Origin of the sequence: Pseudoalteromonas amylolytica, from assembly GCF_001854605.1 — a bacterium.
In the GTDB taxonomy this organism is placed as follows: domain Bacteria; phylum Pseudomonadota; class Gammaproteobacteria; order Enterobacterales; family Alteromonadaceae; genus Pseudoalteromonas; species Pseudoalteromonas amylolytica.
The window spans coordinates 1-115,343 of the sequence record NZ_MKJU01000027.1 but is presented as its reverse complement, the minus strand read 5'-3'; the positions used below and the strand labels follow the sequence as shown (position 1 = coordinate 115,343).

At 41.9% G+C, this 115,343-nt stretch carries 96 protein-coding genes and 1 pseudogene (1 of these 97 running past the window's edge); 48 read left to right on the top strand and 49 right to left on the bottom strand.

From position 1 onward, the window contains the following. Positions 1-865 carry the 5' portion of an AraC family transcriptional regulator gene (locus BET10_RS12605; RefSeq protein ID WP_070985945.1) on the bottom strand. The gene continues 8 nt to the left of window position 1, outside the view, so only the first 865 of its 873 coding nucleotides appear in the window; its start codon is at positions 863-865; its stop codon lies beyond the left edge, outside the window. A 211-nt stretch (positions 866-1,076) separates the two neighbouring features. Between BET10_RS12605 and BET10_RS12600 the strand changes: the two genes are divergently transcribed. Beyond that, complete coding sequence (locus BET10_RS12600; RefSeq protein WP_070985944.1) at positions 1,077-1,517, top strand: DoxX family protein; 441 nt, start codon at positions 1,077-1,079, stop codon at positions 1,515-1,517. Between the two features lie 25 nt (positions 1,518-1,542). Here the strand turns inward: BET10_RS12600 and BET10_RS12595 are convergent, their stop codons facing one another. After that, the gene (locus BET10_RS12595) at positions 1,543-2,454 is read right to left on the bottom strand and encodes a hypothetical protein (protein ID WP_083330531.1); all 912 of its coding nucleotides are present in this window, start codon (positions 2,452-2,454) and stop codon (positions 1,543-1,545) included. 382 nt (positions 2,455-2,836) lie between these two features. Between BET10_RS12595 and BET10_RS12590 the strand changes: the two genes are divergently transcribed. Together BET10_RS12590 and BET10_RS12585 are read left to right on the top strand one after the other, a co-directional pair. Further along, positions 2,837-4,630 carry a glycoside hydrolase family 3 protein gene (locus BET10_RS12590; RefSeq protein ID WP_070985943.1) on the top strand — a complete coding sequence of 598 codons (1,794 nt, stop codon included), beginning with the start codon at positions 2,837-2,839 and terminating at the stop codon, positions 4,628-4,630. A 10-nt stretch (positions 4,631-4,640) separates the two neighbouring features. After that, complete coding sequence (locus BET10_RS12585) at positions 4,641-5,372, top strand: 5-oxoprolinase subunit PxpA (RefSeq protein ID WP_070985942.1); 732 nt, start codon at positions 4,641-4,643, stop codon at positions 5,370-5,372. On the opposite strand, the gene BET10_RS12580 is transcribed toward BET10_RS12585, so the two are convergent. From BET10_RS12580 to BET10_RS12570, 3 genes are all read right to left on the bottom strand, one after another. Further along, on the bottom strand, positions 5,373-5,723 hold the full coding sequence (locus BET10_RS12580; RefSeq protein ID WP_240503691.1) for a cupin domain-containing protein: 351 nt from the start codon (positions 5,721-5,723) through the stop codon (positions 5,373-5,375). It abuts the gene before it with no gap. A gap of 67 nt (positions 5,724-5,790) precedes the next feature. Continuing rightward, positions 5,791-6,516, bottom strand: a complete 726-nt coding sequence (locus BET10_RS12575; protein WP_070985941.1) for a YebC/PmpR family DNA-binding transcriptional regulator — start codon at positions 6,514-6,516, stop codon at positions 5,791-5,793. A 99-nt stretch (positions 6,517-6,615) separates the two neighbouring features. After that, a complete protein-coding gene (locus BET10_RS12570) occupies positions 6,616-7,254 on the bottom strand; it encodes an HAD family hydrolase (protein ID WP_420820123.1) in 639 nt (212 codons plus the stop codon). Positions 7,255-7,719: 465 nt separating this feature from the next. On the opposite strand from BET10_RS12570, the gene BET10_RS12565 reads away from it, so the two are divergent. From BET10_RS12565 to BET10_RS12550, 4 genes are read left to right on the top strand one after another with little or no spacing between them, the layout of a single operon-like run. After that, the gene (locus BET10_RS12565) at positions 7,720-7,959 is read left to right on the top strand and encodes a hypothetical protein (protein WP_070985940.1); all 240 of its coding nucleotides are present in this window, start codon (positions 7,720-7,722) and stop codon (positions 7,957-7,959) included. Positions 7,960-8,013: 54 nt separating this feature from the next. Then, positions 8,014-9,231 carry an exonuclease SbcCD subunit D C-terminal domain-containing protein gene (locus BET10_RS12560; RefSeq protein WP_070985939.1) on the top strand — a complete coding sequence of 406 codons (1,218 nt, stop codon included), beginning with the start codon at positions 8,014-8,016 and terminating at the stop codon, positions 9,229-9,231. Further along, a complete protein-coding gene (locus tag BET10_RS12555) occupies positions 9,228-12,890 on the top strand; it encodes an AAA family ATPase (protein ID WP_070985938.1) in 3,663 nt (1,220 codons plus the stop codon). The genes BET10_RS12560 and BET10_RS12555 overlap by 4 nt, the downstream gene beginning before the upstream one ends. Then, complete coding sequence (locus BET10_RS12550) at positions 12,890-13,555, top strand: class I SAM-dependent methyltransferase (protein WP_070985937.1); 666 nt, start codon at positions 12,890-12,892, stop codon at positions 13,553-13,555. Before BET10_RS12555 ends, BET10_RS12550 begins: the two co-directional genes overlap by 1 nt. Here BET10_RS12550 and BET10_RS12545 read toward each other — a convergent pair. Genes BET10_RS12545 through BET10_RS12535 form a run of 3 tightly spaced genes read right to left on the bottom strand, consistent with a single transcriptional unit; the run spans position 13,527 to position 14,942 of the window. Continuing rightward, the gene (locus BET10_RS12545; protein ID WP_070985936.1) at positions 13,527-13,910 is read right to left on the bottom strand and encodes a response regulator; all 384 of its coding nucleotides are present in this window, start codon (positions 13,908-13,910) and stop codon (positions 13,527-13,529) included. The two genes, BET10_RS12550 and BET10_RS12545, sit on opposite strands and share 29 nt — an antisense overlap. A 55-nt stretch (positions 13,911-13,965) precedes the next feature. Continuing rightward, a complete protein-coding gene (locus tag BET10_RS12540) occupies positions 13,966-14,493 on the bottom strand; it encodes a DUF6942 family protein (RefSeq protein WP_070985935.1) in 528 nt (175 codons plus the stop codon). After that, a complete protein-coding gene (locus BET10_RS12535; RefSeq protein ID WP_070985934.1) occupies positions 14,490-14,942 on the bottom strand; it encodes a YaiI/YqxD family protein in 453 nt (150 codons plus the stop codon). The genes BET10_RS12540 and BET10_RS12535 overlap by 4 nt, the downstream gene beginning before the upstream one ends. Positions 14,943-15,041: 99 nt before the next feature. Here BET10_RS12535 and BET10_RS12530 point away from each other — a divergent pair, with 99 nt between their 5' ends. The 4 genes from BET10_RS12530 to BET10_RS12515 all read left to right on the top strand — a co-directional run bounded on the left by BET10_RS12530 (position 15,042) and on the right by BET10_RS12515 (position 20,673). Beyond that, the gene (locus tag BET10_RS12530; RefSeq protein WP_070985933.1) at positions 15,042-15,566 is read left to right on the top strand and encodes a lipocalin family protein; all 525 of its coding nucleotides are present in this window, start codon (positions 15,042-15,044) and stop codon (positions 15,564-15,566) included. 183 nt (positions 15,567-15,749) lie between these two features. Next, on the top strand, positions 15,750-17,618 hold the full coding sequence (locus BET10_RS12525; protein WP_070985932.1) for an alkaline phosphatase PhoX: 1,869 nt from the start codon (positions 15,750-15,752) through the stop codon (positions 17,616-17,618). A gap of 72 nt (positions 17,619-17,690) precedes the next feature. Beyond that, a complete protein-coding gene (locus BET10_RS12520) occupies positions 17,691-19,331 on the top strand; it encodes a hypothetical protein (protein ID WP_070985931.1) in 1,641 nt (546 codons plus the stop codon). A gap of 781 nt (positions 19,332-20,112) precedes the next feature. Beyond that, positions 20,113-20,673, top strand: coding sequence for a uracil-DNA glycosylase family protein (locus BET10_RS12515; RefSeq protein ID WP_070985930.1), 561 nt, complete (start codon positions 20,113-20,115; stop codon positions 20,671-20,673). 21 nt (positions 20,674-20,694) lie between these two features. Here the strand turns inward: BET10_RS12515 and BET10_RS12510 are convergent, their stop codons facing one another. Next, positions 20,695-21,180, bottom strand: coding sequence for a GNAT family N-acetyltransferase (locus BET10_RS12510; protein WP_070985929.1), 486 nt, complete (start codon positions 21,178-21,180; stop codon positions 20,695-20,697). A 98-nt stretch (positions 21,181-21,278) separates the two neighbouring features. Between BET10_RS12510 and BET10_RS12505 the strand changes: the two genes are divergently transcribed. The 4 genes from BET10_RS12505 (at position 21,279) to BET10_RS12490 (ending at position 25,624) form a co-directional block, all read left to right on the top strand. Further along, positions 21,279-22,181 (top strand): LysR family transcriptional regulator, encoded by a 903-nt coding sequence (locus BET10_RS12505; RefSeq protein WP_240503690.1) that lies wholly within the window; start codon positions 21,279-21,281, stop codon positions 22,179-22,181. Between the two features lie 97 nt (positions 22,182-22,278). After that, positions 22,279-22,788: a chalcone isomerase family protein gene (locus BET10_RS12500; protein ID WP_070985927.1), complete on the top strand. Its 510-nt coding sequence runs from the start codon at positions 22,279-22,281 to the stop codon at positions 22,786-22,788. A gap of 10 nt (positions 22,789-22,798) precedes the next feature. Further along, a complete protein-coding gene (locus tag BET10_RS12495) occupies positions 22,799-23,332 on the top strand; it encodes a DUF3833 domain-containing protein (RefSeq protein ID WP_240503689.1) in 534 nt (177 codons plus the stop codon). A gap of 138 nt (positions 23,333-23,470) precedes the next feature. After that, positions 23,471-25,624: a prolyl oligopeptidase family serine peptidase gene (locus tag BET10_RS12490; RefSeq protein ID WP_070985925.1), complete on the top strand. Its 2,154-nt coding sequence runs from the start codon at positions 23,471-23,473 to the stop codon at positions 25,622-25,624. Between the two features lie 71 nt (positions 25,625-25,695). On the opposite strand, the gene BET10_RS12485 is transcribed toward BET10_RS12490, so the two are convergent. The 3 genes from BET10_RS12485 to BET10_RS12475 form a co-directional block, all read right to left on the bottom strand. Further along, complete coding sequence (locus BET10_RS12485; RefSeq protein ID WP_070985924.1) at positions 25,696-26,154, bottom strand: GNAT family N-acetyltransferase; 459 nt, start codon at positions 26,152-26,154, stop codon at positions 25,696-25,698. A 198-nt stretch (positions 26,155-26,352) separates the two neighbouring features. Continuing rightward, positions 26,353-26,535 carry a hypothetical protein gene (locus tag BET10_RS21345; protein ID WP_139158580.1) on the bottom strand — a complete coding sequence of 61 codons (183 nt, stop codon included), beginning with the start codon at positions 26,533-26,535 and terminating at the stop codon, positions 26,353-26,355. Positions 26,536-27,011: 476 nt separating this feature from the next. Next, positions 27,012-29,180, bottom strand: coding sequence for a M3 family metallopeptidase (locus tag BET10_RS12475; protein ID WP_070985922.1), 2,169 nt, complete (start codon positions 29,178-29,180; stop codon positions 27,012-27,014). 195 nt (positions 29,181-29,375) lie between these two features. On the opposite strand from BET10_RS12475, the gene BET10_RS12470 reads away from it, so the two are divergent. Next, entirely contained in the window at positions 29,376-29,957 is a 582-nt protein-coding gene (locus BET10_RS12470; protein ID WP_070985921.1) for a DJ-1/PfpI family protein, read from the top strand. 70 nt (positions 29,958-30,027) lie between these two features. Here the strand turns inward: BET10_RS12470 and BET10_RS12465 are convergent, their stop codons facing one another. The 6 genes from BET10_RS12465 to BET10_RS12440 form a co-directional block, all read right to left on the bottom strand. Further along, the gene (locus tag BET10_RS12465) at positions 30,028-33,474 is read right to left on the bottom strand and encodes an ATP-binding protein (RefSeq protein ID WP_070985920.1); all 3,447 of its coding nucleotides are present in this window, start codon (positions 33,472-33,474) and stop codon (positions 30,028-30,030) included. Further along, complete coding sequence (locus tag BET10_RS12460; RefSeq protein WP_070985919.1) at positions 33,464-34,387, bottom strand: GGDEF domain-containing response regulator; 924 nt, start codon at positions 34,385-34,387, stop codon at positions 33,464-33,466. The genes BET10_RS12465 and BET10_RS12460 overlap by 11 nt, the downstream gene beginning before the upstream one ends. Before the next feature lie 187 nt (positions 34,388-34,574). Continuing rightward, on the bottom strand, positions 34,575-35,552 hold the full coding sequence (locus BET10_RS12455) for a glutathione S-transferase family protein (protein ID WP_070985918.1): 978 nt from the start codon (positions 35,550-35,552) through the stop codon (positions 34,575-34,577). A gap of 17 nt (positions 35,553-35,569) precedes the next feature. After that, entirely contained in the window at positions 35,570-36,412 is an 843-nt protein-coding gene (locus BET10_RS12450) for a pirin family protein (RefSeq protein WP_070985917.1), read from the bottom strand. Between the two features lie 171 nt (positions 36,413-36,583). Next, positions 36,584-37,516, bottom strand: coding sequence for a class I SAM-dependent methyltransferase (locus tag BET10_RS12445; RefSeq protein ID WP_070985916.1), 933 nt, complete (start codon positions 37,514-37,516; stop codon positions 36,584-36,586). 110 nt (positions 37,517-37,626) lie between these two features. After that, positions 37,627-39,345, bottom strand: a complete 1,719-nt coding sequence (locus BET10_RS12440) for an amidohydrolase (protein ID WP_070985915.1) — start codon at positions 39,343-39,345, stop codon at positions 37,627-37,629. A 72-nt stretch (positions 39,346-39,417) separates the two neighbouring features. On the opposite strand from BET10_RS12440, the gene BET10_RS12435 reads away from it, so the two are divergent. Further along, complete coding sequence (locus BET10_RS12435; RefSeq protein ID WP_070985914.1) at positions 39,418-40,089, top strand: response regulator transcription factor; 672 nt, start codon at positions 39,418-39,420, stop codon at positions 40,087-40,089. Continuing rightward, positions 40,082-41,272, top strand: a complete 1,191-nt coding sequence (locus tag BET10_RS12430; RefSeq protein WP_070985913.1) for a histidine kinase — start codon at positions 40,082-40,084, stop codon at positions 41,270-41,272. The genes BET10_RS12435 and BET10_RS12430 overlap by 8 nt, the downstream gene beginning before the upstream one ends. A gap of 16 nt (positions 41,273-41,288) precedes the next feature. Here BET10_RS12430 and nhaR read toward each other — a convergent pair whose 3' ends face one another. Next, a complete protein-coding gene (gene nhaR, locus BET10_RS12425) occupies positions 41,289-42,182 on the bottom strand; it encodes a transcriptional activator NhaR (protein ID WP_070985912.1) in 894 nt (297 codons plus the stop codon). A gap of 126 nt (positions 42,183-42,308) precedes the next feature. Here nhaR and BET10_RS12420 point away from each other — a divergent pair, with 126 nt between their 5' ends. Together BET10_RS12420 and BET10_RS12415 are read left to right on the top strand one after the other, a co-directional pair. Next, the gene (locus tag BET10_RS12420; RefSeq protein ID WP_070985911.1) at positions 42,309-42,611 is read left to right on the top strand and encodes a hypothetical protein; all 303 of its coding nucleotides are present in this window, start codon (positions 42,309-42,311) and stop codon (positions 42,609-42,611) included. A gap of 145 nt (positions 42,612-42,756) precedes the next feature. Next, a complete protein-coding gene (locus BET10_RS12415) occupies positions 42,757-43,182 on the top strand; it encodes a hypothetical protein (RefSeq protein WP_070985910.1) in 426 nt (141 codons plus the stop codon). 10 nt (positions 43,183-43,192) lie between these two features. Here the strand turns inward: BET10_RS12415 and BET10_RS12410 are convergent, their stop codons facing one another. After that, entirely contained in the window at positions 43,193-44,086 is an 894-nt protein-coding gene (locus tag BET10_RS12410; protein ID WP_070985909.1) for a response regulator, read from the bottom strand. Positions 44,087-44,188: 102 nt separating this feature from the next. On the opposite strand from BET10_RS12410, the gene BET10_RS12405 reads away from it, so the two are divergent. From BET10_RS12405 to arfB, 4 genes are all read left to right on the top strand, one after another. Then, the gene (locus tag BET10_RS12405; protein ID WP_070985908.1) at positions 44,189-44,974 is read left to right on the top strand and encodes a chromosome partitioning protein ParA; all 786 of its coding nucleotides are present in this window, start codon (positions 44,189-44,191) and stop codon (positions 44,972-44,974) included. A 199-nt stretch (positions 44,975-45,173) separates the two neighbouring features. Beyond that, positions 45,174-46,454, top strand: coding sequence for an efflux RND transporter periplasmic adaptor subunit (locus tag BET10_RS12400; protein WP_070985907.1), 1,281 nt, complete (start codon positions 45,174-45,176; stop codon positions 46,452-46,454). Between the two features lie 13 nt (positions 46,455-46,467). Then, positions 46,468-47,163 carry an ABC transporter ATP-binding protein gene (locus tag BET10_RS12395; RefSeq protein WP_070985906.1) on the top strand — a complete coding sequence of 232 codons (696 nt, stop codon included), beginning with the start codon at positions 46,468-46,470 and terminating at the stop codon, positions 47,161-47,163. Positions 47,164-47,293: 130 nt separating this feature from the next. Further along, the gene (gene arfB, locus BET10_RS12390) at positions 47,294-47,707 is read left to right on the top strand and encodes an alternative ribosome rescue aminoacyl-tRNA hydrolase ArfB (protein ID WP_070986127.1); all 414 of its coding nucleotides are present in this window, start codon (positions 47,294-47,296) and stop codon (positions 47,705-47,707) included. Here the strand turns inward: arfB and BET10_RS12385 are convergent. Genes BET10_RS12385 through BET10_RS12370 form a run of 4 tightly spaced genes read right to left on the bottom strand, consistent with a single transcriptional unit; the run spans position 47,697 to position 50,931 of the window. Continuing rightward, positions 47,697-48,932, bottom strand: a complete 1,236-nt coding sequence (locus BET10_RS12385) for an ATP-binding protein (RefSeq protein WP_070985905.1) — start codon at positions 48,930-48,932, stop codon at positions 47,697-47,699. The genes arfB and BET10_RS12385 overlap by 11 nt on opposite strands. A 7-nt stretch (positions 48,933-48,939) precedes the next feature. Further along, entirely contained in the window at positions 48,940-49,629 is a 690-nt protein-coding gene (locus BET10_RS12380) for a response regulator (protein ID WP_070985904.1), read from the bottom strand. Continuing rightward, the gene (locus tag BET10_RS12375) at positions 49,629-50,027 is read right to left on the bottom strand and encodes a DUF3019 domain-containing protein (protein ID WP_070985903.1); all 399 of its coding nucleotides are present in this window, start codon (positions 50,025-50,027) and stop codon (positions 49,629-49,631) included. Before BET10_RS12375 ends, BET10_RS12380 begins: the two co-directional genes overlap by 1 nt. Continuing rightward, positions 50,017-50,931, bottom strand: coding sequence for a MipA/OmpV family protein (locus tag BET10_RS12370; RefSeq protein WP_070985902.1), 915 nt, complete (start codon positions 50,929-50,931; stop codon positions 50,017-50,019). The genes BET10_RS12375 and BET10_RS12370 overlap by 11 nt, the downstream gene beginning before the upstream one ends. A gap of 221 nt (positions 50,932-51,152) precedes the next feature. On the opposite strand from BET10_RS12370, the gene BET10_RS12365 reads away from it, so the two are divergent. Continuing rightward, positions 51,153-53,138 carry a beta-propeller domain-containing protein gene (locus BET10_RS12365; protein WP_070985901.1) on the top strand — a complete coding sequence of 662 codons (1,986 nt, stop codon included), beginning with the start codon at positions 51,153-51,155 and terminating at the stop codon, positions 53,136-53,138. 123 nt (positions 53,139-53,261) lie between these two features. On the opposite strand, the gene BET10_RS12360 is transcribed toward BET10_RS12365, so the two are convergent. From BET10_RS12360 to BET10_RS12325, 8 genes and pseudogenes are all read right to left on the bottom strand, one after another. Continuing rightward, complete coding sequence (locus BET10_RS12360; RefSeq protein WP_070985900.1) at positions 53,262-54,842, bottom strand: hypothetical protein; 1,581 nt, start codon at positions 54,840-54,842, stop codon at positions 53,262-53,264. Positions 54,843-54,883: 41 nt separating this feature from the next. Continuing rightward, positions 54,884-55,855 (bottom strand): hypothetical protein, encoded by a 972-nt coding sequence (locus BET10_RS12355; protein WP_070985899.1) that lies wholly within the window; start codon positions 55,853-55,855, stop codon positions 54,884-54,886. A 199-nt stretch (positions 55,856-56,054) separates the two neighbouring features. Continuing rightward, a complete protein-coding gene (locus tag BET10_RS12350; protein WP_083330530.1) occupies positions 56,055-56,921 on the bottom strand; it encodes a hypothetical protein in 867 nt (288 codons plus the stop codon). A 118-nt stretch (positions 56,922-57,039) separates the two neighbouring features. Beyond that, positions 57,040-57,888 carry a type 2 periplasmic-binding domain-containing protein gene (locus tag BET10_RS12345; RefSeq protein WP_083330529.1) on the bottom strand — a complete coding sequence of 283 codons (849 nt, stop codon included), beginning with the start codon at positions 57,886-57,888 and terminating at the stop codon, positions 57,040-57,042. A gap of 126 nt (positions 57,889-58,014) precedes the next feature. After that, the gene (locus tag BET10_RS12340; RefSeq protein WP_420820124.1) at positions 58,015-59,997 is read right to left on the bottom strand and encodes a S9 family peptidase; all 1,983 of its coding nucleotides are present in this window, start codon (positions 59,995-59,997) and stop codon (positions 58,015-58,017) included. Positions 59,998-60,095: 98 nt separating this feature from the next. Next, positions 60,096-60,626 carry a GNAT family N-acetyltransferase gene (locus BET10_RS12335; protein ID WP_070985895.1) on the bottom strand — a complete coding sequence of 177 codons (531 nt, stop codon included), beginning with the start codon at positions 60,624-60,626 and terminating at the stop codon, positions 60,096-60,098. Positions 60,627-60,682: 56 nt separating this feature from the next. Further along, positions 60,683-62,163 (bottom strand): annotated as a pseudogene (locus tag BET10_RS12330) (amidase). A 168-nt stretch (positions 62,164-62,331) separates the two neighbouring features. Continuing rightward, positions 62,332-64,512 (bottom strand): malate synthase G, encoded by a 2,181-nt coding sequence (locus BET10_RS12325; RefSeq protein ID WP_070985894.1) that lies wholly within the window; start codon positions 64,510-64,512, stop codon positions 62,332-62,334. A gap of 223 nt (positions 64,513-64,735) precedes the next feature. Between BET10_RS12325 and BET10_RS12320 the strand changes: the two genes are divergently transcribed. Both BET10_RS12320 and BET10_RS12315 read left to right on the top strand, forming a co-directional pair. After that, positions 64,736-66,340 carry an isocitrate lyase gene (locus BET10_RS12320; RefSeq protein WP_070985893.1) on the top strand — a complete coding sequence of 535 codons (1,605 nt, stop codon included), beginning with the start codon at positions 64,736-64,738 and terminating at the stop codon, positions 66,338-66,340. Between the two features lie 1,046 nt (positions 66,341-67,386). Then, positions 67,387-67,887: a hypothetical protein gene (locus BET10_RS12315; protein ID WP_070985892.1), complete on the top strand. Its 501-nt coding sequence runs from the start codon at positions 67,387-67,389 to the stop codon at positions 67,885-67,887. Between the two features lie 25 nt (positions 67,888-67,912). Here BET10_RS12315 and BET10_RS12310 read toward each other — a convergent pair whose 3' ends face one another. From BET10_RS12310 to BET10_RS12300, 3 genes are all read right to left on the bottom strand, one after another. Beyond that, complete coding sequence (locus tag BET10_RS12310) at positions 67,913-69,355, bottom strand: DNA recombination protein RmuC (protein WP_070985891.1); 1,443 nt, start codon at positions 69,353-69,355, stop codon at positions 67,913-67,915. A 250-nt stretch (positions 69,356-69,605) separates the two neighbouring features. Next, complete coding sequence (locus BET10_RS12305; RefSeq protein WP_070985890.1) at positions 69,606-70,292, bottom strand: response regulator; 687 nt, start codon at positions 70,290-70,292, stop codon at positions 69,606-69,608. Between the two features lie 25 nt (positions 70,293-70,317). Then, the gene (locus BET10_RS12300) at positions 70,318-70,521 is read right to left on the bottom strand and encodes a hypothetical protein (protein ID WP_240503688.1); all 204 of its coding nucleotides are present in this window, start codon (positions 70,519-70,521) and stop codon (positions 70,318-70,320) included. Between the two features lie 75 nt (positions 70,522-70,596). Between BET10_RS12300 and BET10_RS12295 the strand changes: the two genes are divergently transcribed. Continuing rightward, complete coding sequence (locus BET10_RS12295; protein ID WP_070985888.1) at positions 70,597-70,776, top strand: hypothetical protein; 180 nt, start codon at positions 70,597-70,599, stop codon at positions 70,774-70,776. A gap of 5 nt (positions 70,777-70,781) precedes the next feature. Here the strand turns inward: BET10_RS12295 and BET10_RS12290 are convergent, their stop codons facing one another. From BET10_RS12290 to BET10_RS12280, 3 genes are all read right to left on the bottom strand, one after another. After that, complete coding sequence (locus BET10_RS12290) at positions 70,782-73,898, bottom strand: DEAD/DEAH box helicase (protein WP_070985887.1); 3,117 nt, start codon at positions 73,896-73,898, stop codon at positions 70,782-70,784. Between the two features lie 165 nt (positions 73,899-74,063). Then, the gene (locus BET10_RS12285; RefSeq protein WP_070985886.1) at positions 74,064-75,026 is read right to left on the bottom strand and encodes a transcriptional regulator; all 963 of its coding nucleotides are present in this window, start codon (positions 75,024-75,026) and stop codon (positions 74,064-74,066) included. Positions 75,027-75,041: 15 nt separating this feature from the next. Continuing rightward, positions 75,042-76,274, bottom strand: coding sequence for an AAA family ATPase (locus BET10_RS12280; protein WP_070985885.1), 1,233 nt, complete (start codon positions 76,272-76,274; stop codon positions 75,042-75,044). A 708-nt stretch (positions 76,275-76,982) separates the two neighbouring features. Between BET10_RS12280 and BET10_RS12275 the strand changes: the two genes are divergently transcribed. After that, positions 76,983-78,197, top strand: coding sequence for a replication protein A (locus BET10_RS12275; RefSeq protein ID WP_070985884.1), 1,215 nt, complete (start codon positions 76,983-76,985; stop codon positions 78,195-78,197). A gap of 29 nt (positions 78,198-78,226) precedes the next feature. Here the strand turns inward: BET10_RS12275 and BET10_RS12270 are convergent, their stop codons facing one another. Next, positions 78,227-79,096 carry a DNA replication terminus site-binding protein gene (locus BET10_RS12270; RefSeq protein ID WP_070985883.1) on the bottom strand — a complete coding sequence of 290 codons (870 nt, stop codon included), beginning with the start codon at positions 79,094-79,096 and terminating at the stop codon, positions 78,227-78,229. 1,347 nt (positions 79,097-80,443) lie between these two features. Between BET10_RS12270 and BET10_RS12265 the strand changes: the two genes are divergently transcribed. Beyond that, positions 80,444-81,799, top strand: coding sequence for a class II 3-deoxy-7-phosphoheptulonate synthase (locus BET10_RS12265; RefSeq protein WP_070985882.1), 1,356 nt, complete (start codon positions 80,444-80,446; stop codon positions 81,797-81,799). A gap of 26 nt (positions 81,800-81,825) precedes the next feature. On the opposite strand, the gene ppsR is transcribed toward BET10_RS12265, so the two are convergent. After that, positions 81,826-82,635 (bottom strand): posphoenolpyruvate synthetase regulatory kinase/phosphorylase PpsR, encoded by an 810-nt coding sequence (gene ppsR / locus BET10_RS12260; protein ID WP_070985881.1) that lies wholly within the window; start codon positions 82,633-82,635, stop codon positions 81,826-81,828. 143 nt (positions 82,636-82,778) lie between these two features. Here ppsR and ppsA point away from each other — a divergent pair, with 143 nt between their 5' ends. After that, positions 82,779-85,154, top strand: a complete 2,376-nt coding sequence (gene ppsA / locus BET10_RS12255) for a phosphoenolpyruvate synthase (RefSeq protein ID WP_070985880.1) — start codon at positions 82,779-82,781, stop codon at positions 85,152-85,154. Positions 85,155-85,199: 45 nt separating this feature from the next. On the opposite strand, the gene BET10_RS12250 is transcribed toward ppsA, so the two are convergent. Next, the gene (locus BET10_RS12250; RefSeq protein ID WP_070985879.1) at positions 85,200-85,403 is read right to left on the bottom strand and encodes a PGPGW domain-containing protein; all 204 of its coding nucleotides are present in this window, start codon (positions 85,401-85,403) and stop codon (positions 85,200-85,202) included. A gap of 143 nt (positions 85,404-85,546) precedes the next feature. On the opposite strand from BET10_RS12250, the gene ydiJ reads away from it, so the two are divergent. Further along, positions 85,547-88,597 carry a D-2-hydroxyglutarate dehydrogenase YdiJ gene (ydiJ, locus tag BET10_RS12245; protein WP_070985878.1) on the top strand — a complete coding sequence of 1,017 codons (3,051 nt, stop codon included), beginning with the start codon at positions 85,547-85,549 and terminating at the stop codon, positions 88,595-88,597. 70 nt (positions 88,598-88,667) lie between these two features. On the opposite strand, the gene BET10_RS12240 is transcribed toward ydiJ, so the two are convergent. The 4 genes from BET10_RS12240 to BET10_RS12225 all read right to left on the bottom strand — a co-directional run bounded on the left by BET10_RS12240 (position 88,668) and on the right by BET10_RS12225 (position 92,164). Next, positions 88,668-89,879 carry a tyrosine-type recombinase/integrase gene (locus tag BET10_RS12240; protein WP_070985877.1) on the bottom strand — a complete coding sequence of 404 codons (1,212 nt, stop codon included), beginning with the start codon at positions 89,877-89,879 and terminating at the stop codon, positions 88,668-88,670. A gap of 168 nt (positions 89,880-90,047) precedes the next feature. Continuing rightward, a complete protein-coding gene (locus BET10_RS12235; RefSeq protein WP_083330528.1) occupies positions 90,048-90,668 on the bottom strand; it encodes a DUF6037 family protein in 621 nt (206 codons plus the stop codon). Positions 90,669-90,815: 147 nt separating this feature from the next. Then, positions 90,816-91,094, bottom strand: a complete 279-nt coding sequence (locus BET10_RS12230) for a hypothetical protein (protein WP_070985876.1) — start codon at positions 91,092-91,094, stop codon at positions 90,816-90,818. Between the two features lie 14 nt (positions 91,095-91,108). After that, entirely contained in the window at positions 91,109-92,164 is a 1,056-nt protein-coding gene (locus tag BET10_RS12225) for a serine hydrolase domain-containing protein (RefSeq protein ID WP_139158581.1), read from the bottom strand. A gap of 283 nt (positions 92,165-92,447) precedes the next feature. Here BET10_RS12225 and BET10_RS12220 point away from each other — a divergent pair, with 283 nt between their 5' ends. Further along, positions 92,448-92,822 (top strand): WSC domain-containing protein, encoded by a 375-nt coding sequence (locus BET10_RS12220; protein ID WP_070985874.1) that lies wholly within the window; start codon positions 92,448-92,450, stop codon positions 92,820-92,822. A 222-nt stretch (positions 92,823-93,044) separates the two neighbouring features. On the opposite strand, the gene BET10_RS12215 is transcribed toward BET10_RS12220, so the two are convergent. After that, the gene (locus BET10_RS12215) at positions 93,045-94,862 is read right to left on the bottom strand and encodes a hypothetical protein (protein ID WP_070985873.1); all 1,818 of its coding nucleotides are present in this window, start codon (positions 94,860-94,862) and stop codon (positions 93,045-93,047) included. A gap of 372 nt (positions 94,863-95,234) precedes the next feature. Between BET10_RS12215 and BET10_RS12210 the strand changes: the two genes are divergently transcribed. From BET10_RS12210 to BET10_RS21495, 7 genes are all read left to right on the top strand, one after another. Then, positions 95,235-97,265 carry an ATP-binding cassette domain-containing protein gene (locus BET10_RS12210; protein ID WP_170829149.1) on the top strand — a complete coding sequence of 677 codons (2,031 nt, stop codon included), beginning with the start codon at positions 95,235-95,237 and terminating at the stop codon, positions 97,263-97,265. A 15-nt stretch (positions 97,266-97,280) separates the two neighbouring features. Further along, on the top strand, positions 97,281-98,231 hold the full coding sequence (locus BET10_RS12205) for a prohibitin family protein (RefSeq protein ID WP_083330526.1): 951 nt from the start codon (positions 97,281-97,283) through the stop codon (positions 98,229-98,231). 45 nt (positions 98,232-98,276) lie between these two features. Continuing rightward, the gene (locus tag BET10_RS12200; RefSeq protein ID WP_170829148.1) at positions 98,277-100,889 is read left to right on the top strand and encodes an ABC transporter substrate-binding protein; all 2,613 of its coding nucleotides are present in this window, start codon (positions 98,277-98,279) and stop codon (positions 100,887-100,889) included. 115 nt (positions 100,890-101,004) lie between these two features. Beyond that, complete coding sequence (locus BET10_RS12195) at positions 101,005-101,367, top strand: hypothetical protein (RefSeq protein WP_139158582.1); 363 nt, start codon at positions 101,005-101,007, stop codon at positions 101,365-101,367. A 14-nt stretch (positions 101,368-101,381) separates the two neighbouring features. Further along, positions 101,382-104,030, top strand: coding sequence for an ATP-binding cassette domain-containing protein (locus BET10_RS12190; RefSeq protein WP_070985869.1), 2,649 nt, complete (start codon positions 101,382-101,384; stop codon positions 104,028-104,030). A gap of 208 nt (positions 104,031-104,238) precedes the next feature. Continuing rightward, entirely contained in the window at positions 104,239-104,373 is a 135-nt protein-coding gene (locus tag BET10_RS22000; protein WP_276204891.1) for a hypothetical protein, read from the top strand. Between the two features lie 134 nt (positions 104,374-104,507). Beyond that, positions 104,508-104,648: a hypothetical protein gene (locus BET10_RS21495; protein WP_170829147.1), complete on the top strand. Its 141-nt coding sequence runs from the start codon at positions 104,508-104,510 to the stop codon at positions 104,646-104,648. A 349-nt stretch (positions 104,649-104,997) separates the two neighbouring features. On the opposite strand, the gene BET10_RS12185 is transcribed toward BET10_RS21495, so the two are convergent. Both BET10_RS12185 and BET10_RS12180 read right to left on the bottom strand, forming a co-directional pair. Further along, positions 104,998-106,125: a hypothetical protein gene (locus BET10_RS12185; RefSeq protein WP_070985868.1), complete on the bottom strand. Its 1,128-nt coding sequence runs from the start codon at positions 106,123-106,125 to the stop codon at positions 104,998-105,000. A 35-nt stretch (positions 106,126-106,160) separates the two neighbouring features. Next, entirely contained in the window at positions 106,161-106,574 is a 414-nt protein-coding gene (locus BET10_RS12180; protein ID WP_070985867.1) for a hypothetical protein, read from the bottom strand. A gap of 666 nt (positions 106,575-107,240) precedes the next feature. Between BET10_RS12180 and BET10_RS21490 the strand changes: the two genes are divergently transcribed. The 5 genes from BET10_RS21490 (at position 107,241) to BET10_RS12165 (ending at position 112,733) form a co-directional block, all read left to right on the top strand. Next, positions 107,241-107,378, top strand: coding sequence for a hypothetical protein (locus BET10_RS21490; protein ID WP_170829146.1), 138 nt, complete (start codon positions 107,241-107,243; stop codon positions 107,376-107,378). Positions 107,379-107,476: 98 nt separating this feature from the next. After that, the gene (locus BET10_RS21485) at positions 107,477-107,617 is read left to right on the top strand and encodes a hypothetical protein (protein ID WP_170829145.1); all 141 of its coding nucleotides are present in this window, start codon (positions 107,477-107,479) and stop codon (positions 107,615-107,617) included. A gap of 100 nt (positions 107,618-107,717) precedes the next feature. Then, positions 107,718-109,952 carry an asparagine synthase (glutamine-hydrolyzing) gene (asnB, locus tag BET10_RS12175; RefSeq protein ID WP_070985866.1) on the top strand — a complete coding sequence of 745 codons (2,235 nt, stop codon included), beginning with the start codon at positions 107,718-107,720 and terminating at the stop codon, positions 109,950-109,952. A 458-nt stretch (positions 109,953-110,410) separates the two neighbouring features. Further along, positions 110,411-111,538, top strand: a complete 1,128-nt coding sequence (locus BET10_RS12170; RefSeq protein ID WP_070985865.1) for a hypothetical protein — start codon at positions 110,411-110,413, stop codon at positions 111,536-111,538. Between the two features lie 82 nt (positions 111,539-111,620). Beyond that, positions 111,621-112,733 carry a hypothetical protein gene (locus BET10_RS12165; RefSeq protein ID WP_070985864.1) on the top strand — a complete coding sequence of 371 codons (1,113 nt, stop codon included), beginning with the start codon at positions 111,621-111,623 and terminating at the stop codon, positions 112,731-112,733. A gap of 29 nt (positions 112,734-112,762) precedes the next feature. On the opposite strand, the gene BET10_RS12160 is transcribed toward BET10_RS12165, so the two are convergent. Further along, entirely contained in the window at positions 112,763-113,239 is a 477-nt protein-coding gene (locus tag BET10_RS12160; protein ID WP_070985863.1) for a hypothetical protein, read from the bottom strand. Between the two features lie 91 nt (positions 113,240-113,330). Here BET10_RS12160 and BET10_RS12155 point away from each other — a divergent pair, with 91 nt between their 5' ends. The 3 genes from BET10_RS12155 to BET10_RS12145 form a co-directional block, all read left to right on the top strand. Further along, on the top strand, positions 113,331-114,080 hold the full coding sequence (locus BET10_RS12155; protein WP_070985862.1) for a metallophosphoesterase: 750 nt from the start codon (positions 113,331-113,333) through the stop codon (positions 114,078-114,080). A 412-nt stretch (positions 114,081-114,492) separates the two neighbouring features. Then, the gene (locus tag BET10_RS12150; protein WP_070983092.1) at positions 114,493-114,804 is read left to right on the top strand and encodes an IS3 family transposase; all 312 of its coding nucleotides are present in this window, start codon (positions 114,493-114,495) and stop codon (positions 114,802-114,804) included. Positions 114,805-114,830: 26 nt separating this feature from the next. Further along, positions 114,831-115,343 (top strand): IS3 family transposase (locus BET10_RS12145; RefSeq protein WP_139158734.1); only part of this gene is annotated, 513 nt, incomplete at its 3' end.

Sequence of the window (115,343 nt, the reverse complement as noted above, 5' to 3'; positions counted from 1 at the left end):
AGGGTAAAAACACATCTGTGCGTAAGTCACATTCATTCACTTCATGAATTAAATTTAAATATTCAAAGAAGCAATTGTGCTCACCAAGTTGCTCGCCACTTTGCGGCAACCACTGCTGATAGAGCGCATAAATGGTATTTTCCAATGTGTCATGGCTACCAACATGCGTTGCTTTGGCACAGCGCATGGCGGGGATCATCCCCGCTTTTACCCCGAATGGGTTAGGCTCCACACTATGTGACTGCGTGAGTAAAGAGCCGCAAATTTTTAGTCTAAAGTCATCTTCATTCATGGTATTGGGGTCGCCATTGGGCATACCAAATGTGCGACAACGGTGCACAGGTGAGCAGCGAGTTTGCTTGCGCCACGCAACAAACTGCCCTGCGGTTGTGTACACTTTTTGTGGATCACCACAATGGGTTAGGTACGCAATAGGCGTTTGAGGAAATTCTATAATTTCTACTGCTAATGTGTCCTCATTAGGCGTGGGTAAAGTGAAGTCCAATACCTCATACCAGTTGGGCCAATTTGGGGTTTGTCTAAACTGGCTAGGTGTTTGTGAAAAAGTGCGTTTAAACGCTCTGGAGAACGCCTCAGCACTATCAAACTGTGCAGCTAACGCAACATCAATAATTTTGCTATCGCTTTCAAAAGCCAGCTGAAAAGATGCTCTTTTTAATCTAGCCAATTGCACAAACTTGGTTACACTCACTCCCGTGTAGGCTAAAAATACCCGATGAAAATGAAAACGAGATAACGCCGCCACTTCACTGAGTTCGGTCAAGTCCATCGGTTTATCTAGATTGTGGCTAATGAAGTCGCACACACGTTTAATACGCGCTTCCAGGGTATCTTTTTGTATCATCGAGTTACTTGTCTTATCTGCAAAACACCTAGTATGCGTTTTGTATCCATTATTTTCTTGATTGAAATTGCGAAATGTCACATTTTTACGCATTGTAGTGAGCAACATAGCGCCGTAACAGTACGATAATTCTAATTCATCAAAAAGCACCTACACTGTATTTAGCTATCAGCATGGGCTGAGCTAAACAACAACGAGTAGGGGAATTGCCATGAATTTCATTAATCCATTTGCAAACAATACACAGCTTAGCGATCTGAGCGCACTGCTCGGTCGCATTGGCTTATCACTCATATTTATTTTAGCGGGAGTGAATAAAATCCAACAATATGAAGGAACGGCGCAGTATATGACGTCAATGGGTGTACCTTCTGAGCTCCTGCCATTGGTCATCCTGCTTGAAGCCGTTGGCGGGTTGTTTATTCTTCTGGGCTTTATGAGCAGACTCACCGCGCTGGCATTTGCTGGGTTTTGTATCCTTAGCGCAGTGTTGTTTCACGCCAACTTCGAAGATCAAATGCAAGCAATTATGTTTATGAAAAACATTGCCATTGCGGGGGGATTTTTAATGCTCGCAGTGCATGGCGCAGGAAACTGGAGCGTTGAGCGCATTATTTGTAATAAAGTTGCCGCCAACAAGCAGCCAGAGTAACCCATATTAGATGCTCAAGAGTACGTTACATTTTGGGCATCACACAGTTTTGCAAAGGTGGCCATACGTACTGCTCTACTTTTAACGTGTCTCGCGTGCGTATGCTCATAAAAGGATTTGGGATGCTTAGGACTCTGCGCTGTGCAAAATTGCTGCGTTGTATTGCATCGGCAATAATCGAGTCGCTAAAAAATAGTGCTTCGAAGCTGCCATCCTCAATGGCTTGCTGCAAGCCAAATGTCAGCCGTTTTCTCAAAGTATGATTGTCTGGGTGAACAAAAAAGTACATTGCTGCGGGGTAACATAAGGCTAAAGTGGGCTCTACCATCAAGTTAGAATGTTGGGCTATTTCACCCCACGGCTCATGAAGTGCTCTGGGAAAGAGCTCAAATCGCTTCTGCGCAAGCATTTCATGTAAGTGAGTACTGTCTGCCGTAGCCACGGTAAAACCCGTTTTTTCATAAATTTTTGTATCTGGCCAATCTACCCCACTGCCCACAGAATGATTAAAAAGCCATCGTGGATTGTTTATTTGAGCAAACTTTTCGGCATCATCTTTATGGATTAAGAATAAACGCGCGCCCATCAGGCCTCTGAGTAATGGAATGTACACAACGCCTAATAACTGCTCTCGTGCAATTGAGGTCACACTCCAGTGCACGTCGATGATGTCCTGATTGGCAAGTAAGTCCAATGTTCGTCCCTGCGGTACATCATTGAGTATCAAAGCTTTGAGTTCATACTCACCGTATTCTTTGACGCTCTTTTGCAGCGCAAGGCGCAGCAGTTCAATATAATAGCTTTGTTTTGGATCATTGCTCAGTTCGGCAATATTATATCGCACCACTTGGACGGTAGCGTTGTGCGCTTGCTTGGCGTTGACGATGTGACTTACAAAGTAAAACAGTGCAAAAAACAGTAAAATTGCATAATGCACACACTCTCCTTACCTGGGCGTATATCCTATAGTTCTACAGATAAAATCATATTACTTTTGATTTTATTCCAGTACCTTTATTTTGGTATTGAATACGGTAAAAAGCCAACTCAGAGCGCCTTTTGAGCGGTCTTTTCGAAGTAGCTCCAAGCGCTTCTTTATAAACAAGCTGCTCTCCTTAGGGTTTTTAAACGCCATCAGCATCCTCACAAGTTAAAAAAGTTTGCAACTATGCGCTTGTTTATCGTCTTTAATTATCAATCACCTTGGGTTAATGCTAAATTAGTGACAATTAAAACAATAACTCTGTGATCTCTGTTGAGGTTAACTATTCTTTATGACGCTTTTCAGGCTTTTTAAACCATTAGGTATCTTTTTCGCCATGACAATCAGCAATCCATCACTCGCCAGTACCACGCCAGATTTACCGCTGGCAGTGCAGCTTGGACAAAAGCTAATGCTAGATTTTCGCTATTTTTGCCAACAAGGCCAGAGCGAAACGTGCAGAACACCAATGACGACTCTACCGCCAGAGCTTGCTGATGTATTAGGCAAATATCATATCGGTGGCGTGATCTTATTTTCTGAAAACACTCAAGATATTGCACAAATAGTTAATTTAAACAATCAACTACAAAGCGCCGCACAAAATGCTAAACACCCTCAACCGCTATTTATAGCCATTGACCAAGAAGGTGGTCGCGTAGCACGTATTAACCGAGCGCAAGCGACGTCATTTACCGGCAACATGAGCATAGGTGCAACCTACCCGCTGCACGACACGCACTACGCAACTAAGGTTGCCAGTGCAATAGGCAAAGAGCTTGCAAGCTTAGGCATAAACGTAAACTTTGCACCCACAGTAGATGTGAACATGAACGCTGACAACCCTGTGATCAACGTTCGTTCATTCTCTGAAAACCCCGATGTTGTGGCTAAGCTTGGCGCGGAACAGGTCAAGGCTTTTGAGCAGCAAAACGTGATCTCAGCCTTAAAACACTTCCCGGGTCATGGCGATACCCATGTGGACAGCCATACTGGTCTGCCGCGTGTTGATCATGATGAACAAACTATTTGGCAAAACGACCTAGCGCCATTTCAAAGTGTCATAAACACTAATTCGCCCGGTATGATCATGACGGCGCATATTCAATACCCAGCTTTAGACAGTAGCACGGTGCAAAATAAACATGGTGAGCAAATGCTTAAACCTGCCACTATGTCGCGCAAAATTATGCATAACTTATTACGTGATAAATTGGGCTACCAAGGTGTGATCATCACCGATGCGCTCGATATGGCGGGTATTAGCGATTTTTTTGATGCTGAGGCGGCGGTTATCGAAACTTTCAAAGCAGGCGTTGATATTGCGCTTATGCCGATTGCTATGCGCACTCCTAGCGACATCAAAAAATTAGAGCAACTGTTACAAGCACTCACTAATGCCGTCAGCCAAGGGGTGTTAGATGAACAAGAAGTCGCGCGATCAGCCCAGCGTATTCATGCACTCAAAGATAAGTTTATAAAAAGCAATACCAAGGTTTCAGCTAATATCGCACACTCAACACTAGGCAACCCAGCGCATAGAAAATTAGAAGCAGAGCTCGCACTGGCGGCAATCACGCAAGTAAAAAATACCGCGTTGCTACCAATTAATGTTAAGACTCACAGTAAAGTGCATATTATTATGCCTGATCAGCGTAAGTGCGAAGCTATGCGCCAAGCACTTGAACTATATAGTAAAGCCCCTTTACAAATTAGCTGTAGTAGTTTGCAAGGCTTTGATCCCAGTATTGCTCACGCAGCCATTGAGCAAGCCGATTGGGTGATTGGTGCACATGCCAGCCCACAGCAAAGTGCCGTTGAAATTGGCGGCATGGAAGATGTTAGTAAGCTTGAAGAATTCGCGCTTTCACGTCAAGAACAACCCAGCGCACTTAAAGCACTGTTAAAATACGCCAAAGCACATCACAAACAAACACTCTTTATTAGCTTACGTGCGCCATATGAGATCACACAGTTTTCCCCCTACAGCGATGCCGTGCTAGCAAGCTATGCTTATAATATTGACGTAGATAATAGCAACCGTGTTGCAGGGCCAGCTTTTACCGCTTTGGCACAAGTGATATTAGGGCAAGCGTCGGCTAGTGGCACACTGCCAGTAACAATTAAATAGGATAAGATAGATGCTTTTAAACTGTGATTTAGGTGAAAGCTTTGGTGCTTGGACGATGGGCCTAGATGAGCAAGCCATGGCCGTGATTGATTGCGCAAATATCGCCTGCGGTTTTCATGGTGGTGATCCCGATGTCATCGCCAAAACACTCGTACTCGCTAAGCAGTATAACGTCACCATTGGCGCCCACCCAAGCTATCCAGATCTACAAGGTTTTGGGCGTCGTTCTATGAAGTTGTCACCACAAACGCTCACAAACACGTTGCACTACCAAATCTCGGCGCTGTATGGCATGGCTCTGTGCCAAGGGCTATCAGTCACCTATGTTAAACCACATGGTGCACTTTATAATGACATGATGGCCGATGAATCTATCTTGGAAACCGTCATCCAAGCCGTCGCCAATTACCCTAAGCCACTCAAACTGATGATTTTAGCCACTGCAAAACAAGCGCAACATCAAAGACTAGCTGATAAGTTTGGGGTAGAACTTATGTTTGAAGCATTTGCTGACAGACTTTATACAGATCAAGGCTTGTTGACGCCGCGTAGTCAACCAAATGCAGTGCATGACAAGAGCACGTTAATGGCACAGGTAAAACAGTTAGTTGAGCAAGGCACTGTAACAACTAACACAGGCAAGCAACTGCCATTAAAGGCCGATACGCTATGTGTACATGGCGACAATGAAGCCAGTATCACGCTAGTCAAAGAGATCAGTATTTTACTAACTGGTGAATAGCTATTCTAGTGTTGTACGGTCACCATGGCTCGCAGGGGTGGAAATAACCAGCATACTCACAACTTCCGAGCTTACATTTTTAAGCTGATGCGGTGTTTTAGCGCTCACCTGTGCTCCCTGCCCCGCATTGAGCTTCAATACTTCTCCATCTATCTCTAGCTGCGCCTGCCCTGCTAAAATATAAAAAAACTGCTCTGCAAAGTGGTGAAAATGCTTGGCTTCTTGAGCTCCAGGAGGTACTCGCTCTTGGATAACACTCAAGTTGGGTGTCGCGGCCAAGTGCCAACCATCACATACTCCACCCCACTGATAATGTTCTGTGTTATCAATACTTACAACTTTACTCATCATGTTTGTACCATAATTGGAGCAATAAAAAACCGAGCATGAAGCTCGGCTTTATATTGCTATAGCAGGATTAGTTTTTCACAATGGCATTGTGATAAATGTTTTGTACATCATCACAATCTTCTAACATGCCCATAAACTTTTCAAAATTAGCGATGTCGTCGGCGTCTGTAATTTCGATATGAGTTTGTGGTACGAACGTAATCTCGTCTACTTCAAAGTTAATGCCTTCAAACGCTTCTGTCAGTGCCGTTTTGGCCTTGTAGTACTCTGTATGTGGCGCAAATACAGACACCTTACCGTCTTCCACTTCAACATCTGTCACGTCTACATCAGCCATCATCAGCGCTTCTAACACCGCTTCATCGTCATCGCCGTCAAAGCCTAAAATAGCTAAGTGATCAAACATGTGAGCAACACAGCCTGGGCTACCAATTTTTGAGTCAGTTTTAGTAAACGGCAGGCGTACATCTTTGATAGTACGATTTGGGTTGTCAGTTAAACAATCAACAATCACCATACAGTTGGCAGGGCCGTAACCTTCGTATCGCGCCGCTGCGTAGTCTTCACCTGCACCACCGGCTGCCTTCTCAACAGCTTTATCAATAACGTGTGCTGGAACCTGATCTTTCTTCGCTTTATCAATCAAACGACGTAAAGACAAGTTTGTTTCAGGGTCAGGGCCGCCATTTTTCGCTACAACGTAAATTTCTTTACCATATTTTGAGTTTACTTTGGTTTTTGCCGCCGCCGTTTTTGCCATGGCGTTTTTGCGGACTTCAAATGCTCTGCCCATCTTAATTCTCGTTTTATAGATTAAATTAATTAAATTGACGAGATTTTAACAAGACTCTCGCCATTGGGCTAGCGTTTGATGGGCTTTGTCTTGGGTTAGTTAACCGAAAGCCTGTATCAGTTGCGGTAAATCATCAAACGAACGCAATATATGGTGCGCCTGACTGGCATAATGAGGAACGTCTTGCGGAGCATAAAGACAAGAGCGCATTTTTGCGTTATGCGCTGCCTGAATATCATAAAGATAATCTCCTACATACATGCAATGGTTAGATGTAAAATGCCATTGCTTTGCAATATGTAGTAAAGCACTTGGGTTAGGTTTAGCGGGTGCATCATCACGAGTTAACATTAGCGATATAGGTACGTTGCACTGACTTAGTTTTAGCTTCGCAGCGCGCTCAAAGTTACGCGTCACTATCGCCATCGGTATTTGCATGTTTGTAAGTTTTTCAAGGCACTCTGACACCCCCGGCATCAACTGTGCGTTTTGTGCATCTAGCATTTCGTGCTGGTGTACAATATTCATTGCTTCTTGGCGCATGTACGGAGAGGGAAGTTGAGAAATGAAATCAAGCAAATCAAGATCACGCGGACACCCTACTTGTGCTTTGATCAGCTGGAAGTCTAATTCAGAGCTAACCAAAGTGCCGTCTAAATCAAATATCACACCTTTAATCTGCTGTTGTATCATTACACGACTTTGTGAGCACGCCTGTGCATTAAGTTGTAACATCATTATCCCTGCCTTTATCGGCGAATGTAATTAAACCATAGGTTACGAATAGCCATCTTGCAAAACACAGCCTTGATAATTCATCAAGTTATTGCTCAGATGACAACTCTTCTCAATTGCACCTAACAGAATAAAATAGTTCTCATTTGTTAGCGCTCAAGGAACGCATTATCCTTCAAGTCACGCTCAAAATCACTTTTCGCTTTAGAACAATAAAAAATAGCCTATGTGTAAATTCGCATAAGTACGAAATATGACAATAAAATGGCATGCCAACTCGTCATTTTTTCAAATTATTGTCTTTATTTTGTAAATAAATAAAAAAAGCAAAATTAATAGTTGATATTTGCTCGAAATTATCTTTAAAATCCCGCACTTTTTTATTTCGTGCAAAAATGCCATAAAAAGTTGGCCTCAGTTTTGCTCGTATAAATGAACCCGTTTAGCAATAGAAATGTGGTGAGCAGTATGGATTTTTACATCCTGAAAAAACAAGAGAAGCTTGTTGCCATTCCTGCGGATGAGCAAAATTGCAAAGAGTATTTAGATGATGGCTACTTTTATGTTGATAAAGTCGCTGCATGTAATGAAAAGTCAGCTTTGAAAGCGCTTCAAGCCAAGCAAGTAAAGGCGTTCAAAACACCTGCTGTATTGTTATTGCTTGTTTTACCTATAATTCTTTTTGCTTGGTTGCAAATAAGCCGCTGACCAAACAGCTCTGGCAATGTTATATTAGCGTTTCTATCGTCAAGGAAACGCTGAATGAAAGTATTGCATACATCTGATTGGCATTTGGGCCAACAGTTTTATGAGCATAGTCGCACGCATGAACAACAAGCCTTTTTGGACTGGCTGGCTGAGACATTGGTATCGCAGAATATCGATCTGCTACTGATAGCGGGGGATATTTATCACACGGCCACACCACCTGCCAGTGCCGAACAACAGCTCTACACTTTTATAAAGCAAGTAAAACTTACATGCCCAGAGTTACATATTGTAATTATTGCCGGCAACCACGACTCAGCAAACCGTATCGAAACAGCAAAACCTTTGTTGCAACTCTTTGATACTCACGTTGTTGGTCGCTTTGACAAACAAGCACCCGAGCAAGTTATCAAACCCATTGAAACCAAAAACGGTACAGCTCACGTTGTTGCGATGCCATTTCTGCGTGTTTCAGATATTTCTATGACCAGCGATATCAGCTATCAACAAGCTGTCGCGCAAGCCTATGACGAAGCGATAGAGTCAGCAAAGGAAAAATTGCGTACAGAGCACGAACCGCTCATCGTAATGGGCCATTTGCATGCCAAAGGGGGAGATATTTCAAGTGACTCCGAACGTAACATTGCCATTGGCGGATTTGAGTCAATCAATGCCAGTATTTTTACTCAGCATGCCGACTACGTGGCGCTTGGGCACTTACATAAAGCGCAGAGTGTAGCGAAAAGCGAGCATATTCGTTATAGCGGTACCCCACTGCCAATGTCATTTTCCGAACGTAACTATCGACATCAGGTAGTGGTAGCTGAATTTGCGGGTAAGCAACTTACATCTGTAAAGCCCCTTTACGTGCCACGTCATCAACAGCTTTTACTACTTCCAGAACGAGGAAGCGCAGACTTAAATAGCTTGTGTGAAATGATCAATGCACTTGAATTTGATACTGAAGCTCCACCAAGCTATGTTCGCCTAAGATTGAACAGCAGTGAAACAAACAGCCAGTTCCGCGCAATTATCGATGAGGCATTAAAAGATAAACCCATCTTGTTTTGCGGTATAGAACGGGTAAGCGAACAAAGCCAAGAACAACATGAAACGTTTACTGATTTGGGTCAGGTTGAACAGCTGGATCCAATGACCTTGCTTGCCTTGGCTTTTGCCCAGCAGGTAGATGCTAACGCGCCCGTGCCTGATGCCTTAAAAGATTGCCTCGCGCACGTGATCAACGCCATGGATGAAGAACCAATCACATGAAATTACTGAATATCACTCTTAGTAACCTCGCATCTTTGACTCAGGCTGCGGTTGATTTTGAACAAGCCCCTTTGAGCCACAGTGGGCTTTTTGCTATCACTGGCGATACTGGAGCTGGAAAAAGTACACTACTGGATGGTATCTGTCTGGCGCTTTATGGAAAAACCGCAAGATTAAGAAACGATTTAAAAAACACTGTTACGTTTAATGGCGACGATATAAAACTCAATGATCCGAGAAACCTGTTGCGCAGAGGGTGTGCGCAAGGGCAGGCTGAGGTACAGTTTATCGGGCAGGATGGCGAGCGCTACTTAGCTCGCTGGAAAATAGAACGTGCCCGCAAAAAGCCAGATGGTAAGCTAAAAAGGCCTGAACATATTTTGTTTAGAGTTGCTGATGAGCAACAACTTACCCAATCTAGCAGTGCTACTGTTACCAAGATAGAGCAATTAATAGGACTCAACTTTGAACAATTTACTCGGGCTGTGCTACTTGCTCAACATGAGTTTGCCGCTTTTTTAAAAGCCAGCGCTGACGAGCGTGCACAGCTGTTAGAGTGCTTGACTGGTACGGATAAATTTAGTCGCCTAGGACAAGCTATTTTTGAACATCATAAAGAGAAAAAAGGCGAACTTGAACAACTACAAAACTCACTGGCCAATTATCATGTTTTATCTGATGAAGAATTAGCCTCGCTGAAACAAACTATCACCACACTAGACGAACAACTTTCTGAACTAAAAGCGAAAAGCACTCAGTATCAGCAAGATATACAGTGGCTTACACAAGGTGAACAACATCAGCTTAAACTACAACAATACCAGCAACAACTCCACAACTTAGAGTCCCAGATACAACAACAGGCACCAGAGGTAGAACAAGCTAAGCTTGCCCAGCTCGTTCAGCAAATCGCCGATAATCGCCAACAAGCAAGTGCACTCACCACGCAACACGAAAAGCTGACACGCCAGCATGACGAACTGGTAAAGCAAGACTACCAACAACAGATAGATCAACAACAAGCATTAGTTGCTGATGCTAATAAAGCACAACAAACAGCACTTGAAGCACTAAAAAACCATGAACCTGACATCAAGTTAGTAAGAACACTCGACAATAAACGATATGCCACCTCACAGCAGCTTGAGGACAATAAAAAGCAATTAGCTAGCACCGAACAACAGTTGCATGGGATAACGGAGCAAATACAGCGAGTAGAGCAGCAATTAAAAGATAATCAAAAAGCACAAAACGAGCAGATGACGCAACTTGAGCAACACACTGCCGTAAAAAGTGCGTTAGAAAACTGGTCTTATCTTGAGAATACTTTCGATACCATTAGTCAAGCAACGCAGCGCATAGAAAGCCTTAAAAACCAGTATAAGAGCCAATATGATGAGCGTTCGACATTGGAATCTAAGCTTGCTCCTTTGACTGTGCAGATACAAAATCAACAGGCCAGCCACTTAGCGCAACAAGCGCAGCTAGAAACGCTGCAAAAACAGTTGGCCACGCTGGACTATGAAGCACTGCAAAAGCAAAGCTATAACTTAAAATCGGCGTTGCAACTGTCAATAGATGGACAAAAAAATGACCACGAGCAACTGCAATTAACCGCCAATATTGATAAATACCGTCATCAACAACACACATTGCAGCTACAACTAACAGATACTGAAAAGCAAGTCGATTTACAAAAGCAACGGACGCTTATCACCCAGGAAAATGTTACTCAGGTACAGCTGCGGGCGAGTGAAAAAATCAGTGCGCTACGTGCGCAGCTTAGAGAAGGTCAGGAATGTATGGTCTGCGGTGCAACGGAGCATCCTTATGGCGTTGATCACATAGATAGCCATTGGCAAAACCTCATTGCCGACTTTACTGAGCAACAGCAAAAAGCAGAGCAAGCACTCACACAAGCACAACAACGCTATAACGACCAAGTGGTAGCAACTGAACAGTTAAACACTCAGTTGCAAGTTGCTTTGCAACGTAAATCACAACTTCAAGAACAGCATACTAAGCTCACTAAGACCTTGCAAGAACTGGGCTTTGAGCACTATGTTGACATTGATCTCAGCCAACAGCATTTGCAAGAAATTGAAGAAAAATTGAGTCGTTACAGTGAACTGAGCAAGTCACAGCAGCAGCTTTGGCAGCAACTACAAGCCAGTCAGCATCAGCTGAGCCAAAATCAAAGCCAGCAAAGTGATATACAGCAAAAAATACAGGGCCTAAGTGCTGCTCTAGATGCCAATACACAACAGCAAAACGATGCGAGTAATACCGTCGCTCAATTAAAGCAAAAAGCGCATCAAAACTATTGTGATAGCACATGGTGGCAACAGTATGAGCAAGACATGCACAATGCCATTGAGCAACTGACTAGCAAAGTTAAGCAGTACGCTACATGGCAAGAAACCTTAGCCCAGTTACAACACGCGCAACAGCAACTCAACACCCAACAACATAACGATGTACAGCATCAAAACAAATTACAAGCGATGTTAGTACAACAGCAGAGTGCGTTGACAGAGCTGCAAAATACTCTGAATGAACTCGACTCACAGCGTAAAGCGCTACTACCACTTACACGTAGCGCCGATGAATGGTTTAATGAACTGCAAACTCGTCATGAGCAATGTCGCTCACAATTAACAACATGCCAGAACACGCTGACGCGGCTTGAGCAATCAGCCCATCAGCAACAGCTTGAGCTTCAGCACCTAAAAACGCAGCTTGCAGACAATCAAAGCCAGCAGGCCAATGTTGAGAAGCGTTTTGAGCAGTGGTTGGCAACACAACGCCAGCAGCATAGTGAGCTCAATGCCACCACCGTTGCCCAATTGCTGGCAGTGCCATTTGCACAATATGAAGATATCCTCAACAAGAACCAGCACCAACAACATCAACTTACACAAGTGCAGGCACGGCTCAATCACCTTCATGAGGAGATTGAGCAACATCAGACTCAGGCCAGAACTACTGCTTCATTAGAGCAACTAAAACACTTACTAAGTGAGCTTAACCTGCAAATCGAGCAGGTACAGGCACATTGGCTTGATCACAATACGCAATTGAAGCAACACGAGCAAAATGTAGCAAACCGACAAGCACAGCAAAACGAACTTTCACACCTGCAAACACAATATGAACATTGGTACTTGTTAGACAAACTTCTTGGTGACGCAACGGGCAAAAAGCTACGCAACGTGGCACAAACACAGACCCTGAAAATCCTGCTGCAGTATGCCAACCAACACCTGAGTAGCCTCTCTAAGCGATATCGGCTTTCGATTATCGGTCAATCTCTTAATATTGCGATTATTGATAAAGATATGGCCGATGAACAACGCTCAGTAAATACCCTCTCTGGCGGGGAGTCATTTTTAGTATCTTTGGCACTGGCACTAGGGCTTGCGTCACTGTCAGCCAACAAGGTTCAGATCAGTTCACTATTTATCGATGAAGGGTTTGGCACACTAGACCCTGAAACTTTAAGTGTTGCTTTGGATGCGTTAGACTCATTACAAGCTCAGGGGCGAAAAGTGGGAGTGATCTCTCACGTGAGTGAAATGACCGAACGGGTAGCGACGCAAATTCATGTGAAAAAACAACCTGGTGGCTACTCCAGCATTCAAATTAAAGGACAGATCTAATGCCAACTTTTCAAGCTGACGAAGCACAGAGCTACGAGCAACGCATAACGAGGCTCATCCCTGGCTACGATTTACTACACGAACTCACCGCAGCCCAATTGAAAACCTTGCTACCCGATGAAGCAACCATACTTGTGATAGGTGCAGGCACGGGCAAAGACATTTTGGCCTTGGCTCAACTTAACCCTCACTGGCATTTTATTGCACAAGATATTTCTGAAGATATGTTAGCAATCGCAGATCAAAATTTTACTAACTCAGGTCTAAGCTCGAGAGTGACAATTGTGTGTGGTGAACTTGAACCTAACATGGGCCACATTGATGCGGCATTATGTCTTTTGGTCATGCACTTTTTGCCAGATAACGGTGATAAGCAAGCACTACTCAAGACCATCCGTGCTCAACTACCCAGTCGTGCTCCTTTATTCCTAGCCGACCTTATGGCACCCGAAACCGAGTTTGAGCGTGAGTCACAACTAGTAGCATGCCGAGAACTTGGCCTAACCGAAGTTGGTGAACAGCGTATGCGACATAACCTACAACATGAATTCTTCGCATTGGATAGAATGCGCCTAGCAGAGCTACTCGACCACACAGGTTTTGGTGTCCCGCACTATTACTTTAAGGCATTAGGCTTTACTGGGATTGTTTGTCGTGCCGAATAGCGGTGTAACGAAGCTGTTTTTGTAATGTTTGTAGATTGAAGGGTTTGACCATCAAACCGTCAATTTTGGCAGAGATCAGATTAAGCACGGTGTCTTTATTATCATCGCAAGTAACCACTAGAATAGCCAGATGAGGCTGATTGAGTTCTTTGCGAATTTTATCAATGAGCATTTTACCGTTCATCTTTGGCATGTTTAAATCGGTGATTAATAAATCGAAGCGGCTGGCTTTGAGTAACTTAATGGCCTGTTGGCCATCTGTTGCTTCAACGATGTCTTCATACTCCAAACGGCGTAACATGTTTATCATTACATGGCGCATCAATGGCATGTCGTCTACAACAAGAATTCTCATACTAATGCCTCTATCCTTGACCCAGTCTATTTGTGCCGCTATTCGTTATTTCAGATTAGTCTAATTCCCGCAAAATATCGCATAGTTTATTGATTTTAATATTGCTTAGCTGTCTGTAATCGAGAAATGGGCACACCACCAAGCGGTGAATAGGGTCAACTGCAAACTCTTCATCTAACCATACCAGCGAGTTAGTAAAAATATGATCTCTGAATAGCTTTTTGGCGTACGTTCTTCCTGCAATGACGTGATAATGGTACTGCTTCGCAGCCAAATCAGGCACAGAAAACAGCAATGCTTCCTGACTATGGCTTTGCAGTAAACACTCATCTCGATATGTTTGCCAGCTATCATAGTTAGTAAAATTATGATCTGAGTGATGCAGTTGAGCCAGCACTTTTGCATACACATTAAATATTTTACGCCAGCCGTTACCTGATGCTTGGTTGATCACTGTTATCTCACCTAAGCTAAGCGGTTGAACAGATAACAAGTTTTTATATTCGAGCATAGGAGGGCTGTGCTCAATATAAATTGCTATCAACCCAGAAGTGGCACCAAAGCCTTGAGTTAGTATTTTCATGACCTGGCTTTTGTAAGTATGCGGTCTAGCGCATTACCAAATGCTTGTTTGTCAGCACTTGAGAGCTTAGCTGGGCCTCCACTCATTTCAACGCCACTACTACGCATCGTATCCATAAAATCACGCATGTTTAATATCGACTTAATGTTATGTATGGTGTATTCCTCACCACGAGGGTTAATAGCCAATACGCCTTGTTCCACAACTTCGGCAGCAAGCGGAATATCAGCCGTTATAACAACATCACCCTTTTGTACACGCTTAACAATTTCATTATCTGCTATATCAAACCCTTTGCTCACTTGTAGCAAACTCACATATTGCGTAGCGGGTACGCGCATAGCGTGATTAGCAACCAAGGTTGTTATGGTTTTAGTTCGCTCTGCGGCGCGAAAGATGATTTCTTTTATCACAGCGGGACACGCGTCTGCATCAACCCAAATTTTCATGGTACTGGTTACCTAATCTCAAACTTAGTATTTTAATGATCTTAACGGTTCTTCTGCACGTAACCTACTATTATTTGGATAAAATACTTAGGAATATAAATGAGAACGTCAATTTTATGTGCCACGTTACTGTTTTTACTAACTGCATGCACTGGGCTGCCTCAAGGTATTCAACCTGTTACAGATTTCGAACTACAAAGATATCAAGGCAAATGGTATGAGATTGCTAGGCTTGACCACAGCTTTGAGCGTGGTTTAAGCAACATCAGTGCAAACTATTCAATAAATGAAGATGGCACGGTGACAGTTATCAATCGAGGGTACAATGATAATAATGAGGCATGGAAGCAAGCTCACGGTGTTGCCAAGTTTGTAGATGATAAAACAATAGGGCATCTTAAGGTGTCATTCTTTGGCCCATTTTATGGTTCATACGTCATTTTCAAACTCGACAAAGAACAGTACCAATATGCCTATGTTACAAGCTATAACAAGGAGTATTTATGGCTGCTCTCACGTACTCCAAAAGTTAACCAAGTAATTGTTGATGACTTTGTTCAAACAGCGCAACAGTATGGTTTCCACGTAGAGCAACTAATCTACGTACAACATAGTGATATATAATGATAATTCACTTTTAGAGTGTAAACCCCCTTTACAGTTATATGACAATGCCCCCATACAAAGTCCTCTTCTCTCATATAACTGTATGAAAACTTTAACATTACTGTCAGGCACCTGTAACACACACATCCCAAGCTATTGCCTCCTTAACAATAATTAGCAAGTGCAAATTGGAGTAACAGTATGAAGCGTTTAGCCTATTCTTTGATCGCAGGAGCCGTCACTCTTGCGCTCACAGCATGCAATGGCGATGATGGAGCACAAGGTCCACAAGGGGTTCAAGGTACAGCTGGTCAAAATGGTGTTGATGGCCAAAACGGTCAAGATGGCGCTAACGGTCAACCTGGAAATGATGGTGTTAATGGCAAAGATGGTGTCAATGGTGGCAGTGGCCTTATTCGCATCGCTACCGTGCCAAATGGCGCAGAAGTAACGGGGTTGTTCCTAACCGAGCAAGGTGACTTATTTTTCAACGTACAGCACCCGGCTGACAGCAACACTGTGACCGCAGATGGCAAAACGTTTAACAAAGGTACTGTTGGGGTTTTGACTGGTGTTGACTTCAACAATCTACCTCGCAACATTGTAAGCTCGCCAGTACCTGCCTCAGAGCAAGAACAACAAATCGTGATGTCAGCGATTGGTCAGTACCAAGTGCTAGGTCAAACTGGCGATGTCTTCGCTGACTTAGGTGCAAAAGGCGTCGCAGGCGGTCTTGGTGTTCACTACGGCATTAACTCAAAACAAGAAATCATCCGTAATGACAACCCTGATTTCAACGGCTTTATCGCCACTTCAAATACAGAAGGCTATTTGTATACCAACTGGGAGTCATACCCAGGCGGCATGAGCCGTTTGAAAATGAGCAAAGATACTAAGGGTAAATGGTCTGTCACTGAAGCCATGATGGTTGACTTTGATTCAGTGCAAGGCACGGCAGCCAATTGCTTTGGTTCAATGTCACCTTGGGGCACACCACTTACTTCTGAAGAATGGATCGTCAATTCAAGTGTAACTAGCACAACGGCAGCTAGCTGGAATGACCCTGCCGATACACGGACCGACGGTATCGAAGCGCTCGTCGCACCAGATTTCCCTAACCCGTATCGCTACGGTTACATTGCCGAAGTACAAAACCCAACCAGCGCTTCACCTGATGTGGTGAAACATTTCACAATTGGTCGTTATGAGCATGAAAACTCTGTAGTTATGCCAGATGAGCGAACAGTTTATTCATCACAGGATGACACCGGCGGCGTACTGTTTAAATTTGTTGCCGATCATCCTAAAGATTTAAGCTCAGGTACACTGTACGGTGCGAAACTCACTCAGGACGAGGGCCTAAATGACCCAGCCGTGACCGGCTTTGACATTCAATGGGTAGAGCTTGCTAGCGGCAACAATGCTGACATCGCTACATGGATAGCTGAATACGACAACATCACTACAGCAGATTACGTTGACGGTCAGTCTAGCTATATCACTATGGCCGATGTGCAAGCTTGGGCGGATGGCGACCAAACTTACCCAACCGTTGAGCAAGGCGGTGGCCCTATCACTGCTGGGAAGCCTATGGACAATCGCGTAGCCTTCTTAGAGTCTCGCCAAGCTGCCCGCTTAAAAGGTGCGACTGCGGAATGGCGCAAGCTTGAGGGGATCAGTATTAACCTAGACCGCGTTAAAGAAGCGGTAACGGGAGAAGATCTGATAGAGGGAGAGATTGTAGATAAGGCCTACATGTACATTGGTGTAGCCGACATTGACAACACCATGATCGATGATGAAGGTGATATCCAACTTTCCAGCCGCGTAAAAGACTGTGGTGGCGTTTATCGTGCAGCTATCGATAACAACTACAATCTAACCCGCATTGAACCCGTCGTGATGGGTGGTACCTACCGCTCAAGCCTGACCGGCGCAGAGCGTTGTGATGTAAACCAACTATCGCAACCTGACAACGTCATCGTAATGCGCGATGGACGTATCATCATAGGTGAGGACGGCTTCCAGGATAACAACACCCTGTGGCTATACGACCCTAAATCAAAATAACTGTCACTTTAGAAAAACGGCGCTCTACAAAGGGCTGCCGTTTTTTTTGTCTAGCCGATGGAAGTCATAAAAATGAAATACCTAACCTCTGCCACCCTGATGATACTGGGGTTACTCAGTGGCTGCGAAAAACCACCCCAGCAGAGTGCGCAAACAAATACGCCAAATGCAGCAACACCTTTCAAACAAGGCGATGATATCCCTGCGGTGGCCTATCTAAATCACAATGAAATATACAACGCTGAGTCCGTTATTCCGCCGCAGTGCTACACTAAAACAGATGGTATTAATAACCCGTGTTATGCCTGCCACCAAACTGATAAAAATAATAAAAATCGGCCAAATCAGATGTTTGACGGACATTTGCAAGGAAGTTACGAGTTTTCAGATTTAGGCACAAAGAATCATTGGAAAAACCTTTTCATTGACCGTACCGAGCTGGTTAAAGATATTTCCAACGAGCAGATTTTGACTTGGATAAACCAAGACAACTACAGCCCATTCATTGAAAAGCTCAAACAAAACAGTGACTGGCAAGGCGAAATCACCCCGATTGAGAATCTGGCTTACCCTGAACAAGCATTTGATGAACTTGGCTTTGCTAAAGATGGTAGTGGCTGGGTTGCATTTAACTACAAACCCTTTCCCAGTACTTTCTGGCCAACAAATGGCTCCACAGGGGATGTAATGATCCGCCTTCCTAGAGCATTCAGAGAGCATCAAGGAACGTACAACCGAGATGTGTATTTGGCAAACCTCAGCCTAGTAGAAATCGCGCTAAAAGGTCTTGATGGAGTATCTGTACCAAATATTGATGAACAGCTTATAGGAGTTGACCTGAATAAGGATGGCAAACTTAGTCACATTTCATATTTACCAAAGCAAAGCCACTACCTGGGCGACGCAAACGATACGCTCGAATATCAACTCTACCCGCAAGGCACTGAGTTCTTGCACACAGTGCGCTATATAGGCGTTGATCCACTCGGCAATATCTACAATGCCCCGCGTATGAAAGAAGTTCGCTATATGAAGAAGCACAAATTTAAGTCTAAAGCTGCACTGGCATCTTCTTACTACCGAGAAGCAAAGGAGAAAGCTTTTGAAAACTTACCACAGACCCTTTATTTGGGCGACAAAGGCGTGAACAATACGTTTGGTTGGCTTATTAATGGCTACATCGAGGACGCACAAGGCCAACTTAGAGTACAGCATGAGCAGGAACTAGCATTTTGTAATGGCTGCCATAAAACCATTGGCTCAACATATGACCAAACGTTTTCGTTTGCGCGCAAAGTCACCGGTGAAAAGGGCTGGGGTTATATTGACCTAAAATCGATGCAGGATGTTCCTAACGTGGGTGAGAAGCAGGGCGAGTTTCTCACCTATATGAGCCGTGTTGGCGGCGGTGACGAGTTTAGGCAGAACCAAGAAATGCTTTCCCGCTGGTTCAAATCAGATGGCAGTGTTGATAAAAACAAGGTTTCAAAAGTTAAAAACCTGTATGAGCTTATTACACCGTCTGCCGAACGGGCGCTGGCATTGAATAAGGCTTACCTCACGATTGTTCGAGAGCAAAGTTATATTTTTGGCCGTGATGCAACATTGGTTGAAGCAAGCAATGTGTTACAACAAATAGACGAATCACAGTCACCTCTTGAAGACACGCACCAGTATGTATGGGATATGCAGCTGGATTGGTCCAAGCTATAACTTAATAAAATGTTGATCCAGACATGGATCAGCATTTTACTCACTTTTAATCATCACCACACAACAGGTGATATTTAAGTTTACTTTTATATCAAATGGATACGAAATAGATCTGGTTTTTACTAACTCGAAACACAAAGCCTTCCGAGTACATCATCTGGATCATATTTTTACTAAGTTAAATGCTGCTCTAAGCACCCTAATCTAAACATAACTCCTCATATGAAGAGCTTGAATAGATCAATATTTTACTAACACTGGGTAGAGGAAAATAGAGTAATAAACCAACAAATCTGAGACACTCCAACCTTTTACGGGGCCAAAAAGTGGCATTTGCCTCCTATAAAATAAACACACGCCTGTACGGTAGAACATTCTAGATCAGATTTTTACTAACTTATCTTCTTGTTTTAGCTTGAGATCATATTTTTACTAACTAGCAGAGAAAGTACTCCATAATAGATCAGGGTTTTACTAACACAAGTAATGCTAGATCAGAATTTTACCAACAAGGTTGCTAGCAACAGGCTCTAGATCAGATTTTTATCAACTAATACTTAGTAAAATTCTGATCTCTGATAGATAGGCAGCTAAATATTGCCGGCTTATAAGTGATTGTCGGCAATATAGACGCCTCAGTGGGTAAAATCCTGATCCAACTTTTCCAATAGTTAACCATCACCGCAGTGAGTTAGTAATTTTCTGGTTTCCCGTGTTTCACTCTGACAACGCGAAAAATATGCTACATTGGCGATTTAGAATTCACATCAAAGTACATCAAATGCAGATAGTTGAACAAATTCGCTCATGTACCCTATGTGCCAAGACACTACCTCAAGGTGCTAATCCCGTGGTACAGGCAAGCTGCAAAGCAAAAATACTGATAGCTGGACAAGCACCCAGTTTAACGGTGCATAAAACTGGTAAGCTGTTTAACGATGCAAGTGGTAAAAGGCTGAGAAGCTGGTTAAATGTGACCGAGGAGCAATTTTACGACCCTGAGCTTTTCGCGATAGTTCCAATGGCTTTTTGTTACCCAGGGCACGGTAACTCCGGCGATTTACCGCCTCCAGCAATTTGCGCTAAAACTTGGCATCAAGCATTACTGGCACAATTAACCAATGTTAACTTAACCATTATCATCGGTCAGTATGCTCAGCGATATCACTTAGATGCCAGTTCAGCGCTCACAGAGCAAGTCCAAAACTGGCAAGCACTATTACCCAAACGCATTGTATTGCCTCATCCAAGCCCAAGAAACCAAGCTTGGCTCAAACGACATGGCTGGTTTGAGCAACAAGTGATACCCGCTTTGCAAGCCCGCGTAAAAACGCTGCTTTAACGCATCAGACAACGACTATATTTATGAACCACTCTCTGCAAAAGATTTAAGTTCGTCACCAGTTAAGCGATAGATGATCCACTCGTCTTGTGGCTTGGCTCCGATACTGTTATAAAAGTCAATCGCGGGCTTATTCCAATCAAGCACAACCCATTCAAAGCGCCCACAGTCATTTGCTAGTGCTAATTGCGCTAAATACTGCATAATTGCTTTGCCTGCTCCATTACCACGTTTATCTTGAGCAACATAAAGATCCTCAAGATACAACCCATGTTTGCCCAACCACGTTGAATAGTTGTAGAAATACACAGCGAAACCTATCGCTTCTCCATCTTGTTCACAGATCAAAGCATGCGCTTTAGCATGTTCACAAAACAACTTTTCCTCAATCTCTGACACTGTATTTAACACCGCATCAGGCTCTTTTTCATATACGGCTAGATCATTGATAAAATTCAAAATGGTTGCTGCATCTTGTTTTACTGCTGTACGGATTTGCATGCTCATTAAAAAGACCTATTTGATTTCAAAACCCTAGTGTATGCTAAAATCAGTCATGAATTAAATGCATAGTTTGCACAAGCTAAATGCATGGAGAACATAGCGTGCTTCCTAACATCGATTTGAATCTGCTTAAATTATTTGCATCGTTATATCAAAGTGGCTCGGTAAGCAAAACCGCGCAAGAGTTAAACCTAAGTCAATCAGCATGTAGTCACGCACTCACTAGGCTAAGACAGCGGCTTGATGACGATCTCTTTATCCGTATTGAGAATGAAATGGTTCCTACTGTGTTTGCACAGCAAATCGCACAAAGCGTGTTGCCCGCACTACAACTGCTATCTAATGGTCTCACCTCCAGTGAGCCTTTTAATGCCAATCACAGCACCACATTTACCATCGCAACCACGGACTATACGGCTTGGTGCCTTAAGCCGTTAGTGAACCATTTTAGCGCCCAATATCCGCAAATAAATCTGCGTTTTGTATCATTAGAGCAACGTATTCCACAAGAAGCGTTGAAAAATGGCACACTTGACTTTGCCTGTGGCTTTTCACATCAACAAGAACGTAGTGAAAGTGTTGTAGATCATTTATGGTTTGAAGACCAATATGTAACAGCCGTCTCCAAACAACATCCAATTGCCCAATACCAACAGCTTACCCTAGAGCACTTTCTACTGTATCAACATATTCTTATTGCACCATGGAACGAAACAAAAGGCATAGTAGATATCATGCTGGCCAAGATGAAAAAGACCAGAACAATAGCAGTAACTGTTCCTCATGTGCTTATTGCACCTCATTACCTAACCCAGTCTCCCTATCTACTTACTTTGCCAAAAACCTACGCACAACAAATTGCTCAGCCTTTAGAGCTAACCTTACTCGCTCCACCACTTAATATTCCAAGTTATAAGATTAAGTTGTACTTACATAAAACCCGACAAAATGATCCTAGATTGACTTGGTTTATCGATCAATTCAAACGCTTTTTCGCGCTGTAATGCCCCTTGACATATTTGCCTCGTACCAACCCATAGCGATCGAGTGAGACTGTCGCATCGTAATACTAATATCTATGTCAAATTTCGGATTCAAAAGATGCTTGGTAGATTACTTTTATGCCTCACTTTGGCCACAAATGTAGCTTATGCCTCTGTGGCGCAAAAACTTATTCCCAGCGCAAAGCCAGTCGGTGACTCACCCACACTCACCTATTTATTTTGGGACATCTATCAAGCCACTTTGTATGCGCCTGATGGCGAGTTTGATACCGCCAGCCCATTCATTCTCAAGCTCCACTATTTGCGTGATTTGAATGGCGAGGAAATAGCTAAACGCTCAATTGAGGAAATGAAAAAACAAGGCTTTAAAGATGAGGTGCAACTGTCAGCTTGGTTCAGGCAAATGCGTACCATATTTCCCAACGTTACAAACGGCACCGAGTTATATGGCCTGCGAACAGAGCAGGGCAGTAGTCGGTTCTATCGTGGTGCTACCTTAATTGGGGAAGTCGATGACCCACAGTTTACTAAACACTTTTTTGCTATCTGGTTGTCAGAAAACACCTCTGAGCCCGCTATGCGTAAAGCATTACTCAATGAAAATTAGGAGCCTTATAATGTTTAAAGTACTTGCCGTTTTTCTGTTCACAGCCTTAATCACGGGTTGTGGTGTTAATATTGATGCAAACAGATACCAAAATATTGCCCCCCAGTTTGACCCTTTCATGTTTTTTGACGGCAAAGTAAAAGCGTGGGGCTTAGTACAAAATCGCTCCGGTGAGATGGTACAACGCTTTACAGTAAAGATTGATGGCACAGTAAAAGGAGACACACTCACATTAGACGAAGTGTTTCATTACGAAGTAGGGCAGGGAGTCACTCATAGAGTATGGAAAATTTCAGCCAAAGGTAAGTCTCAGTTACAGGGTAGTGCACAAGATATCTTGGGTATAGCCACAGGCCAACTTGCTGGCAATGCAATGCGCTGGCAATACGAAATGGACTTACCCGTGGATGATACAAGTTACACCGTACAGTTTGACGATTGGATCTGGGCGTTTGAAGACAATACGATTATCAATCGCTCATACATCAAAAAGTTCGGTATTGTGATGGCGGAAGTCACCATTTTTATGCAGAAAGCGCCTTAAAGGATGTAAACAAATGTAAATAAAAATACAATCTATTGAATTGTATTAATTTTTTTATTTTTTATGATTTCTCTTGGTCATTGCTCGGTGCTAGCATACATGGGATGACAACTCAGCAAACTATCAAGGAAAAAAAACATGCTGAAAAAAACCTTACTGGCCTGCGCGCTTATCTCGCTTTCTGGCTGCCAAAACACCAATGATTTCAAACAAGAAACACAAAATAATATGCAAACGAATACATCACCGTTAACATATCCAAAAACGAGAAAAGCTGATCAAGTAGATAACTACTTTGGCCATCAGGTGGCCGATCCTTACCGCTGGTTGGAAGACGATATGAGCGCTGAAACCGCAGCATGGGTAAGCACTCAAAACAAGACGACTGAGGACTACTTATCACAAATTCCTTTTCGTGATCAGATAAAAGAAACATTAACCAAATTAATGGATTATGAGAAAGTAGGCACACCATTTACCCATGGTGACTACACTTACTATTTCAAAAATGATGGTTTGCAAAACCAGCACGTTTTATATCGAAAGCTCGCCGATGGCAGCAGTGAAATCTTTTTGGATCCAAACAGCTTCAGCGAAGATGGTACTACCTCCCTTGCAGGTCTGAGCTTTTCAAAAGATGGTTCTTTAGTTGCCTATCAAATATCTGAAGGCGGAAGTGATTGGCGCAAAGTTATTGTGCTAAATACCAAAACCAAAGAACAGGTTGGCGAAACTCTCGTTGATGTAAAATTTAGTGGTATCTCATGGCGCGGCAATACAGGCTTTTACTATGCAAGTTACGACAAACCAACAGGCAGTGAACTATCAGCTAAAACCGACCAACATAAACTTTATTTCCATGACTTAGCCAAACCACAAAGCTCTGATACCCTTGTATTTGGTGGTACTGCAGAGCAAAAGCATCGCTATGTAGGGTCTGATGTTACAGATGACGGTCGCTATTTGCTAGTCAGTGCGGCTATTTCTACTTCAGGAAACAAGCTTTTTATTAAGGACTTACATAATCCTGACGCGCAACTCGAAGCAATTCTAGCAGAGGATAATTCAGATACTTATCTGCTTGAGAGTGACGAGCAATGGCTATATTTTGTGACCAATTTAGATGCTCCAAATAAGCGAGTTGTTAAAGTTAACCCACAAAAGCCACAGCCTGAGCATTGGCAAGATTTTATTGCACAAACAGATCATGTACTCACAGCCTCAAGTGCAGGCGGGTATATCTTTGCGCATTACATGGTTGATGCTATTTCTGCTGTGAAACAGTACGACATGCAAGGTAAGTTGGTAAGAGATATTGCGCTACCAGGTGCGGGCTCAGCAAATGGCTTCACAGGCAACAAAGAAGACAAAACGATTTACTACGCCTTCAGTAACTACAATACGCCATCTACCTCCTTTAGTTTTGATGTTGAATCAGGTAAAAGCACTGTTTATCAAAAACCTAAAATTAACTTTAACTCAGACGACTATGTCTCTGAGCAGGTTTTTTACACGTCAAAAGACGGAACAAAAGTGCCTATGTTGATCACCCATAAAAAGGGTTTAAAACGTGATGGTAATAACCCCACTATCTTATATGGTTACGGTGGTTTCAACGTCAGCTTAACACCATATTTCAGCTCAACTACGGCGGCCTGGCTTGAAATGGGCGGTGTCTATGCGGTTGCAAACATCCGTGGTGGTGGTGAGTACGGTAAAAACTGGCACAAAGCGGGAACTCAGCTACAAAAACAAAATGTGTTTGATGACTTTATCAGCGCAGCAGAATACTTGATTGATGAAAACTATGCGTCAAAACGTAAGCTAGGGGTTTTTGGAGGCTCAAATGGCGGCCTATTAGTCGGTGCAGTCATGACTCAACGCCCAGACTTGTTTCAAGTCGCGCTACCCGCCGTTGGCGTGTTGGATATGCTTAGATACCATACTTTTACCTCAGGTGCAGGTTGGGCGTATGACTATGGCACAGCGGAACAAAGTGAGCAAATGTTTAAATACCTCAAAGGCTACTCACCAGTTCATAACGTAAAAGCTGGCGTACAATACCCAGCAACCTTAGTTACCACAGGTGATCATGATGACCGTGTAGTGCCAGCGCACTCGTACAAATTCGCCGCAGAACTACAAGAGAAGCAAGCTGGTAACAACCCAACTTTGATCAGAATAGAGACAAACGCAGGACATGGGGCAGGTACACCTACCAGTAAGATAATAGACAAATATACAGACATTTTTGGCTTTGCATTACACAACATGGGTGTCACAAAGCTCTAAAGCGGTATTAAAAAATCTGTTATACCTACACAACAAACATCGCATTCAAGAGGGTGTTTGTTGTGCTTAACCTAACTTAAAGAGAGCTCCATAAACACACTCAGAGGGTTGTCACGATAAAAACCAAACCGCTCACAACGCTTAAACCCTAGGTTTTCGTATAAACTGATGGCTTCTGTTTGTTTACTACCCGTTTCCAAACGGATCAGTGGTATCTGAGCTTCTCCAGCATAGTGTAATAATATTTGCATAATACGTCGTGAGAGACCCTTACCACGATAATTGGGCCTTACATATAAACGTTTTATTTCCCCATAAAGCGTTTTATTAAACTGCTTAACAATCGCTCCGCACGCGACTATACCGTCTTCATTCTTAAGCCCTATCGCATGAACATTGGGTTGACGCAGTTCTTCTAGTGCCAGTGATTGATCACTTGCTATGGGATATAGGGTGTTCATTAGGCGATCGATTTCAGTGAATACTTCAATGACACTAGGGTCATCCGGGTTTAAATCGACTAATTGCATATACATTTCTCAGTAATTTTGCGTATTTTTTTGCGAATAACAAACTATACCGAGTTGAATAGAATGAACAAGTAAATTTAGCTAATTATCGCCCTATTTTTATCAAACTCAATAGGGGAGAAGATATGACTGCGAGAAGAAACAAGCAATAAACACGCGCAAAACAAGGCTGTTTGGGTAGCAATATTTAATTGCCGTTTATACTTTTTGCTCTGTACACTGGGTTTCTGTACACTCTTGCTGCGCTGTGGCTGACGTATTTACAGCTTGGCTTGGAAAAGCAAACAAGGTCAACGCAAGTAATACAAGCGTGATTGCAGCGGTAATAGGAAGTGTTAACTGCTGCTCTGAGTCAACATTATAGGTACGAAATAATGCCATGATGCGCTCCAAAAAATAACCAGCTAATAAAAAGCACAACATCCCTGAATGAAACTCTACAAGTATTAGCAACCAAATGAACGTTAACTTAATAAAGTATGAGTATTTATAACAAATGAATGAAGAAAACTCAAACAAAGTGATTAGCACAAAATAGAAAAATCATACAAAGAACCTAAAAAAACAAAAAAAGCTCTTTAAATTCAAAACATTAAAAACTCATCAGACCAGCATAAAAAAAGCTCAAAAAATTTAAGAAAAGCCTCGGAAAGCCTTAATTTTTGAGCAATCAAGTTAATTATTTTCATTAACACCCATACCAAAGTCGTAAACCCCCTTTACAAACAAACCCGATGTTAAGGCTGTAAATCACGACTTTTCATATCCAGAGGCAAGCAAATTTCGCACATAAAATGAATCATAGAAGACAGCCAAAAAAAGAGGGCGAAAAACGCCCTCATCAATATTTTTGTCGATTACAGTTTAACGGGAAACCCGCGATCACGCATTAACGCACTCACGTCAGCATCTCGGCCCCTAAACAAACGATACGCCTTTGCAGGATCTATTGCATTTCTAACTGAGAAAAGATACTTAACCAGTCGTTCAGACACCTCATCATCATAAAACCCTCCAGGAGCACTGGCAAAAGCTTCTGCAGCATCAGATGTTAGCACTTCAGCCCACAGATAACCGTAGTAACCTGCTGCATATCCTTCACCCGAGAATACATGTCCGAAATGTGTACTTCTATGACGCATGACAAGTTCTGAGGGCATACCTAGTTTGTCCAACTGTTCTTTTTCAAATTGAGCAGGATCGATCTTTTCAGGATCTGTGCTGTGATAAAGTAGATCCATCATCGCTGAGGCCAAATATTCTGTCGTTGCAAAGCCTTGATTGAACGTTGCAGACTTTTTAATTTTAGCCACAAGCTCTTTAGGCATCGGCTCTCCAGTTTCCTGATGGACTAAAAACTGACTGATCACTTCGTCAGTTGTTAGCCAACGCTCAAGCAGCTGAGATTGAAACTCAGTGTAGTCTCTCACTCCAATGTGTGAACTTGGATAAACAACATCTGCCGCTAAAAAGTGCAACGCGTGACCAAACTCATGGAAATAAGTTTCAGCATCCGACCAAGAGATCAATGTCGGTTTGCCTTCAGCGCCTTTAACAAAATTTGAGTTGTTCGAGCTTAGTACGTTAGTTTTTCCATCAAATGTTGTGTAACTACGATAGGTTGTAGCCCAGGCACCAGAGCGCTTTCCTTTACGAGCAAACGGGTCTAGATACCAAAGACCAACATGCTCGCCCGTTGTTTTGTCTTTGACTTCCCACACACTGACGTCAGGATGGAATACGGGTACTTCGCCTGCAGGTACCGCTGTAAACTCAAAGTTGAACAATCGACCTGCAACGTAGAACATTGCTTCACGGAGTTTATCCAGTTGCAGATATTGCTTAACCTCATTTGAGTCTAAATCATATTTGTCCTTACGCACTTTCTCGGCGTAAAAGCGGTAGTCCCAAGGTTCAATTGTTATTTCAGCCCCTTCTTTATCTGCAATAGCTTGCATATCAGCGACTTCTTCTTTTACTCGCGCTGTTGCAGCAGGCCAAACTTTGTTCATCAGAGCCATTGCATTAGTTGGGTTTTTCGCCATACGGTCTTCCAACCGCCATTGTGCATAATTTTCATAACCAAGTAGATTTACTCGCTCATGACGCAATGTCAGAATATCTTTGATGATGGCATTGTTATCGAACTCATCACCATTGCCACCACGGTTGTAATAATTTTTCCAAACTTGCTCTCTTAAAGCACGTTCAGTTGAGTAGGTTAAAAACGGATCCATTGATGAACGCGAGTTGGTGATAGCATACATACCTTCTTTGCCACGCTCTTTTGCCGCAAGCGCTGCCGCTTCTATGAACGAAGTAGGTAAACCAGACAACTGCTGTTCATTGAGGTATACCACGTAGTTTTCTTCATCCGCCAATACATTCGAAGAAAACTTGGTATACAAAGATGCCAATTGCTCATTAATTTGTGCATAACGGTCTTTGGCTTCACCCTTAAGGGTCGCTCCATTGCGCGCAAAGTTGTTGTAGGTCATCCAAGTAATACGCTGCTGTTCAGGTGTCAGTGATTTAAACTCCTGACTCTTATACACCTGCTCGACGCGCTCAAATAACTTGCTATTTTGCGTGATTTTAGAGCTAAATGCAGAGAGCTTTGGTGCCATTTCACTACGAATCGCACGCAATTCAGGGCTTGATTTATTCGCGCTCCATATTCCGTAATAGGTATAGACACGCGTTAGTGTTTGACCTGCTCGCTCAAGCGCCACGATGGTATTTTCAAAGGTTGGTTGTTCTGGATTGTTTGCAATTAGATCGATTTCCGCCAATTGCTCAGACATGCCAAATTCTAATGCGGGCTTTAAATCCGCGATATTCATTTTGTCGAACTGTGGCACCCCTTGATAGGGTCCCTTAAATTCTTGCAATAATACATTCGTCTGTTCGACTTGTTGTGTCTGGGCAGTGTTTTGCTCGCTAGAGGTTGAATTACAACCTGATAGTGAAAGTGCCAACGCCAAGCTTACTGCTGTGCTGACAGCCGTGATTGTTGTTTTAATCATAATTGTGCTCTTAGTTTTTTTATTCGGTTAAATAAACCAGTCGAGTAAGTCTAAATGGGGAACAAAAAACTGCAACATATTATCGGTAAAAGAACAATAAGTGCGACTAATTTAAAAACAACTATTACTTTGTCACGCAGATAACTACACTGTTAATTGCGTTGGTAACCCACGACTACGAGCAGGTGAAAATTTATGGAAGTTGGTATCTTTATCTATGATGGAGTTGAAGTTCTTGATTTTAGCGGCCCTTACGAGGTTTTTTCAACAGCAAATCGATTTGTTAATGAACATATTGGTGTTAGTCTGGTTGCCCCGACTCAATCACCAGTGAGAACTCGGGGCGGTATGAGTGTAAACCCCCATTACAGTATCTATGCTCACCCGCATTTTGATCTACTCATCGTAGCAGGCGGAAAACATCAAGGTATAGAGAAAAACCCTATTATTCGACATTGGCTGGCAGAGACTGCACAACATACTCGCTCTTGCGCTTCAGTGTGCACAGGAGTTTTTCTATTTGCTGCTGCTGGCCTTATTGATGGGATGAAAGTTACTACTCACAGGGAAGACCTTGAAAGCCTAAAGAAAAACTACCCACATCTATGTGTGATTGAGGACTGTCGCTATATTATGGATCAGAATTTTACTAGTTCTGCGGGAATATCGGCAGGCATAGACATGAGTCTTGCGTTAGTCAGAAAACACTTTGGCACGGACATCGCTAAAATAACGGCAAAGCAGATGGAATATGATTGGTCTGAAATGAATAAGTAACTCATCAGCGAACCAATAACATCATTTATTGCGAACATTCAAAGAACAAAAGCCTGATTTTCAGGCTTGTTCAACTTGCTGCATTAAGAACTTGGCTTTCAATTTGAATACATACTTGCTCCAGCTCAGCCTGTACTTTTAGATACAACTTTCTACAGTTTTCACTTTGTTCTTCATCATTCGCGGCACACTCTAATGAATTTGCCCAGTGGTGAAGGCGCTTCGCTCCCACATCTCCAGCTTGCCCCTTAATTGCATGAGCAGCTTGCTTAATACGCTCATGATTGACCGCTTCCACCGCCTCGGTCAACTCACTAAAGCGCGCATTCGCGCTTTCTTTAAAGAGTTCACAAATTTTGACGTATAGGCTTTCATCATTCATCAACCGCCCTAGTGCTGATTCACGGTCTAACACCTTCATATCATCTTTATCTGAGGGTACAGTCTCTTCTGAATTTTTGCTGTCAGGCAGTTTACTCTTTTTCGCCTCAGAGTTTCCTTTTGGACTTTGGTATTTAAGCAAAGTCTTGAATAGAGTAAGGGAATCAATCGGCTTAGAAATATAGTCATTCATTCCTGCCGCTTTACATCGCTGCGCTTCACCTTGCATAGTACTTGCGGTCAATGCGATGATAGGCACCGTTTGATACAACTGCCCCCCTAAGCCTGCACGTATCGCCGCGGTCGTTTCATAACCGTCCATTAGAGGCATATTGCAATCCATTAGAATCGCCAATATTTCAACTTCCTGTGCCGCGAGCGAGTTAAGCTTTTCAAGTAACTCTTGCCCTGAGTGAACCAACACAGACACCACGTTGTGGGCATTAAGGATCCCTCTCGCTACCTCTAAGTTTATTTGGTTGTCATCAACAACCACAACTGTCTGACCATCCAACGAGTCAAACTCAATACCATACGTTTTTCTATCAAGAAGTGACATGCCCGTATGACCGAAAACCCTTAAGGTGTCTTCACGGTTTATAGCAGCCAGTACATCGACATAACGCACAGGCTTGGCCAATACCGCCAAAGCCTTATTCGTAGGAAAGGGATCGTTGACAGGATCATAAACAAAGCATGCTTTTTTATTTGCACCTGAAGCATTTGCTAAATTCTGTCCAAGCTCTATACCCACATCAACCAGCCATAAGTCAGCTTGATTTAGATCGCACATGCGAGCACCATAAAGATTCAAAAACTTTTTGAAGTACGCCTCTTCTTCATTTGATTTTGCAGCTATGTAGACTTTCTTATCAGCTAATATCGGCTCAATTTCTAGCTTTTTAGCATCACTTAATGGATATGGAATAGAAAAATAGAAGTTGCTTCCTTGGCCTTTTTCCGATGTGAAGTTGATGCTGCCTCCCATCAGTTCGCATAATTGCTTACAGATAGACAATCCCAGCCCACTACCACCATATTCAGAGGAGGTTTCTATTGATTCTTGACTGAACGCTTGGAACAATTGGCTTTGGCCCTGCTTTGAAATACCTATTCCTGTATCTCTAACTTCAACCTCCAGCCAAACTTGCTCTTTGTACTCTTTGGTTTTGGCATAAATATAAACCCCACCTGATTGTGTGAACTTAATGGCATTACTGATTAAGTTATACAATATTTGTTTAAGACGCCCGCCATCACCTGCAACACGAAGGTGCATTACATCAACGGCATCTAACATGTAATCAATGCTCTTTTGTTGGGCTCTCACACTCACTGAACTGGTTACATGCTCTAAGATCTCCAATGGGTTGAACGGACGAGCATTCATCTCAAGTTTACCCGCTTCAATTTTAGACAGATCCAGTACGTCATTGATCAATCGCATTAAGGTTTTAGCACTGGTACTCATCATATCTAAATAGCTACCTTGCTGCTGACTTAGCGGCTCTCGGCGAACCAACTCCAGCGTGCCCAAAATGCCATTTAAAGGTGTTCTCATTTCATGACTTATGTTTGAAATAAAAGCACTTTTTACTTTTGATAGTTCTTCAGCTTTACGCTTTGCGACGTCTAACTCTAATGTTCTCTGCTCAACTTGCAGCTCCAAAGAGGCATTCATCTTTACAATTTCGGCTTTGGCTTTGTTTTGATCTGTCACGTCGGTTATAAACAGCGCAAACCCCAACAGCTTACCGTCTGAGGAGCGAATCGGAGACGCTGATAGCTCTAAGTCCCGTAACTCCCCCAACAACTCGGTCTTTATCTCAAGTGTTTCTAGCCCTCTTTTATGTGTCACATTGTATAAAGTAGAGTGAATATACTCTTCTGGAATATAGCGCTTTAGTATACTGTAAGACCGACTTCTGGTATTTTTGAGCTCTGGAAAAAACCACTCAGCTGCGGCGTTATGGCTGACAATACCCAGTTGTTCATTGAAGCCGATGATGCCATCAGAGGCACCGTTGATGATATCTGCTAACTGCGACCGAGCTTCGAGCAATTGCTGGTTATTTCTAAAATAAACCCACAGTAACATCAGGCCCAACGTAAAAATAATACCGATGATTAATATCAGTGAGTAAACGTTTAGCCTGTTTTGTAGTAAATATTCTTCATACTGCCCCATAGGGAGCATCGTAACTCCCTGTATATGCCCACTTTGTGAGTTGGATGCAACAAATAACTCTGTATGTTTAGCTAAAAGCTTTTGCTTTGATTTTTTATGTGTGAGCACCAGCAAAGAAGTATCAAACCAAGGTGAAACGTCATAGTTTGATTGCCAAGTTTCATGATTGGCGAGGTCTTTACTAAAACGCAACATTTCATCTGGATGGTAGACGAAATGACCATCGCTGCTAAGTAACATAAATTGTGCCATTGCCAATGATGCTTTTTTTAGTTTTTCTAGCAATAAGTTGGCGTCTATGTTGACAACCAAAATGGTAAAAAGCTCATTTTGTTCATTATAGATAGGCGCAGCAAGGCGCAGAGTTGGCTCTAGAGGGTAAACTATTTCACCATGCTCACGATTCAAGTCTATCTGCGATACATAGATGCGTCGCTCTTTAAGCTTTATCGTTTCGGTAAAATACTCTCGATGTGCTTTATTTTGCAATTTAGACTGTGGCTGTGCACTCACCAAGCCACCGTAGCGGTCAGTTCTAACCAGTTCATCACCCGTTTGACTATCAATCAAACGTAGTTGATCAATCTCAAAGTAGGTATACATCATAGAACTAAAAATTTTTGCTAAGCGCATCTTCCACTGCTCTGTGGTCGTACTGTCTTTTGGATCGATACCTTGATTGCTCTTGGCCCGTGAAATTCCCTGAATGGGTGGAGTACCAACTAAAAAGTTAATGTAGTTCCGATACTTCTGCACTTCGCCGTTTAAAAGCTGCTTCTTGTGCACCAATCGCTGCGTCAGCTCTTGCTCTGCATTGTGCTGCGTCTCTCTTTCTATCTTTCCATCGAAATACCACATTACTGAGAGCATAATAAGAAACAACACAAAAAGGCTTACCCAAAGTGAGATACCTTTTTTAAACAAAACTGACATAAGTTTACTCGTCACAGGGCAGTTCCTTTATTGAAATTTCGTTTCGACCGTTATTCTTTGACAAATACAGTTGTTCATCAGCGGCTTCTAACCACTTTTGGCCAGAAGCTTGGCGTACACAATTACTGTATATTCCACCAATACTAAGTGTCACAAAACCAAACTTGGATCCCTCGTGGGGCAATCTAGCGTCTTGTAAGCTTTGCTTTAAACCACGAGCAAGCGTTGTCAAGCCATTGATGTCCACTTGAGGCATGATGCAAACAAACTCCTCTCCACCGTAACGCACGACCGCATCCGCACCACGATGATGATTACTCTTAATCAACTGAGCTACGCGCTTCAAACATTCATCACCTTTAACATGGCCATAAAAGTCGTTGTATTTTTTAAACCAATCTATGTCAGCCATAATTAAAGAAAATGCCGTACCGTTGCGCTTGGCGTAAGATAGACATTTGTCCAGCTCAGACGTGAGGTAGTGTCGGTTGTATATTTGGGTCAAGCCATCTATAAACGCCATCTTCTTCAACTGTCTATGCTGATGCAATAGCTGCACTTGTGCTTTAACACGATGCATTAAAGTCAGAGCGTTTACAGGCTTGACCACAAAGTCACAGCCACCAGCTTGCCAACAAAGTGTCTGCTCTTCATCCCGATGATGAGAGGTTACAAAGATAATCGGTATGTCTTTGGTAAGGTCACTGTGCTTGAGTAATTTACACGTATCTAACCCGTCCATTTCTGGCATTTCTACATCCATAAGAATGATGTCTGGCTGTTTTGATTGGCAATACTGCATACACTGTAGGCCGCTTGTACAACGCGTAATACGGTAACTCTGTGATAAAATTTTTTCGAGGACGAGATAATTAATATCATCATCTTCAACGATCAATATTTCAGCGCACGAATTAGCCTGTTCCATAGTTTATTGTAATTGGGGAGGATAGCTTTAAATGTAGTTCAGCCCCGAGTAAATGCAATGGTCATGTACTTGAGCAAATGATTTTCAGATTTTGCAATAAGCCCCTTAGTATCAATAAAGTACATATCAATTGCTATATTTTGACAAACTGCATCGCGTGTGTGACGCAGTTTGCCTGCCAAAAAACTTACTTAGTTTTTGCCCTATTGTGCGGCGTCGTATAATCAATATCAGGACCTTTCGGCACGACTTGATTTGGATTAATCATAATGTGGCTATAGTAATAATGCCTTTTTATATGGTTGAAATTCACTGTCTGGGCAATACTCGGCCACTGGTATAGAGCACGAATATAGTTTGCCAGATTGGGGTAGTCTTCTATACGCTGCCTATTGCATTTAAAGTGACCATGATAAACCGAGTCAAAACGGATCAATGTAGTAAATAGCCGCCAATCGGCTTCTGTAATGCGCGTTCCAACAAGGTAAGGTGAATTACTAAGAATCTCCTCAACTTTATCTAGCGCCGCGAATAACTCATCAAAAGCCTGTTCGTAAGCCTCCTGAGTTGTCGCAAAGCCGCAACGATAAACCCCGTTATTGATATTGTTGTAAACATATTCATTTATTTCATCTATTTGCAGCCTTGTATCTTCTGGATAGTAATCGTCGGTATTGTGAGTAATGTGGTTGAATGCGCTGTTGAACATGCGAATAATTTCACTGGATTCATTGCTGACAATTTTTTGCTGCTGTTTGTCCCAAAGCACAGGTACGGTCACACGTCCGCTATAAGTGTCATTGTTCAAGGTATAAAGTTGATGCATGTGATCAAAGCCATATAACGGATCACCGCTGCTACCGCTTGCTTTATCAAAAGTCCAGCCTTGATCCAGCATATCAGGGCTTACCACTGACACGTCAATGTGCTGCTCTAAGCCTTTCAAAGTCCTGAAAATTAAGGTGCGATGTGCCCATGGACATGCCAGCGATACAAATAAATGATAGCGGCCTGATTGCGCTTTGAATCCGCCGACGCCTGAAGGCCCTGCAGTACCATCCGCCGTAACCCAATTCCTCAACTGCGCCGCTTCTCGTTCGAATTTGCCCTTGTTACTGGTGTCGTACCATTCGTCTTGCCATTTACCATCTACAAGTAGTCCCATGTTGTTCTCCCAATAAGTTACACAATGTCGCCAAAGCGACCCAGCTGATAATCTCTCACAGCTTCTCGTAGCTGCTGTTGAGTATTCATTACAAATGGTCCCATGTGTGCTATCTGCTCGCCGATAGGCTGACCTGCCAACACTAACGCCCCCAACCCTTGAGTTCCCGCGCGAAGCGTTAGTGCCTCGCTCGGTGCGACTTCCAATAAACTACCAGCGCCAAACTCAGTCTCGTACAAGCTGCCGCTATGAATATAGATAAGTACTTTCTCGTGTGTGGATACATCCAGCAGCATAGCGCTATTGGGTGGCAATATCACATCAGCAATTGCGCCTTCTCCGGCAAGCCCCATAATTGCGCCATCAACATGTTGCCCATTATTCATTCGCCAACTACCGGCAAGTGCTAACAACGTTGCTTGCTGATCGTTTGCGAGGGTTGGCACACCTGACTCGGTTGAGTCTTGATACCTTGGCGGCCGCATTTTCTCTTTTGCAGGCATATTCAGCCAAATCTGAAAACCATGCATGCCATTGCTGTCATCGGCCAGTGGCATCTCACTGTGTACAACACCGCGTCCCGTGCTCATCCACTGTACATCACCACTACGGATGGCTTTTTTATTGCCCATTTGGTCTTGATGTTCAAAGCCACCTTTACGAATGTAGGTGAAAGTCTCAATACCGCGGTGAGGGTGGGGAGGGAAACCTGCCATATAATCACTTTCGTCATCGGATTTTAATTCATCAATCATCAAGTACGGATCGAGACTGTTCCCATCAAACCCTGCGATACGCTTAATGTTGACACCGGCGCCATCACTGGTGGCGTAAGATTTTTGGGTGCGAATGATTTTCATGTTTTGCTCCAACAGCCCATTGCTTGTTCAATATTGATACATTAACAAGAAGCAAAACGATTAAAAATTAGTAAAATTAGGGGCGTTCATTCTAAAAAACAGAATGATTGGAAGCGCACAAACGCTAAGTGTTAGACACCACACTTAGCGATAGAGCGAAAGAAAGCTATGTTAAGCGCGTTTGAATAATAAACTTTTTAGACTTGCTTGTGGATTAATATCTTGAAATTCAGGAGGGTTCTCAAGACGCTCCATAAACACCATATCGGGTGCCTGTTCTGCCATTTCCTGAATTAAAAACTGTGCATCTAAACTTGGGTCGTTGACGCAGGCCAGTACTTGCCCTTGCTCTGTCAGTAGTTCAGGTAAGCGACGCAGTATTTTTTTATAGTCTTTGGTGAGCGCAAAGCTTCCTTTTTGAAATGAAGGAGGGTCGATAATCACCAAATCATATGGCCCAAACTTGCGCACCTTTCCCCAAGACTTAAATAACTCGTGCCCCAAAAACTTTACTTTGCTGAGATCGTGACCATTAGCTCTGTGATTATCACGCCCTTTACCAAGTGCAGCTTTAGCCATGTCAAGATTCACCACTTGCTGTGCACCACCTGCAATCGCAGCGACCGAAAAGCCGCAGGTATAAGCAAACAAATTTAATACCTTTTTATCCTGTGCGTTTGACTTAACCCAGTCACGACCAAAACGCATGTCTAAAAACAAGCCATTATTTTGTTTATTGCCCAAATCCAGCAAAAATACTAATTCATTTTCAATAACCTGCTGTTCTTGCGATAGCTCCCCCCACAGTACTTCAAGTGCACAGTCTGGTCGGCTGCGGTGGTGCAACAAAATGCTTTTTACGTTAGTTTGCCAAAGTGGTAATTGCGCCCACTTTTCGCTAAGCCCCCTTAATGTGTCGATAAACTCAGGCTCAGGTTCTTTAAACAATGAAATCAACAGCTGTCCAGCTAACCAATCGACGGTAATATGTTCAAGACCTGGCCAACATTGGCCTCGACCATGAAATAGTCGTCTGACTTCATCAGGAAAACGTTCTAGCTCACATAGTTGTTGATCAAGTAAGGGCAGGGCAGTTGGCGTCATAATATTTAAAGCGTATTTGGCAAAGGGTGTATTCTACGCATTTTCTTTGACTGGCACCATACGGGAGTGCCCTCAATCCAGCGCAACTCCCATTTGATGCCAAAAACTTATCAGTAAGCCTGATACACCACTTCACCGTCAAGCAAGGTAAGTTCAGCTGTAACTTGCTTGATTTGTTCAGCCGTTAAGTCAAACAGATTGCTCCCCAGCACCACAAGATCAGCACGTTTACCCACTTCAATACTACCAACCAAGTGCTCTTGTCGCATCGCGTAGGCCCCATTGATGGTGTAAGCTGCAATCGCTTGCGCCAGCGTAATATTTTGTGGGGCTCTCGATATTGCATGGCTGATCCCTACAAACGGGTTAAACGTACTGACATTCCAGTCACTGCTTAGTGTGAGCGTGGCATTCGCGCGTTGCAGGCTTTTAATTGGTACCAAGTTCTCTGAACGTTGTGCACCGATAAGTGGAATATTTTCAGACCAATGTTCTGGCTGACTAAACTCTCCTGCAACTTGTGCATCGGCAATGACATTAAGCTTGGCAAAACGCGGCATATCTGCAGGGTCCACTACTTCTAAATGGGTAACTCTGTGCCTTGCATGGCCATTAGAGGCATTTTCAATGGCATTTAATGCCTCATGAATACCTCTGTCACCAATACCGTGGATGTTAAAGTCAAAACCTGTGGGTTCCAAAGCCTGAATGTACTTTTCCAAACGCGCTTGGGTGAAGTAGTTTAATCCCTTGTTTTGGTAAAGGTTAAGCCAGTTGACTTCATAAGGTTCGTGCATCGCAGCTGTACTGTTAACTAAAATACCATCCATGTAAAATTTAACCTGATCCACTTTTAGTAGGCTATCCGATGGACGACTAAACATAGACTTCAGTGAAACGATTTGTTTCTCATCGCTCATTTGTGGGTATGCCCAAAGACCGAGACTAACACGCAGCGTTAACTTATCTTCATCAGCCACACGCTGCCAGGTTTGTAGGTGCCCACGTTGCCAATACGTACGTGCGTCACTGATGGATGTGATACCAACTTTATTGAGCTCAGGCATCGTGTATTCAATTAAGCCAAAGTAATCTTGCGTCTGAGCGTCTGGTCGCGAGTTCATGGCCAATTCCATGAGTTGATTGCCCGCATTATCGTATAAGATACCATTCAAATTACCCTGCTCATCTCTACCTATCACGCCGCCAACGGGGTCTTTTCTATTCGCTGTGATCCCAGCCAATGAGAGGGCTTTGCTATTTACCCACATTGAATGAGATGTTTGTTCCATGATAATAACAGGGCGCTCTGGGATTGCTTCATCCAATACAGCAAGCGGTGACGTTTGCATATCCAATAGTGTTGCTATCTCATGGCCATAACCGATTAACCAATCCGTATTGGGATTGCTCAATGATGCCTCATACAACCTGTCGATATATTCGTCTTCGGATGCATATCCTGGGAGGGTGAATTGTGTCACCTCAGAGGCTGACTCTAACGGGTGAATATGCACATCGTGAAACCCAGGCATCAGCATTTTTCCCTTGAGGTCGATTACCTCGGTGCGCTCGGTAATGTAGCTTTGGGCCTGTGTATCACTGCCAACATAAACAATTTTGTTGCCCTGTATTGCCACCGCTTCAGCCCAAGGCTGCTTGGTGTTGACGGTATATACCTGAGCATTGACAAATACCATACTTGCCTCAGTGGAAGTTACCACCTCACTGGTTGACGGTTTTGAGGTACTGCCGCCTTCAGAGCAGCCAGACAAAGTACAGCTAAGTGCAAGAAGTGTGGTACAAATTAACATAGTTGATTGACTCATTAGTTGACTCCTTAGATATAGCAATACACTATCAAGGCATAGGTAACCGTAAGGTAACAGTATAGGCGAGTCATGATCATATTATTGGTAGAGGACGATACGGTGCTGGCAACACACAGTATCGACTTTCTTGCACAAGAGGGGATAGAAGTAGACTACGCCAGCACGGTGAGACAAGCAAAAGCCATCAGTAAGCAACAGACTTATGACGCAATCGTTTTAGACATCAACTTGCCCGATGGGGATGGACTATCGCTTGCGAAACTTTGGCAAAATCAGCGCCAAGAGCCCATTTTATTTCTCAGTGCTCGTGATGCTTTAGACGATAAGCTAAAAGCGTTTTCATTAGGAGCATTGGACTATTTAACCAAACCATTCGCGCTGCCAGAATTAGCCGTTCGCATTAAACTGCTGGCGAATAAAAACAACCCTCAACCGACTAAACAATTCAATCTCGATTCTCTGCAAGTTGATTTAGATGCGCGGATCATTACACGAGGAGAGCGGATTATCGTGTTGTCTCCTCAGCAATGGCAATTGCTGGCGATGCTCATAAAGCACTATCCAAATCCTGTGAGCAAAGACACCATCATTAATGAGATTTGGCCGCAACAAGATAGCAATAACAACATGTACAAATCACTCATTACGAGACTTCGAAGCAATTTAACTCAAGCGGATGAACCGCCTTTGTTACATACTTTAAAAAAACAGGGCGTAGCATTGAGAAAGCAACATGATTAAAGCGCAAACTTCTATGATAGTTTATCTGAGTTCACGTATTACCTTGCTGATGCTGGTAATGATGCTCTGCTGGCTCTGTGTATCTAAATACGGCTATGAGTTTGCCCTTGATGATAGTGCGGCTCACTACCTCTATTACGATGCCCAGCTAGTACAAACACAACAGCCTGATCTGCCTATCCGCGATGAATTTAAGCTCATTACTCGCTCACACGCACAGCTACCTGATGAAGTGGTACAGGCATGGCGCGCAGGTCACCTTCCTATCAATGAGGTCTCATTATTACAGCACTCAGGTTTAGATACCTACGTTCTACCATGGCAACAACCCAATAGTAATGCTTCACCTTTATTCGTGTTGCACTTTTTCAACCAACAAGACACCTTACCAATCACGCCATGGCTTGTGCTTCTGTTGGCGACATTTAGCTTGTTCGCTCTGTACATTGTTATCCGTAGTACATTTAAAATAAATAAACAAATCAACTCACTAACTGAGTTTGTGAACACTAACAAACAACCAGGTGACATAGCAAAATTCAAAGAGTGTAGCGCCTTTTACGAGGCCCTCAAACTGTCGAGGCAAGCCGAGCACCTTGCTCAGCAAAGAGAGCGATTACTGAGCACCTTTCTAAGCCATGAGGTGCGCACACCACTGACACAGATCCAACACGGAATAGCCCGACTACAGCAGCTGGATGATCTCCCCCTTGAAGCAGTGGAGGTACTAGTGACCTTAGAGCAGGCGCAGTATCGACTTCGCGACACCAGCAGCGCTGTGCTGGCATTGTGGCAACAGGCCGCCATTGAGAAACAACAAATTGATATCAAAACGGTTATCAAACGCGTCGCCGTGAGATTTGACAGTGAGCATTTTCAGATAGCCCTTAAGCTTTGCCCACATGAGGTGATCTTGGCGCTACATATACCGTTATGTGAGTTATTACTTACTCAGGCGATAGAAAACTCACAACAGCATGGCCAATCGCCATTAACGATAGAATTAACAGCTGATGCACTTACATTGCATAATACCAAAACAACCCAAGCACACAGCACCTCTGGTACAGGTTTAGGCACCGTGTTAATCCAGCAAATATGCACACGATTAGATTGGCATCATAAAATTATCTCTACAGAGCAAGACTATACGCTCACCATCAAGTTTAAAGCGCTTTTTTAGCCATTACCACTGGCCATTATGCATTCTGCGCATAACGGACAAACTCAGAATAGATGGAGTCTTTAATCAACCTGTCGGGCGTAAACGCATAATAGTGCTGATAAACGTTATCAATAGGACCAATAAAACGTATATCTCGATTGCGCTCAATCTCTTCTTTAACAGACAGTGGTGCTGGAAACAAACCAAACCCTTGCTGGCCCAATGCAACCATTAGCGCACTGTCATCCACGTGGCCAGCTACACTAATCTCAATCCCTAGCTCATCTAACCAGTAATGAATCGCATTGGTCACAGGGCTGGATTTAGCGGGCAATACCACAGGCACGTCTGCCAAAGTACTTGGATAACTACTTTGCAAATTTTGTTGCCAGCTACTGGCACCAAAAAACCCCAACTGGCTTTTACCTATCTCATGACAAAACACCTTAAACGGCAAGCTGTTATCCAAGGGTTTATCCGCCAATACCAGGTCCAACTTATGAATCGCCATTTGTGCTAGCAGCTCAGCTTGCTGCCCGTCAATGCAATGCAGATTCGCGATGCGTTCGTTCTTAATCAGTGGCGCAAGCCATTTTGATACCAGTGACTTGGGAAGCGCATCCGATATGCCAACTTTCAAGGTGCGTGATAGAGTGCCAATATCGCCAGAGGTCGTTTCTAGCCACTCATGGGCAATAGCAAACATATCATCTGCATATTGCTGCGCGATTTGCCCAAACTCCGTTAAACGCAGTCCTCGTCCCTCACGCAAAAACAACGCTTTGCCTAAACGCTGCTCTAAACTCGTTATTTGCGCACTCACCGTCTGAGGAGTTAGATGTAATACTTTACTCGCCGCTGCAATGCTGCCATGGCGGCTTACCTGCCAGAAGTAATATAAATGGTTGTAATTGATGTTGGTAATCATTCGTTAATACCTGTCACCCAATAAGAAATAATCAGCTTTTTTCTTTTTATCTACCTTAGTAGATTTAGGCTGTGCCTGCAATTGAGGTGCGACAAGTTCAATCAATTAACGGATAAGAATCCAACAATGAAACTGAAGTTATCAATAAAAGACAAAACGGTTACCGCTGCGATGAAAGTAAAACTATCAAAATTGGTAACAATGCAGCTGCAAAAGTATGTTTTAAATATTCGTACCGTGGAGCTGCAGATTGATGATGTGACTTCTCGTCAACATGGTTTGATTAAACAGTGTCGTCTTAAGCTTCAATTACCAGGGTTACCGAGCATTATGCTTAAGGCCAAAGGCAATAATACGCTACAGGCAATTAAGCGTGCATTAGAGAACGGCCAAAAGATACTGGCTCAAAAGTATGCTATTGCTCACTAACTTATACTTTTGCAGGTACATTGCAATCATATGTGTTCCATAAAATCCCAAGCACTTGCAGCGGAAAGGATGCCGCTCTATTTCTCAAGTTATCCGTATACTCGCCGATAAAATATTATGTTTATAACTGTAGATGGGGAGTTTTATGAAGCTCCATGCCACACCTCAATACACACTTATCAGCTCGACTTCACAGCCCAATGGTGAGAGTGCCTTCGCATCTAAACGCACTCGCCAACAGACGTCACTACACGCCAGTATCCATACCGTCTTTGCAACACAAAAAGACAATGACACCACAGTAAAACAAACCATCCCTTCACATATTGAAGCACTCTTAACACGACAAGAACAAATCAAAAAGCAGATATCAGAGCACAAAGAGCAACTCACACATGTAAAAAGCAGATTGGATATGGATGAAAAGATCAAAACAACCTTAGTCAAGCACCTTACTGACTACCTAACCCAGCTACAGATCCAACTAGTTAGTGTATCGCAAGCACTCCATGAAGCATTGAAAAAATCCGGAATAAGTGATTTAAATCAGCTTGTTGATGTACTTAGCTGACCTATAATTATTAGAAACCCACCAATAGCACTTTGCCAAGCGCCATGCCTTCTCTTTGGCAACTAAAATCAATGCGGCTATCCGTCGGAGTTTGATACATCGACTCCAACTTTTTAAATGGCGTACCAATAAATTTAACCGTTTTCACCCGTAAACTCATACGAGAACGCTTATCCAAAAATGCAAAGGCTGTGGCATTGAGAGTCTCTTTACACGATTCCAAAATATCGCCAGAGAGAATATGCTGATGGATTGCTTGATGTATTTCTTGTGGTGCGATTTGCTGCTGGCTGCTGGCCAAAACACATGTTGCATACACATCTAGCAGAGCAACCGCTCGGACCTTTTGATTGTTTCTGTCTTCATAAATGGCCATAACACAGGGGACTTTGGTTTCGTCAAAATCCTGCGGCTTAATGGACTGGATCACCAACCCTTTATCGACTTGCTTATGGATAAGGCGTTCAAGCTGGCCTAGTTTTGGTAGTGCAAGCTGACCATTGACTTCCACCTGCTCTAAGATCACTTCACTTTCTTCTGTCCCTTGCACCAAGGGCAACAGATTATCGTGTAATTGTTGGTCGGAAAAAGGTTTTGATAACACAAAGCGCGCGCCCGCTTGCAACGCTTCGTTGATTTTATCCTTTTCATCAACTGTGGTGATCATCGCCACAGTCATATTAAGCTGACGCTTCTTTATCGCCTGCAGCAAAGTCAAACCCGACATATCGGGCATATGCCAGTCGGTTAACACAATATCGGGACGCCAGTTTCCTATCTCTCGCAACGCTAATTTAACGCTACTTGCTTTTCGGATCAAAAGCTTACGGTAGCCAAACTTTTCTAGTGCACGCCTTACAATTTCTAATGTTGCGGGGCTGTCATCGACAATCAGTATCTTCACATTTGACCACTTTAGATAAAAACTTGTTTTTTATTATAGGCATATTTTTTATGCATCACTAAACTCAAAGAGAGTTTCTAATCGGGTTAAGCTAGTTAAACAATGCACAATTTATATTTCCCCACTGAGGTCTATCAATATATCGCACTCAATTTCGGCCTGCTAATTCTTGCGGCTTGGTTCTATATTCTTTTGCTGATCCTGCGTGAGTTCAGGCATTTTGCAACCACTATGGTAAAACACAAACCCAGTATGCAAGACGAGGATATTTTGAGAGTCTGTCGGGAATCGGTAGACAATGCTTTGAGCTATGTTAACGATAATAGCGAAACTATTTCACAGCTGGCGCAAATACAACAAACGTTGGAACAGCAACTGGCAGAAATACGCTCCTCAACCAAAGATCGTATGTCAAAGCAAGAAGCGGAGTCTATCAAAGCATTAAATCAAAAGTTGGTGCAATCTCACGCTCTGATCCGCAAGCTCAAAGGGGATCTTGATCAAAGCACAGAGAAGCTAAAAAGAACCAGACAAAAGCTGTATAACCAATATGATGAAATAGAAACGCTACAAAAAGAGCATCAACAACTTCAAGAGAAATATCAAGCCATTCAGGAGCAAGCTCAGGCGTCGCCACAAAGTGCGCAGGGTTTTGAGCAAGAAAAGGCACAAATGAGTGAAATCATAAATAACTACAAACGCCAGATAGCTGAGCAGAATCAAGCTTTAGAACAGTTATCGTTACAAGCTGACACCAGCAGTGACTCTGATTTAGACCAAATAAAGGCAGAGCTGGAACAAACAAAAGCCGCGCTTAAGCACCTCAAAAAAGAGAAAAACTTCATTGAAAGCAAGTATTTAGAAATAACCAAAGCAAAAGACCAGTAAGTTTCAGCGCTTAATATCTAACAATTCAGTATTCATTCAGATTTTTTAAAACAAAAAATTAACCTTGGTGACATTTTGTCAAAAAGCATGTATTTTACCGATGCAGTCTTTTGATAGCTTAGCGCTGTAATTTGAAATGAATTTAGATTAGTGAACTATCAAAGTTACGACCGTCACGAAGCAGGAAAGGGATTAAATAATGACGTATATATCTGACACCAGTGCCCAAGATACTCAGGTACAAGCACAAGGCTCAAAAACAAAGCTCGTAATACCATTTGTTGCAATTATCGCATTTATTGTTTTTATATATTTCATCGTTACCCCTGCAATAGCCAACTGGAGTAGCGGTCAATCAGCCGTTGAACTGGGCAAAATTCGCATTGCACAAGTTGAACAAGGAATGTTTGTCAGAGATTTCTCGGTACAAGGGCGCGTCATTGCTGCTAAACGTCCCGTATTGTATAGCCCTGCGCAGGGTACTGTAACCTATTTAGTGGAAGCGGGCGATAGTGTATCAACCGGTCAAACGTTAGCAATTATTGATAGCCCTGAGCTAAAAAGCCTTTATGATCAAGAAATTGCTAACCTAACAAAACTAAAAACACATTTAGAACGTGAAAAGATCCAGGTTAAAAAGTCTAATCTTGCCCATGACAACCTAATTGGCAAAGCTGAGGTATCACTCAACGCAGCACGCAGAGAGATGCGACGCTCAGAAGAAGCGATGAAAAATAGTGTGATAAGCGACATCGACTATCAGAAGGCCAAAGACGATTTACAAAACGCCGAGCGAGAATACCAACACGTACTCAAAGAAGTCGCCTTGCTCAAAGAGAGTCAAAAGTTTGAAATACAAACCAGAGAGCTGGAATTAGAGTCACAGCAGGTCAAAGTGACTGAGCTCAAGCGTCAAGTCGATGGTCTGAAGATTAACTCACCCGTTACAGGCTTGGTTGGCAACTTAAATGCACAACAAAAGAATTCAGTTGCTAAAAATCAGCCGCTGCTAAGCGTGGTTGACCTTACTCAATATGAATTAGAAGTGAGCGTACCTGAAAGTTATGCCGATGACCTTGCACTGGGTATGGAAGCTGAAATAACGTTGAACCAAACCCTTTACGAGGGAGAGTTAGTCGCCATATCACCGGAGATAACCAAAGGCACTGTAAATGGCAAAATTCGTTTCAAAGACGACTCCTTAACAGGCCTTAGACAAAACCAGCGACTCACCACCCGAATTATATTAGAACAGAAGAACAACATTGCATTCTTACCTAGAGGTCAGTTCATAAACACCTACAATGGGCAATTTGCTTACGTTGTTAAAGATAATGAAGCAGTTAAAACTCCAATAAAATTAGGCTCGCGAAGTCTTGCACAGGTCGAGATACTATCAGGCTTGAAGCAAGGCGATCAGGTTGTTATCTCAGATAATGAAATCTTCAAAGATGCGCCCAGCGTGCGTATCTTACAATAGAAAGGAACTATGTATGTTAAAGATGCAAAACCTCGCGAAAGTTTTTTATGCTGATCGTATTAAAACTCAGGCGTTGCACCCATTTGACTTAACGATAGAGCAAGGAGAGTTCGTAAGCGTTATAGGACCTTCAGGCTCTGGTAAAACGACTTTCTTGAATATCGCAGGGTTACTTGAAGAGCATAGCGAAGGCTTATATCTACTTGATGGCCAAGATGTCTCCAAGATGAAAGATAAGCAAAAATCAGCGTATCGAAATGAGAAAATAGGTTTCGTATTTCAAAGCTTTAACCTTATTCCTGAACTGAATTTGTATGACAATGTTGATATGCCATTGCGCTATAGAAAATTCACAGCCGCAGAACGCGACGAACGTATAATGCAAGCACTTGAGCAAGTCGGTTTAGCTGGAAGAAAAAATCACTATCCCACCCAGCTTTCAGGCGGACAACAGCAGCGCGTCGCGATTGCAAGGGCCATTGCGGGCTCACCCGCGGTGATCTTGGCGGATGAACCAACAGGTAACTTAGACTCCAAAATGGCTGATGGCATCATGGCGTTACTTAAGGATATTAATGCCCAAGGCACTAGCATAATCATGGTGACGCATGACAACGAACAAGCGGTTCAAGCCAATCGCATCATCCAAATCAAAGATGGTTATTTAGATGAGTACCATCAATTAAAAAAAGCTGTAGCCATCGCCTGAAATAAACCATAGTACACGCCGCTATGAACAAATATCTGCATCCTATGTCCTTAGAGACCTACTGGCACATTTTACTGTACCAGTAGGCATGTTAAACTGAGCCACATAACAAACCAATGGGGAGTATGTGGTGTTAAAAATCTCCAATAATGTTGAGATTTCAGCTTGGGAAATAGAGCTCAGTGCCATCCGTGCACAGGGCGCTGGTGGGCAAAATGTTAATAAAGTCTCTAGTGCAATTCATCTCAAGTTTGATATCAACCGTTCGGCTCTACCAGAGTTTTACAAACAGCGTTTATTGGCCTTAAACGATAGCCGCATCACCAAAGATGGCGTCATCATTATTAAGGCACAGACCCACCGTACGCAAGAAATGAACAAAGAAGAGGCCCTTGAGCGGTTAAAAACTCTGATACTTAATGCCACCAAAATCGAAAAAGCGCGCAGAGCAACCAAGCCCACACGAAGTTCACAACGCAAGCGCGTAGAGAGCAAAGTTAAGCGTGGTCAGACAAAAAATTTAAGAGGTAAAGTTAAGTTTTAGCTTTGACGGGTAAATGCACCACAAATTGTGCACCACCCCATTGGGAAGTCTCTATCTCACAGTATCCGCCATGCCAGTTGACTATCTTGTTCACAATCGCTAATCCCAAGCCAAACCCACCCGAAGTTTTGTTGCGACTTTTTTCCAATCTAACAAAGGGTTCAAACACTTTTTCACGCACTGCAGACTCGATACCCATGCCGTCATCTCCCACCAATAATTGTACTTGCCCTTGCTCGTAGTTCATCGCTAGATAGATATGCTCTTTGCCGTATTTATCAGCATTTTGTAACAAGTTTTGCATCACTCTAGCGATATAGTTACGCTCAGCAACGATAGTTAGCTGTTCAAGCTGACATTCAAACTGAATCTGTTTGTGGGTTATTCTTTTGAGCTTTTCCAATTGCTCATGCAACAACTCAACAAAATCGAAGGCGTTAAACTGAAGCTCATTTTGTGCCATTTCGAGGCGTGCATAACTGAGCATTTCATCAATCAAGATTTCCATCTCTTGAACGTCTTCTGACATTAGTGAGACTTGCTCTGGGGCATCTTTATGCATAAGCGCCAATGCAAACTTCAAACGCGCCAAGGGTGTTCTGAGTTCATGAGATACCGCATTGACCAAGTGCTTTTGATTGCTCATCAAGTTGGCCACTTTTTTAGCCATGGTGTGAAATTGGCTGGTCAAGTTGGCTATCGCTGAAAAGCGAGAAGGCGCAATAGAAATATCAAGCTGACCTTTTGCCAGCTGGCTGGTAACGTACTTAAGCTGCATTAAATCGCGCCAAAGTGGCCGCAGCCAAAACATCAATAGCACAGCCAACAATAAAAATGAGCATAGCTTTATCAAATACTTTGGCAACACCGCCTGCTCAACTGGCATGAACGGTCCAAGTTGAACCAGTGTTTGCTTATCTTTCATCAAAAACGTTAGCACCGCATGATTTTGCTCCGTATAAGTGGTCACAACCTCCCCCTGCAATAGCTGACTTCGTTGTTCAGGCAGCCAAGCGACTTCATCCACGTGCAAAGTATTAAGCGATGAATTGGAAGAAGGTGCATCGGTCACACTAGCTTGTAAAGACTTGGCCACTTGCTTGGCATGGCGAAGCTCATCTGGTGCTTGATATACCCAGTGTTGCCAAATAAGTTCACTGCCTTGATTAATGGCAATAATACTAATAAATACCACTAGATACAGGCTGACCAGCAAACGGATCATTCAGCTTTTAGCCCCATGCCGACTTAGAACACAAATAACCTTTACCCCACACAGTGATCAGTCGCTCCGGTTGCTCAAGGTTATCATTGAGCTTTTTACGCAAGCGCGATATACGCACATCTACACTTCGGTCTAACCCATCATATTCTCTACCAACCACGTGCTTATAAATATACTCACGGCTTTGTGTTTCACCCGCATGGCTGGCAAGCGCCCACAATAAATCAAATTCATAGCTGGTTAGTTCAATCTCTTGCTTACAAAGCAACACCTTTCGATTTGCTTTATCAATGCTAAGTTGACCAAGGGTAAGCTGTTCACCAAAACGCATAGTTGAACTATTGCGTCGTAACAACGCATTTAAACGAGCCAACAGTACATGTGGTTCAACAGGTTTGATAACATAATCATCCGCACCTATTTCTAAGCCGCGTACCTGATCAAAATCACTGTCTTTGGCAGTCAGAAATAGTATCGGCCCCTGATATTGTGGCCTGACTTGGCGACATACGCTAAAACCATCCTGATTGGGTAACATAATATCCAGCACCACCACATCGGGTTGTGCTGCCAGAATGGCTTCAACTGCCTCAGCTCCATCGTGTACCTGATTGACCTCAAAGCCATTACTTTGTAAAAACTGCGCTGTCAACTCGGCCAGCCGAATATCATCTTCAACAAGCATTACATGCGCCATTAGAATATACTCCAGTCTGTTTTTAATCTTCTTCTGTATTGGCTGCTCATCGCAGCGTTAACTTTAATAACCTGTTGTGCTAGCACCACCTGCTCAGAGTCAATTAGGCGAAAAGTCATATTCTTTTGTAACGAGATATCGAGCTTTTCCGTTATGCTTTGCTTTGCATGCCAGCAGCGTATTTTCATTTCTTCCTGATATAAACAGGCATCAACGGGGTGAGTAGCTTGCCAATTTACTTTCACCTTCATCGTACAAAGCTCCCCCAGTTGTTTGACAATACAAGTAATTGGCTTGATCTCTAGCTTGGGAACCTTTGTCAAACTCCCTGCAGCCATTATATTTGTGCAGCCCAATACCAAAGATAAGGCAACTGCAAGCTGTACACTAGAATTCATACAGCCCCCCAATAAAAATACTGCTGGAACCACTGCTTGTGACTAGGGGACTATCGCTGATACCGTCAGCTAACCAAGTGTGCTTAATGTTAAACTTAAGCTGCCAGTGTTTGTTGATTCTATGGTTGTATGCTATGGATGCAAATGGAGAAAGACTACTGCGCCCTTGATAGTACAAACGCGGATCTGAACTGTCCGTTGTACGCAGTCCATAGTAGTAATCAACCAGCTGCTGGCTTTGCCACTGAGCACCAACTTTTAGCTGTAGCTTAGCATTTGCCTCAATCGGCAAGGGCAATTGTTGACTATAAGTGAGTGTTGCGTGCTGACCTTTGTAAACACCACCTAAGTCATAAAGCCAAGATGCGCTTAGTTTGCTGGTGTCATTGATATACCAATGTAAAAGCAGGCCACCATCGATGGTCCAATCTCGGGAAGTAATTTCATCAATACTGATTTTTGGCTTGTATGAAGGCGTTTTAGTGGGGTTATCCTCATCGGATGTTGGCGGCACCGCTTCTGGTAAATTATCGACTACCATGCCATTCACATCTAGGTATTTTTCGGGCGCCACAATACTACGAAGATGATGCCTTTCAAAAAAAGCTTGCTCAACGTTAGGTTCAACGATGAAGCTTAGGTCAAAGTCTCGTTGATGACTAAAGGTATACCCAACCGTGGTATTTTCCACAAAGAAATTATCACCGTAGTAACTAAAATAAGGCAAAATAAACAGCGGTATATTATCACCACCTTCCAAGGGGTTGGTCATCACCCCAGCCCCAACGGCAACAGCAAACTGCCATTGTCCAACTTCAATACAATCTTCACCTTGGGGCTGACATTGCTGAGCTTGCACACCCATCGCTGCCACCATACTCATGGCGACTAAAACCTGCTTCAAACTTACCTCCTCTGTTTAGCCGTTGTGGTCTTTCGCTAAAGGTCACCTAATTTAACCTCAGCTGCACATAAGCGAATTTTCCCGATAAAGCTAATTTACCATTGTATTTGCAATTTGCTATCTAGAGTAACACTTAATAACAATTCGCTGATTAAAGGTAACAGTTAATCTGGCGGAGTTTTGTACATTAGTACAGACTCATTTATAGAAGGAGATATAAAATGTTTAATCGAAGATTGCTCGCTGTGGGAGTGATTTTGTTGCTGAGCGCATGTTCAAGCGACAACGACGAAAGCTCAACGGATAACCCCACAACGTTACCCAAACTCAATACTATCAAAGTGTCAACTAGCCCGCTTGCCAGAGCGAGCACAGAACAGTTTTCTAACCATTTAAAAAATGGAATATTTATAGGCCGTTATAACGCAGTTGCCTACCCGGACAACTTAGAGACAGGCAGCCCAACTACGACCTCAGACTTCTCTGTTACCAACCAGCAAGAACAAGGCGTTGATGAAGCCGATAGGGTAAAATATGACGGTCAATATATGTATATTGCTGGTAATACAGATCTAAACTTGCAAACTCCTCAGCAGTATCGTCAATTCGTTCGCATTATGAAACGAGATGACGAGGGAGACCTTACACAAGTAAACGAAATCACCAGCACTGAAGTCGCTTACCAAAAGCAGCGCCTCTATTTAACAGACAATACACTGACCGTATTAAGCCATGATAATGCCTGGTTTGGCATTGCGGAACCTGCTATGACGCAGAGCACATTTCCTGCCCCAGCAGCAAACCAGTTTGAATTCAGTGTTGTAGATGTTACCACGCCAGAACAAGTAGCTGTAAAGGCCCATTACACTATTGAGGGGAGCTTAATTGACAGTAGAGTGATAAATGATCACTTGTACTTAGTAAGTAATTATTACCCTCAGTTTGACGGCTTTACGGGTAGTGGTTCCACAGAGCAAAGCAAGTTGAAAGATTATCAGGCAATACAAAAAGAGAACATCATTAATCTGCTGCCAAAAATTAAAAATGTCACAACCGATGAGTCAACCTCATTGTTTAGCAGTAACGATTGTTACATCAACAATGATGCGACTGAATTAGATGGCTTTAATGCCATTATGACCATTACAAAAGTGTCTCTGGCAGATCCAACTCAACGTAGCGCGATATGTGTTAACGCGCCAGTTGATGGCCTTTATGCATCACCAAAATCACTATATACCTTTGCAACTAACTACTCAGAAGGTGACTTAAGCTCAGTTATCCATAAGTTTGATTTAAGCAATAGTACTCTAAGCTATGCCGCTACAGGCGAGGTTTCTGGGCATTTTGGCTGGAGAAATAAAAGCTTACGTTTCAGTGAACTTGACCAGTACTTACGTGTGGTCACGTCTAAAGGTGATAACACCAACGGTTATGAGCATAAACTCAGAATTCTAGAACAGCAAGGCCAAGCCCTTGTTGTAACCAGTGAATTACCCAATGATAGTTCCCCAACACCACTGGGTAAGGTCAATGGAGACGGCATAGTCGATGAAGATGTCTATGCAGTACGTTTTACAGATAATCGTGCTTTTGTAGTGACCTTTAGACAAGTTGACCCTCTGTACGTCATAGACTTATCTAACTTGCAAATGCCCAAGATAGCAGGGGCATTGGAAATACCTGGTTATTCTGCTTACTTACATCCAGTAGATGAAAACTTGTTACTCGGTGTAGGTCAACATGTGGAGCAAATTGATGGCGACCTCCCAGTGATAGGGCAGGGTGCAAAAGTCAGCTTATTCGATATAAGCGACATTACCAATCCACAGCAACTCAGTGAGCATGTGTTCCAAGATGGATATACAGCGGCTGAAAATGATTACCACGCATTTAATGTGCTAACAATGAATGATGGTTCATTACGTTTTACTTTACCAATTGAGTCTTGGCATGACGGTAGCTCGTCAGAAACAACCTGGACCAGAGAAAATATGCTAGCTGCGTTTGAAGTGAACCCAAGCACGATGCAGTTAAACTACATGGGCGGTAGCCCCATTAGTTACACAGACACCAATGATGTGCCATATGTTTGGTCTGGGGACGATCGCGCGATCATCCACCTAGATGACCTGTATTACATTCATGGTAATTATATTTGGCAAAGTGACTGGCATACACCTGAAGTAAATAACGGCCCCCTTTAAAGGAAAGGTATCAGCGCATGACAGAAGTTACGCCGTTAGCTGATACCGACTCGACTGCACCTTTATAACAAGTGGATTCCCACCGAGTGGATTCCCACCGAGTGGATTCCCACCGAGTGGATTCTAAGTTGGCAGAGCCGTAAAAAGTTCAGCCAGCTTATTTCTAATCACTGGGTTATTTGTAGTTTGTTGAAGCTGTTTGAGTTTGCTTAAACTCGCGGCACTCAAAGATTGACCTGACTCCATTATCGTACGTGTAAACGCCGCCACATATTTAGGATGGGGAGCGTTAAGTAGCGCACTAACCACCTCTTCTTGATAATTCCCGTATTTACTCAGTACCTTGATACTATTGAGTTTTGCTCCATCATCATGGCCGTGAAGTAACGCAGGGAGTTGCGCTAGCAAGCCCTTGTCTTTGCTGTTACCCACCGCTAATACCGTAGTCGCCAAATTTTGCCGTGCGGATAGGTTTTCCGCTAGATAACTGGCCACATTGTGTGCTTGTTCTGGCGAGAAATGTGCCATAGTGCCAATACTTAATAGCGCTGTATTGGCAACCTGATGGCCTGGCTGCTGCACAATCGACTGTAGCGCGTGAAGTGATAGCTCACTCGATGCTCCAAAACGTCCCAATGCCATGGCCACTTTATGTTTGTCTAAGTCCGTTGTTTGTTCAAGCTGTAGTAAATCCACCAGCATGGCTTCAGCTTCAGTGGTTTGTAGCTTCTGTAGCGCATAAATAATCGCGGAGCTAAACTGTGGCTGCATATCCAACAAGGCTTGAATTTCATAGGCGCCGTAGTTTTCAATAAGATATGCTCCCACCACTTTAGCCAACTCGGGAGAAAGTGACTCTTTGAGCTGCTCAAGAGATTGATCCAAAGTTTCTTTACTGGTTATATGAATATCAGTCTCGGTGATGGTTTCAACTTGAAGATGTGCATTGGCTCTAGCGTTTGCAGCAAGTAAAGTTGTCTTGTGAGCTGGTACCTCACTCACTGCTACCGTTTGCTCAACAATGTAGCGCTGTTGCTGCTGCTCCCACACTCTCTGGTTGGTATAGTTTAAGTTTTTAACCATCCCCTGCTGTCCGGCCAACAGTTGCCACTGCTCTTGCTCTGTGAGAGGTTGACGCTGTGTGTCAAAATAAGATTGGGTGACAATCGAGCGTTTAACTTCATTGCCAGTTTGGTGGTAACTGTATTTCACTTGACGCAATGCATCGGAGTACGTCAACGGCTGATCGACATCATAGCTCAACAAATTAAATATTTGCCCTACGACCTGCAAGGTATGCTCATTCGGTAAGCCAAGTAAATCCAGCTGTACAAAACGATTTTTATTGCGATGTACACTAAATGGTAACAGTGCAACCAATGGCACAGGTTTGCCATCTTGTGTGTATCGAATATTGCTTAGCTGCCCCAGCCAAACATGCCCGTCGTCTTGTCGTTGCAAGAGCATATGCCAAGTGAGCGTTGAGTGAGATAACATCACTTGATTAGCACCAACAATAGAGGACTCTACCTGTACCATCAAACTCAATTCCTTTTGCTGCTGTGTGACAAGCTCTGATGGTAATGTTTGTGCGCGTTGTGCATGAGATTTTTTTGCATCAACATCACTGGCCTGTGAAAGCACTAGGTACACAATCATCAATACACTGACCAAAAACGCCGCAATAAGCACTTTAATTTTCATAATAACTCCAAAAATGGCGGCCTTAAGCCGCCTGTAAAAAATTAAAGTTGCTGCCAAGTTGGGCTAGCATATTCATAAAATGTTGTTTCACGTTCATAAAGTGGGTTCCACTTCATGATATCTACATGAAACTGCAACAAGCCCCACAGTTTCTTACAATAGCCTTGAATTTTGCCATCACCTCCCGATAGCTTTCCTGAGACTTTCAACTCTAAGAAACCTTCTTCACGCACTGCATCATCAACCATGACCCGTCGAATGCCAGCCTCTACATAGCCCTTTCCTTTCACTTTAAGTAGGCTTAGCTTCCCTTTCACACCCGCCTCTGCAATACCGTGACCAAATGAACCATATGCAGCACTCGATACAACGCCACCCACATACGGCTCTACCGATGCGTAAATATAATCCGGACGGCGTACACCACCGACTTCGAATGGTACATCATTGTCATAGCCACCAATCACGCCACCTATCGTAAAATCAGCGCCCGCCTCAATTCCGGCACCAAATTTAACCCCCAATTTAAGTAAACCAAGTGGGTCTAATGGCAGCTCTACTTTTGGCTTGAATGGCTCAGGGATCAGGTCAAAATAATATTCAACAGGATAACTTACTGACGCATCTAATAAGTCATCGCAGTTTGGCTCAAATACCGCCACCGAGTCATCGCCCACCGTCAGATTAAAGCTCATGCCCTGAGTACAATCTAACTTAGATGGATCAAAAGAGAACTCCACAAAACCCACTGCCATTTTGAAATTACGATTATGCAGTTTCAGCCAGTTACTACCTTGATAAAAACCGCTGGTGGCACCATTGGCAACGCTGTCAACGAACATCCAACCTTGCTGATCTCGATACTGATGGGTGCGACCAACCGCATTGTTTTTCGTAACCACTCGAGCCGTTTGTTCTACATAGCCGGGATCTTTATACAAAGAAGCGTGTGCCGGTAACATTGCTAATGTGCTCAGTAGCGCAGAGAAGCACACTGAAGTTAAAGTTTTCATTATTTTTCCTGTATTAAGTTTGTAAATAGAAGAGCCGCGCAGCCGAGCGCTAATATAGGGATTGAAATTTACACTTTAGTTACAAATAGACTTAATTTAGGTACTTATCGTTAAATACAGAATTTATAATGAGATTTAGAATATTGCTTCAATTGGAGGTGTTATTTACATTCAATGCATAATTGCATATAGCAGATGTTCAAGGTGTTTGTGATATAAGTTTACCCAGTACTTCATCAAGGTATATTTTGGTCTTTTTCTGCGCGGTTTCTGGCAACCACTTAAGGTGGGCATCATAATACTCTTTGCTTTGGTATACCTGCATGATATGCGCATTGAATCGTTGCAAAAATTCACGACTTTTTAGCGTGTTATTACACATCCAGTGGCCAATAACATATTTCGGTGCATCCGCTATATCATACACGCGATATTGAATAGGTAACTGTTGCTGGTGTCGATATATTTCTGCCGGAAATCCAAGTAGGAAATCAGCGCGCTTTTTTCGAAACATATGGTACATGGTATCGTAATAGTTGGTTCCATCACGAAACAGCTTGTTGTCATTACTTACTTTTTCAAGTTGGCGGTCTAAAAAGGGGCCATATGATACCGTAGGTGCAACAACCAGCAGAGAATTACGGTAGTGACTGAATAAATGCGGTAGAGACTTAACTTCACCATGTTCATTGAGCACACTCTGATCTAACGGCTCATCACTGACATGCTGATACAAACGGCGGCTAAGGTAAATATTCACAGGTAAGCTGAACAAAAACTCCTTTAATCGTTCTGGAGTTTTGATTCTGTTGGCAACGCACACTACATCTGTATCACTACTTTCCCGCATGGCTCTTAACGAGCGCTTATAACTGGCAGGGAATAATGATAGCTGTTCAAACTTTAATTCTCGGATCATGAGAAAGTTGGTGTTGTTACCAATATTAGAAGGTGGTACTTCACGTCGATAAACGCGCAGATCGACTTCATCATCCACATATAATTGCACAGCATATGCAATATCAAGATAGAGAAATAGCAAAAACAAAACCAAAAAAACATGCATAACATGATCGTACATTTTTAATCAGGAATATTTAGCATAGGCCATAGTGTGGATAGTGTGCCAGCAAGGAAAGTGAAGTTATTCAAGTATTCTGCGGTACAAGAAGCTCGACAAAGGGCTATTGTAAGTCACTCGAGTCATCAGATGTTAGTAAACGAATGATCTCTTCTAAATACACTCTTGTTTGCTTTTTATCTTGTTTAGGTAACCATTTTAAATGCGCATCATAAAAATCATTCTGCTTGTATATCTCCATCATTAACTTATTGAACATGGATAGAAACTCTTTACTTTGTTCATTGTTGTTACACATCCAGTAGCCAATGATGTACCTGGGGGCATCTGCCACGCTGTAGGCACGATAAGCCACTTTTTCATACTTCGAGTGACGATACACTTCGGCAGGGTAGCCTAGTAAGAAATCTGCCCTTTTAGACTTAAACATATTGTACATATCATCATAAGGGTTGCTACCAACACGATACACCTTATTGCTGGCGCTTACGTGTTCCAATTGCGCATCAAAAAATGGCCCATAAGACATGGTTGGTGTAAAAACGATGGTCGCATATTTATAGTGAGCAAATAACTTTATGAGTGAGATAACCTCCCCATTCTCATTGAGTACCTGAGGAGCTAGTGGTGGCTCAGAGGCGTGTTGGTATAGTCTGCGGCTTAAGTAAATACTGACAGGATAACTAAACAAAAACTCTTGTAGACGCGCTTTGGTTTTAACTCTATTTGGTACACATACAGCGTGCTCACTGGCACGCATCGCCTTGACAGCACGGCGGTAACTGGCAGGAACTAACGACACCTTTCCCAATGCAATGGCGTTCATGATCAAGATATTGGTACTGTTGGCTATATTGGTCGTTGGATTCAATCCTTGGTAAATTGTAAAGTCCTTCTCGTCATCCACATATAACTGAACGGCGCCAACCAAAGAACTGCTTAACAAGCTCATTAAGCACGATACAACTTTAAACAAACTAAAAACCGATAATAACAACCTATCTAATAAGCATAGAACACAAAATTACAAAAATGCCAGCAAGATGCTGGCATTTGTAAAGCGGTATAACAAAAACAACTAGTTACTACTGTGTTTGTCAAACCACCATTGAATATAGGCCACTTTGTTCATTAAATTAGAAGGGCGAGCTGTGATCCCATGTGATGCATCAGGAATACGCACCATAGCGGTTTCAACACCCTGTAGCTTAAGCGCTTGATAATACTGCTCAGTTTCCGAGATAGGCGTGCGATAGTCTGCATCTCCTGTCAGTAGCATGGTTGGTGTTTTAACATTACCCACATAACTTATAGGGGAGCGTTTCATATAATGTTCTGTATGCTCCCACGGCTTGCCAGGAAACCAATAATCTGTGAAAAATGGATAATAATCAGCGGTTAATACAAAGCTGAACCAATTAATCACTGGTTTGGCAACTACCGCTGCTGCAAACCTATCGGTATGGCCAACAATCCAGGCTGTTAATACCCCGCCACCGGAACCGCCAGTAACAAATAGCCTTTTCTCATCAATAAACCCTTTACTAATCAATGTATCAACACCTGTCATGAGATCATCAAAGTCGTTACTTGGATAATTGTGATGAATTGTCTGCGCAAATGCCTTACCGTAAGAGTCACTCCCTCGTGGATTCATGTATAGAACGACACTGCCTTTAGCTGCAAAGAGTTGTGCTTCTGCGCTAAAGTGAGGGCCGTAGTTTGCCACTGGGCCACCATGTATCTCCAATACCAGTGGGTACTTTTTGCTGCTGTCAAACCCAGGAGGATATACAACCCACCCCTGAATATCCAATTGATCATGTTTAGATTTAACCCAGATCTCCTCGACCTTACCCAGCGCCTTATTACCTAACGCATCTTCGTTCAGTTGAGTTAAGCGTTCTGTTTTCCCTCTTTGTATTAATCCAACATCAGCAGGTCTTTGTGTATCTGCAAGTGTAAAAGCAACATCTCCCTTTGCACTTACATCAAAACTTCCGCCAGAGTAAGGTCGCCCAAAGAACTCACTGCCCACTTTCTTCGTAATGACTTTAGCATCGCCTTTGAGTGGTTGGTGTGCGACAACTGTTTGACCTTGAGAATCGTAACTGTAATAAAGACCACGGCTTTGTGCGTCCCACTGAATATGGCTCACGCTTCGGTCAAGCTTTTGGGTCAGCACACGCGTTTCATCGCTGTGTAAATCCAGTACATAGATATCGGCATTTTCGTAGTTGGTACGTTTATCGTTATATCCCAAATAAGCTAGGAAACGTCCATTTGGAGAAATCGTTGGCGATCTATCTGGACCAACGCGCTCTGTGATAGCTGCAACCTCCAATGAGCTCATATCTAAAGCATACACCTCAGTATTTGTCGGTTTTAATCTATAGTCGGCATGTCGGTTAGCAGAAAAATAGAGCGTTTTACCATCAGCACTAAAGCTTACTCTACCGCTATGATTAAACTCTCCTGTCGTCAACTGTTGTGCATTACCACCATTGGCATCAATACTAAACAAATGAGTAAAGCCCGCTTTTTTATAGCCAGCACCATCTACACGGTAGTAAACATCATCAATATAAACGGGGGGCTTTGCCCAGTCAGCGCCTTTTGGTTTGCCAGCTAAACTAACAGGTGTTTTCGCCGAAGCACTCACAAACTGGCTAAAAACAATGTGCTTGCCATCAGGTGTCCAGGTAAGGTTGCGTGGTGATTGCGTCAAGTTGCTAATTTTCGCCACGGCTCCTGTACTCAGCCATTTAACATATATTTGGCTACTACCATCTCGAGTTGAGATAAATGCTAAGCGATCTCCTTGAGGAGAAAGGATTGGCGCATAATCGATATGGACACCACTGGTGACAGGTTGCAGTTGCTTAGTCTTGACATCGACTGACCAAATATTACTGATTTTTTTATCGGTTTTAATGTCCATGCGATTGCGCACAAAATACACCAGTTTGCCATCATCACTGAACTCAATTTGGTTAGCATACTCAAGGTCAAAAACGTCTATCAACTCAAGGGGCTTTTCAACAGCCAATGCGCTATTCATAACAAGGCTTACGCCCAAAGCAATTACACAGTGTTTCATTGTCGCTTCATTCCTTTTTTAAAATCAGAGCTTAATATCTACCCAGCAAGTAGAAGAGGTCAATTATTTGCGATCAGTGCAAGCTTTTGGTCATGAATCCACTTTCCCGCGATTTTGAAGTTATCTTTCAACGTGCCTTCATGCACAAACCCTAACGCTGTTAGCAAACCAAATGAAGCTTCGTTTCCTTCAGAAACAGTCGCTATGAGTTTGTGAAAACCGCATTCAATGAGAGTAAAATCAATCACCGCTGCTGTTGACTCCTTCGCATATCCTACCCCTTGAAATTCAGGCAGTATCATAAATCCCAATTCTGCTTGCTGATATGGATGCCACATCGCTAAAAATCCGTGCAACCCAACTAACTCGCAGGTTTCTTTGCATTCGATCACTAACGTCAACCACTGTGATCGTTCTTTATGCCAAGACTCATTTTCTTCACATCGCTGTTGAAACTTTGCGTGAATCTCGGCCTCCGACATGGTATCCGAGACCCATTCAAGAACCCGCTCATTGGTGTGTAGCTTAACAAACAATGGCCAATCATGTTCTCTCATCAGCCTTAGCCGAAGCCTAGGTGTTTCTATCATTACAGCTTTTCTCTTCTGTTCTGTTACCTAAATCGTAAAGGGGCTTTACAACTATTTCAATCGTCAATACTAAGGATAAAATACGGTGATCTCCTTACCTTGGTCGCCTGTTCAAATGCATAGCCCAGCTCCAGTAGTTTTCCTTCTTGATTAGCACCACTAAAGAAGGAGAGTCCTAAGGGAAGAGCGCGATGTTCAGACATAGGCACCGTTATTATTGGATACCCAGCAATAGCAGAAGGGCTGGAGCTTAACCCAGTGTAGCTGTCACCATTTACTGTATCTATTACCCAAGCAGGACCATTCGTCGGTGCGACTAATGCATCTAGTCGATGCTCAGTTAACAGTTGATCGATACCTTTGTGCTGCGCCTTTTCTGTCACCACTCGTTTGGCGGCAAGATAGGCTTCACTGTTTAAGTCACCTTTTTCCCCAGCCATTTCCAATACGCCTTGATTAAACCTTTGTTCAGACAAAGTGGCATTAAAGGCTATCAACTGAGCGAGTGACTTAACAGCGACCGTATCTGGCGTCTTAGCTAAGTATCGGTTAACACCTTCATTAAATTCATAAAGTAAAATATCAAACTCAGCCTGACCCAACTCTTCTTGATAGTCCAAAGTTAAGTTATCGACGATAGTCGCGCCCTGACTCTTTAATACTTCAATGGCTCGTTTAAATGCAGTGCTGGCCACCTCATTAAAGTCGCTGATATTGCGGGCAATACCGATGCGCTTGCCGTTCAAACCATTTGCCTTTAAGTGCTTTTGATAATACCCCTCAGGCTTTGCTGTCAGCACCTCTAACATCACCGCTGCGTCTGCAACTGTTCTGGTCATTGGGCCGGGGGAATCTTGAGAATGAGATAATGGTATAACGCCTTCAGTAGAGACTAATCCTACTGTAGGCTTTAACCCTACGGTGGCAGTGTGGGCAGCAGGGCAGGTGATAGAGCCATCCGTTTCTGTTCCAACCGCGCCCGCTGTTAGGTTGGCTGCCACAGCCACCGCCGAGCCCGAACTTGAGCCACAGTACGATTCAAAACATAAGGGTTTTTGGTTTGTCCGCCAACATCACTCCAACCACTAGCGCTTTGTGTTGATTTGAAATTAGCCCATTCACTTAAATTGGCTTTACCTAAAATTATCGCCCCAGCGGCTTTAAGTCGGCTAACAAGCTGCGCATCTTGCCTAGCGTGATTGTGTTGTAGCGCAATGGCACCTGCTGTAGTTGGCATATTCCCCTCAGTTTCAATGTTATCTTTAATAATGATGGGCATGCCAAACAAGAGGCCATGCTCTTGTATCGTTGAGTGTGCGCGGTCTTTTTCTTTGGCAATCTCAATGGCACGTTGGTTAACCCTCATGATTGCATTTAATTTGGGGCCATCTTCATCAAGCAGCGCGATACGTGTCAGGTAGTACTGAGTAATTTGTTGGTATGTGAGCTGCTGTTCATCAACTAATTTCTGCAATTGCGCAAAGCTATACTCTTGTAAGTCTAAATTTGGCTGCTGAGCCAACGCCTTTGCATTCACCAGGCTCAACAAAGAAAGTAAACTTATAATTTTTTAATCAACATCGGCTTTCTACGGTTAAGAAATTTATTACCCATAGTTATTGAACAAGATATATTTGGCAAGCACTTTTGACCCTACAAAAGAAACAGCCCTGTGTAAACAGGGCTGTTTCTTTATTCGTCAATGTTACTTTTGAGCCTGCGCTTTATACTTCAGTCTGTACGCATGTAGCAGGGGTTCGGTGTAACCATTGGGTTGTTGTGCTCCCTTAAACACCAACTCTTGTGCAGCTTGAAAAGCTAAATTAGTTGCTAAAGACTGTTCATCCACGGCCATTGGACGGTAATTCGTATCATGTTGGTTTTGACTATCAACAACGTGGGCCATACGCGCAAATGTTTGCTTCACTTGTTCCACACTACAGATCTCATGCTTTAGCCAATTTGCTATATGCTGACTTGAAATCCGCAATGTTGCTCGGTCTTCCATCAAGCCTACATGATTAATATCGGGCACTTTAGAACAACCTATACCCTGATCTATCCAGCGTACAACATATCCCAAAATACCCTGAATATTGTTATCCAACTCGGCTTGAATATCCTCTTTGCTCAGTGCTCTATCTAACAATAGAGGTGGCGTTAATAAATCATCCAACGAAGCCTGTTGGCGAGTCATTAGTTCACGTTGCTTTTCAAACACATCCACAAAGTGATAGTGCATCGCATGTAAGGTCGCAGCGGTGGGCGAGGGCACCCATGCGGTGTTTGCTCCCGCTTCAAGATGAGCCTGCTTTTGCTGCATCATCAATGCCATTTTATCAGGCATGGGCCACATCCCCTTACCTATTTGTGCTTTGCCACTGAATCCACACGCCAGCCCAATATCGACGTTGCGATCTTCATATGATGCAATCCAAGGTTGAGATTTTATCTGTGCTTTTGGTAACACAGGACCTGCAAACATTGAGGTATGAATTTCATCGCCCGTGCGGTCCAAAAACCCTGTATTGATAAACACAACTCTGGATTTCGCTTGTGCAATACACGCCTTTAGGTTCACTGATGTTCTGCGCTCTTCGTCCATTATCCCCAACTTTATGGTATTGGGCGGTAGCCTTAGCAACGCTTCAACTTCACTAAATAATTGCTCTGTGAAAGCGACTTCTTCAGGGCCATGCATTTTCGGCTTAACAATATTGATGCTTTGCGCACTTGAATTATGAACTGAGCTGCAGCCTTGGAGGTCATGCAGTGAGCACAGTGCGGTGATCACCGCATCCATGATCCCTTCGAATACTTGCTCACCATGCTTATCAACTATTGCGGGGTTGCGCATCAAGTGCCCAACATTTCGCACAAACATCATACTGCGGCCTTTTAGCGTGATTGACTCGCCATGCTTGCTGATATAGTGTCGATCGTCATTCAATCGACGTGTGATCGTTTGTCCTTGTTTTGAAAATGACTCAGACAATGTACCTTGCATCAGCCCCAGCCAATTTTGGTACACCAGAACCTTGTCTTGCGCATCAACTGCCGCTACCGAATCCTCACAATCCATAATGGTTGTCAGTGCAGACTCAAGTAGCACATCTTTTATTCCAGCTTTGTCGGCCTGTCCGATAGTGCTGTGTGGATCAATTTGAATTTCAATATGTAGATCATGGTGTTTTAACAAGATCGCGGTGGGGTTTTGTGGCTGTCCCTGATAACCAACGAATTGCTCTTCAAACGCCAATGCAACCTGTGTCGAATCATTTAATGTGACAACCAACTTGCCATCTAACACCGCATAACCGCTACTTTCGATGTGTGAACCATGAGCAAGAGGCAACGCTTGGTCTAGAAACTGACGCACATACGCCATTACTTTAAAGCCACGAACAGGGTTATAAGCCGATGTCTTTTCTGCACCATCGTCTTCAGGCAGTAAATCCGTGCCATACAAAGCATCGTACAGAGACCCCCAGCGAGCGTTTGCAGCATTCAATGCAAATCGAGCGTTACTTACCGGTACTACCAGCTGAGGTGCCGCGGCAAGGGCAATTTCAGGTTCAACATTGAGAGTATCAATACCAACATCTTCAGGTTCGCTATGTAAATAACCAATATCTTCTAAAAATGTCCGATACTGTAGCGCATCCCATTCAGGGTGTTGTTGATGGAACGCGTCTATTTGCTGTTGCAACAAATCTCTCTTGCTAAGCAGTGCCTTGTTCAAGGGTGAGAGTGTGTCGATGATACAGGCAAAGCCTTGCCAAAAAGCTTCCTGAGTAAGCCCTGTGCCAGGCAAAGCCTGTTGATTTACAAAGTCATATAGGCATTGATCGATAGTCAATCCTGCCTCTTGTACGCTTGCATGCATAACGGTGATCCTAAGTCGATTTTGAACGAGTTTAAAATAACCATATCGCATTTGAGCACAAAACAAACCCCAAAATACATTCATGAAAAATATACTCGCAATAACAACTATAAATTTAAAAAATCTAGATTTCGGGCCTAGTGTGTAATTAAGCGCCAGTGGCTAGACCAGTGCGCAACTCTCACAACTAAAAAATATTTAACCCGTTCGAAGGAATTTAATTATGACTCGTTATCAATCACAGCTAGATAAGTTCGCGACCCTTTGCCAAACACAAGGTAAAACTTGGCAATCAATCAGTCCAGAGTTTGCCAGTAGAATGCACTTGCAAAACCGCTTTAAAACGGGTTTGGACATTGCCAAGTATACCGCTAAAGTCATGCGCGAAGACATGAGTGCTTATGATCTTGATAGCAGTCAATACACTCAATCATTAGGCTGCTGGCATGGTTTTACTGCTCAGCAGATGATGATGGCAATCAAAAGGCACCAAAAAACAACCAAACGCTCATATGTCTATTTAAGTGGCTGGATGGTGGCTGCATTGCGCTCAGAGTTTGGCCCGCTACCAGACCAAAGTATGCACGAGAAGACAGCAGTTCCAAGCTTGATTGAAGAGATTTACACATTTTTAAAGCAAGCTGACGCTCGCGAGTTAGATCACCTTTACCGTGAGTTGGATGAGGCCAATGCTAAGGGCTTGGATAGCAGCGCAATTGTCGAAAAAATTGATAACTTTGAAACGCATATTGTTCCTATCATCGCCGATATTGACGCCGGTTTTGGTAACGAAGAAGCAACCTACCTGCTGGCAAAAAAAATGATAGAAGCAGGCGCGTGTGCGATTCAAATCGAAAACCAGGTTTCTGATGCAAAACAGTGTGGTCACCAAGCAGGCAAAGTAACCGTTCCGCATGAAGATTTCTTATCTAAAATCAACGCAGTGCGCTACGCCTTCCTTGAGCTAGGCGTAGAAAATGGCATCATCGTGGCACGTACAGACTCGCTAGGAGCTAGCCTGACGCAAAAGATACCCGTATCAAAAGCGCCTGGCGATTTAGCTAGTCAATACAATGCATTTTTAGACACCACACCAGTTAATAGTGCAGACGATCTTCAAGATGGAGAAATGGCCATTAAGCTCGACGGAGAACTGCGCAAACCTGTTCGCTTAGATAATGGCTTATACCAATTCAGAGCTGGCACAGAAAAAGACCGAGTAGTACTGGACTGTGTTACTAGCCTTCAGTCAGGTGCAGACCTCCTTTGGATTGAAACAGAAAAGCCTAATGTTCAACAAATAGCTGAACTGGTCAATCGAGTTAAAGAGCAAGTTCCAAACGCAAAGCTTGTATACAACAACTCACCGTCATTTAACTGGACGCTGAAATTCCGCGAACAAGTATATGCACAGTGGCAAGAAGAGGGGAGGGATCTTTCTCAGTACCCAGACCCAAGTCAAGATGCAAAAGCACTTATGGACCCTCAGTTGGATAACTCAGAACTGGCAGCGGCTGCGGACATATTGGTACAAAACTTCCAACGCGATGGTGCGCGTGAGGCAGGGATTTTCCACCACCTAATCACTTTACCAACATACCACACCGCGGCATTAAGCACGGATATTTTGGCTGAAGGTTACTTTGGTGACTTGGGTATGCTTGCATACGTGCGAGATGTACAGCGACAAGAAATTCGTCGTGAGCAAGCATCCGTTAAGCACCAAGATTTAGCCGGCTCTAACATTGGTGATACACATAAAGAGTACTTCTCTGGAGAAAACGCTCTCAAAGCGGGGGGAGAAGCAAACACCATGAACCAATTCTAATACCAATCAAGGTTGTTCCTTAACTCAGGGGCCGATAGGCCCCTTTTTTAATGGCTCTGCAAGTAATGGATCAGAATTTTACTAAATCATCATAACAGGGCCATATATAGAGTAAACTCAGCTTTTTAGGCACTAAAACAAGGGAAAAAGCAGCACATTATCGACCATCTGAAAATACTCACTATCATTTGGTCACGCTACAAAGCAAAATTTTACTAACCTATATTGTGCTGGAACACTATTTTACTAACTTGCAGAGTAAATAAACCAAAATTTTACCAACTCACAAGCTGGTAAACCGAAATTTTACTAACTCATTGATTAATAATGTTAGCAGGTCACATTGTTGCCAAATACTCAACTTGTAAACCCCCTTTACATTTTACTGTGTTCCTCTATTAAAACACGGTATATATAGCCTGGCCAAAAAAAATAACTAAAAAACACACCAAATTACATGCAGATTTATTGTAATACAGATGACTTACCCTACTTTGTATATAACGAGCGCTTGTCATAATAACGTCAGTAAACGAATTAGTATATATTCCTTTATCAATCAATAACATGGCTTTTTCCAGTTTATTAAGCACGCAAAAAACTTACATGCCTTTGAATTTAAAAGAATAGAAGAAGTAAGGGGTTACACAAAACTACAAATCATGCTTCAAAGGAATTTTAGTTAGTAAATTTGTGATCTGGGCTTTAAAGGCTGGATTTAGTGACCTTCATCCAAATGGTGTACTCCAAATGTTCAGCTATTTGCAGACGATAGCAGTGAATATCTAAAACAGATAAGGTAACACATGCAGATCAGATTATTACTAACTTGGCTACACACTAGCATGCTGATTGATTGCTGCAGATCTAAGTTGGCCTGCACGCAGTATCTTTTTGCTCTAAAAGCAATCTTTTAACTTTCTCCTTATTTGTTCAGGAACACTAAAGCTTCTCACTTCCATAATCTTTTGACTGATTCCTTAATAGCTCCATTTTTCTTACACATTTTTTGCTTCTAATAGCAACCACAGACGGAGGACAAATGAATGACACAACGCACCATGAAACATGGAGACTGGGCCAAAATTGTAGAATCGCGCTCTAAAAAGCAACAAGCGCCAGCGAAAAAAAATGGACAAAGTGCAACGATCATTTTTACCCTACTTATTGGTTTTGCCATTTTTGCAATGCTTTGGGCAAAGTTGTTAGAAACATCCCACGGGCGTGATATACCAGTGCTTGAAAAAGAGCAAAAACAAAGGATTTCTCGTTATTTCTCAAAACAGTTCATTATGGGGAACTGGCAGTTCTACGATGCGGAATTTACAAATTCAGACATCAATATTTTGATTGAAATGCCGAATCGATTGGCGATGAGTGAGCAACAGTTAACACAATACATAAAAGGGTCACTATGTCCTTCGACCAACAGTCGAATATGGCGAGATGTAAACCACTATAACCTCAACATAAACCTGTTTGTTGGCAAACCCCGCAACGGTACATATGCGCAATGTAGCAACCCGAATAACCGTTACACTGGCTAATTTGCCAGTGTAAAGGGGGTTAACATTACTCCAGCTCTAGGCGAGCCTTTTCAGTCAGTTCACAAGGCAAAGATTTATTTACCGATACGCCCAGCTCTTTAAATTCAGAAGCCTGCTTTATTAAATTACCCTTACCGCTATATAGTTGAGCGAAAGCTTTATCATAGCTTTCTTTTGCCTTGTCTAATTGTTTGCCAACACCATCCATACTATTTAAAAAAGCATTAAGCTTGTTGTAAAACTTTTCAGCTCTTTGTGCAAGTTCTCTACTGTGCTTGCTTTGTTCTTCAAACTTCCATAATTGTTTAACAATGTTGAGGCTCGTCAATAAAGTAGTTGGTGTAGCAACTAATACATTCATGTCTAACGCTTGCTGATAAAGCCCTGGGTTATGCTTTATTGCCTCCACAAAAGCAGACTCTACAGGGATAAACATGATCACGACCTCGGGAGAATTCAACCCAGGTAACCGCTCGTAGGATTTGTCTCCCAGCTCCTTTATTCTGGCCTGAATAGCCTGACAATGCTCAACCAAAGCGCGTTGCGCTTGTTCATTACTGTCCGCGTTAACATAACGAGTATAGGCATTGAGTGATGTTTTAGCGTCTATCACTAGATGCCGTTGCTGCGGCAAATACACAATCACATCGGGACGAAACTTTCCCTGCTCAGTGGTAAATGACACTTCTCGTTTGTAATCAAAGCCAGCTCTTAGCCCAGCGCTATCCAGTACATTTTCAAGCATTAACTCTCCCCAATTACCTTGGGTTTTCTTCTGACCCTGTAACGCAGTAGTCAGCCTATCAGCTTGCTCTGTAATTGACTTATTATTCGCCTGTAAATGCATCAGTTCAGTTTTTAGCGATGCTCTTTGCTTTAATTCTTCACTATGAATGGCTTCCATTTTATCTCGAAAGCCCTTCAACTCACCTTGTACTGGTTGCAGTATCTGGCTCAACCGTTCTTGGCTTTGAATATTAAAGCGCGCAGTTTTTTCTTCAAATATCTGATTTGCTATGTTTTCAAACTCTTGCTTTAGCAGTGCTTTCGACTTTTCTAACTGAGCGATTTGGGCATCAAAAGCTTGTTGTTTTTGTTCAAGAGTGGTTTTCAAATCTGTCAGTTCAATTTCCAGTCCGTGAGATTGCTCTCGGCTTTGTGCCAGTGACTGTTCACATTGCTGCCATAACCGTTGATATTGCTCAGCCTGCTGTTGCTTCTCAGATAATCGAGCTTGATATTGCTGACAATGGCCATGCAACTGCAGCTTATCATCTTGTAGCTGAGCAAGCTGTTGCTCAAGTATGGAACTTTGTGATCCCTGCTGCGCTAGATTTTGTTCTAGGGTAGATAATTGTGAAGAAAGTCGCTGTCGCTGCATCAAATACCAGGGAAGGGCAAGCAGCGTACCAACGCCCACAGACACAACATGGAACCAACTTATTTGTGATATAACGGCATCAAGCATACTTTATCTCAAAGATATTTCTCTTATAGCTGATGATACCTTAGTGAGTCGTTACAAGCACTTAATTAACCTCAGCTGTAAATAAGAGTTTTGATAAAATGAGCAGTTAACTCTTTGCTATTTTAGCATCCAATGATGATATTTCGCCCATTATCATGGCATTTTGAGTAATAGCAAGTTATTAAAAATGAAAGTAACGAAAAGAGGCACATTAGCTTTATTGGAAAAACTTGCTTACGTGCAGCAGAGGTTAACTAGTGCCATCTTCCAGTTGTTGCGCGTCATAACGGTAACCGGCACCATACACCGAGCCAATGAGTTTGGCTGAAAAACCTAATTGTTTAACCTTTTTACGGATATTTTTAATATGGCTATCAATGACACGGTCCGAGATATCAAAGTTATCCGGCTGAATAAAGTCTAAGATTTGTTGGCGAGAGAATACTCTACTCGGGGCATTGTACAACAAGGCAAACACGTCAAATTCAACTTTCGTCAGCGAAAGTGATTTGTTGCAAATAGCGACACTTAATTGTGACTCGTCCACAATCACCTTCTGCTGAGTCTCTGCTGTGGGTAAACAGCGCCTTAAAATAGCTTTGATGCGCATCACCAACTCTGCAGCACTAAATGGCTTACACACATAATCATCAGCGCCGAATTCTAACCCTTTGAGCCTGTCAGCTTCTGCAACCTTCGCTGTCATCATCACAATCGGAACCATAGAGAACAGTCTAATTTGCTTCATGCACTCCACACCATCTTGATTGGGCAGCATTATATCCATCACGATTGCATCGGGCTGGTTGTCTTGCACCCAAGGCACGACCTGTGCACCATCAGCAATATGAGTAGTTTGAAAGCCAGAGGCTTTAAAGAACAACATAACTTGCTCTGCAATATCGAAGTCATCCTCAACAATTAAAATATGGTGCATAGTTCCTCTTTGGACGTTTTATATTCTACTTAGCCCTCAATTGCTTGAGCGCCTTTCGACGTAATGAATCAGATAAAGTGTCGTCTAATAATAACATGGTTAGAATACTATTGAGATCCTCGCTTTTAGCTACTTCATCTAATAGATCGTAATCATATTGTGATTGTGGTTCTATAAATTTCAGTTCGGTAGAAGCCGTTTCACCACACATGTTTGTGTATCCTTTCATTTTGATTAACCGGACACCTGCTAGCAGGGTTAAATTATCAGTGTTGATATTTCAACCTAACAATGTGGAGTAAATATGGAATTTAGAACCGTACAAGAAAAAATGCTAGAAACAAAAAAGCCAGCTTTCGCTGGCTTTATTACAAATGGTAATCAAGGGGGAAATCAACAAATGCTCATCGCTACCAACAAGCATAATTATAGACTGCCCACATTGAGATTTAGTTCAAAATTAAATTCAAACTTTATCAATTAATTGCATCAGCGCAATAAAGACAACATTTGCTCTTCATCAAATTTATTTAAATTCATAGATTTATCCTCAAACAATGCATCAACCAACGCTTGTTTTTGAACCTGCATATTGAAGACCTTCTGCTCTATTGAATTTGCCATTATCAGCTTGTAAACAAACACAGGTTTGTCTTGGCCAATGCGATATGCTCTATCAGTTGCTTGGTTTTCGACAGCGGGGTTCCACCAGGGATCAAAATGGATCACCGTATCAGCCTGAGTTAAGTTCAGCCCCGTACCACCGGCTTTGAGACTGATCAAAAATACGTTACATTCACCACTTGTAAAGGCTTGTATGGCTTTATCTCTATGCCTAGTTTGTCCTGTTAACATGGTGTAGGGTAAATCAAGCTCAGTGCACTGTTGGGCGATTAAATCCAATACCGTGGTAAACTGGCTAAAAATAATGACCCGGCGTCCTTGTTCTAACATAATGGGTAAATGTTGACTCAGCCAATCCAGCTTTGCGCTTGAAGCATCGCTTTGTTTGTCAACTAACTGAGAATGACAACAGATCTGCCGCAACTTAAGCAATGCATCCAAAAACATTAACTTACTGCGCTGCACACCTTGTTCTTTAAATAGGTTTAACAGGTTGCTCTCAACTTGTTGCTGCACACTTGCATATAGCTGCGCTTGTTTCGGTGAAAATTCTAACTCTTTAACTAATTCAGTTTTGGCTGGAAGCTCTTGTACCACTTGCGCCTTGGTGCGACGTAAAATAAAAGGTGCAATGACACTGTGTAGCTCCTTCGCTCGCGCTGTATCTTGTTCTTTTTCAATAGGATATTGAAAATACTGTTTGAATTGTTGTCGAGTACCTAAGATATCGGGCATAACAAAGTCTAGCAGTGACTTAAGCTCCAACAAATTGTTTTCCACCGGAGTACCACTTAAGCAGAGTTTAAACTGTGCCTTTAGCTGCTTTACACACTTTGAAATTTGCGCTGATTCATTTTTAATGTACTGCGCTTCATCCAGTACAATTGAATCAAAATCTAACGCCTTGTAGTACGCTAAATCACGCTTTAGAAGCGGGTAGGTCGTTAGAATAAATTTAGCTTTATGCACTGTCTCTAACTGCATTTCGCGATTACTACCATGCACCGTGGTCAGCGTTAAATGAGGCGCAAAACGTGCGAACTCGGCCTGCCAGTTACCAACTAAGCTAGTTGGACAAACGATCAGGCTCGGCATATTAACCAAGGTATTATGCTGATTTATAAAATAAGCGATAACTTGCAATGTTTTACCAAGGCCCATATCGTCAGCCAATATACCACCTAGCTGATGCCGATTAAGAAACCTGAGCCAGTTCACCCCTTGCTCTTGATAATCCCTCAGTGTAAACGTCTGATTTGTACTCGCTGGTATGAGATTGCTTGTTTCTTTGGGATGATTCAGTTCATCTAGATATTCCAGTAATCGCTTATCTTCGCAACTAACCGCAACATCTTTCAAATTGAATAGATCTTTAGCGAAATATAAAGGGAACTTAAATTGGCTATTAGAAAGATAGTAGCTAAAACGTTCTTTTAATTTAATCAGCAGTTCATAACTTGCACTAGGAACAGCATATGATTGCTCCGCTATTTTCACATATTGATATTGGCTTGCCAGTTCGTTTATCTCCAGACACGGCTTCACATCCCAATCTAGCAAAACGGTCTTATCATCAAATTGTACTTTGCCAAGAATATGGTGATGCCTATCACGCCTTATCGATAACGAAACTTTAGGTTCAGTGACTAAGCTCGTTTCATTGAGTTCTTCGACTATCCAACCTTTGCTAAGCAAGTGTGGGCGGATTTCATTGTTAAACCAATGCTCCGCTTGTTCACTTTCAACAGGCAATGAAAACAACCCATCTTTATTATTCAACCCCAAACCAGTAAGCAACTGCTCACTTCTTTTTCTCTGCTTTGCAACTTCATTTCTAGACAATTTCTTTGAATTGTCTAAGGTAAGTTTAAGGCGGACACCATCGCTAGAAGAGCTGACACTCAAGCGGCTTGTTAGATGACCATTCGGAGATAGATTCGATACACCTGCATGAGTCATTCCAGCTGGTGCTTGAATTAAATCATCAGAATATAGCTCAGCAAATCGTGTAGCAACCTGAATCAGCTGTTCAATAGGAACTGATGGCATCGTCAATAGGTGTGCAATTTCTTCGCTACTAAGCTCTGAGCTAATTCGGCCAACCAACATACGCTCTGTATCCAAATAATAAGGAGGATCTGTTTTTAGCAGCAGCCAGTGCTCAGTATTAGATAGTTGTGCTTTAAGTTGCGCGTATTGACTATCTTGCTGCCAAACAAACTTTAAGTTTTGTTGATGAGCAGAAGATAAGGGAGTGCGATCATTTTGAAAATATAAGCGGTTGGTATGTAAGAGTTGTTGAAGCGCGGCATATCCCCATGCACCACTTAATTCGAAGTGGCCAGGAGAGTTTTGGGAGCGGATCCAAGTGAACAATCTAAAGTCTTCATCCGATACGCCAGGTGGTGGCAGCTGACTGTTAATCTGTTGCTCTGTAAGTGGCCGTCCCAGAGGATAATGACCATCAGGTCTAAAAGCACTCAGCTTTGGCATCACCTGCAGTTCACCGCCATGTAGCTCTAAAGAAAATAATAAAACATTGTTGATATCTGAGGGCTTGGTTAACTGTAACTGCTCTAACTCATTAAACCAATCATTGATTAGATACGCCTCACCAAACCCGCCAGAGTGTTCAATTTTTAGCTTGAGTAATACAGCTGCAATATGGCGACATTTGGCATTACTTGAACACGTGCACTGGGCTTCAACGCGAACCCCACGCGTATTGTGCTCTATAGTAATGTGCTGAGAGAAAGTATTCCCATAGTTGCCAATAATTTGCGCGTCGATCTTTGAAAAATCATCGCTGTGTTCGAGAAAGCTAATTTGCGAGTCTTTGAGATACTCTTTAGCTTTACTCAGCATTTGAGCATTAAAATACTGCTTCAAAAAGCGCTCTGAAAGTGGAAATTGATTTGCTTGTTCTTGCTTGATTTCTTCAAACAAGGCAAGCAATTGTTCTTTAGACAACTGCGTAGACATCAGCACGACACAAAACTTTACCAATCCGCCCAGTATATGGGATCCAAGCACTAAGCAAAAGGGCTAGACGCAGATTTAACGCGGGTATTTTACTGGTTGGAGCAGAGAATGTCAGTTTAAACGTAAGCCAAGCAATCATTCAGTATTGCTTGGCTTATTTATGAGCTAATTATAGCTAGACAAGATTTTTTGCAGATGCTCTAAACGCTTTCCTGTAAGAACACGATTATCAATTTTTATGGTGATATCGCCTGTTTTTAAGCTCCTTTGTACTTTCACAAAATCGCTCTCCAGCAGAGATTCATTACGATGCGCTTTATCCTCAAAGGTGGTTAGATATTTTGTTATCATTAACGCACGCTTTTCGTCGGTCATCTCTTCGAACATAAAGGGCTGAGTGCTCACCTCTTGGATCATGTTGTTAAACATCTCAGGATCTAAGCTAATGGCTTCAATTATTTTTTTAGCTGCCTCACGACCAACATGGTTGGCTGTGGGATACAAATTTAAAACATGCTTCGGAATATGCTCATAGGCTTTGATAGCGTCCGCAATCGCTGTATGTGAAACCCCCTCAATGGCGGCGATTTCTCTAAATGAACCTTTTTTACCTTGTTCTTGTAACTTAAGCTTAGTACCTGCGTAAGCTTGGCCCAGCTCCCAAAGGCTGGGAGCGATATATTGATCAGACGAAACAGCAAGCAATTTAGCGTCATCATCATTAAAATCATTCGATGATAAGACCACATAATCAGCACCTGCAAAGATACATGCTTTACGTCTACGAGACCCAGATAAAACCCATTGGATATTGTCTTTTTGCCAGCACAGTGCTGGGTGCAAATTGCGTTTGTCACTTTTAATGGCAGGTAGTATGTCAGCAACAGAGCGCTCATTAAGCAATGATTGCTCTCGTCTATTCTGCCCATAAACCTTTGTTTTTAGTTCGATATCTTTATGTCTGATAACGTGACATGTCAAAGTGATAGTTCGATTAGGATCGCTTGGTGCCGGCATGGTGATCACATCGCCGACTTTCGCCTGATCGAGTAAGTCATCAAGACTGCTTCCTTCAACAGGAGACGCAAAAGGGTCTAATCGAGTATCATTCTTACGTTTTTTTGCCATGGGAAACCTTTATTCTTATTGCGTCAGTGTTGATTGAGTTGAAGGCCAATTTGAACGGATCAACATTTCTAACTCATCCACTACATCTTTGATATTTTCTTGTGCTTTTAACAACGACTCCCGACTTGCTAGGCTATCTGATGTTTTTTGATCAAAGATCGTATTAAACGATGATGAACTAGCGGTAATCGCTGAGCTGTGGTTAATTGGATAACTCATAACTTGTCTACCAAATGCGCTACGGACATCCTTGACGATATCACGCTGGGAATGATTACCTTTGACATAATTGGTGACTAAGAATTGCATAAAATCCCAACCATCGTGCCCAAGCGCAGCTACGGTGTGGTATATCTCGCCTAATCGCTTCAGGTATTTATTATTTGCATCAAAATCAACCGCTTCAGGGTGTACTGGTATTAGCATTGCTGTAGATGCCATTAACGCATTATAAAACATAAAGTTAAGTGAAGGCGCGGTATCAATTAAAATAATGTCAAATTCATCTTCTACTGGTTCAATCACTTTTTCATAAAGTTTGTGGTAATGCCGCGTTTGCTCATATCCTGAGCTCTCTTTGAGCTCAGTTGCTGTTTCATGTTCAAAATAAAAATCATCCATACCTGATGGCAATACGCGAATATTAGGTATATGAGTACATTGAAAGGCACTAGATACGACACTACGCCAAGTTTCATTTTCTTCAAGTTCAATACAATCACGCATAAGGTCACCTACAGTTATAGGCTCTGGGTCACTGGAGGGGAAGAAACTAGACGATGAACCTTGAGGATCTAAATCAATTATCCCTATTCGGTATCGTTTAATATTGGTTGTAGCTAAGGCTGCTGCAATATTTACTAAGGATGTTGTTTTGCCACAGCCACCTTTAAGGGAGTTGATAACAATAACTTGCAACTTATCGCCTTCTTTACGCTGATCAGCGTTAACTCCCATGATTTCAGCCATTGCAAAGATATTGGCCAAAGTATATGCGTAATGTCCATTTGCACCTTTTTGAATGTTCAAGTGATCAAAATCACCTTGATCATGTCTTCTCTTGAGAGTTCTATTATTGCAACCCAGTAAATCAGCTGCAGCTTTTTGGGTATAAGTTCTTAGCTCTTTTTCATCGGTTTTAAGATGCGCTCTGTAATGCTGAATACGGCCTTCTAGCGATTGCTCTGCGACTTCAGCAGTTGCTTTTAATAAGCTATATGTTGAGAGTGCTTTGTTATTAATTGACATACGCGATATCCTTTACTTGATAGTAAACATTATAATGTCCATCAAATAAGGAGTAAACAATAAAACACCAAGACATCCAAAAAATACTTATAAATTCTTTTACTTAAGTATAAGTAAGTAAAGTTTAGATATGGCTAGAATATAGGTATTAAAGATTAGAGCTATAAAAAAGTACCTTAACTATATAATTAATAAAGAAAAGATTATAAAATACAGATCATAAATTTACGAAGTAAAGATCTGATCTTTATCAACTGCCAGATCACGAAATAACTAAGGTAAAATCAGATAGTTAGCTTACGAACAGTTTATCAACAAGGTTATTCACAAATTTAATGCTAGAGATCAAGTTTATACTAAGTTAAATCAGTTAGTTATGAACATTGAATAGCAAAAACGGACTATTTTGTTAGTACAGATCGGATCTTTTCTTAGTTCAGATCGGATCTGTACTAAGTAATGGTTGAGTTATACACAGTTATTAATGATCTTACCTGTTATAAATGCTTATTTGACCTTTTTTTAAGTAACTAACGCTATAAGTTGGGCCAAGTTAGTAAAAAGGTGATCTTGAAATTTCTAGAGTTAGTAAAAATCAGATCTCATACAAAAAATAGTGATTGGATCAGTTTTTTACTAACATTAGTCATTAACTTTTTTGAACGAATATGTTGTTATAAGCTGTCATAAAATTTTGGAAGTAGAAAAATGAGCCGAAAGGTGAACATCTCAGTAGATAACTTGCCTGATTCGTTACGAGGCCAGATCCATGGTGTGGAAAGTGCGATTGATAATGAAAGTCTAGCATTATTTACTGACAATAAAGATGTTCGGATATCGATAGAAAATGCCGCCCATGGTTTAAGAGCTTATTCGAATACCTTCAATCATTATGATCTTTGGGGCCGCTTTGTTCGCTCTGGTCATAAAAAATTGCCTTTGGAAGATGCGCCTAAAAAGACCATCATTACCCGACGTATTTCTGAGAAAGTTGATGGCATTCTTTATGAAGGCGAAATCAAAATTACTCCAGCTGTGGTCAGCGCGAAAAAAGATGGCGACGATATGGAGTATTTGGTTTGGCCATCGGATCGTGAAGAGAAAGTTGAACGAGCGTTAATTCGTTTAGCATCTAAAGGCAAAATCGTAAAAATTAATTTTAAATCTGGTATCCAGTATGCCGTGATTTTCTCAATGAATGAATTGGCCCAAGAGCTAAAAGCTGTTGGTCAGTCAATGCCTTATCCGCAGATAAAAGAATCACTCGAAGCATTGCAAGGTTCAAAGCTATCATTTAAATATTCTGCCACAGATACCCGAAATTCAGATATCGATGATTCGTTCTACGAGTCGAATATGAACTTTCTATCATCACTACACTTTAGTGGTAAAAAGGGGCAGGGCGGAAACATTAAATGTGTAGCCTGTTTAAATGCTTTTGTGCACAACATGATTGATAACTTAGAGTACAAAGGATACTACTTTAATAGTGCACAAGAATTAAAACGTGGTTTATCGCGTTGGATGATGCTTAGGTTATATCACCTATGGCGCTATGCGGCTCCTGGTAAAACCTATCATTTTAGATTGTTATCTATTATGGAAAAATATGGTTCAATTTATTCAACAGATGATATTTCTGAAAATAAATTAAAGGCGCTTCGTCGTGACATGACAACTACGATGAAAGATCTCATAGAGAAGGGCGCTATCTCAGAATATAACATTACCAATGTAAAAGATGATAAAACGGGTCAAATCATAGACTATGTTTATGAAATGCATCCATCAGCGCAGTTTTGTGAAGAAATTCTTGCACTGAATAAGCATCACAAACGCATCGAAATTCAAGGCGGTAAAAGAATTGTAGAAAATGCTGAGGTGATAGATGAAGACACATTGGAAGAAATAGTAAAAAAATAAATATAAGAAAGCGCCACAAGGCGCTTTTTTTAATCCACTTTTTCTAAGTAAATTCGATCTACCAAAAAATTGTACGCGCGTTTTCTCGGATGATTATCAACTTTTTCGTAATTTGATAAGTCTCCTAATTTTGTTTCAGGGTGTGGATTAAATAATATAAATGGAAGTGCAGCACTAACGTGATAACGTTTTTGCGCAGTAAAGCGTACATTAACTTCTGGCGATACTCTCGTTGGTCTTCTAATTCTCAACTTACTGTTAGCACCTAAACTATTGACGCGAATTTTTTCTTGCTCAACTAGAGACTGCCATGATTGCTGATCAATCATTCTAGGATTTGAGTAGTTCGATGAACGAGAAAGCATATCTAAAGCGGCTTCTTTTGAGAGTGTACGCGTAGCGTGTTTGGTCATCCATGTGAATCTAACAGAATAAGGTATAGCTGTTTCACTATGGATCTTTCTATAACCCGCTATGGTGATCAATGATGGAACCGCACTATGTACGGCGTCAAATCGAGCATCATTGTTTGGAATTTCTAGAATAAGCTCTTTAAATTTCTGCTTCGCTTCATTTACTGCTTTAAGTCGTGCTTGCAAATTACCTTTGGGGTCATTGATAGAAATGATTCCAGGATGTCGTTGAACGACCTTGCCGCTGACCTTATGATCTATAAATAAATCTTTGTAAGCACTTACTATCATTTTTGTCGCTTCTTGCCCAGAAACCTTATTAACTTCAATAGTCAGTGGGGCTTTCTCTTCCTGCTCTTTTTCAATTTTTGGCAATTCAAAATATGTCGATTTGATAATATCGGACTGCTGTAACTCTTCGCAGAATAAAGACAATTGTTCGTGAAGTAAGTCAAATTGTGAGCGAATTGAAAATTTAGATGTCATTGTAGAACACATCATCCTTTAAGTTTGTTAGATGCCGAGATGCCTTAATGAGTAACACTATGTATGATGTGTTCTCTATCCGTAGGATAGCAAATATTCTTTAATTTATAAATATTAGCTTGTTCGCCATTCAATCTAAGGTGATAGTGAAAATCACGATTTATTGGTTGGCTGGTCAAATAAAAAACACATGCCCAGAGTAACTACACGAATTAAGTGTAGGAATTGAGAAATGTAAGTTGGTACTAACATACTGCTATGTAGAGGCGAGGATTTTCGTGTTTCTAAGATAATGAGCTATTGATGAGACAGATGTTCTAGTATGATGTGTTCCTTGTAAAGTATAGCAGCTACACAGACTTAGTTGTAACTTTCATTGACGACAAAGGAGAGGGCTAATCATTGCCAAGTAAGCATTCCCTAGTTAGAAAGGGTTATACGTAATTACTTTTCCATGCAGAGCAAGCCATGTATGACTGCAATGCAAAGACTAAATACTGACATTATTTTTCGATTCTCAATGAAAGAACAGGACTATAGTCATTCAAGATATTATGTTAAATCTATTGTATCTGCCGTTTACCCCTCTAGTATTATTGAATTATCAAGCTTTTTGCAGAGGCCTGGAAAGTAGGGGAAATTGGCTCGCTGTATTGAGATAAGTTAAGGGTTGTTTTCCTCAGATTAATTTCGATGACCCATGCGCCAACTGCTTTAGCAGATAAAGTTAAACACTCGTCATTTAGTAATCGTTCGGAGCGTTGTGTTATGTGACTTTTTGGAGGTTAGTGGGGAATTCCCTCAAATATACGCACCGAATAAACGAGTTTTACAGTTGCAATTATACAGACCAGCATTAGGCAAGATGAAGCCTAGTACTAACGACACACTTTCGGGGTGTAGTTCATCAATGTAATTTCAACATATAACGCCTCAATTGCAGACTACTCCCAGCGCGTACATATAAAACCTTTGCAAGCATGGTACGCAGTTTTGTCTCGTGTTCAAGGCATCACTGAATGTTGATGTCTATCGCAAACAAGAGATTTAACATAACTCAATAGAAGCTCATAGTATGTCATTCGATTTATAGACTACTCGCTTAGTCACTCGAATAGCCGACTTAGTCCTGAATAAAAATAGTGAGTTGTAGGAGCGTAAATCTAGATTTTGCTAGTTTATTGATAATTGGTTACATCAAATATTCTAGCATGCTGACCTTTTCGAATATATAATAATAAGTATGATGTGTTCTTATTGTGAAAGAATGTCAAATTTTCCTTGATGCCAAGACGTCTATACGTTACTTTCAGTTTTGAGTAATACTACTTGGAATGAGGAAATAGAATGAAACCATGGAGTCCTGACAGTTGGAGAGATCATCCAATTGTTCAGCAACCTGAATACCCCGATCAATCAGCATTAAAAGAAGTCGAAAAACAGCTTAACAGCGCACCTCCATTAGTGTTCGCTGAAGAGACTCGCAGTTTGTATAAACAACTAGCGGATGTCTGTGAAGGTAAAGCGTTTTTGCTACAAGGCGGTGATTGCGCAGAGTCATTCTCAGACTTTAACGCGGCTAATATTAGAGACACGTTTAAAACATTGCTACAAATGGCAGTGGTATTAACTTATGGTGGCAAATGCCCCGTTGTGAAAATTGCGCGAATGGCAGGCCAATATGCAAAACCGCGTTCATCAGACTTCGAGACCATTGACGGCATCGCCTTGCCTTCGTATCGCGGTGACATCATCAACAATTTTGAATTTACTGAAGCGGCAAGAATCCCAGATCCTAATCGCTTAATGACCGCTTATCATCACAGCGCCGCCACCCTTAACTTACTCAGAGCGTTTGCTCAGGGTGGACTTGCAGATTTACATCAAGTTAATCGCTGGAATATGAGCTTTGTTGCCGCCAATCCACTAAAAGAAAAGTTTCAACAACTCGCAGACCGCATCCAAGATGCACTAGAGTTTATGGAAGTCTGCGGTATCGTCTCTGCGGTCGCTCCTAGTTTAAAAGAAACAGACCTTTATACTTCGCATGAAGCACTGCTGCTTGGATATGAAGAAGCACTGACTCGACGAGACCATTTAAGCGGAGACTGGTACGACTGTTCGGCGCATTTCGTGTGGATTGGTGAGCGTACTCGCCAGCTAGATCATGCTCACATCGAATTTTTCCGTGGGATTAAAAACCCAATCGGTGTTAAAGTCGGCCCAGGTATGAAACCTGACGAGCTGATCGAGCTTATCGATGCACTCAACCCTGACAACATTCCTGGCCGCTTAACGCTTATCACACGAATGGGGGCTGATGTACTACCAGAGAAGTTACCGGCACTAGTCAGAAAAGTTCAAGAAGAAGGCCGCAAGGTAATTTGGTCATCTGACCCGATGCATGGTAATACTGAAAAAGCAAGCACCGGCTATAAAACTCGTAGCTTCAATAATATTCTACGTGAAATAAGCCAGTTCTTTGCAGTACATAAGGCCGAAGGCTCATACCCAGGTGGTGTGCATCTAGAAATGACTGGTCAGCATGTTACTGAATGTACTGGCGGTGCTTATGGTCTATCTGATGAAGACCTAGCTCAGAGATACCGTACTCAGTGCGATCCAAGGCTTAATGCAGACCAAGTATTAGAATTAGGATTCTTGGTGGCAGACTTACTAAAAGATGCCCGCACTAAAGCATAACTGAAAAGGCCGCATAAGCGGCCTTTTTAATACTTACGTCTTGTTAATCCCGTCTCAGAAATAATCTTGGCGGAGATCTCTTCGACTGAATGGCTTGTTGAGTTAAGGTAAGGCGTTTTATGTCGCTTGAATAACATTTCGACCTCACGCACTTCAATACGACATTGACGTAATGAAGCGTACTTTGAATTGGCCATGCGTCCTTCGCGAATCGCCGCCAGTCTCTCTGGATTTATCGTTAAGCCAAATAGTTTGTGTATATACGGTAGTAGGCAGCTAGGGTAGTTACCTTTTTCTAAATCATCTTCGGTCATCGGATAATTAGCCGCTTTTATGCCGTATTGTAGAGCGAGGTATAAACTCGTTGGTGTTTTACCACTGCGGCTAACGCCCACAAGTATTATGTCAGCTTGTTCATAATCTTTTATATTTGCGCCATCGTCATTGGCCAGTGCATAGTTAACCGCGTCAATTCGAAAGTCATAACTTGCTTCATGTATTGAGTGGGTACGGTGAATCTTAGGCACTGGGTCAACATTGAGCTCTTTTTTAACTACTTTGCTGGCAAGGGCTAAAAAGTCATAACATACACCTTGCGATGAAAGAATAATTTCAGACAACTCTGGATTTACAAAAGTAAAAAATACCAGTGGGCGCTCACCACAGCTCTGTGCCGTTGAGTCGATAAGCCTTTTAATTTCCGTTGCTTTTTTCTTGGTTTCTACAAATGGAATGGTTTGATGGTTAAACTCCACTGGAAACATAGAAAGCGTGGCGTGGCCGAATACTTCGGATGTGATAGCGGTTCCGTCTGAAATATAAAATGCCGTTCTCATGATAACCTTATTGTTTCAAATTAGCTGAATTTTCCCTATCGCGGTTTACGTAGGTGTGCTTACCAGTGTAGAATGCCTGCGACCCCTACAAAAGGTCAAACAATCTCTCACATTTATTACAATTTGTTTTTGGAGACAGTTCCGTGCAAGACTACGTTCTCTGGTATCAAGAGTTAGGTATGCAAGACGTACCTCGAGTTGGTGGTAAAAATGCTTCACTTGGGGAAATGATATCTAATTTATCAAACGCTGGTGTACAAGTTCCAGGAGGATTCGCGACTACCGCAGAAGCCTTCAATGAATTCCTAGACCAATCAGGTCTCAACGAAAAGATCCACACCATACTAGATACCCTTGATGTCGATGACGTCAACACCCTCGCCAAGGTTGGCGCCCAAATTAGACAATGGATCATAGATACCCCCTTCCAACCATCTCTAGACCAAGCAATCCGCGACGCTTACACCACTCTTCATGGTGATACAAATTCAGACGTTTCATTTGCCGTTCGTTCATCAGCAACTGCTGAGGATATGCCAGATGCATCATTTGCAGGCCAGCAAGAAACATTTTTGAACGTTCGTGGTATTGACGCTGTGATGGTTGCGATTAAGCACGTATTCGCTTCGTTATTTAATGACAGAGCAATTTCTTATCGTGTTCACCAAGGCTATGATCACCGTGGAGTTGCTTTATCTGCTGGTATCCAACGCATGGTTCGTTCAGACAAAGCATCTTCAGGCGTTATGTTTAGTATCGATACTGAATCTGGTTTTGAAGACGTGGTATTTGTAACCTCAAGTTACGGTCTTGGTGAGATGGTTGTTCAGGGTGCAGTAAACCCAGATGAATTCTATGTCCATAAACCTACACTAAACAAAGGCTTGCCAGCTGTTGTACGTCGTAATATCGGCTCTAAAGCAATTCAAATGATTTACTCAAGCGACGAGTCACACGGTAAGCAAGTTGAAATTGTTGATATGGACCCAGCAAAGTCAGCTCAGTTTTCTATTACTGATGAAGAAGTACAAGAGCTTGCAAAACAAGCTGTTATCATTGAGAAGCATTATGGCCGACCAATGGATATTGAATGGGCGAAAGATGGTAATGATGGCAAACTTTACATCGTTCAGGCCCGACCTGAAACCGTTCGCTCAAATGAAGACGCTAATGTTATGGAGCGCTTCCAACTTAAGGCGCAATCAACGGTTATCGCAGAAGGTCGCGCAATCGGCCATAAAATTGGTTCTGGTGTTGTTCGTGTACTTAACTCAATTGATGAAATGGACAAAGTACAACAAGGTGACGTGCTCGTTACTGACATGACTGACCCAGACTGGGAACCAATCATGAAACGCGCCGCTGCAATCGTTACTAACCGTGGTGGCCGTACATGTCACGCAGCAATTATTGCCCGCGAATTAGGTATCCCAGCAGTTGTAGGTTGTGGCAATGCAACAGATCTCATCACCAATAACCAACACGTAACAGTATCATGTGCCGAAGGCGACACTGGCTACATCTACGAAGGTGAATTGGAATATGAAGTAATTTCGTCACGTGTTGATGAAATGCCAGAATTACCAATGAAGATAATGATGAACGTGGGCAACCCAGACCGCGCATTTGACTTTGCTCGTTTACCACATGCTGGTATCGGCTTAGCCCGTTTAGAATTTATCATTAACCGTATGATTGGTGTTCACCCTAAAGCGCTTATTAATTTCGATAGCCAAGACGCTGACCTACAAGCAGAAATCAATGATATCATTGCAGGTTATGAGTCGCCGGTTGAGTTCTACATTGCTAAATTAGTTGAAGGGATCTCCACTCTAGGCTGTGCATTTGCGCCTGAACGTGTAATCGTTCGTATGTCTGACTTTAAATCTAATGAGTATGCAAACTTAGTAGGTGGCCAGCAATACGAACCGGAAGAAGAAAACCCAATGATCGGTTTCCGTGGCGCATCGCGATATATTTCTGAAGATTTCCGTGAATGTTTTGCACTTGAATGTGAAGCTATCAAGCGTGTACGTAATGGTATGGGTCTGACCAATGTCGAGATCATGATCCCATTTGTTCGTACACTTGAAGAAGCAGCTCAAGTTATCGAACTATTGGAAGCGCATGGTCTCAAGCGTGGCGAGAATGGTCTTAAAGTGATCATGATGTGTGAACTGCCATCAAATGCATTACTTGCAGAAGAGTTCTTAGAGTACTTCGATGGTTTCTCTATCGGTTCTAACGACTTAACTCAGCTGACACTCGGTCTTGACCGTGATTCAGGATTAATCGCTCACTTATTTGATGAACGTAACCCTGCAATTAAAAAGCTACTTTCTATGGCAATCAAAACAGCCAAAGAAAAAGGGAAGTATGTAGGTATTTGTGGTCAGGGTCCTTCTGATCATGAAGACTTTGCAGCTTGGTTGGTAGAGCAGGGTATTGACTCTGTTTCACTAAACCCTGATACAGTACTAGAAACTTGGTTATACCTAGCTGATAAGCTTAAAGGCTAACCAGTCATATGCAAAAGGCCGGTAATCACCGGCCTTTTTGATTTATCACTTTAGCCCATCTAATTTATAACATGCCTTAGTAAATATTGACTGCACTTTCTTTAACCAAGTGCGAGCCTTTGGGTAGTACATTGCAAAACACACCAGCGCCGCCAACAAAAATATAATTGATGGGCCTGGTACAATCACAAAAACTAGCGCTAGCAGTACAAACAAACTACCTAGAGCCAAAATACATAGTTTTTTCATTGGCCACCTCCAAAAGTTACATTCTCAATATAAGGCATGGGATGTGTCAAAGTTTTCTTAATATGTAACAAAGATTAAATTTCTCAATTTTTTAAATCTAACTACATGATACAATGTGTCAAAAGCAATAATTTATTATCATCATGATCGCCAATATAAGTCAGCAAGATACAGCAAACGAACTACTAAACGACTATTTGCGCACGATAAAAAGTGCAGGGTTCGCAGGAGAAACTGATTGTAGCTATGGAACAAGGCTTATAAATTCAACTGACAACAGCATTTATCAAAATGTTCCTCAAGCCGTTATTTTCCCTAGAAACAATAAAGATATTCAAACGGCATTGCAGTGTGCTGCACAAGACCCTTTTTTATCGCTTACTTTTGGACCTCGTGGTGGCGGCACCGGCACAAATGGACAATCTCTTACACCTGGTATCGTCATAGACCTTTCCCGTCATATGCGCGAGATAATAGAGATCAATGTTGAAGAGCGCTGGGTTAGGGTACAAGCAGGTGTTATTAAAGATCAGCTCAATGACTTCTTGAAGCCTTATGGATTCTTCTTTGCCCCTGACTTATCGACCAGCAACCGCGCAACAGTAGGCGGCATGGTCAACACAGATGCGTCAGGTCAAGGGTCTTTGGTGTATGGTAAAACAAGCGACCACGTTCTAGGGCTAAAAACCTATCTTGTTGATGGTACAGAATTAAACACTAGTAAAATAGCCACTGAAAAAGCAAAGATTATTGCCAAGCAAGACAACCGTATCGCACAAATATATTCGCAAGTGCTAGAATCTTGCGAACCAAACCGAGATCTTATTTTATCGAAATTCCCTCGGTTAAATCGGTTTTTAACCGGTTATGATTTAGAAAATGTTTTCAACGAGGACCTTAGCACCTTCGACCTTTCACGTATTATTACTGGCTCGGAAGGTTCACTGGGTGTGGTGAGCGAAGCGAAACTAAACATAACCCCAATTGCGCCGTACAAAACATTAATCAATATCAAATATGATAGTTTTGACTCAGCACTTAGAAACTCACCGTTTCTCGTAGAAGCTCAGGCGACATCCGTCGAAACAGTCGACAGCAAAGTATTGAACCTCGCTAAAGAAGACATTATCTGGCATTCAGTATCGGACTTAATTACCGATGTACCAGGCATAGACATGCAAGGTTTAAACATGGTCGAATTCAACGGTGAAACAGCTGATGAAATGGACGATAAAATATCAGAGTTATGTCGCAAATTGGATGTGCTCATTGCGAACAAGCAAGCGGGGGTTATTGGGTATCAACTAACTAATAATAAAGAAGATATTTTAAAAATATACGCAATGCGTAAAAAGTCCGTGGGTCTGCTCGGTAATACCAAAGGCAAACAAAAGCCACTGGCATTTGCAGAAGATACCGCTGTTCCACCTGAGAATTTGGCTGACTTTATTTCTGAGTTTAGAGCACTTTTAGACTCTCATAATCTTCAATATGGTATGTTTGGCCACGTTGATGCTGGTGTTCTTCATGTTCGCCCGGCGCTTGATATGTGTGACCCTGAACAAGAAAAGCTACTGCGCACAATTTCAGATCAAGTGGTTGCCCTTACCGCCAAATATGGTGGCTTAATGTGGGGGGAGCACGGGAAAGGTTATCGCAGTGAATATGGACCCGAATTTTTTGGCGAGCATTTATTTAATGAGCTACGAAAAGTTAAATCTGCTTTTGACAGAGACAACCGTCTAAACCCAGGAAAAATATGTACACCTATTGAAAGTGAAGACTCACTAGTTAGTGTTGATGATAAAAAACGAGCCTGGTTTGATAAACGCATTGATATCGACGTACGCAACAGTTATGAAAATGCCATGAACTGTAATGGTAACGGTTTGTGCTTCAACTATGACGAAGCTTCACCCATGTGCCCATCTTATAAAGTTACAAAAGATAGACGCCATTCACCAAAAGGCCGCGCTAGCTTAATTCGAGAATGGTTGCGGCTGCAACAAGAAGCAAATGTCGATGTACTGAGTGTTGAAAAACAACTCATCCATAAAGAGAATGATACGACTTGGTGGGAACGACATATAAATAGTAGCGCTAAAAAGCAGGGCGCTTACGATTTTTCTCATGAAGTTAAAGAATCAATGGACGAATGTTTGGCTTGTAAAGCCTGTACCACAGCTTGCCCTATTAAAGTTGATGTACCCAGTTTCAGAGCTCGTTTTTTAAATCTTTATCACAGCAAATATAATCGTCCGCTAAAAGATTATCTGGTAGCAAATATTGAAACTATGGCACCTATTCTTTCAAAGTTTGCGTCTTTTGTTAATCCTATCGTTTCAAGTGATCTCGTATCAGCGTCAATAAAACGTATGTTTGGCTACGTTGATACACCTATGCTCAGCACACCTTCACTTCAAAGACGCGTTGAAGACAAGTACCATTATAATGAAACTTTGCTAGAAAATATGAGCGAGCAAGAGAAACTAAATTCTGTTTTTATCGTACAAGACCCTTTTACTAGTTATTATGAAGCAGAACTTGTTGCATCCTGTGTTGATGTTGTAGAAGCGTTAGGTAAAACTCCTATTCTTTTACCTTTCGTACCCAATGGTAAGGCACAACACGTGAAAGGTTTCTTAAAAGCATTTAGTAAAACTGCTAATCAAGCGTCCGAGTTTTTAAATCAACTTGCACAGCATAACATTCCCATGATTGGTCTCGATGCGTCTTTGGTCATGGTCTACCGAGATGAATACAAACAGTTTGTAACTGATGATAAGTTAGACTTTTCAGTTCACCTTGCCCACGAGTGGTTAAAAGATCAGGACTGGTCTAAGCTAGTTTTAAATGTCGAACCCGCAAGTCAGTACACTTTGTTGACTCATTGTACGGAAACCACTGCATTGCCGAGCACTTCCAAAGTGTGGCAGGATATCTTTTCCCAGCTTGGCCTTAAACTTGTAACTCCGAATACAGGTTGTTGTGGTATGGCCGGCACCTATGGTCATGAGTTACAAAACCAGCAAAATAGTCGAACACTTTATGAAATGTCTTGGCAGAGTCATGTTCAAGCAGTATCACCTGATAATTTACTCGCAACGGGCTTTTCATGTAGAAGCCAGGTGAAGCGCTACGAAAAGCAAAAGCCGTTGCACCCGATTGAGTTTATCGCTCGTGCTATAACTTAGCGTCGACTGAAACTTTCTTTAACTTGACTCTGGGCCCTTAAAAACAAAAATGAGGGCCAATTTAACATAATTACAATTTACGTTTTACGCCTGACTTTGCACGGTCTTTGATGTTTGTTTGAATATAGATTTGGTCAGTGGTAGCTATCTTCGCGTGTCCCAAATCTTCTGATAGATGTTTCAACGGTCGATGCTGTGCATCATGCGTAGCGCCCGTATGACGTAGCCAATGAGCAGTAGCCGCTTTTAATTGTTCAGCCTCATCCATAAAACCGTCTTTGTTGAGAGATTCTATAGCTAAATCAAAGCTTTGCTGAACTATACGACGTAGTTGTCGAACATTCATTCCTCCTTGACCGCGCAACTTATGAATGATGGGATAGGGCTCATCGACTCGGGGCAGAGGAGGTAAGCCTCGATATGCTCGATAGCGTTTTAAGTATTCTATAAAATCATTACTTAACGTTACATCTCGTAATTTATTGCCTTTACCCATAATCCGCAAATACCAAAACTCATCTGGATCCTGCCAAAAGTGACTCATAACCGGAGACCACTGCGCACGCTCTGATAATTCTGAAATTCTCAGATAAAGCCCCTTTAAACAGGCAAGAGTAAATAAATTTCGTTCAAGTTCCGGATGTTCTTCGCACATATCTTTAGTGACACCTAACACATATTCCCATTGTAAGTTGCTTAGTGTATCGGGTAATTTAATCTGCGATTGCACCACAAGGTACGGACTATTTTTTTTAACTACCGGCACAAAGTTCGTATTAGATTTTTCTTCTAAAATTGCGAACTTGTAAAACACATTGAGTGCAGTAAACATGGCCGCCAATGTCTGCTGACTGATAGAATTGTCTTTTGTAACAAAAGGGCGCCAGTTATCATTGATTTGGCGAATTCCTTTTTGATCTTTGTAACGCCACTGGACGGAATCTGCACACCATGAACTCTCAGGCTCAACCATAAAATCTACATACTCTTCAACATCATCACGCTTTAGGGAGAACACTGACTGCTTTTTTTTGAGCCATGCCCAAAGGTAGTATCGTTCAAGTTCATTGCGAAAACGGTTGAAAGTAGCCTCTGACTTTCTGCCGTATACATAAAGAAACTGGTATAGAAAAGCTACGTCTTCCCAAACATTCTCTACATTTGAGGAAAGGTGTGTTAAGAACGCATCAAGTTGTGGGTATTCATACGACAACGTTTTATCTTCGATATGTGCAATTTGGTAACGAAGTTGCTTGAGAGTGTCGACCAAGGGTATCAACATTCTTTAAATGTCCGATATTGACTAGTATTGGACATTTTATAGAATCGACGATTTAAATCAAGCTTAGCAATATTGGAATGGCGCAGATAGAGCTCAAACATAACAGACCAGTCGCTGGCAGTCTAGCGAGTAACTAACAGAGCAAGTCGAAGCGAGTACATTTAATCATTAGGCTGGTGCATTTCTGTTGGCAAACTTTAATAGAATTTCAGCATCTGTAGCGTCTCGTCCATTATCATCACTGTAGAAAAAACTTAAGTTCCAATCTTCTTCGAAATTGGCATACAAAGTGGCTCGTAAAAGCCTTGTTTTATTGTCATTAAACATCGTTCTTTGTCCTGCATTTCTTCTAACATCAAAACAATAAACTCTTTTAGGATCTTCACTGTCACTCACTGATAATGATTCAACCATTCTTTCTTTAACTAATAGGGGTTTATTATCCGAAACTTGTGTTGGTATAAAATTAGAAAAGTAATCTGTGAATTGCTGAATAATTTCCCCAAGGTTTTCTCTATACTCGATTCCAAAAAATTCTCTTAATTCTTTTACTGATATATTATAAAAACCATTCGAATTAGCTAAGAACATTTTCCTGATTGTTGGCTCATCCTGTCTGATGAACTCCAGTTTTAGAAGAGCATGTTTAGGCTTTCTCTCACCTTCATTAAATAATTTAGCTAGAACTACATATTCCTTGTCATTATAACTAAATGTAAAACCGTCTATTACCCAGTTGTTTTGAATCATGTCTTGCTTGAGAGATCTCAAATTGTCGAATACTGCCACAAAAACCTCCTTATACTTTATTGTTATTTCTAGTTTATTTAATAATGAATTTATATCTATGTATTACTTATATCATATTTAGGAATCTAGAATGAAATTGCATTACTCCGGTGCACGTTTGTTCGTTATAGAAAACCAGTCTAATACTTAATATTTGTTGTTCAGAGGCGGCCCGTAGCGATTTAAATATTCGTCTACATCATGCCGGAAAAGCTCAAACCCTAGTTCAGTGCGCAGTCCACCACCATTAGCGAAAAATATAAACCCCCATTGTTCTTTTTTAGAAATAACGACAAGTGCTTTGGTGCCTGGATCAGAGCCTCCGTGCAGATACCTATCTTCTTCTATCAGCCATGTTAACGCGGGAATATTACTGACCTGTGGATATTGCAGAGTGAGCATTTGCGCTACAGTGTCAGGCTGCAAAAAGCGCTCTCCTTTTATCGTTTAACCATTATCCAAAAAACATGAAGAAACCGCATAAACTCAGCACTGCTTGTTTTAAGCCCGCTTTCTGAATAAGTAGACAACTCATAAGCGCCTAATCGCACATAAGTGTTACTGAGTAAATTATAATTATATGGTATTGCCATTGTTTCTTTTTCAACGTTTTTGATTAACCAACGGGTGTGTTTCATGTCTAATGGTGAGAAAATCTCTTGCTTACAAAATTCATTGAATGGCATACCCGATACTTGCTCAACTAAATAGCCTAACAGGCCATAGCCCACGTTGCTATACTCCAGCATTGTTCCTAGCTTAGCGTCATTAAAGTTATCCTTTTCATCATAATACTTTTCGTCAGACTTAAAATAGTGGGTGATAAAACTATCCAATGGCTCTGCTTTATAAGTTGGTTTGCCAATCTCATTGTACATATCCCAATAAGGGCTTCCAAAAAAGAAAGAACCATCAGAAACACTAGACACATGCGAGAGCAACATTCGAAAAGTAATAGCTGTGTCGGGAAAGCTTGGGTTCTTTACACTAAATGGCAAATGCTTGTTAATATCATCATCTAAATGAAGTTTTCCTTGCTCATACAGTTTTAATATTGCCGTGCCTGTTACCAACTTAGATATTGACGCTACTTGAAATAAGCTGTTTTGTGTGGGCTGTTCTTGCGTTTCTAAATTGGTATAACCATATTGCTTTGAATAAACAGGTTTTCCATCTTTAAAGACAAGTACCGACACCCCAGGTAATTTCGCCGCTTCCATATGCTGCTGTATCATTTTATCAAAGTCTTTGGGAATAGGTCGTAAGTAAAGATACAAATCTGTATAGAATAGGAACACGAAGAATACGACTAGAATAACGCCAATTGCAGAGCCTAAAAATTTCAGTAACTTATTGATTAGGTAAGTTTTTATTCCTGTATTCGATTGTTTAGGAAAGAGTATACTAGGCATATGAAGTGAGCAACTAAAATAGGAGCCAGCTAACCAATTTAACTTCTCTGGAACTGGAGATAGTTCATGAATTACAACAACCAACAATTTAACTTATACAACTGATTTTATAAGTAATTTTTTCCCTTTCTACTCTTTATAACGTTCGTGAACCAAATTTTTGTTCATGAAATCCGTTTTAATAGCGTTAGGGAGAGAAAAAAGTTCACGGTTTTATACATTTACATAAATTTGCATATATGTAAGGATCGATATGTCCACTTCCCCTTAAGAGATAGAGTTGCAAGTTTTGCTAACTGCAGTGGCACAATAAATAAGCTCACATGTTTAACTGACCTTTAGGAAAAAATAGAGTAAGGAAATTTTAATGAAATTTATGAGTATGTTGCTTGTTGCTTTGCTTTTGTCTAAAAGCTGGGCTGCAAATCATGGGCAGACTGATGATCTAAATGCTCAAAGCCAGCACTATATTGGATGTTTCACAGACAACATCGAGCTTGGACGAGACCTTCCCGTCAGGGCGGGATTAACAACGGTAACTATCGATTCCTGCAAAGCAGCTTGCAATAAAGCAAGTTATAAGTATGCTGGGTTGCAATACGGCTCCTTATGTTTTTGCGGTCATAACTATGGAAATTACTCTCAGGTTCCAGATAGCGATTGCAATATGCCTTGTACTGGAAATAGTACTCAATTCTGTGGTGGATTATGGCGGAATTCAATATATAGCGTAGATTTTTGAAGTTTATAATAACTATACTCAGTTAAATAAAGAGTGAACTTGGAAGTTCAAAATGTTTATCGGACAGCATCAAATAAAACTTGCCTAGTCTTATTGTGCCACTACAAAAGTAAGGGAACAAACTACAAGTGCATTTGATGCTAAGCCGTTTTTAACCTTTGAGTTAGAATGGTCGGCACATATAATGCCGACCGTTAACTTATTATCTGGCTTTATTTTTTCTTATTCTTGGCAATAGTCCCAAGTCATCTCAGGGTCTGTTGTGAAGCACCAAGTCTTGGAGTAATCACCACCTGCTGGATTTCTACAGTAATTGTGATCACCTAGCCCTTTACCCGGATATTTTGTCGCTGTGTAACTAGTCTCTGACCAATTTTTACACGTTAGACCATTAACCGCTCTCCCGTTTACACTTTGGGTTATGGTACGGTTTACAGTACCGCGATAGTGCTCAGCTACGTTACAATACTCCCACCTCGTGCCAACTGTCGTTGTAAAGCACCAAGGCTTATTTGAATTAGTTACGTTTGAGTCTGGATTTCTGCAATAATTGTGAAAACCTAAACCCTTACCAGGAGTAGTTTGTGGTGAATAGCTATGCACTTGAGGATACTGTGCATCCCAGTATTGACAAGTATGACCATTTATAGTGCGATTTATATTACCACGATAGTCCATGCCATGAATATCTAGATAGGTTTCAGTCACATTTCGTGCAGATCGTACAGCTGAGAAGTCTACAGAGAATGACACTTCCCCTTTTTTTTCTGCAGTGCCATGAATCGAACATTTGTAATATGTCACTCCATCTAAGGGTTCAGACACATATTCCTCTTTCACATTACGAAGGTGATGCTCATATTTAAAATCAAAATTCACAACACCATCAAAATCCAAAGTAGATCTATACACAGCACTAAATTTTGGGATTAAAGTGTTAGTAGCAAGCGTTGGCAGCGACTTAACCTTCCTGCTCATAATTCCGGGTTCACATAGATTTTCTGGGTCTTTGTTATAGTCGTACTTGCTCATATTCCAATCCCAATGCATAGCATTTCCATCAGAGTTATGTACCACTTCAAAATCGGAGTAGTTCTCAGTGACAATGTCACTTTCAGAATACGTAAATGACGTGTTGGGCCCGTCCGGTGATGCTCCAACTGCCAGATCCCACCCTTTTGAGACTGTGACGGTTGAATTATCATTTGCGTTAACTGGCACATGTTCTTCATAGTGAATGTCTGAAGACGAGCTAGGTATCAAACTCATCTTCACCCTTTCTTGAAAGTAGCCACGATTAACTTCTGTATTGGAGTACAGTGGACCAGGGTCAAAAATCACTCCTGTTAAACCAACAACAACATACTTTGCGCTCTTTTCACTATCCGCATACAGCTTATATTCTATATCTGCTTTAGTTGTAATAGTTTGCTCTTTACTATCGGGCTTCCAAGAGTGGTTGATTGCGTTAACGACGTGAAAAATATACGTTGTGCCAGCTGGAGCACTAACGCTATTTGAGAATGTCATTTGTCTCAACCTAGGTTGAGAAAGATGATACTTCTTTACTTCGTTTACCACATGGTCAGAGAGGAGAGTGTCTATTCTTGGCTCTTGGTTTAGCACTTCAATTGTTAATGTTGACTCAGCCTCATTTGGCTTAAGCAGTAGCTTATTGCCTGTCACGCCAAGGCCAATTAATGATGCCATGATTTTAGTATCTTGCGCGCCTTTAATCAGAATCGGCGTTCCCGTCACTCGGGCTGTATCGAGCAAGTTTTTGTAACTTGGCAAATTTTGCTTATTTATATTTGCTACATCAAGTACAAACAACTCAGTGGTGCTCATTCCATTTACTTGTAAATGTACTGCTTCGCTGTTTAGCTCCTTAACAGCTACTTCCTTTGATAGAGCGGATATTAACAGCATGCGCTCAGGCTTCACGCTTGTGTTGTCGAAGTGTTCATTCGCAATCGCAGCACAGGAGCATGCAGCAAGTAGAGTGCTAGCTAGGGGTAAATACCTAAAATATCGAGTCATAAATAATATTCCTTTAATTTGTATACTGTGGCAGAGAGTAGAAGCAAAACGTACTGCGTCTTCTCAGGTGCAATGCTAGCACCAATACATCAAGATTACATTGCAGCTACCTTATTTTTACACTTCATATCCAACAAAAATAGACACATCAATCAATGTGAAATACACATGAAGAACTATTTAATAGCGTTTTTCTCGTTTGACATAACAGACATTTAATGTGATCATTAGCTACTATTATCTACTTTTTATATAATTCAAATAGTAAAAGGATACTTCGCTCTACCTACCGCTATGGATGATTTGATCTGGCCGTTATCAAATTTACATGTCGCAGCCTCTTTTTTAGCAAGTAATATTAGGGGGGCTAGTGTGTGCCCAGAATTCACCCCAGCAACAAAAAGTGCGGGCAGTAGTGATGCAAACCTTGATGATTGGTTCGAGCAAGCTGCCAACTGCTCAGGCATAGACATTCAAAACAATACAACAAATTATCCCGCCGTAAGTAAAATGTTAATGCACTGTGGCCCGTGTATTTTGATGATGCCAGGCAATGGCTTTATCGTATTGCTTAAAACCAAACGCCAAAATGCGGTAATACTAAATAACAGGCAACAATCGAGCCTGCTCCCTTTAACAAAGCTCAAAGATATCCTCATAAAAGACCATGTGCTCCCTTTAAGGCAATCATTGTCAAAGCAACTTTTACCATTGGGGCTACCTACTAAGCAGCATAAAAAAGTACTAGAGTCATTGTTAATAGAAAAATTAGCAAATACACCCGTCATACAAGCGTGGTTATTTCGCCCTGCGGCATATGACAACATATTTGAACAATTCAAGCAGGCAAAGTTTTTAAAAGGTCTAATACTGAGTATTGGCGCTGCTTTGTTATTTCAAATAATGTTGATTCTAAGTTGGTATGTGATCGGACTCAGTGTTTTTGAAACAAATGATCATGACAGTGTATTCTCACTTTGGGCTTTACTGCTGTTCAGTGCCATCCCTTTTTACTATTTAAGCCTGAAGATTAAAAATAGACTATCGCTTGATTTTGGCGCAGAACTTCGTAAACAGCTATTGCAGGGGATCTTAAAACTAAAGCCCAATGACGTTCGCCGTCACAGTAGTGGCCATTTTATGGGTCAAGTGATGGATATCGACTTGCTTGAAGCGCAAAGCTTTAGTATGTCATTTATTGCTATCACCGCGTTAACTCAAGTGTTTTTAGCCGGCGTTATCTTGGCAGTCGCAGGGGTGAGTTGGTCACATTCAATACTGTTAATTGCACTGCTAATACTGATAGGCATGTTAAGTTCAAAGTACTATCGAGAGATTAAACGATGGCTCGCCTTTGATTTACAGCTAAATTGCAAGCTATCTGAGCAATTGGTAGGTCACCGTACTCGATTTATTCAAGAAATGCCCGAGCAGCGACACTTAGTAGAAGATGAAGACCTGAGCAACTATACAAAACTTTGCGAGCAGCTCGATAAATGGGGAGCGGTGTTAACTACATTCGCAGGCCGCCGAGTTTGGTTGTTTTTATCGCTGCTTCTGCTCATGCCTGAACTGACAAGTGATAATGTAGATGTTGCGAGTTTGTCTGTCTGTATTGGCGCTATTTTACTCGCCGCTATTTCTCTTGAGCAATTTGCCAATAGCGTAAAATACTTGCTAGAAGCAACGTGTGCTTGGGTAAACTTACGGCCTATATATGAAGGCGCAGCCGATACCCGTGAAAACTCGATTCAGCCTCAAGCAAGCTTTACTCATGCAGACTTAAAAGGCGCAGAATATCCGACTATACGAGCTCGTGAATTACACTTTTCCTTCAATAAGCGCAAAATATTGGATGGCTGTGACTTTGGTATCAACGCAAAAGACAAAGTGTTACTAGAAGGTAACTCAGGTGCCGGTAAGTCTACCCTAGGTTATGTAATCGCGGGCGCATATATGCCGCAACAAGGTGAACTCTCATTAAACGGTACGTCTTTCAAAGCAGTTTACAATGAACTATGGCGTAAAAAGATTGTCATGGCCCCACAATTTCACGACAACTATCTGTTTTCGCAAACTCTGGCTTTCAATCTACTAATGGGAAGATGTTGGCCACCAAGTGAAGCTGACTTGATTGATGCTCAAACGGTTTGCGAAGAGCTAGATCTTGGCAAGCTAATTAATAAAATGCCTGCGGGGTTACACCAAATGGTTGGTGAAGGGGGCTGGAGCTTATCTCATGGAGAGCAAAGTCGTGTATTTATCGCCAGAGCACTTCTTCAGCGAGCGGATTTAATCATTTTAGATGAAAGCTTTAGCTCGCTAGACCCTAAAACATTCAATATTGCATTGCCTTGTGTACTAAAGCGAAGCAACGCATTGTTACTTATCGCCCATCCTTAAAGGAAATAAACAACTATGGCTCACACTTCTGATACCCCTAAAAATGAGTCTCCTGATAAGGCTAGTTTACCTAAGCCTATGATGAAATTTTGGCAGCGGATACATAACCATATCTCGCTAAAAATACCGGCAAAGATTGCTTTAGTCATATTGGCGTTGATGCTGCTTATTGTGCTTTGGAAACGTGTCATTATTTACATTGAGGCGGGGGAAGGGGGGGTGTTATATCGCCCATTTGATGGCGGGGTAGTCACAGATCATATCTTAACCGAAGGGGTACACTTTCTGTTTCCTCTCAATTATGCGGCAATTTACGATACCCGAGTGCAAATCATTCGCCATGAGTTTGATGTACTCACAAATCGAGGTCTGCCTGTTACGCTCAAAGTTGCTGTACGATATCGACCAATTTTTGAATTACTTGGTGTACTGCACCAAAAAGTGGGGCCCGACTATCCAAACAGAATTATATTACCGCAAATAGAGTCGGTTTTACGTAAGGGCTTAGGTAACCACACGCCAGAGGAAATATATACCAACAAAGGCATGTTGCTTAGCAAGTTAATCGCACGCGCAATAGAAGAAGTAGGTAGAAAATTTGTCATTGTCGATGACATCGTCATACGCAGTGTTTCTCTGCCTTCTGGCGTTCGTACAGCAATAGAAGAAAAGCTCGTGGAAGAGCAACATTTCTTAGCATACACCTTTAAATTAAAAGCAGAGCAACAAGAAGCTGAACGAAAACGTATCGAAGCTGCTGGTATACAAGATTACGCAGAGAAAATTAACGCCACTATGAGCGACAGAGTATTACGCTGGCATGGCATTCAAGCAACAAAAGATCTTGCGTCATCAGATAATGCGAAGGTGGTGATCATCGGCGGACAAAAAGACGGTCTACCTTTGATGCTCAATGCTGGCGATTGGGCAGATAACTCTGAACCAGAGCAACAAGACAAACAATAGCAAAGGCTGATCACAATGAATAATTTGAGCCAAATGAGTGCGCTCATGATAAATAAAAGCATCACACACAAAGTATTTATTTTATGTGGTTTATTGTTATTGCTCATGGCTTGCGACACAAAGCAGCCCAAACAAACAAAAGAATTTCAAGAAGATGGGACTATCACTATCGGTGTAGCTTGGCCACAAGGAAGAGGACTGTTTGTACAAGGCGCACAACTTGCAGTGCAAGAAGTTAATGAGGCTGGCGGGCTTTTAGGTCAAGCGGTCGAACTCGTTATTGATGAACGAGAGGAGGCTCTGTATGAAGCGCTTGAAACTACCTCTATTTTAACAGCTGGGGAAGGTATTAAAGAATACTCCCGCATCGTTGCAAGAGATTTCTCATATCACAATAAGCAAGTGGTTGCGGTGACAGGCCACCAATATTCGGCTAGCGCTTTTTCTGCCGCACAAATTTACCAGCAAAATCAAAAGGTTTTTATCGCTCCCACTGCCACCAATGTGTTACTCACAACAATGAATTTTGATTATGTTTATCGCATGTTACCCACCAATATTGAGCTCGGTCATCAGCTTTCACAGTTTGCAGGGCACAAGGGCTTTAAAAGAGTGGCAGTGTTTAACGAGCGAAGCGAAGGGGCACTAGAGTTGAGCGAAGCATTCTCTCAAGCAGCGGAAGAAAACTATGGTATACATACCGCAATTCAGCGTTCTTTTTTTTCTGATATGAGCGAGCGTGAGTTCACTGATTATGCAGTAAGTTTTGTGCGTGCTCATAGGAAAAATCCGCTAGATGCAATTTTTTTGTTTACCGATACCACATTAGCAATCCAAATCATTCGAGAATTTAAAAAGCGCGGGCTCGATGATGTTTTATTTGTGGGAGGGGAAAACTTAGATAACCAAACGTTTTGGGAAAAGTTAAGCAAACTTCAGCAAAATGAAGACTCTCAGATTAATATCTCAGTGCCAACCGTATTTAATTTGCCAAGCCAACTGAATAACACATTTGTCAGTAAGTTTGAAAGGCATTACCAACAAGCTCCTGATAGATTTGCAACGCTTGGTTATGACAGTATAAATGTCATATTGAGAGCAATAAAACGGGCGGGAACATCAGAGCCAAGCAAAATCGCCGATGAAGTACGCTACTCACCAACTTGTCGAGGGCTGACTGGTACGGTTGGCTTTCAAGATAATGGTGATGTAAGTGGCAAGACATATATCATTAAATCGTTTATGAACGGTCGCTTTGAATATCGAACTTTAAAAGACAAAGCGGTCAGCGAACCTAGAGCAAAGTCACTCAAACTGTGTGTAGAACTTGATAGCGACGATGATGGTGTGGTTAACAAACTAGATGTATGCCCAAACAATACAAAATTACAGCTTAGTAAGGGAATTTATCTCGAAGGGGATTCCCAAGGCTGTCCAATAGAGAGCGATAAAGATGGCGTACCTGATTATCGAGATCAGTGTCCAAATGATGGCAAAGAAACTTTAGTAAAAGGCGTCAATGAACAAGGCTGTCCAAAAGATACTGACGATGACTCAATACCAGACTACCGTGATAAAGCCCCTAATAACACGCGAGAAGCAATCAGCGCTGGTGTTGACAATGAAGGCATCCCGCTAGATTCAGACTCAGACAATACACCCGACTATCTTGATCACTGCCCAAATGATTCAACTAAAGCGCAAAGTAAAGGGCTAGATATCCATGGGTGTCCAAATGACGCTGACCAAGATAAGGTGCCTGATTACCAAGACTTATGCCCAAATGACGAAAAGCGCGCACTGAGCAAAGGAGTTAACGCAAATGGGTGCCCTATAGATACCGACTCGGATAATATTCCTGATTACCTGGATGCCTGCCCGCTAAGCGGTAAGCATGAAAAAGCAGGGGGTTTGGATGCAAAAGGGTGCCCTGTTGATAACGATAATGATGGCGTTGCTAATTATAGAGACAACTGTCCAGATAATGCACAAAACGAACTTCGCTTCGGCGTTGATGCAGTTGGCTGTCCAATAGACAGTGATAAGGATAACGTGCCTGATCATGCTGATTACTGTCGAATGAATACACAAAAAGAGCTCGCTAAAGGGGTCGATGCTTCTGGTTGTCCGTTAGACCATGACAAAGACGGAATTATCGATGTATTAGATACATGTCATGATACTTCGGCAGAGTCTCAGGTATATGGTATCGATGCCCAAGGGTGCCCTGTAGATAGTGATGAAGATGGTTTGGAAGATTATCTGGATAAATGCCCAAATACACCAGTAGGTGTTCAGGTTACTCCAGATGGTTGCACGACATTATATGTTCATGAATTATTCGCCGAGAATTTTGATAGAAAATATAGAATTATCGACGAAGCGAAACTATCGCTTACCACTTTTATGCAACGTTTTGACCACTCATTGATTTATGACGCTCAAATTATTGTTAATACTTCTGATGAACAAGCTAATGACAATGAATACATAAACGCGCTGGCAGACTTTTTAATTGCCAATGGCATCGCTAAAACTAAGATAGTCACAAGATATAGTGATATGTCTAAGGGCAGCACGTTAGTACAAAGTTCGGTAATTAAACTCGAAGTCAGGATGCAACCCCTCCGCGAACGACCCATAAGTGGAGGTAACTAACTTGGCTGTTCATTTTTCTCAAACGTTACACGCACTTAATAGCGAGCGCGAGCGTTCTTGGATAGCGCTAGGCTTAGCCTCAATTTTACTAATTTTGTGGGTTATGTGGTTTTTTATGGGCCGCATAACACACCTTGCTTACAGTGAGTCTGTCGAAGTGACTCTAGAAGCTCAGCCTGTGTGGCGAATGAATGAAGGCAGGGTGACACCTTATCGACAATATCAGGTAGATGCTGTTATTGAAGAGGATATTGCCGAAGTTCAAGTGGGCCAAGTTGCCATAGTCACCTTGTCAGGAGATAGCACTCTTCCTTTAAAGCCTATCAAGTCATACATTACCGATGTCGATAAGGCACAAAACACCGTGAGTACAACGTTCGAGGTGGATACACTATTAGAAAAAAGCATTGCCATCGACTTTGCCGTTGAGATTGATAGTCAATCTCCAGCATCCTATTTGTTTCACCTCACACAGTAACTTTAGGTTGAACTATGCATAACGCAGAACGTTGCTTTTTCATTCCAGAGGTTATTCAAAGCTCTGCTTTGGATTGTGGGCCAGCGGTCATAAAAGCTTTGTTATCTGGCTTTAATATTGACGCTAATTATGAAAATCTAAGAGAACATTGCCACACTGATATTGATGGTACATCAATAGAGGCGCTTGAATCTATCCTGATAGAATTTGGCCTCAACGCGACTCAATTGCTGACACCAAAAGAGCACTTTTTATTGCCTGAGGCGGAAGTATTACCCGCTATAGCCGTGGTTGTGCAACCAAACGGCATGCCCCACTTTATTGTAGTGTGGCGTATAGTCTCAGGCTGGGCGCAAATCATGGACCCCGGCACTGGACGACACTGGATAACGCTCAAATCATTGCAAGAGAGACTATATACACACCAGCAACTGATAGACGAGAGTGCTTGGCAACAATGGGTGACATCTGGTGAGTTTTCGCAATTGTTAAAAGTCAGAATGCTCACTATTTGTAATGATGCAGATTGGGCACAATCCTGTATTGATATCGCTTTGCAAAGCGATGATTGGCAAAGTATCACTAAACTCGATGCCGCAACGACCATGATTATGAAGGTGATACGCTCAGGCGCAATAAAACCAGGTGAACAGGCTGCTTTATTGCTTAACCACAGCTATCAAACACCGGAACTCATTTCGCCTGATAATTATATTGCAGAGCCAGAGGATGAAGGCACTATATACATGTCTGGGGTGGTGATAATACACGTTGCAGGTAAGCAAAGTTCGACAACCCCAAGGTCGAATGAGCCGAGCAATGAAGATGAAAAAGCAAAGTTTGATGAGCAAAGTGTCACCCCTGAGCGCACAATTTATCGAGCCCTCATGGAGGATGGCTTGTTACATCCCATGGTGCTTTTTGTTGGGATTTTGCTCGCAAGTTTTGGATTAGCACTTGAGGTCATAGTATTGCGAGGCCTAGTAGAAGTCAGCCAACAAATTAGTTTGTTTTCGCAAAAACTTGAAATCATGCACTTTGTATTGCTGTTCTTCTTCGCTTTATTGATACTTGAATGGCCTTTAGCAGTCACATCTCGAGCCATAGGGCGGCGTATTGAGGTTCGTATTCGGCAACGCTTTTTGGAGAAACTCCCCAAGCTTGGTGAACGTTACTTTAGTAGCCGATTGTCTTCAGACATGATCCAGCGAGCATATGAACTTCGTCAGTTGCGTAATATACCTGTCCTAGGATTTAACGTTATAAAAATCACATTACAGATTGTGTTTATCACTATTGGCCTTGCAGTGTTATTTCCACAAGGTACCGTGATTATCGCTTTTAGTTGCATCGCGATACTTGCATGTACGTTTGCAACTCAACCTTTAATGCAAGAGCAAGACCTCACGTTTAGAACGCATATCAGCGGATTAAGTAACTTTTATTTAGATGCGCTTCGCGGCCTAAAAACCATTCGCAGCCATAGTAGCGGCACAGCAGTGAGAATAGAGCATGAACGGCTACTAGTTAATTGGATGAAAGCAGGTTGGCGTTTTTGCGCAAGCTATGAACATGTCGCTCTTTTTAACTTTTTGATCGGCTCAGCGTTGACGGTATGGGTTGTATTGTCGTACGTAGATTTTGGTGGTGACGCCAGTGGACTTTTAGTGCTGTTGTATTGGATGCTGTACTTACCTCAACTGGGCGGTATGCTTGCAGAAAATGTGCAACAGTATCCTTCGCTTCGCAATCGCTTAATACGTGCGCTAGAGCCACTGTCGGTACCGGACGAAAACACCAATTGGTACCCACAAACATCTAACTCTGAAGAAAAAGCACACAAAAAGCAAAAGCTACCTAAGGGAGCCAAAATAAAGCTAAACAACATTGATCTGGAGTTAACGGGTCAACGGGTACTATCAAACTGGAATGTATGCATAGAACCTTCAGAGCATATCGCCATTGTAGGTCAATCAGGGTCAGGGAAGTCTAGCCTAGCAGGTTTGTTACTTGGCCTATATAAACCTGCCAATGGTGGCACGCTGATTATTGATGGTAGCTTATATCAAGGGGAGCAAATAAGTAAACTGCATCAAGAGATGGTGTGGATAGCACCGGAAGTACAAATGTGGAATCAGTCAATTGCAGCAAACATAAAGTATGGTAATGATAGCCAACGTGATGTAGCGCCTGCTGTCTATGAACAAGCAGAGCTTATAGACATACTCAACCAGCTATCCGATGAACAATCTGATGCCTTAGGTGAATGCGGTGGCCTGCTTTCCGGCGGTGAAGGGCAACGAGTTCGTATAGCTAGAGGGTTTAACAAGCAGTCGCCTCGTCTTGTTATTATGGATGAACCCTTCAGAGGTTTACCCAAAGCACAGCGCCAACGACTCCTGCACAAAGCACAACTTTTATGGAAAGATGCAACCGTTATCATTATTTCCCACCATATTGAAGACACTAAAGACTTTAAGCGTGTTTGGGTAGTTGATGATGGTCAGCTAGTTGAAGACGACTCTCCGACAGCATTACTGTCAGACGCAAACTCGCTATATACACAGCTATTTCAAGAGCAAGGTAATGCACAACGGGATATATGGCACAGCACAAAATTTAAAAGGTTGAGATTGGAAAATGGCAAATTGCTTGAGGATTAAAATGTGTTGCTACTTTTTGAAACTCATAAAAAACTGCTGACACATAAACTATCATTAACATGAGCGCGCACGTTTTGCATTATATTTAATCGAACACTATAATGTCAGTACTTTGAATCAGGTTTATGTTGTTACCGGTTAGAAAAGGTACGTATGAACTACGTATATCAGAGTAACCAATTTAATAATTTAAACAAGGAGCACGTTTATGAAAAAACATAACACGCCAAAGTCAGGAGATAAGCAACTAACAACACAACCAGAAATGCCAAAAGAAACCAATACGAAAGGTTTAGTAATTAAATCTGGATTAAAGGCGGCCTATACTGGTGGCGGTTATTAAGTCTGCAATAATGCCATGTGGTAAACTACTTTCGCCACAATGACGAAGGATTTATACTCATTACATGCTAAGAAATGGTATGTAATGAGTAAAATTCAATCACAATTTAAAATGAGTTAAGAGGGAAATTTAAGATGAAAAAATATAAAAGCACACAGCCTGAAAGTGTTTTATCGTCAATCAAACCTGAGCAACCCGTTTCAGCAAAAGAGACACAAAAACAGGGGCTGCTAGTTAAAACAGGACTCAAAGCTGGTAACCCTGGGGCCCGGTAGCTTCCTGAAGAAATTCGAAAATGTTTTTATGACAGCATAATTCAGCAATTCAGGTACAATGGCCGTTTTTTGATCCCAATCTAGCCAAGGAGAAAAGTAGTGTGTGGCTTTGTCGGTATTATCAAACTAAAAGGACAGCCACTTTAAAAAGTCATTAAAAAGATTTTGAAGAAGCTAAATCTTAGACAAATCTCCCCAACATGCAAATTGCAGTGGATGTCCACGTTAATTGCATTAACGCACGATAGCTAATGTGAATTAGCTAATGTAGTACAGCTAATGACCTGATATTTCAAGAGGCCGCTCAGAGCGAAATATCAGGTCTAGTCGGAACTAATTCACTTAACCACTACACAACCGAATGTGCGGTACTCATTAAAGTATCCCAATATTTTCCTTGTATATTTTTATAATGAATTCTAGAGAGATTTAAACTGCCTGTATGATTAATTACATGTGGTCCTGTTCTACGTCGGTTTCGAATAACCCCCATGGCACGTTGTGTATTTGCTGTGATACTTCCTGCGTTTCTTAGTCCCCACAATTCATCACAGAGGGCCCCTGCGTTACCACTATTGGTTGCGTCAGCATAGTTTACTTGATCCGCAAACTTACTTGGCCAAGCATTTGCGTTGGGATCTCTAATGATTGCTGTAGTTGTTTTTTCATCATTTTCGTAATACACGATGAAATTGTTCTCATTATTTCCATAGTGAAACTCTGAAAACACATAACTTCCGATATAAGTGTGGTCTTCGAATCCTTTAGTCTTAGTGTAACCAACAACTAAAAAACGACCGAATGACAAGTACTCATCCAATCCTGCATGGATGGCATTGGTTGCAGCTTTAAAGGCATTATCATCCCTACCAATGTCACCTGCTTTTATTTCAGCTAAAACTTTGCGAGTATGCTGCGCAACCTTTTGACTTAGGCTGCCTTGAATACGATTCTTTGTTTCGGCAATTACTCTTTCAGAAGCATCAAATCGGCGGTCCCAACGTTGTTGTTCTTGGAGAAGTTGCCCTGAACCAACACCATCTCGTTGCGCAAATTGAAACATACTCATCGAAATTCCCAATGGAATCAGATACACTATACCCGTCAGGATGTCTTCAATGAGCCTATAGTTATCATCTGATGAATCTGCAACAAATTTTGTCAAATCTTTATTCGATAGTGCGGTGTTGCCGTTGGTAAGTTTATGAAAAATATCAGTTATTGCATCAAGCACGTCTGACTCTTTTGCCATAAAATCATTTAACAAATGCTGTTCATTTGACGTATCCATACCATGTATCATATCTTCAAACAATGTATAACTGATATTAAGTTGATCTATTGATGGGCCTAATGATGTTGCTACGCGTTGCCAAACAGCGTTCTCTAATAGCGTATCGATTTTTTGATTGATTTCGGTAAGCTGTTGCTGTATTTTTCTCAGTGCTTTTTCATAATCAGGTTTACTACTTCCCAAAAAGAAGCCGAAAATTTTATCAAAGGCCGTACCAGCTAACTTAGTGCCGATAGTTTTTGCAAGCCAAATGCCCCCTTTTTTGCCAATTTTGTCATTGGTCCTTTTAACAAAAGTAAGGCTGCACTGACTGTTATAACTGCTCTACCACTTACATAATCTACTGGTTCATCTTCTGCAAATAGCGCTAGGTTTTGTTTGGAATTTAAAAACTCAACCAACTGGTTGTTTTCAAATGCATGATTAAATGCCTCACGATCTTCGGGGGAAATCTTGACGTGACCGTAGAGGTGTTCAAAATTTTCTTCTAGTGTGAGTTCGGCATCATAGTATTTGTGATCCTTTACCCATAATAAATCAGGCTCCTTCTGCTCTGCAAAAGTATCCGAAAAAACAACTTCCGTAGTTTCTAAATCTGTCTTATCTAAATCTGTCTTAATAACATCATTCATATTAAAGTCCTGTTCAATTTTTTGATATTTATACCTGAGCAATACTGGGCTCAGATAGAAAGTGCGCAGTTTTCAAATGCGCAACAAGGAAATGCACTGTTAACAATTCAAACACACTGATAACAAAGTCATGGTGCTGCTTTTTTCTTATAGATTCTACCAGCAGATGAACTATCCAGTTAAAGCACTTAGTCGATTAAGTCACACAGAACACCAAGTCGGGAGAATGGAGTAGATGAAGAGGCAGAAAAAGCTGTTTGTACCTATGCGCATGAATTTCAGGCTTACGGGCAAGTCAGAGCCAACAATGAATGAAGAAAACAAGGCGTGTTTGTTAGGTTAGTCGTGTACGCTCAATTTTGTTGCGCCATGAATAGGTAAATTTTTAGAATCGACTAAAAACGCGAGAAGCTAAGGTCGAGTAAAAAGGCGTCATTCTTACGGAACCTCTGGTGACAGCGCTTGAGAAGAAAAAACAAAACAACAAGGCCTGAGGCGAGATTGAAACTGAACAACAGAGTTTTTGCTTTTCTTCGAACTACTTACACTACGGGTCCTCACTGAACGCGGAACTGAATAATAAAGAATCATAACTTTTCCTGTGAATCCCAGAGTAATTGTATTAATATTGTGGGACTATGTAGTTAAAACGAGGAGAGTATGTATATGAAAAAACATACAGCACCAAAATCAGACGATAAACAAGTAACAGCAACACAAGCAGAAATGCCAAAACAGGTAAATGCCAAAGGTGTCTCCATTAAATCTGGGTTAAAAGCAGCTTACGGTGGCGGCGGTTATTAAATTTATAGTCATACCTAAAGCAGCAAACCTTCTTTACTCGCAATAAAGGGGGTTTGCTTCTATTCTTCGAAAAGTAACAGTAAAAAAGGAAAATTAAGATGAAAAAATATAACAACACACAGCCTGAAAGTGTTTTATTGTCAATCAAGCCTGAGCAACCCGCTGTAGCAAAAGAGCTACAAAAACAGGGGCTGCTAGTTAAAACAGGACTCAAAGCTGGTAACCCTGGGGCCCGGTAGCTTCCTGAAGAAATTCGAAAATTTTTTAATGATACCATAATATAGCAATTTAGGTACAACGACCGTGTTTTTAATCCCAGTCTAGCCAAGGAGAAAAGTAGTGTGTGGCTTTGTCGGAATTATTAATTATAACGGTGCAGGGTGCAGTCTTGAATCCCTTGCTTTGTTACAAAGTATGGGGGAACAAATAGCGCATAGAGGACCTGACGATACACAATATTTTTGTGATGGGCCACTGGGCGTAGTATTTAATCGTTTATCTATTGTTGACCTTAAATCTGGAAACCAGCCATTTTTTAATGAAGACCGCAGTGTGATGCTGGTTGTAAATGGTGAAATGTACAATCACAAACAATTAAAGTCACAACTCCAAGGTCATCATGTTTTTCAAAGTGAGTCCGACTGTGAGGTGCTCCTTCATTTGTATGAAGAACATGGAATTGACGCCTTAGAAATGGTCAATGGCATGTTTGCAGCTGCAATTTGGGACATGCGTCGTCAATGCTTGTACTTAGCCCGAGATAGATTAGGAATAAAACCGCTTTACTATAGCAATTTTAATGGTCAACTTGCATTTTCGTCTGAATTAAAAGCTTTACTTACTCACCCTGATTGCCCACGAGAGTTTGACTGGTTTCAGGCTTTAAGCGGGCGAAATTCTCCACTCATTGAGCAACAATCCTTACCCACCTATTTTAAGGATATACATTACTTACCCGCAGGTAACTATTTATCCATAGAGCTTGGCGACTCAAAAATCGATCAACATGTCTGGTGGAACTATCCAAGTTTAAGTGAAGAAGAGCAGCTAGCAGATACACGAAGTAAAAAAGAGATAATTGGACAATATGCTCATACGCTAGAAACCGCAGTGTCAAGAAGACTTATGTCAGACGTGGGCGTTGGTCTTTTTCTAAGCGGCGGTATTGATTCAGTTGCTATTGCCGCCTTTGCATCAAAGCAGTCACCAGACTTACAAACATTTTCAGCTTTTAGTCAAAGTACCTTTCAAAATGGCGATGCAAAGTCGAGTTTTGAAGCAGCTCAGCACTTAGGACTGAGCAACCATCAGGTGAACTTTTCTTGGCACAACAATTCCTTCAAAGCAAGTCACTGGAAGGATTTGGTCTGGTTACTTGAAACTCCAGAAATCGACGCTGAGCATTTGTATAAGTATCACTTACACCGCTACGCGCGACATCATTTCCCAAACTTAAAAGTCATGTTATTGGGGCAGGGGAGTGATGAATTTAATGGCGGTTATAGCCACTTTTATCTAGAAAAATTTCGTCCTGATTTGCATGAATCTAATTATGGATGGCCAGCATTGATGGAGACAATGCACGAAATAGAAAGACACTATTTATCCAGCGGACAAAATAGTGAAATTAGCCATTACGGAAATTTAGTTGATCGTCAATTTATGGCAGCATCAAGTAACAGCCAGTTAAGCACACACCCGTGGCAAACCTATACGCGAATGAACCGCCAGAACCTGCAAATGTACAACCTGTGGCATGAAGATCGCACCTCATCAGGCAATAGCATAGAAAGTCGCGTTCCATTTTTAGATCACGAATTAGTAGAACTCTGTGCCAAAGTGCCTGAAAAGTACTATCAAGATTTGTTCTGGGATAAACGTATACTAAGAGAGGCCATGAAGCCTTGGCTACCAGAAAGGTTTTATGAGCGGCCTAAGGTGCCTTTTTTTATGGGGCAAGACCAACGTTATACCCAGCGTATGATGTACAACTTACTGATAGATGATGATTACGCGCTGTTAAATGAAGCATTTGGTGACAGTAGACACTCGGTAATAAGTACTAAAGAACTTAATAGACTGATAGATTCAATTCCTGAAGACCCTGAATATCAAGGAGTTGAAATGCTGCTCAAAATCACAAACATGGGCCTTCTGGAGAAAATGGCCAGAGAACTGCCTATTCCCCATAAACACGTAAGTGATTCGTACACCGTCCTTGATTCTCTTAATATTACAGACTGGTCTGAGCAAGAACAAAGCTCGTTACAGGAATCAATTTCGGCGAGACGAACCGACTTATGTTTAGACAGACCGATCGCTTTGGCTAGCAACGTGCAATTACTCAGCAACTCGAGCCAAATGTACCAAAGCACATGCATATTTATCGCAGTTAACGGCCGAATAGAATATGAACTTAGCGAAGAAGGTGAGGGGGATTGGTTGAAAGTCATTCAACACATTGATGGCACACGCTCACTAGAAAAAATATGTATTGAGTTAGAAATACCTATGTCTAAAGTAAGAAAACATATCGAAGAAGCGATAGATTACAATATAATAAAATTTATTTGATACCATTTACAAACACAATATCCAACTTTGTTATTTACTATTCTATGAAAGCAGAGTGTGCACGTTAAACCGCTTGCGCCAACATCAGTGTTAACAAGTAGAGAGACATTAGTCGTGCGGTCGGGTGAATTACATCCCGACGGCTTAATGCCAAATACATCCTATGATTTTGAGATGCTCACCTCTTCAGTAACCGCTACCTTTAGATATTTACAATCTCTGCACTTGAAAAATTAAACGTAAACCATTGAATAGAATAGTTGCTCCGTATTAATTGAGTTTCCACATTCATTTCAATAAAAGGCCAGAAACCAATATTAACAATACATTAAAATTATTAACACTGCTTTACTTTCTGTCGTGATGGGTTAGGATAAGTTGCCGTTATGCATAATGCATAATGTATAATGTATAATGTATAGCAGCGAAACCAATGTATTATAAAAGGAAATTTGATAATGACTATAAAGTTCGAGAAGTGTGATTTATTAGTGGCTCAAACTGAAGCTAAAGCTTTTGTAAACAGATTATCTGACGGTTTAGCAGATAGACTTACCGATGATACAAACAATGGCAGACTTAGTTTGGAAGATGCAAAACTTGAGTTAGCGGAGACAATTATTCGTACCGCGTTGGCAAACTACAATCAAGGTGGTGATGCAAGAGGCGTATCGGAAGATTGGGAAGGACCCGTTGATGTTGAAGAAGTAATTCGTTCAATTAGGAGCACTCAAGAACCCAACCCAAATGAGCTATATCAAGCTGAAGATGCAGAAAACCTTGCAGGACTTAATGCAGAGGAAATGGGATTTTATCTAAACCATAAACGTATCACATATGAGCGCTTGGTAGATAAAGTAAACGCCACCATCGGTGACACAGCAAATGCTTTAGTCAGCGCCGGAGTGCTATCAGTATCATATTCTGCGGGGAAAAAAGCAATTATTGAGCTAGCAAAAACAAAGTCTGCCAGAAGAGCGGTTGTAGCTGGTGTAAAAGCCATTGGCGTAACAAATTCACTTGTTGTAGTTGGTTTTATTTTGGCTGCAATAATCCTTTACTTTTTATTAACTGCTGAAAAAAGCTTTTACGGTGTTGTATTAAACCTATCAGAAACTAACCTGAACTGTAGTGAGGAAGATCGCTACATGCATGCAGGTACTCTAGTTAGCTTCCCTTTAGATAAAGAAGACGGGGTCAATGCAAATACAGTTAATATTAGAGGAAGCGCTTTGGCGTTTGATGACGATGGCAATGATGTTTTAGCATACTATGCTGGAACCTACTTCGCGGAAAAGAAATTCGGGCTTTTTGGTGCTGAAGGGATGTTTTCTTTAGCGCCAGAAAATAGAACGGGTCCTAATTTAGCTATTTTATTCTCATGCCCATATTTCGAGGACAACGGAGTCAATTTGGAGACAAACATCCGTGGCAGCCAATTAAGTGACTATTGGAATCCGTTACGAAATGAGCGTAAATTGAGGGTGAGGATAAACAAAGATGGTATTAGTGCGGAAGCAACGGTTGATGCTGCAAGAGGCTCTACACCTATAGGCCTTACTGTCATTCATAAGTATGATGCATAAAACAAATTTGCTCAACGACATACTTTTATAGTAATACGTTGGGCAAGCGATTCTATTCGTTAAAAAATTTAAAGGACTGTACATGACTGAAATTAGTACTAAAAAGCTTTTGAATGATTTGGAGTCAGGCTTAGGAGATAAGATTTGCAATCGCTGCGATGACGAAGATTTTGACTACTCGCAGGCCGTACAAGATGTTGCTGTTGCTTATACTAGAAAGCTATCAAAAAATTACAACAGTAACATTGTTAATACAAAGGGAGCACAAAGCGACCTAATCAATATTGAAGAGCAAGAACTAGTAGTTCGCGGGTTTGGGGATGCAAACCCCGCTGAAATGTACATGAGAAAGTCTGTGGAGTTCCTCAGAGTAAATACAGCATATGCTGTTCATCTCTCTATAAGAGAAAAGAACTTAGTCTTAGCGTTGCTACAATACCAAGAAAACTTAACTAACGACCACATTGCGAATGCGTTCCATACGTTAAAGCTACTCGCTATTGGCGACATCATGTCGGAGGAAGTCAAGCGACGGATTTTTCTTGGTCTAAGCATTCCAGCAGCTATACTTGGTGCAATATCGTTTACAGGTGCAGGATTGGTTATTGCCTTAGTAGCCGGCGTGGTTGCGCCGCTAATAGTATGGTATGCCATTAAATCAAGTCGAGACTTCCTTGGTTTGGTGGTTAACTTTAGTTCGACTAATTTAATATGCCAAAACTTCACTTCAAACAATGGTGACTTGTATATGTGGGCAGGAAAAATGGATGAATTTCCGCGGGATAAGCTGCCTGGTGTTAACGCCAAAGAAGTTACAATCAGAGGTTTGGATAATGGTTTTGACGACGAAGGTAACGATGTTGAGTTTGCATTTGTTGCACAAGTTTACGCAACCAAGAAGATTGGTTTCTTTGGTGCAGAAGGTGCTTTTTCGTTAAGGCCACTAGATAGGTCACAACCTATATTAACGTCTGTTTTTTCATCACCTTACTCTAGTCCTGGTGGTGTTTATCTAACGACCGGCTATGCAGGAAGTGCTTTATCCAGCAATTGGGACAGTTTTCGAAAACGAGCGATTGGAAACAGACAAAACAGATTAAGCTCTAACGGGATCAAAGCCGAATTTGATGCTGACTTAAGTCAGGATAAAAAGGTTTTTGCTAAACTTATCATTAACGAGTTCCAAAACTCGTAATATGATCAGTATCATTGACGGGCTAAACTTTACGAAACTTCGTTTCTTAAGTGCCTGTCAATTTCATTTATTGTGCCACTACATATAGAGGTACAAAGCAATCTAGGTTGCCTCACTTTCATAAAAACACCATTGTTTTTTTCTACACAATATCCAGCTTTTATAAACTCTTTCATAGCTTTTCTACACACAGGAACTGATGCTCCTGACAGACTTATTAATGCATCAAGGTCAAAGTTTTTCCTATATGGTAGGACTCTCAGTGTATAAGCCCAATCTTGAGGAACATTTGCTAAATCCAATAACGAGGTATCACTTTTGTAGTTAAACATTACAGCATCTGCAATCCCATAACCACAACCAAACTCACGTTCTACTAACACCTTTTTATGAGAAAAAACATCGAGCAATCTTTCAAATCTATCAACTAGTTCTAGTTCAGTTGTAAACGACTCTGGTTTTTCATCATTTGTAGTGTAGCGTATTGATCTTATTGATAAATCCATTTTTGAAAAACCTAGTTTTAATTAATCATCTAACAGGCTATTATAGAGTAAATGTAACAAAACTTCTATTACCCCTATCCTTTAGGTAGCCATGAGCCTTAATTTTTCGATAACTTATCACCGTTCTTTTCCTCGAAATAATTTTGGTGAGGATTTCTTTGTCGGAGATCTTCATGGTAGCCTTCATGAACTCAACAGGCTACTAAAACAAATTGAGTTCAACTTTTCTAAAGATCGACTCTTCTGCACCGGAGATTTAATTGATAGGGGAGAAAACTCTCAGGAATGTTTAGAGCTGTTGAACACAAATTGGTTTTTCTCTGTTCTTGGAAATCACGAGCTTTTCCTGATTGAATCTCAAGAAAAAAACTACTTTAAAGAAGCTATTTGGAAAAGAAATGGCGGCTCGTGGTTCTACTCTATTTCGCCCAAGATGCAAAACAAACTAAGAAAGTTAGTGCTCGATAAAGTCTCTTTGAGTCTTTCCGTTGAAACTGACTCAGGAGTCATCGGTGTAGTTCATTCTGAATATCCTTATGCTAAGTGGCCTATTAGAGAAGATTCAACTATCAACGACGAAGTCTTGAGGCAATTGGTTTGGAACAGGCTAAATATGAATGAGCAATCATCACAAATAATCGAAGGAGTGAATTTGTTAATCTCGGGGCACTCAAGCGTACAACAGCCCTTATTGATTGGTAAACAGCTATATATTGATACAGGTGCAGGCTACAAGCCAAACGTAGATATTAAAGCTCCTAGGCTGACTATTTGTAAGGTCTGTGATTCTCAAGTACAACTATACGCATATAGAAGAAACACCGAACTGTTAGCTTTTTAGAAGTGACTGATAAGCCTTTCTCTAAAGCCGCTTAGTATAAGTGTTGAACTTACATTCATACGTTCACCAGCGTCTAGCTGAAAAGCTTCAAGCTCAGAGGATTGATCACTACTTCTCTTGGCTATGGCCCGTGCATCATTTTTGACCATTACAAATACGGCCTTCGGGCCGCTGGCCGAGTGCTAAGAACCTACGCACAGCGCTACAACATTCGCACAATTGCAGGAATTATTAGCCGCTCTGGGCACCAAGCTCTGAAAACGAAACTCAAGGTTATATTAACTACGTTTCAAGCAGCACCGGTATAGATGAAAACAAGCCATTAGAGCAGGGCGATTACCCTGTAGTGGCACAATAAATTTGGCCACCTGATTAGAGGTGATAGAATCACCATAACTGATTAGGTGCAAATATGACAAAAAGAACTCGTCCAACTTATTCTCCTGAATTTAGACTCGAAGTCGCTCAACAAGTCGTCGATGAACAACGCTCTGTTAGAGACGTTGCCGAGGCGATGGGATTAGGTAAATCCACTGTCGATAAGTGGGCACGCCAGCTAAAAGAAGAGCGTAACGGTAACCTCACTAGTGCGACTCCCCTGACCCCTGACCAACTTAAAATCCGCGAACTTGAGCGTAAACTCAAACGCCTAGAAGAGGACAATGAGATCCTAAAAAAGGCTTCAGCTCTCTTGATGCAGGACTCCATCAAAGGTTTGCGCTGATCCGCTCCCTTCAAGAGAGCTGGCCTGTGAAGCGTTTGTGTGCTGTATTTAAAGTACAGCGCAGTAGTTACCGATATTGGCGCGAAACACCACATACTATAGCGCCCGAGCGGCTACGTTTAATTGCCGAAATGAAACGTTGGTTTGGGCTAAGTCATGGCTCCGCAGGCCAACGAACCTTGGTTCAACTGCTCGCAAAGTCAGGCTTCAAAGCGAGCCGCTGGTTGGTGAGTAAGCTGATGAAACAAGAGGGATTGGTTAGTCGTCAAATGCCAACGCATAAGTATTCCAAGGCAGAAAAAGAGCACTTAAGCATACCTAATTTATTGAAAAGAGCATTTAGCACACAAGCACCAGATCAAGTTTGGTGTGGTGATGTTACCTATGTCTGGTGCGGTTCTCGTTGGCTATACCTGGCTGTTGTAATTGACCTTTACGCTCGCAAAGTTGTAGGTTGGGCAACATCAGCTCGACCGGACAGTGACCTAACGAAAAAAGCTTTAAGAATGGCTTATGAAAGCCGAGGTAACCCAAAGCGA

Bases quoted from the DNA above. Each gene is read 5' to 3' on its own strand.
- BET10_RS12270 (WP_070985883.1), bottom strand. From the start codon at position 79,096: ATGACATCTAAATTTTCAATTCGCTCACAATTTGACTTACTTCACGAA.
- BET10_RS12470 (WP_070985921.1), top strand. From the start codon at position 29,376: ATGGAAGTTGGTATCTTTATCTATGATGGAGTTGAAGTTCTTGATTTT.
- BET10_RS12445 (WP_070985916.1), bottom strand. From the start codon at position 37,516: ATGACGCCAACTGCCCTGCCCTTACTTGATCAACAACTATGTGAGCTA.
- BET10_RS12345 (WP_083330529.1), bottom strand. From the start codon at position 57,888: ATGAGCTTGTTAAGCAGTTCTTTGGTTGGCGCCGTTCAGTTATATGTG.
- BET10_RS12460 (WP_070985919.1), bottom strand. From the start codon at position 34,387: ATGGAACAGGCTAATTCGTGCGCTGAAATATTGATCGTTGAAGATGAT.
- nhaR (WP_070985912.1), bottom strand. From the start codon at position 42,182: ATGATTACCAACATCAATTACAACCATTTATATTACTTCTGGCAGGTA.
- BET10_RS12430 (WP_070985913.1), top strand. From the start codon at position 40,082: ATGATTAAAGCGCAAACTTCTATGATAGTTTATCTGAGTTCACGTATT.
- BET10_RS12600 (WP_070985944.1), top strand. From the start codon at position 1,077: ATGAATTTCATTAATCCATTTGCAAACAATACACAGCTTAGCGATCTG.
- BET10_RS12365 (WP_070985901.1), top strand. From the start codon at position 51,153: ATGTTTAATCGAAGATTGCTCGCTGTGGGAGTGATTTTGTTGCTGAGC.
- BET10_RS12500 (WP_070985927.1), top strand. From the start codon at position 22,279: ATGCTTGGTAGATTACTTTTATGCCTCACTTTGGCCACAAATGTAGCT.
- BET10_RS12220 (WP_070985874.1), top strand. From the start codon at position 92,448: ATGAAATTTATGAGTATGTTGCTTGTTGCTTTGCTTTTGTCTAAAAGC.
- BET10_RS12280 (WP_070985885.1), bottom strand. From the start codon at position 76,274: ATGTCAATTAATAACAAAGCACTCTCAACATATAGCTTATTAAAAGCA.
- BET10_RS12285 (WP_070985886.1), bottom strand. From the start codon at position 75,026: ATGGCAAAAAAACGTAAGAATGATACTCGATTAGACCCTTTTGCGTCT.
- BET10_RS12580 (WP_240503691.1), bottom strand. From the start codon at position 5,723: ATGATGAGTAAAGTTGTAAGTATTGATAACACAGAACATTATCAGTGG.
- BET10_RS12385 (WP_070985905.1), bottom strand. From the start codon at position 48,932: ATGATCCGTTTGCTGGTCAGCCTGTATCTAGTGGTATTTATTAGTATT.
- BET10_RS12275 (WP_070985884.1), top strand. From the start codon at position 76,983: ATGAGCCGAAAGGTGAACATCTCAGTAGATAACTTGCCTGATTCGTTA.
- BET10_RS12340 (WP_420820124.1), bottom strand. From the start codon at position 59,997: ATGAATAGCGCATTGGCTGTTGAAAAGCCCCTTGAGTTGATAGACGTT.
- BET10_RS12190 (WP_070985869.1), top strand. From the start codon at position 101,382: ATGCATAACGCAGAACGTTGCTTTTTCATTCCAGAGGTTATTCAAAGC.
- BET10_RS12155 (WP_070985862.1), top strand. From the start codon at position 113,331: ATGAGCCTTAATTTTTCGATAACTTATCACCGTTCTTTTCCTCGAAAT.
- BET10_RS12310 (WP_070985891.1), bottom strand. From the start codon at position 69,355: ATGCTTGATGCCGTTATATCACAAATAAGTTGGTTCCATGTTGTGTCT.
- BET10_RS21490 (WP_170829146.1), top strand. From the start codon at position 107,241: ATGAAAAAACATACAGCACCAAAATCAGACGATAAACAAGTAACAGCA.
- BET10_RS12515 (WP_070985930.1), top strand. From the start codon at position 20,113: ATGCAGATAGTTGAACAAATTCGCTCATGTACCCTATGTGCCAAGACA.
- BET10_RS12205 (WP_083330526.1), top strand. From the start codon at position 97,281: ATGGCTCACACTTCTGATACCCCTAAAAATGAGTCTCCTGATAAGGCT.
- BET10_RS12165 (WP_070985864.1), top strand. From the start codon at position 111,621: ATGACTGAAATTAGTACTAAAAAGCTTTTGAATGATTTGGAGTCAGGC.
- BET10_RS12490 (WP_070985925.1), top strand. From the start codon at position 23,471: ATGCTGAAAAAAACCTTACTGGCCTGCGCGCTTATCTCGCTTTCTGGC.
- BET10_RS12585 (WP_070985942.1), top strand. From the start codon at position 4,641: ATGCTTTTAAACTGTGATTTAGGTGAAAGCTTTGGTGCTTGGACGATG.
- BET10_RS12215 (WP_070985873.1), bottom strand. From the start codon at position 94,862: ATGACTCGATATTTTAGGTATTTACCCCTAGCTAGCACTCTACTTGCT.
- BET10_RS12570 (WP_420820123.1), bottom strand. From the start codon at position 7,254: ATGATGTTACAACTTAATGCACAGGCGTGCTCACAAAGTCGTGTAATG.
- BET10_RS21485 (WP_170829145.1), top strand. From the start codon at position 107,477: ATGAAAAAATATAACAACACACAGCCTGAAAGTGTTTTATTGTCAATC.
- BET10_RS12590 (WP_070985943.1), top strand. From the start codon at position 2,837: ATGACAATCAGCAATCCATCACTCGCCAGTACCACGCCAGATTTACCG.
- BET10_RS22000 (WP_276204891.1), top strand. From the start codon at position 104,239: ATGAAAAAACATAACACGCCAAAGTCAGGAGATAAGCAACTAACAACA.
- BET10_RS12250 (WP_070985879.1), bottom strand. From the start codon at position 85,403: ATGAAAAAACTATGTATTTTGGCTCTAGGTAGTTTGTTTGTACTGCTA.
- BET10_RS12550 (WP_070985937.1), top strand. From the start codon at position 12,890: ATGCCAACTTTTCAAGCTGACGAAGCACAGAGCTACGAGCAACGCATA.
- BET10_RS12200 (WP_170829148.1), top strand. From the start codon at position 98,277: ATGATAAATAAAAGCATCACACACAAAGTATTTATTTTATGTGGTTTA.
- BET10_RS12440 (WP_070985915.1), bottom strand. From the start codon at position 39,345: ATGAGTCAATCAACTATGTTAATTTGTACCACACTTCTTGCACTTAGC.
- BET10_RS12510 (WP_070985929.1), bottom strand. From the start codon at position 21,180: ATGAGCATGCAAATCCGTACAGCAGTAAAACAAGATGCAGCAACCATT.
- BET10_RS12360 (WP_070985900.1), bottom strand. From the start codon at position 54,842: ATGAAAATTAAAGTGCTTATTGCGGCGTTTTTGGTCAGTGTATTGATG.
- BET10_RS12520 (WP_070985931.1), top strand. From the start codon at position 17,691: ATGAAATACCTAACCTCTGCCACCCTGATGATACTGGGGTTACTCAGT.
- BET10_RS21495 (WP_170829147.1), top strand. From the start codon at position 104,508: ATGAAAAAATATAAAAGCACACAGCCTGAAAGTGTTTTATCGTCAATC.
- BET10_RS12495 (WP_240503689.1), top strand. From the start codon at position 22,799: ATGTTTAAAGTACTTGCCGTTTTTCTGTTCACAGCCTTAATCACGGGT.
- BET10_RS12195 (WP_139158582.1), top strand. From the start codon at position 101,005: ATGGGCCGCATAACACACCTTGCTTACAGTGAGTCTGTCGAAGTGACT.
- BET10_RS12180 (WP_070985867.1), bottom strand. From the start codon at position 106,574: ATGAATGATGTTATTAAGACAGATTTAGATAAGACAGATTTAGAAACT.
- BET10_RS12395 (WP_070985906.1), top strand. From the start codon at position 46,468: ATGTTAAAGATGCAAAACCTCGCGAAAGTTTTTTATGCTGATCGTATT.
- BET10_RS12400 (WP_070985907.1), top strand. From the start codon at position 45,174: ATGACGTATATATCTGACACCAGTGCCCAAGATACTCAGGTACAAGCA.
- BET10_RS12555 (WP_070985938.1), top strand. From the start codon at position 9,228: ATGAAATTACTGAATATCACTCTTAGTAACCTCGCATCTTTGACTCAG.
- BET10_RS12575 (WP_070985941.1), bottom strand. From the start codon at position 6,516: ATGGGCAGAGCATTTGAAGTCCGCAAAAACGCCATGGCAAAAACGGCG.
- BET10_RS12380 (WP_070985904.1), bottom strand. From the start codon at position 49,629: ATGGCGCATGTAATGCTTGTTGAAGATGATATTCGGCTGGCCGAGTTG.
- BET10_RS12160 (WP_070985863.1), bottom strand. From the start codon at position 113,239: ATGGATTTATCAATAAGATCAATACGCTACACTACAAATGATGAAAAA.
- BET10_RS12415 (WP_070985910.1), top strand. From the start codon at position 42,757: ATGAAGCTCCATGCCACACCTCAATACACACTTATCAGCTCGACTTCA.
- BET10_RS12325 (WP_070985894.1), bottom strand. From the start codon at position 64,512: ATGCATGCAAGCGTACAAGAGGCAGGATTGACTATCGATCAATGCCTA.
- BET10_RS12305 (WP_070985890.1), bottom strand. From the start codon at position 70,292: ATGCACCATATTTTAATTGTTGAGGATGACTTCGATATTGCAGAGCAA.
- BET10_RS12290 (WP_070985887.1), bottom strand. From the start codon at position 73,898: ATGTCTACGCAGTTGTCTAAAGAACAATTGCTTGCCTTGTTTGAAGAA.
- BET10_RS12540 (WP_070985935.1), bottom strand. From the start codon at position 14,493: ATGAAAATACTAACTCAAGGCTTTGGTGCCACTTCTGGGTTGATAGCA.
- BET10_RS12535 (WP_070985934.1), bottom strand. From the start codon at position 14,942: ATGAAAATTTGGGTTGATGCAGACGCGTGTCCCGCTGTGATAAAAGAA.
- BET10_RS12170 (WP_070985865.1), top strand. From the start codon at position 110,411: ATGACTATAAAGTTCGAGAAGTGTGATTTATTAGTGGCTCAAACTGAA.
- ppsR (WP_070985881.1), bottom strand. From the start codon at position 82,635: ATGAGAACGGCATTTTATATTTCAGACGGAACCGCTATCACATCCGAA.
- BET10_RS12455 (WP_070985918.1), bottom strand. From the start codon at position 35,552: ATGGGACTACTTGTAGATGGTAAATGGCAAGACGAATGGTACGACACC.
- BET10_RS12355 (WP_070985899.1), bottom strand. From the start codon at position 55,855: ATGAAAACTTTAACTTCAGTGTGCTTCTCTGCGCTACTGAGCACATTA.
- BET10_RS12240 (WP_070985877.1), bottom strand. From the start codon at position 89,879: ATGTTGATACCCTTGGTCGACACTCTCAAGCAACTTCGTTACCAAATT.
- BET10_RS12405 (WP_070985908.1), top strand. From the start codon at position 44,189: ATGCACAATTTATATTTCCCCACTGAGGTCTATCAATATATCGCACTC.
- BET10_RS12475 (WP_070985922.1), bottom strand. From the start codon at position 29,180: ATGATTAAAACAACAATCACGGCTGTCAGCACAGCAGTAAGCTTGGCG.
- BET10_RS12335 (WP_070985895.1), bottom strand. From the start codon at position 60,626: ATGATAGAAACACCTAGGCTTCGGCTAAGGCTGATGAGAGAACATGAT.
- BET10_RS12420 (WP_070985911.1), top strand. From the start codon at position 42,309: ATGAAACTGAAGTTATCAATAAAAGACAAAACGGTTACCGCTGCGATG.
- BET10_RS12300 (WP_240503688.1), bottom strand. From the start codon at position 70,521: ATGAAAGGATACACAAACATGTGTGGTGAAACGGCTTCTACCGAACTG.
- BET10_RS12150 (WP_070983092.1), top strand. From the start codon at position 114,493: ATGACAAAAAGAACTCGTCCAACTTATTCTCCTGAATTTAGACTCGAA.
- BET10_RS12375 (WP_070985903.1), bottom strand. From the start codon at position 50,027: ATGAATTCTAGTGTACAGCTTGCAGTTGCCTTATCTTTGGTATTGGGC.
- BET10_RS12350 (WP_083330530.1), bottom strand. From the start codon at position 56,921: ATGCATGTTTTTTTGGTTTTGTTTTTGCTATTTCTCTATCTTGATATT.
- BET10_RS12265 (WP_070985882.1), top strand. From the start codon at position 80,444: ATGAAACCATGGAGTCCTGACAGTTGGAGAGATCATCCAATTGTTCAG.
- BET10_RS12530 (WP_070985933.1), top strand. From the start codon at position 15,042: ATGAGAACGTCAATTTTATGTGCCACGTTACTGTTTTTACTAACTGCA.
- BET10_RS12435 (WP_070985914.1), top strand. From the start codon at position 39,418: ATGATCATATTATTGGTAGAGGACGATACGGTGCTGGCAACACACAGT.
- BET10_RS12295 (WP_070985888.1), top strand. From the start codon at position 70,597: ATGGAATTTAGAACCGTACAAGAAAAAATGCTAGAAACAAAAAAGCCA.
- BET10_RS21345 (WP_139158580.1), bottom strand. From the start codon at position 26,535: ATGGCATTATTTCGTACCTATAATGTTGACTCAGAGCAGCAGTTAACA.
- BET10_RS12485 (WP_070985924.1), bottom strand. From the start codon at position 26,154: ATGCAATTAGTCGATTTAAACCCGGATGACCCTAGTGTCATTGAAGTA.
- BET10_RS12315 (WP_070985892.1), top strand. From the start codon at position 67,387: ATGACACAACGCACCATGAAACATGGAGACTGGGCCAAAATTGTAGAA.
- BET10_RS12565 (WP_070985940.1), top strand. From the start codon at position 7,720: ATGGATTTTTACATCCTGAAAAAACAAGAGAAGCTTGTTGCCATTCCT.
- BET10_RS12450 (WP_070985917.1), bottom strand. From the start codon at position 36,412: ATGAAAATCATTCGCACCCAAAAATCTTACGCCACCAGTGATGGCGCC.
- BET10_RS12545 (WP_070985936.1), bottom strand. From the start codon at position 13,910: ATGAGAATTCTTGTTGTAGACGACATGCCATTGATGCGCCATGTAATG.
- BET10_RS12560 (WP_070985939.1), top strand. From the start codon at position 8,014: ATGAAAGTATTGCATACATCTGATTGGCATTTGGGCCAACAGTTTTAT.
- BET10_RS12320 (WP_070985893.1), top strand. From the start codon at position 64,736: ATGACTCGTTATCAATCACAGCTAGATAAGTTCGCGACCCTTTGCCAA.
- ydiJ (WP_070985878.1), top strand. From the start codon at position 85,547: ATGATCGCCAATATAAGTCAGCAAGATACAGCAAACGAACTACTAAAC.
- BET10_RS12525 (WP_070985932.1), top strand. From the start codon at position 15,750: ATGAAGCGTTTAGCCTATTCTTTGATCGCAGGAGCCGTCACTCTTGCG.